At 57.5% G+C, this 115343-nt stretch carries 101 protein-coding genes, 1 pseudogene and 1 riboswitch (2 of these 103 cut by a window edge); of the genes and pseudogenes, 45 read left to right on the top strand and 57 right to left on the bottom strand.

Annotated elements, in window-relative coordinates; genetic code table 11:
* The 8 genes from ACR0LI_RS09375 to ACR0LI_RS09340 all read left to right on the top strand — a co-directional run.
* Positions 1 to 618 carry the 3' portion of a dynamin family protein gene (locus ACR0LI_RS09375; protein WP_171723765.1) on the top strand. The gene continues 1425 nt to the left of window position 1, outside the view, so only the last 618 of its 2043 coding nucleotides appear in the window; its start codon lies beyond the left edge, outside the window; the stop codon is at positions 616 to 618.
* Complete coding sequence (locus ACR0LI_RS09370; protein WP_480718399.1) at positions 615 to 1901, top strand: dynamin family protein; 1287 nt, start codon at positions 615 to 617, stop codon at positions 1899 to 1901. Before ACR0LI_RS09375 ends, ACR0LI_RS09370 begins: the two co-directional genes overlap by 4 nt.
* Before the next feature lie 341 nt (positions 1902 to 2242).
* On the top strand, positions 2243 to 4429 hold the full coding sequence (locus ACR0LI_RS09365; protein ID WP_480718398.1) for a serine/threonine protein kinase: 2187 nt from the start codon (positions 2243 to 2245) through the stop codon (positions 4427 to 4429).
* Between the two features lie 201 nt (positions 4430 to 4630).
* Entirely contained in the window at positions 4631 to 5668 is a 1038-nt protein-coding gene (locus tag ACR0LI_RS09360; protein ID WP_480718397.1) for an FHA domain-containing protein, read from the top strand.
* A 3-nt stretch (positions 5669 to 5671) separates the two neighbouring features.
* Positions 5672 to 6454 (top strand): PP2C family protein-serine/threonine phosphatase, encoded by a 783-nt coding sequence (locus ACR0LI_RS09355; RefSeq protein ID WP_171723769.1) that lies wholly within the window; start codon positions 5672 to 5674, stop codon positions 6452 to 6454.
* A gap of 21 nt (positions 6455 to 6475) precedes the next feature.
* Positions 6476 to 7738: a transporter substrate-binding domain-containing protein gene (locus ACR0LI_RS09350; RefSeq protein ID WP_171636090.1), complete on the top strand. Its 1263-nt coding sequence runs from the start codon at positions 6476 to 6478 to the stop codon at positions 7736 to 7738.
* Positions 7739 to 7782: 44 nt separating this feature from the next.
* Positions 7783 to 8892, top strand: coding sequence for a LysM peptidoglycan-binding domain-containing protein (locus tag ACR0LI_RS09345; protein ID WP_171723770.1), 1110 nt, complete (start codon positions 7783 to 7785; stop codon positions 8890 to 8892).
* A gap of 265 nt (positions 8893 to 9157) precedes the next feature.
* The gene (locus ACR0LI_RS09340) at positions 9158 to 10120 is read left to right on the top strand and encodes a glycosyltransferase family 2 protein (RefSeq protein ID WP_348539516.1); all 963 of its coding nucleotides are present in this window, start codon (positions 9158 to 9160) and stop codon (positions 10118 to 10120) included.
* Positions 10121 to 10705: 585 nt separating this feature from the next.
* On the opposite strand, the gene ACR0LI_RS09335 is transcribed toward ACR0LI_RS09340, so the two are convergent.
* The 3 genes from ACR0LI_RS09335 to ACR0LI_RS09325 form a co-directional block, all read right to left on the bottom strand.
* Complete coding sequence (locus tag ACR0LI_RS09335; RefSeq protein ID WP_480718396.1) at positions 10706 to 12919, bottom strand: NADP-dependent isocitrate dehydrogenase; 2214 nt, start codon at positions 12917 to 12919, stop codon at positions 10706 to 10708.
* Positions 12920 to 13237: 318 nt separating this feature from the next.
* Entirely contained in the window at positions 13238 to 14296 is a 1059-nt protein-coding gene (locus ACR0LI_RS09330) for an ABC transporter ATP-binding protein (RefSeq protein ID WP_480718395.1), read from the bottom strand.
* Complete coding sequence (locus ACR0LI_RS09325) at positions 14293 to 15099, bottom strand: IclR family transcriptional regulator (RefSeq protein ID WP_480489121.1); 807 nt, start codon at positions 15097 to 15099, stop codon at positions 14293 to 14295. Before ACR0LI_RS09325 ends, ACR0LI_RS09330 begins: the two co-directional genes overlap by 4 nt.
* A gap of 141 nt (positions 15100 to 15240) precedes the next feature.
* On the opposite strand from ACR0LI_RS09325, the gene ACR0LI_RS09320 reads away from it, so the two are divergent.
* From ACR0LI_RS09320 to ACR0LI_RS09275, 10 genes are all read left to right on the top strand, one after another.
* Positions 15241 to 16500 (top strand): ABC transporter substrate-binding protein, encoded by a 1260-nt coding sequence (locus ACR0LI_RS09320; RefSeq protein ID WP_480718394.1) that lies wholly within the window; start codon positions 15241 to 15243, stop codon positions 16498 to 16500.
* A 92-nt stretch (positions 16501 to 16592) separates the two neighbouring features.
* Complete coding sequence (locus tag ACR0LI_RS09315) at positions 16593 to 17519, top strand: carbohydrate ABC transporter permease (protein ID WP_171636104.1); 927 nt, start codon at positions 16593 to 16595, stop codon at positions 17517 to 17519.
* A 1-nt stretch (position 17520) separates the two neighbouring features.
* Positions 17521 to 18369: a carbohydrate ABC transporter permease gene (locus tag ACR0LI_RS09310; protein WP_170345350.1), complete on the top strand. Its 849-nt coding sequence runs from the start codon at positions 17521 to 17523 to the stop codon at positions 18367 to 18369.
* Positions 18366 to 19706: an alpha-galactosidase gene (gene melA, locus ACR0LI_RS09305; RefSeq protein ID WP_480718393.1), complete on the top strand. Its 1341-nt coding sequence runs from the start codon at positions 18366 to 18368 to the stop codon at positions 19704 to 19706. The genes ACR0LI_RS09310 and melA overlap by 4 nt, the downstream gene beginning before the upstream one ends.
* A 58-nt stretch (positions 19707 to 19764) precedes the next feature.
* On the top strand, positions 19765 to 21471 hold the full coding sequence (locus tag ACR0LI_RS09300) for an IlvD/Edd family dehydratase (RefSeq protein ID WP_480718392.1): 1707 nt from the start codon (positions 19765 to 19767) through the stop codon (positions 21469 to 21471).
* Positions 21471 to 22235 (top strand): SDR family NAD(P)-dependent oxidoreductase, encoded by a 765-nt coding sequence (locus tag ACR0LI_RS09295; protein ID WP_480491203.1) that lies wholly within the window; start codon positions 21471 to 21473, stop codon positions 22233 to 22235. The genes ACR0LI_RS09300 and ACR0LI_RS09295 overlap by 1 nt, the downstream gene beginning before the upstream one ends.
* Positions 22236 to 22239: 4 nt before the next feature.
* Positions 22240 to 23133 (top strand): 2-dehydro-3-deoxygalactonokinase, encoded by an 894-nt coding sequence (locus ACR0LI_RS09290; RefSeq protein ID WP_480488193.1) that lies wholly within the window; start codon positions 22240 to 22242, stop codon positions 23131 to 23133.
* Positions 23130 to 23735: a 2-dehydro-3-deoxy-6-phosphogalactonate aldolase gene (locus ACR0LI_RS09285; protein WP_480491202.1), complete on the top strand. Its 606-nt coding sequence runs from the start codon at positions 23130 to 23132 to the stop codon at positions 23733 to 23735. Before ACR0LI_RS09290 ends, ACR0LI_RS09285 begins: the two co-directional genes overlap by 4 nt.
* Positions 23732 to 24592: an SMP-30/gluconolactonase/LRE family protein gene (locus ACR0LI_RS09280; RefSeq protein WP_480718391.1), complete on the top strand. Its 861-nt coding sequence runs from the start codon at positions 23732 to 23734 to the stop codon at positions 24590 to 24592. Before ACR0LI_RS09285 ends, ACR0LI_RS09280 begins: the two co-directional genes overlap by 4 nt.
* The gene (locus tag ACR0LI_RS09275) at positions 24589 to 26505 is read left to right on the top strand and encodes a beta-galactosidase (RefSeq protein ID WP_480718390.1); all 1917 of its coding nucleotides are present in this window, start codon (positions 24589 to 24591) and stop codon (positions 26503 to 26505) included. Before ACR0LI_RS09280 ends, ACR0LI_RS09275 begins: the two co-directional genes overlap by 4 nt.
* Positions 26506 to 26545: 40 nt before the next feature.
* On the opposite strand, the gene ACR0LI_RS09270 is transcribed toward ACR0LI_RS09275, so the two are convergent.
* The 14 genes from ACR0LI_RS09270 to ACR0LI_RS09205 all read right to left on the bottom strand — a co-directional run bounded on the left by ACR0LI_RS09270 (position 26546) and on the right by ACR0LI_RS09205 (position 43883).
* The gene (locus ACR0LI_RS09270) at positions 26546 to 27817 is read right to left on the bottom strand and encodes an ABC transporter permease (protein ID WP_209833903.1); all 1272 of its coding nucleotides are present in this window, start codon (positions 27815 to 27817) and stop codon (positions 26546 to 26548) included.
* Complete coding sequence (locus tag ACR0LI_RS09265; RefSeq protein ID WP_171119259.1) at positions 27814 to 28734, bottom strand: ABC transporter permease; 921 nt, start codon at positions 28732 to 28734, stop codon at positions 27814 to 27816. Before ACR0LI_RS09265 ends, ACR0LI_RS09270 begins: the two co-directional genes overlap by 4 nt.
* Positions 28735 to 28746: 12 nt before the next feature.
* A complete protein-coding gene (locus ACR0LI_RS09260; protein ID WP_480718389.1) occupies positions 28747 to 29859 on the bottom strand; it encodes an ABC transporter ATP-binding protein in 1113 nt (370 codons plus the stop codon).
* A gap of 116 nt (positions 29860 to 29975) precedes the next feature.
* Positions 29976 to 31100: an extracellular solute-binding protein gene (locus ACR0LI_RS09255; protein WP_171723781.1), complete on the bottom strand. Its 1125-nt coding sequence runs from the start codon at positions 31098 to 31100 to the stop codon at positions 29976 to 29978.
* A gap of 147 nt (positions 31101 to 31247) precedes the next feature.
* On the bottom strand, positions 31248 to 33212 hold the full coding sequence (locus ACR0LI_RS09250) for a beta-galactosidase (protein ID WP_480718388.1): 1965 nt from the start codon (positions 33210 to 33212) through the stop codon (positions 31248 to 31250).
* Positions 33209 to 34855 carry an amino acid ABC transporter permease gene (locus ACR0LI_RS09245; protein WP_480718387.1) on the bottom strand — a complete coding sequence of 549 codons (1647 nt, stop codon included), beginning with the start codon at positions 34853 to 34855 and terminating at the stop codon, positions 33209 to 33211. Before ACR0LI_RS09245 ends, ACR0LI_RS09250 begins: the two co-directional genes overlap by 4 nt.
* A gap of 64 nt (positions 34856 to 34919) precedes the next feature.
* Positions 34920 to 35669: a basic amino acid ABC transporter substrate-binding protein gene (locus ACR0LI_RS09240; RefSeq protein WP_171636130.1), complete on the bottom strand. Its 750-nt coding sequence runs from the start codon at positions 35667 to 35669 to the stop codon at positions 34920 to 34922.
* Positions 35670 to 35691: 22 nt separating this feature from the next.
* Positions 35692 to 36738 (bottom strand): LacI family DNA-binding transcriptional regulator, encoded by a 1047-nt coding sequence (locus ACR0LI_RS09235; protein ID WP_480718386.1) that lies wholly within the window; start codon positions 36736 to 36738, stop codon positions 35692 to 35694.
* Positions 36738 to 37487, bottom strand: coding sequence for a sugar phosphate isomerase/epimerase family protein (locus ACR0LI_RS09230; RefSeq protein WP_480718385.1), 750 nt, complete (start codon positions 37485 to 37487; stop codon positions 36738 to 36740). The genes ACR0LI_RS09235 and ACR0LI_RS09230 overlap by 1 nt, the downstream gene beginning before the upstream one ends.
* A gap of 71 nt (positions 37488 to 37558) precedes the next feature.
* Positions 37559 to 38641, bottom strand: coding sequence for an ABC transporter ATP-binding protein (locus tag ACR0LI_RS09225; RefSeq protein WP_480620192.1), 1083 nt, complete (start codon positions 38639 to 38641; stop codon positions 37559 to 37561).
* A gap of 3 nt (positions 38642 to 38644) precedes the next feature.
* A complete protein-coding gene (locus ACR0LI_RS09220) occupies positions 38645 to 40300 on the bottom strand; it encodes an alpha-glucosidase (protein ID WP_480718384.1) in 1656 nt (551 codons plus the stop codon).
* Positions 40301 to 40309: 9 nt separating this feature from the next.
* Positions 40310 to 41458 carry a carbohydrate ABC transporter permease gene (locus tag ACR0LI_RS09215; RefSeq protein ID WP_171636140.1) on the bottom strand — a complete coding sequence of 383 codons (1149 nt, stop codon included), beginning with the start codon at positions 41456 to 41458 and terminating at the stop codon, positions 40310 to 40312.
* A gap of 3 nt (positions 41459 to 41461) precedes the next feature.
* Positions 41462 to 42469 (bottom strand): carbohydrate ABC transporter permease, encoded by a 1008-nt coding sequence (locus ACR0LI_RS09210; RefSeq protein WP_171723788.1) that lies wholly within the window; start codon positions 42467 to 42469, stop codon positions 41462 to 41464.
* Between the two features lie 55 nt (positions 42470 to 42524).
* On the bottom strand, positions 42525 to 43883 hold the full coding sequence (locus ACR0LI_RS09205) for an ABC transporter substrate-binding protein (RefSeq protein WP_171723789.1): 1359 nt from the start codon (positions 43881 to 43883) through the stop codon (positions 42525 to 42527).
* Between the two features lie 220 nt (positions 43884 to 44103).
* On the opposite strand from ACR0LI_RS09205, the gene ACR0LI_RS09200 reads away from it, so the two are divergent.
* From ACR0LI_RS09200 to ACR0LI_RS09160, 9 genes and pseudogenes are all read left to right on the top strand, one after another.
* Entirely contained in the window at positions 44104 to 45141 is a 1038-nt protein-coding gene (locus ACR0LI_RS09200) for a LacI family DNA-binding transcriptional regulator (RefSeq protein ID WP_480718383.1), read from the top strand.
* A pseudogene (locus ACR0LI_RS09195) lies at positions 45138 to 46442 on the top strand (GH1 family beta-glucosidase); the annotation flags it as partial. The gene ACR0LI_RS09200 and the pseudogene ACR0LI_RS09195, both read left to right, overlap by 4 nt.
* The gene (locus ACR0LI_RS09190; protein WP_480718469.1) at positions 46416 to 47474 is read left to right on the top strand and encodes a glucokinase; all 1059 of its coding nucleotides are present in this window, start codon (positions 46416 to 46418) and stop codon (positions 47472 to 47474) included. The pseudogene ACR0LI_RS09195 and the gene ACR0LI_RS09190, both read left to right, overlap by 27 nt.
* A gap of 30 nt (positions 47475 to 47504) precedes the next feature.
* Complete coding sequence (locus tag ACR0LI_RS09185) at positions 47505 to 48431, top strand: carbohydrate kinase family protein (protein WP_480718382.1); 927 nt, start codon at positions 47505 to 47507, stop codon at positions 48429 to 48431.
* Positions 48432 to 48447: 16 nt separating this feature from the next.
* Positions 48448 to 49113 carry a D-lyxose/D-mannose family sugar isomerase gene (locus ACR0LI_RS09180; protein WP_480718381.1) on the top strand — a complete coding sequence of 222 codons (666 nt, stop codon included), beginning with the start codon at positions 48448 to 48450 and terminating at the stop codon, positions 49111 to 49113.
* 99 nt (positions 49114 to 49212) lie between these two features.
* Positions 49213 to 49409, top strand: a riboswitch (cobalamin riboswitch).
* Positions 49410 to 49507: 98 nt separating this feature from the next.
* On the top strand, positions 49508 to 49864 hold the full coding sequence (locus ACR0LI_RS09175; RefSeq protein ID WP_171636155.1) for a DUF1636 family protein: 357 nt from the start codon (positions 49508 to 49510) through the stop codon (positions 49862 to 49864).
* Positions 49861 to 50634 (top strand): ABC transporter ATP-binding protein, encoded by a 774-nt coding sequence (locus tag ACR0LI_RS09170; protein WP_171723794.1) that lies wholly within the window; start codon positions 49861 to 49863, stop codon positions 50632 to 50634. The genes ACR0LI_RS09175 and ACR0LI_RS09170 overlap by 4 nt, the downstream gene beginning before the upstream one ends.
* 16 nt (positions 50635 to 50650) lie before the next feature.
* Positions 50651 to 51601, top strand: a complete 951-nt coding sequence (locus ACR0LI_RS09165; RefSeq protein ID WP_480718380.1) for an ABC transporter substrate-binding protein — start codon at positions 50651 to 50653, stop codon at positions 51599 to 51601.
* A 1-nt stretch (position 51602) separates the two neighbouring features.
* The gene (locus ACR0LI_RS09160) at positions 51603 to 52613 is read left to right on the top strand and encodes a FecCD family ABC transporter permease (RefSeq protein ID WP_171636159.1); all 1011 of its coding nucleotides are present in this window, start codon (positions 51603 to 51605) and stop codon (positions 52611 to 52613) included.
* 23 nt (positions 52614 to 52636) lie between these two features.
* Here ACR0LI_RS09160 and ACR0LI_RS09155 read toward each other — a convergent pair whose 3' ends face one another.
* The 6 genes from ACR0LI_RS09155 to ACR0LI_RS09130 all read right to left on the bottom strand — a co-directional run bounded on the left by ACR0LI_RS09155 (position 52637) and on the right by ACR0LI_RS09130 (position 61048).
* Complete coding sequence (locus tag ACR0LI_RS09155; RefSeq protein WP_209833881.1) at positions 52637 to 53416, bottom strand: inositol monophosphatase family protein; 780 nt, start codon at positions 53414 to 53416, stop codon at positions 52637 to 52639.
* 266 nt (positions 53417 to 53682) lie between these two features.
* A complete protein-coding gene (locus ACR0LI_RS09150; RefSeq protein WP_480718379.1) occupies positions 53683 to 56127 on the bottom strand; it encodes a GcvT family protein in 2445 nt (814 codons plus the stop codon).
* Between the two features lie 8 nt (positions 56128 to 56135).
* Positions 56136 to 57017 carry a phosphotransferase gene (locus tag ACR0LI_RS09145; RefSeq protein ID WP_480718378.1) on the bottom strand — a complete coding sequence of 294 codons (882 nt, stop codon included), beginning with the start codon at positions 57015 to 57017 and terminating at the stop codon, positions 56136 to 56138.
* Position 57018: 1 nt separating this feature from the next.
* Positions 57019 to 59010 (bottom strand): ABC transporter permease, encoded by a 1992-nt coding sequence (locus ACR0LI_RS09140; protein ID WP_480718377.1) that lies wholly within the window; start codon positions 59008 to 59010, stop codon positions 57019 to 57021.
* Positions 59007 to 60029 (bottom strand): quaternary amine ABC transporter ATP-binding protein, encoded by a 1023-nt coding sequence (locus ACR0LI_RS09135; RefSeq protein ID WP_171723798.1) that lies wholly within the window; start codon positions 60027 to 60029, stop codon positions 59007 to 59009. The genes ACR0LI_RS09140 and ACR0LI_RS09135 overlap by 4 nt, the downstream gene beginning before the upstream one ends.
* A 74-nt stretch (positions 60030 to 60103) precedes the next feature.
* A complete protein-coding gene (locus ACR0LI_RS09130) occupies positions 60104 to 61048 on the bottom strand; it encodes an ABC transporter substrate-binding protein (protein ID WP_480718376.1) in 945 nt (314 codons plus the stop codon).
* A 216-nt stretch (positions 61049 to 61264) separates the two neighbouring features.
* Here ACR0LI_RS09130 and ACR0LI_RS09125 point away from each other — a divergent pair, with 216 nt between their 5' ends.
* Complete coding sequence (locus ACR0LI_RS09125; protein ID WP_480718375.1) at positions 61265 to 62038, top strand: DeoR/GlpR family DNA-binding transcription regulator; 774 nt, start codon at positions 61265 to 61267, stop codon at positions 62036 to 62038.
* 4 nt (positions 62039 to 62042) lie between these two features.
* On the opposite strand, the gene ACR0LI_RS09120 is transcribed toward ACR0LI_RS09125, so the two are convergent.
* The 13 genes from ACR0LI_RS09120 to hutI form a co-directional block, all read right to left on the bottom strand.
* Positions 62043 to 62798: a methyltransferase gene (locus ACR0LI_RS09120; RefSeq protein ID WP_210092934.1), complete on the bottom strand. Its 756-nt coding sequence runs from the start codon at positions 62796 to 62798 to the stop codon at positions 62043 to 62045.
* Entirely contained in the window at positions 62795 to 63415 is a 621-nt protein-coding gene (locus ACR0LI_RS09115; RefSeq protein WP_209833872.1) for a DUF452 family protein, read from the bottom strand. The genes ACR0LI_RS09120 and ACR0LI_RS09115 overlap by 4 nt, the downstream gene beginning before the upstream one ends.
* Entirely contained in the window at positions 63412 to 64698 is a 1287-nt protein-coding gene (gene bioA / locus ACR0LI_RS09110) for an adenosylmethionine--8-amino-7-oxononanoate transaminase (protein WP_210092936.1), read from the bottom strand. The genes ACR0LI_RS09115 and bioA overlap by 4 nt, the downstream gene beginning before the upstream one ends.
* Positions 64695 to 65315, bottom strand: coding sequence for a dethiobiotin synthase (gene bioD / locus ACR0LI_RS09105; RefSeq protein ID WP_171723802.1), 621 nt, complete (start codon positions 65313 to 65315; stop codon positions 64695 to 64697). Before bioD ends, bioA begins: the two co-directional genes overlap by 4 nt.
* Positions 65312 to 66445: an 8-amino-7-oxononanoate synthase gene (locus ACR0LI_RS09100; protein WP_171723803.1), complete on the bottom strand. Its 1134-nt coding sequence runs from the start codon at positions 66443 to 66445 to the stop codon at positions 65312 to 65314. Before ACR0LI_RS09100 ends, bioD begins: the two co-directional genes overlap by 4 nt.
* Positions 66442 to 67422, bottom strand: a complete 981-nt coding sequence (gene bioB / locus ACR0LI_RS09095) for a biotin synthase BioB (protein WP_171636182.1) — start codon at positions 67420 to 67422, stop codon at positions 66442 to 66444. The genes ACR0LI_RS09100 and bioB overlap by 4 nt, the downstream gene beginning before the upstream one ends.
* 115 nt (positions 67423 to 67537) lie before the next feature.
* Positions 67538 to 68386 (bottom strand): carboxylating nicotinate-nucleotide diphosphorylase, encoded by an 849-nt coding sequence (nadC, locus tag ACR0LI_RS09090; protein ID WP_171723804.1) that lies wholly within the window; start codon positions 68384 to 68386, stop codon positions 67538 to 67540.
* Positions 68383 to 69951 (bottom strand): L-aspartate oxidase, encoded by a 1569-nt coding sequence (locus ACR0LI_RS09085; protein WP_480718374.1) that lies wholly within the window; start codon positions 69949 to 69951, stop codon positions 68383 to 68385. The genes nadC and ACR0LI_RS09085 overlap by 4 nt, the downstream gene beginning before the upstream one ends.
* 6 nt (positions 69952 to 69957) lie before the next feature.
* Positions 69958 to 71007 (bottom strand): quinolinate synthase NadA, encoded by a 1050-nt coding sequence (gene nadA / locus ACR0LI_RS09080; RefSeq protein WP_171230399.1) that lies wholly within the window; start codon positions 71005 to 71007, stop codon positions 69958 to 69960.
* 142 nt (positions 71008 to 71149) lie between these two features.
* On the bottom strand, positions 71150 to 72832 hold the full coding sequence (gene hutU, locus ACR0LI_RS09075) for a urocanate hydratase (RefSeq protein WP_480491164.1): 1683 nt from the start codon (positions 72830 to 72832) through the stop codon (positions 71150 to 71152).
* Positions 72829 to 73623 carry an N-formylglutamate deformylase gene (gene hutG, locus ACR0LI_RS09070; protein WP_480718373.1) on the bottom strand — a complete coding sequence of 265 codons (795 nt, stop codon included), beginning with the start codon at positions 73621 to 73623 and terminating at the stop codon, positions 72829 to 72831. The genes hutU and hutG overlap by 4 nt, the downstream gene beginning before the upstream one ends.
* The gene (gene hutH / locus ACR0LI_RS09065; protein ID WP_171723809.1) at positions 73620 to 75158 is read right to left on the bottom strand and encodes a histidine ammonia-lyase; all 1539 of its coding nucleotides are present in this window, start codon (positions 75156 to 75158) and stop codon (positions 73620 to 73622) included. The genes hutG and hutH overlap by 4 nt, the downstream gene beginning before the upstream one ends.
* Entirely contained in the window at positions 75155 to 76366 is a 1212-nt protein-coding gene (gene hutI / locus ACR0LI_RS09060) for an imidazolonepropionase (protein WP_480718372.1), read from the bottom strand. The genes hutH and hutI overlap by 4 nt, the downstream gene beginning before the upstream one ends.
* Positions 76367 to 76448: 82 nt before the next feature.
* Here hutI and ACR0LI_RS09055 point away from each other — a divergent pair, with 82 nt between their 5' ends.
* On the top strand, positions 76449 to 77810 hold the full coding sequence (locus ACR0LI_RS09055; RefSeq protein WP_480718371.1) for a formimidoylglutamate deiminase: 1362 nt from the start codon (positions 76449 to 76451) through the stop codon (positions 77808 to 77810).
* A gap of 77 nt (positions 77811 to 77887) precedes the next feature.
* Positions 77888 to 78589, top strand: a complete 702-nt coding sequence (locus ACR0LI_RS09050; protein WP_480491155.1) for a GntR family transcriptional regulator — start codon at positions 77888 to 77890, stop codon at positions 78587 to 78589.
* A gap of 93 nt (positions 78590 to 78682) precedes the next feature.
* Here the strand turns inward: ACR0LI_RS09050 and ACR0LI_RS09045 are convergent, their stop codons facing one another.
* Positions 78683 to 79117: a LysR substrate-binding domain-containing protein gene (locus ACR0LI_RS09045; protein ID WP_480718468.1), complete on the bottom strand. Its 435-nt coding sequence runs from the start codon at positions 79115 to 79117 to the stop codon at positions 78683 to 78685.
* Between the two features lie 232 nt (positions 79118 to 79349).
* Between ACR0LI_RS09045 and ACR0LI_RS09040 the strand changes: the two genes are divergently transcribed.
* From ACR0LI_RS09040 to ACR0LI_RS09030, 3 genes are read left to right on the top strand one after another with little or no spacing between them, the layout of a single operon-like run.
* Positions 79350 to 79697, top strand: coding sequence for a CHRD domain-containing protein (locus ACR0LI_RS09040; RefSeq protein WP_171723814.1), 348 nt, complete (start codon positions 79350 to 79352; stop codon positions 79695 to 79697).
* A complete protein-coding gene (locus tag ACR0LI_RS09035) occupies positions 79694 to 79834 on the top strand; it encodes a hypothetical protein (RefSeq protein WP_480488244.1) in 141 nt (46 codons plus the stop codon). Before ACR0LI_RS09040 ends, ACR0LI_RS09035 begins: the two co-directional genes overlap by 4 nt.
* A gap of 12 nt (positions 79835 to 79846) precedes the next feature.
* Positions 79847 to 80203, top strand: coding sequence for a beta-barrel domain-containing protein (locus ACR0LI_RS09030; protein WP_480491359.1), 357 nt, complete (start codon positions 79847 to 79849; stop codon positions 80201 to 80203).
* 106 nt (positions 80204 to 80309) lie between these two features.
* Here the strand turns inward: ACR0LI_RS09030 and ACR0LI_RS09025 are convergent, their stop codons facing one another.
* Entirely contained in the window at positions 80310 to 80927 is a 618-nt protein-coding gene (locus ACR0LI_RS09025) for a TetR/AcrR family transcriptional regulator (RefSeq protein ID WP_171169500.1), read from the bottom strand.
* A gap of 146 nt (positions 80928 to 81073) precedes the next feature.
* Here ACR0LI_RS09025 and ACR0LI_RS09020 point away from each other — a divergent pair, with 146 nt between their 5' ends.
* From ACR0LI_RS09020 to ACR0LI_RS08995, 6 genes are all read left to right on the top strand, one after another.
* A complete protein-coding gene (locus ACR0LI_RS09020; protein WP_480620219.1) occupies positions 81074 to 82003 on the top strand; it encodes an AEC family transporter in 930 nt (309 codons plus the stop codon).
* A gap of 103 nt (positions 82004 to 82106) precedes the next feature.
* Complete coding sequence (fghA, locus tag ACR0LI_RS09015; RefSeq protein WP_480718370.1) at positions 82107 to 82940, top strand: S-formylglutathione hydrolase; 834 nt, start codon at positions 82107 to 82109, stop codon at positions 82938 to 82940.
* A 3-nt stretch (positions 82941 to 82943) separates the two neighbouring features.
* Positions 82944 to 84401 (top strand): Si-specific NAD(P)(+) transhydrogenase, encoded by a 1458-nt coding sequence (gene sthA, locus ACR0LI_RS09010; RefSeq protein WP_480488249.1) that lies wholly within the window; start codon positions 82944 to 82946, stop codon positions 84399 to 84401.
* On the top strand, positions 84398 to 84853 hold the full coding sequence (locus ACR0LI_RS09005; protein ID WP_171119171.1) for a YaiI/YqxD family protein: 456 nt from the start codon (positions 84398 to 84400) through the stop codon (positions 84851 to 84853). Before sthA ends, ACR0LI_RS09005 begins: the two co-directional genes overlap by 4 nt.
* Positions 84854 to 84974: 121 nt before the next feature.
* The gene (gene mtnA / locus ACR0LI_RS09000) at positions 84975 to 86069 is read left to right on the top strand and encodes an S-methyl-5-thioribose-1-phosphate isomerase (protein ID WP_480718369.1); all 1095 of its coding nucleotides are present in this window, start codon (positions 84975 to 84977) and stop codon (positions 86067 to 86069) included.
* A gap of 75 nt (positions 86070 to 86144) precedes the next feature.
* Positions 86145 to 88184, top strand: coding sequence for a bifunctional aldolase/short-chain dehydrogenase (locus ACR0LI_RS08995; protein ID WP_480718368.1), 2040 nt, complete (start codon positions 86145 to 86147; stop codon positions 88182 to 88184).
* Between the two features lie 45 nt (positions 88185 to 88229).
* On the opposite strand, the gene ACR0LI_RS08990 is transcribed toward ACR0LI_RS08995, so the two are convergent.
* Positions 88230 to 89465 carry an MFS transporter gene (locus ACR0LI_RS08990; protein ID WP_171723820.1) on the bottom strand — a complete coding sequence of 412 codons (1236 nt, stop codon included), beginning with the start codon at positions 89463 to 89465 and terminating at the stop codon, positions 88230 to 88232.
* A 148-nt stretch (positions 89466 to 89613) separates the two neighbouring features.
* Between ACR0LI_RS08990 and zapE the strand changes: the two genes are divergently transcribed.
* Positions 89614 to 90681, top strand: coding sequence for a cell division protein ZapE (gene zapE, locus ACR0LI_RS08985; RefSeq protein WP_171636208.1), 1068 nt, complete (start codon positions 89614 to 89616; stop codon positions 90679 to 90681).
* 64 nt (positions 90682 to 90745) lie between these two features.
* On the opposite strand, the gene ACR0LI_RS08980 is transcribed toward zapE, so the two are convergent.
* Genes ACR0LI_RS08980 through ACR0LI_RS08965 form a run of 4 tightly spaced genes read right to left on the bottom strand, consistent with a single transcriptional unit; the run spans position 90746 to position 96991 of the window.
* Complete coding sequence (locus ACR0LI_RS08980) at positions 90746 to 92020, bottom strand: bifunctional folylpolyglutamate synthase/dihydrofolate synthase (protein WP_171636209.1); 1275 nt, start codon at positions 92018 to 92020, stop codon at positions 90746 to 90748.
* The gene (gene accD / locus ACR0LI_RS08975; RefSeq protein ID WP_209833845.1) at positions 92017 to 92946 is read right to left on the bottom strand and encodes an acetyl-CoA carboxylase, carboxyltransferase subunit beta; all 930 of its coding nucleotides are present in this window, start codon (positions 92944 to 92946) and stop codon (positions 92017 to 92019) included. Before accD ends, ACR0LI_RS08980 begins: the two co-directional genes overlap by 4 nt.
* Before the next feature lie 60 nt (positions 92947 to 93006).
* Complete coding sequence (locus ACR0LI_RS08970) at positions 93007 to 93891, bottom strand: CPBP family intramembrane glutamic endopeptidase (protein WP_480718467.1); 885 nt, start codon at positions 93889 to 93891, stop codon at positions 93007 to 93009.
* Positions 93884 to 96991 (bottom strand): ABC transporter transmembrane domain-containing protein, encoded by a 3108-nt coding sequence (locus ACR0LI_RS08965; RefSeq protein ID WP_480718367.1) that lies wholly within the window; start codon positions 96989 to 96991, stop codon positions 93884 to 93886. Before ACR0LI_RS08965 ends, ACR0LI_RS08970 begins: the two co-directional genes overlap by 8 nt.
* Positions 96992 to 97243: 252 nt before the next feature.
* On the opposite strand from ACR0LI_RS08965, the gene ACR0LI_RS08960 reads away from it, so the two are divergent.
* From ACR0LI_RS08960 to ACR0LI_RS08950, 3 genes are all read left to right on the top strand, one after another.
* Positions 97244 to 98005: a DUF6478 family protein gene (locus tag ACR0LI_RS08960; protein ID WP_171636215.1), complete on the top strand. Its 762-nt coding sequence runs from the start codon at positions 97244 to 97246 to the stop codon at positions 98003 to 98005.
* A gap of 11 nt (positions 98006 to 98016) precedes the next feature.
* Complete coding sequence (locus tag ACR0LI_RS08955) at positions 98017 to 98376, top strand: hypothetical protein (RefSeq protein WP_171636217.1); 360 nt, start codon at positions 98017 to 98019, stop codon at positions 98374 to 98376.
* 78 nt (positions 98377 to 98454) lie between these two features.
* On the top strand, positions 98455 to 99981 hold the full coding sequence (locus ACR0LI_RS08950) for an MFS transporter (RefSeq protein WP_171636219.1): 1527 nt from the start codon (positions 98455 to 98457) through the stop codon (positions 99979 to 99981).
* A 42-nt stretch (positions 99982 to 100023) separates the two neighbouring features.
* On the opposite strand, the gene ACR0LI_RS08945 is transcribed toward ACR0LI_RS08950, so the two are convergent.
* From ACR0LI_RS08945 to ACR0LI_RS08915, 7 genes are all read right to left on the bottom strand, one after another.
* Entirely contained in the window at positions 100024 to 101364 is a 1341-nt protein-coding gene (locus tag ACR0LI_RS08945; RefSeq protein ID WP_171119151.1) for a S41 family peptidase, read from the bottom strand.
* A gap of 6 nt (positions 101365 to 101370) precedes the next feature.
* Positions 101371 to 102501 carry a murein hydrolase activator EnvC family protein gene (locus tag ACR0LI_RS08940; RefSeq protein ID WP_171636221.1) on the bottom strand — a complete coding sequence of 377 codons (1131 nt, stop codon included), beginning with the start codon at positions 102499 to 102501 and terminating at the stop codon, positions 101371 to 101373.
* Positions 102498 to 104015: a 2,3-bisphosphoglycerate-independent phosphoglycerate mutase gene (gpmI, locus tag ACR0LI_RS08935; protein ID WP_480718366.1), complete on the bottom strand. Its 1518-nt coding sequence runs from the start codon at positions 104013 to 104015 to the stop codon at positions 102498 to 102500. Before gpmI ends, ACR0LI_RS08940 begins: the two co-directional genes overlap by 4 nt.
* Before the next feature lie 193 nt (positions 104016 to 104208).
* On the bottom strand, positions 104209 to 105879 hold the full coding sequence (locus tag ACR0LI_RS08930; RefSeq protein WP_480718365.1) for a sulfatase-like hydrolase/transferase: 1671 nt from the start codon (positions 105877 to 105879) through the stop codon (positions 104209 to 104211).
* A 71-nt stretch (positions 105880 to 105950) separates the two neighbouring features.
* Complete coding sequence (nqrM, locus tag ACR0LI_RS08925) at positions 105951 to 106187, bottom strand: (Na+)-NQR maturation NqrM (RefSeq protein ID WP_152460192.1); 237 nt, start codon at positions 106185 to 106187, stop codon at positions 105951 to 105953.
* A 15-nt stretch (positions 106188 to 106202) separates the two neighbouring features.
* Positions 106203 to 107228 carry an FAD:protein FMN transferase gene (locus ACR0LI_RS08920; RefSeq protein WP_171636228.1) on the bottom strand — a complete coding sequence of 342 codons (1026 nt, stop codon included), beginning with the start codon at positions 107226 to 107228 and terminating at the stop codon, positions 106203 to 106205.
* Positions 107229 to 107293: 65 nt separating this feature from the next.
* Positions 107294 to 107479: a hypothetical protein gene (locus tag ACR0LI_RS08915; RefSeq protein WP_170345279.1), complete on the bottom strand. Its 186-nt coding sequence runs from the start codon at positions 107477 to 107479 to the stop codon at positions 107294 to 107296.
* Between the two features lie 122 nt (positions 107480 to 107601).
* On the opposite strand from ACR0LI_RS08915, the gene ACR0LI_RS08910 reads away from it, so the two are divergent.
* Complete coding sequence (locus tag ACR0LI_RS08910) at positions 107602 to 108126, top strand: CBS domain-containing protein (RefSeq protein ID WP_171723828.1); 525 nt, start codon at positions 107602 to 107604, stop codon at positions 108124 to 108126.
* Between the two features lie 11 nt (positions 108127 to 108137).
* Here ACR0LI_RS08910 and ACR0LI_RS08905 read toward each other — a convergent pair whose 3' ends face one another.
* Positions 108138 to 108902, bottom strand: coding sequence for a metallophosphoesterase family protein (locus ACR0LI_RS08905; RefSeq protein WP_209833833.1), 765 nt, complete (start codon positions 108900 to 108902; stop codon positions 108138 to 108140).
* A gap of 184 nt (positions 108903 to 109086) precedes the next feature.
* On the opposite strand from ACR0LI_RS08905, the gene ACR0LI_RS08900 reads away from it, so the two are divergent.
* Positions 109087 to 110100, top strand: coding sequence for an NAD-dependent epimerase/dehydratase family protein (locus tag ACR0LI_RS08900; protein ID WP_480488273.1), 1014 nt, complete (start codon positions 109087 to 109089; stop codon positions 110098 to 110100).
* 59 nt (positions 110101 to 110159) lie between these two features.
* Here the strand turns inward: ACR0LI_RS08900 and nqrF are convergent, their stop codons facing one another.
* The 6 genes in view from nqrF to ACR0LI_RS08870 are tightly spaced (at most 10 nt apart) and all read right to left on the bottom strand, a layout consistent with a single transcriptional unit that may run on beyond the window.
* The gene (gene nqrF, locus ACR0LI_RS08895) at positions 110160 to 111383 is read right to left on the bottom strand and encodes an NADH:ubiquinone reductase (Na(+)-transporting) subunit F (RefSeq protein ID WP_480718364.1); all 1224 of its coding nucleotides are present in this window, start codon (positions 111381 to 111383) and stop codon (positions 110160 to 110162) included.
* Between the two features lie 10 nt (positions 111384 to 111393).
* The gene (gene nqrE, locus ACR0LI_RS08890; RefSeq protein ID WP_050603817.1) at positions 111394 to 112002 is read right to left on the bottom strand and encodes an NADH:ubiquinone reductase (Na(+)-transporting) subunit E; all 609 of its coding nucleotides are present in this window, start codon (positions 112000 to 112002) and stop codon (positions 111394 to 111396) included.
* Positions 112002 to 112655: an NADH:ubiquinone reductase (Na(+)-transporting) subunit D gene (locus ACR0LI_RS08885; protein ID WP_152460184.1), complete on the bottom strand. Its 654-nt coding sequence runs from the start codon at positions 112653 to 112655 to the stop codon at positions 112002 to 112004. The genes nqrE and ACR0LI_RS08885 overlap by 1 nt, the downstream gene beginning before the upstream one ends.
* Positions 112655 to 113482 (bottom strand): Na(+)-translocating NADH-quinone reductase subunit C, encoded by an 828-nt coding sequence (locus ACR0LI_RS08880; RefSeq protein WP_480718363.1) that lies wholly within the window; start codon positions 113480 to 113482, stop codon positions 112655 to 112657. Before ACR0LI_RS08880 ends, ACR0LI_RS08885 begins: the two co-directional genes overlap by 1 nt.
* A complete protein-coding gene (locus tag ACR0LI_RS08875) occupies positions 113475 to 114683 on the bottom strand; it encodes an NADH:ubiquinone reductase (Na(+)-transporting) subunit B (protein WP_171636240.1) in 1209 nt (402 codons plus the stop codon). The genes ACR0LI_RS08880 and ACR0LI_RS08875 overlap by 8 nt, the downstream gene beginning before the upstream one ends.
* A gap of 5 nt (positions 114684 to 114688) precedes the next feature.
* Positions 114689 to 115343, bottom strand: the final stretch of a protein-coding gene (locus tag ACR0LI_RS08870; RefSeq protein ID WP_480718362.1) for a Na(+)-translocating NADH-quinone reductase subunit A. 689 nt of this gene lie beyond the right edge of the window; the window shows 655 of its 1344 coding nt (coding positions 690-1344); its start codon lies off the right edge, out of view — the gene reads right to left on this strand; its stop codon occupies positions 114689 to 114691.

The following is a 115343-nucleotide window of genomic DNA, read 5'->3' as shown; positions in this document are numbered from 1 at the left end:
GCTATCGTTGTGCGCGGGCCGGACGGCCAGTCGCCTCTGCTGGCAAAAGGCGGAGAGACCGAGCTTAATTTTACGCCGTTGCGCGAGCGTATGCGTGAACTGGTACAGGGGGCATCGCAAGTTGTTCGGCAGCGCATGCTCAGCGAGCTTTACGCGATCGACATGCATTGCAATGCCGCCTTGCGGGCATTGCCGGGATGGCAAGAGCCGGTCGACAATCGCATGAACACCAGTGCTGTACGTTGGTTCCGGCCGGACACCACCGCCCTGACCCGTGGCATTACCGTTGAATTGCGTGTAAACTGGCTGTCGCGTCTGATCTCGCGCAATAGCGTTGTGGCGCGTGCAGAACGGCTGATCGTGCAGGAGTTCGAGCTGATCGGGGATGACCTGATCGACACGACCCGCGACGATCTGTTGGAACGGCTGAATACGGTTCTGGACCACTATATGGCCCTTCTGGCCGGTCATCTTGAGCACCGTTCCAACTCAGGAGAACTGAACGCCCAGGCGGAAGCGCAAGGTGCCTTCGACAAAGCACGTCGCATTGCAGCTGAGCTGGAGACGGTTTTTGGAACACCCGATGCGGATGAAAGACAAGCAGAGGCTGCGGAATGATTGAATTTCCCGGAACTGAAAAGGAAGTACGCCAACTGGAGCGCTTCCTGACCGCAACTGAACACCTGACGCCTGACGAGGCGTTGGAGGATATGCGTGCGCGGGCTCTGTCCCACGCTGAACGTCTGTCAAACGCGGTCAATATCGGTTTCGCCGGGGAATTCGGCGCAGGCAAGTCAAGTCTGGCGAACATGCTGGCTGGCGCGGACATTCTGCCAACCGGCCCGCAGCATCTGAAATTGCCGCTTGTGATCGTCGCATACGCGGATGCGCCCGAAACGACTGTCGGTTGGTGGAACAGGGAACCAAAGACATACTCCGGCATAGTGCTGGAAAAAGCGGCCCAGGAAGAGCCCGATTTCATATCGGTCGGTATCAATACTCCGGCCCTCAAGGAAATATCGCTGTTTGATCTTCCGGGCTCGGGTGCTCTGGATGATACCTACAAGCCGACTTTGGATCTGCTGAAATTCGTCGATTGTGCCATCTGGTGCACAAATGGAACCAATGCCTGGCGCGAGACCGAGCGTCACTTGTGGTCTCAGGTGCCCCCGGAGCTTCGGGCCAACAGCCTGCTCGCCGTAACACATGCTGATCTGCCACCGGTGCAGGGTGCCCTGGAGCGCGTCCTTGCGCGTCTGAACAAGGAAAAAGAAGGAATGTTCCGCGCCGTTGTCCCAATTGGTACGCCGGTCGCCGTGCGTGCCATGGCGCAGGAGCCAGAGCCCGACTTTGCGCTTTGGGAAACCTGCGGCGGGCAGAACCTTGCGGAACACGTGCTGGAAGCGGCATCCGACCGGCGCCGCGGCGATCTCGAGGCTGCGCGGAAAGATTTGCAGCAGGACTTCCTGCCCTATCTTGAAGCGCTGAAGGGCGCAGAGCCAGAGCCTGTTTCGAATGATACCGCATCAATGCATTCAACGCTTGGGTCTGCCCTGCCCCCGTTGAACAACCCCATTCTCGAGGACTGGCTGGCCGCAATAGCAAGCATCTATGAAGATCTACGTGAAACCTCTGATATCGAACCGGCCGCGTTTCTGAGCAGCTGTCAGGAGATCGTCGAAGATTTTGCGGAACGGCTGGAACAAGGTGGCGAAATCGACCCCGAAGCTGATTGGATTCCCGCAGAATTTGAAAAGGCGACAGATTTGCTTCTGTTGCTGCAATTCGAAAGCGGGGACGCACCATTGAAGGACGCAATCAGCATTCTGGCGCAGCTGGGCGACAACCTTGCATGGGCTGGCAGCACGATCGCAGCGGCGCAGCCGAAAACCGGAACCTGACGCTTTCCCGTCAAGATTGAGCTGCATTGCAGCGATTCGAAGGGCCGAGGAATCGGCCCTTTATTGTTTCGAATTCGTGGACCAACACGCTTGATTTCGGGTTTAAGTTTTCAATCAGCCCATACCCATTGTCTATATATAGATCCGTACATACCATTAGGCACAACATATGCCATCACGCGAAAAACGATCCATAGTGAAGCCATCAGGCGGCCCCAATAAAGTCAAATTTGAAACGTCTAACCGTTCTCAAGTGTCCTGCGGTTGTTTTTGGTTGTGAGTTCGTGGGCTGTCGGCCCGGTTTTTCTAAGCCGCAAAATGAATAGAACGGGCGGATTGAAATGAGCCACAACCAGGCTGTCGGCGCGACGCACGACGAACCGAAAATTGAAGGATTGCAGCCAGGCGCAAAGCTGTTGCGCGGGCAGTATGAAATCCTCCGCTATCTCAGCAACGGCGGATTTGGGATCACTTACCTGGCGCGCGACAGCCTGGAGCGCGACGTCGTTATCAAAGAGTGCTTCCCCGGAGCGCTGTGCCGCCGCAACGGTGATCTGGTCGAACCAAACGACCCGTCCTTCAAGGACGACCTGCGCTCGATCATTGACCTCTTTATTCAGGAGGCACGCAATCATGCGCGTCTGGTACATCCCAATATCGTAGATGTGCATCAGGTGTTCGAAGACAATGACACCGCATATATCGCAATGGATCTCATCCGTGGGTGCGACCTGCTGGATTACGTGGAAAACCCGGAGAATGACGGCGGCCCTGATTTCATCGTTCAGGTCACCGAAAAAATGTTGTCCGCGGTGTCTTTCATTCACCAGAGCGGCATGTTGCATCGGGACATTTCGCCGGACAACATTCTGATTGATGAAAACGGAGACCCCGTCCTGATCGATTTTGGCGCCGCACGCGAGCAAGCGGCGAACAAATCGGCAGCATTGCTGACACTGCGCGTGATCAAGGATGGATACTCTCCGCACGAATTCTATGTGCGGGGCGCGGATCAAGGGCCCAGCAGCGACCTTTATGTTCTGGCCGCCACGCTTTATCACGCCATCAGCGGTGAACGCCCCATCGACGGCCAGAGCCGCCTGAACGCGTTCAACAACGGGCAGGATGACCCCTACACGCCATTGACCGGTCGTTTCGAAGGATACCCAGACGGGTTCCTCGAAGCGATTGACAAGGCGATGGAAGTTCACGCCACGGATCGTCTTCAATCTGCATTGGATTGGTTGCGCATGTTCCGCGGCCCTGGCGTCATGTTCGACACATTCGCCTATCGGCCCGTGTCCGTGATTGTCGGCATGGATCGCAAAGACAAAGAGGAAGAAAAGGCCCGGATCAAGGCCGAAAGCGAGAACGCCGAAGCCGTAGTTACGGCCCTGCTGGCCGGAAACTCGGACATCGTTCTTGGCAACGAAGACAAAAAAGATAGCGATCTGACCAAAATCTCAAAGAAAGAGGAAACCCCGGTCGCTGTCGATACAGTGGTTCAGAGCGGGTCCGGCGGCAGCGGCAAGCTGATTGCAGGCGCGGCTGTTGTTGCAGTTGCGTTGGCCGCAGGTGGTTTCTTTGTGATGTCCGGCGACAAGACGGAAGACCAGGCAGAAACACCGGTCGCGCAGCCCATGGCAGACATACAACCCGCTGAGACAGAGGCGCCCGTTACCGATCCTTCTGTCACAGAGGCCACCGATCCCGAACCCGAAGTGGTCGTTGCACCCGAACCCAAACCGGAAGAGCCTGTCGAGCAGGCACAACCAGTACCTGCGGAGCCAGCTGCCACAGAAACAGCCTCCGTAGACACTGAACGTTCCGAAATTCCGGCACAGTCGGAAGAAGTGACTGATATTGCAGCAGTGTCTGAGATCGAGACACCTGCGACTGATGCAATCGCCAACGCCGGTGTTCCGGCGGAACAGCAGGTGGCGTTTGCGCATTGGGATGTCGATATCCCCTTCCAGACATCCCGCCGCCGCGGCTCTACCGGAGCCACCATTGCAGTTACGGGGGTGGACGCCAATCAGGACATGAGCGTGATCGGCGATTGGGTACAGCGTGGCGCTGTCATCTATACCCTGAATGGCAGCCCGGTCCGCCAGGATGTACCTTTTGCGGCGCAGGTTCTGGATAACCTGAAGGTTGATGCCGATGGGTACACAAGGGTTGCTGCCCGCTATCGCCCGCTGGGTCAGACCCGGGCGCAAAATGGTTTGTTGGCCCTTCCCGCCATACGATCCGTTGGTTTAGAAAATGGTTACACCTTTACCGTGAGCGCCGATGGCAATAGCGGATGGCAAACCACGGTGAACGCAGTTCCGGCTGACGCGGCAGTAAGCCTGCAAAAAGACGATGTCCTTCTGAATGAAAGCCATTCCGGCATCACATTTGACGGCTCGGAAAGCCTTGATGAGATGCTGGCCGCACTCGTTTCAAGCGAGCAGCCTGAGGCAAATCTGACAGTGTTGCGCAATGGGGCCGAGACGGCCGCAATCATGCAACTTGCACAGGAGTAATCTGACCGGTTCGATAGTGATCTGCCAGTGTGTGTTTGCTGAAGGTGGTATCAAGGTGTGCCACCCTGGCGGGAACCGGCCCGCCGCAGAATGTACCAGTTCCCATGGGTATCCATTGAGTGGCTCTGCGCTGACGTGCAGGGAACAGTAGCAGCTTACGACGCGGCTTATCTGCGTCACTAACTTGAAGGTGTCGACACCATGTTCAAATACAAAAGCCCTCTGAGCCGGCTTCTCGAAGGTGCCGGCAAATCCAAAGAAGAAGACGTTGCCGAGAAACCGGCCACAGTAGACGGTGCTGTAAGCGAAGAAGAAAAGCAAGAACCCATTGCGGATTTCAACGCTTTGCGCGCCGCATTGGCCGGTGGAAACATGACATCCGAATCCTATGAGGAAACGGATGAACTGATCCCCGAAGAAAAGATGCCCGAGTTTGACGAGGCCGAGCCGGAGGCAGTGGCCGAACCCGAGGAGTCGATCTTTGCCGAAGACAGTTCGGAAGAAGACAACTTGGAAGAGGGCGACGCTCTGAAAAACGTTCTGGTGGAAGAAAATGTCGAAGAACTGGTTGAGGTCGAGCAGGTTGTCACCCTGCATTTGACGGAAACACCCGCCGAGACTTCGCCAGAGGAAGCAACGGCTGAGGTCGTGTCCGAACCTACCGAGCCAGAAGTCGGCGAGGTTGAGGTTGCCGAAGCTCCGGCCCCAGAAGAGAAGCAGGTCGAAGACACGGTTGAGCCGGTGATTGAGCAGGTTGAAACAGCCCCTGCCCCGGTCGAGGATCGCCGTTCACGGGTCAAAACGACATTTCTGGGATTTGAGCGCGCCGACACGCATGTTCAGGACCTGATCGAATCCTCCGAACCCGTAGCAAAAGCAGAAGCGGCGCAAGAGACATTCCCGGTGGGCTGGCTGGTTGTAACAGCCGGTCCGGGACGAGGTTCAAGCATTACGCTCACCGAAGGCCTGATGCAAATCGGGCGCAACGATGACCAGGCCATTCAGTTGGATTTTGGCGATACCGGCATTTCGCGCTCGAACCATGCAGTCATCGCCTATGACCCCGAAGACCGGAAGTGTTACTTGGGCCATGGCGGCAAGGCCAATCTTGTACGCCTGAACGGCAAACCTGTTCTCAGCACCGTGGCCCTGTCCAACGGAGACCTGATCCGCATCAGCGAAACCTCGATCCGGTTCATGGCTTTCTGCGACGACGGTTTTGATTGGCGGGATTCCTGATAAATGCTGGCAACTCCGGCATATGATGTTGCGCTGATCCTGAACCAGGGTCAGCGGGAAACGCAGGAAGACGCGATTGCAGCCCGCATGTTTGACGCGTCGGACGCGGGCTATGTTGTGATTGCGGACGGTATGGGCGGCCATGAGGCGGGTGAAATAGCTTCGGAAATGGTAGTGGCTGCATGGCGCGACGCGCTGGACGCAGAACTTGAGGCAGAAACCCTGAACGAAGGATCCGCGATAGATGCGCTTCCTTTGGCCGCCATGCAAGCCAATGCCGCGATCGCCAACTACACCGAGGCCAGGGGTCATGGCTTCAACATGGGATCAACCATGTTGGGTGTCCTTCTTCTGGGGCGGCGTGTGTTCTGGATTTCGATCGGCGACAGCCCTCTTTACCTGTTTCGGGACGGAGCGTTGACGCAGGTCAACGAAGACCACTCGATGGCACCCGTGATTGCGTCGAAAGTGGCTTCGGGCGAGATCACCGAAGCGGTGGCCCGGGACATGGACAGCAATCAATTAACGTCCGTGGTTACAGGCGGGGCCATTCCCAAAGTGGATTGCCCGGAAGATCCATTGATCGTGTCGCCCGCCGATGTCCTGATCCTTGGAAGTGATGGGTTGCAGTACATCAGCGACACCGAAATTCAAGCCATTCTGCGGGATCATCAACAGGGGCTGGCTCAAGACATTGCCGAAGCATTGCTGACGGCTGTGCAGGCCAAGGGTGACCCGGATCAGGACAATCTTTCTATCGCAGTGGCGAAACTCACAAGAACCTAAACAGGCAAAGCAACAGGACCCATGATAAAGCACTTACTCATATCAAGCCTTGCCCTTGCTGCCGCCACGGGCGCGGCATCTGCGCAAGAGGCGTGTTCAAGTTATGAAATTCAACGCGGCGATAGCTTACGGGAATTGGCAATCGAAGTGTATGCGACCGAGGACTTTCGCATCATTTTCGACGCGAACCGGGATGTTATCGGTTCCAACCCCAATATCATCCGCGTCGGCGACGTTCTGGAACTGCCCTGTCTGGAAGATGTCGGGCGTGCTCCGGCGCTTGCTGACACCGAGGCAGAGCGGCTGGCCGCCGAAATGGCGGCAGAGCTGGTAAAAGCCGCAGAAGAACGCGCCGAGAAAGCCGTGGCCGAAGCGGAAGCCCGCGTTGCGGCAGCGGAAGCCGAGGCAAAGAACGCGAGTGAAGAAGCGGTCGTTGCAGCACGCGCTGCTGCCAAGGAAGAGATCGAAGCCGCCCGTGCCGAAGCTGCCGCTTTGATCCGAAATGCCGGAACGGGTGAACGGCCCGAAATCCGGGACCGTCAATTGCTGTTGATCACTGGCGGTAACTACGCTCCGTTCACCGATGAATCTCTGCCCAATCGGGGGCTCTATACCCATCTGGTTGAGACAGCGATGTTTCGTGCCGCTCCCGAACAGGCCTACAAGATTCAGTTCGTGAATGACTGGTCTTCGCATCTGGACCTGTTGATGCCGACACTCGCATTTGACGCCACCTTCCCCTGGTCGCGTCCCAATTGCGAAGAGGCCGTTGCGCTGTCGGAAGATGATCGCAATCGGTGCGAGACCTACAATTTCTCAAACCCGTTCTACGAGGTCGTGGATACGTTCTTCGCCCGCGAAGGTTCCGGCTATGAGGAGACATTGACCTATGCCGATTTTGCCGGTGCAACGATCTGCCGGCCAGAGGGTTGGTCTTTGTCTCACATGGACGCTGTAAGCCTGTACGAACCGGTCATCAAACTTCTGCGGCCAACGTCACCGGATGATTGCTTTCACGCTTTGATGGAAGGCACCGCAGATATCGTCGCCATCGAGGCACATCTGGCAGCCGAGGCAATTGAACGGCTTGGGTACAAGCACCGGATTATCGAAAACCCCAACCTTGCGGCCATCAAGTCGCTCAACGTCATGACCCACAAAGATAATCCTGATGGGGAAGCGATCCTTGAGACGCTGAATCAGGGTCTGGCAATCATGCAGCAATCGGGCGAATGGCGCGACATCGTGTCAACCGCCCTGCGTCATCAAATGGAAAATGGATAAGGCCCCGATCTGGCCTGACAAACTAAAGTCTGGAGGAAGTGGACATGTTTAACGAGAAGATGAAAAAGGTTGCGCTTTCAGCAACTGCTATTACCGCTCTGTGCGCAGGTGCCGCTGCAGCACAGGAAGCTTGTACCAACTATACCGTCCAAGACGGCGATACCATGGCGACCATTGCAATCGCAGCCTACGGCACGTCGAACTATCAGCCGATCTTCAACGCGAACCGGAACGAAATCACCAACCCCAACGCTCTGGAGCCAGGTCTGGTTCTGGCCCTTCCCTGTGAGGACGGTAGCCTGCCCAATGGTCAGAGCGCGCAGGAAATCATCGCAGCTGAAGAACAACGCGCGGCCAGCGTCAAACGTTCGAGCGTCTACCAGCCACCGATCAAGCTGGTGACCGGCAATGGCTGGGCACCTTTCGCCGATGAATCGCTGAACGGCGGCGGAGCAATCACCCGTCTGGGCACCACGGCTTTGCAGCGTGGCGGCAACGCGCGCGACTATTCCGTAAGCTTCGTGGATGATTGGAACTCGCACTTGGAAACTCTTCTGCCTCTTGGCGCCTTTGACGTGTCCATGGCGTGGAACATGCCGGATTGCACCAACCGCACCTACGAATGGTCCTGGGAAACCGAGGTGCGCTGCACCCAGTTCGATTCATCTGTTCCGGTCTACGACATTGTCGTCGGGTTCTACACCATTCCGGAAAGCCAGTATGCGAATGCGACAACCTTTGAAGAGCTGAAGGGCGCCACGATCTGCCGTATGGATGGCTGGTTCATCCATGATCTGGAACAGGAAGGTCTGCACAACGGTGAAACCATGACGCTGATGCAGCCGATCACCGCACGCGAATGCCTTGACGCGGTCCTGACCGGCACCGCAGATGTTGCAACCTTTGAAGTTCAGCTGTTCTCGGACACAATGGTTGAAATGGGCCTGAACCAAAACGACCTGGTTGAGAACCCGTACGTGACCTCGCTTTCCTCGCTGCGCTTTATCAGCCACCGCAGCAATCCGTTCGGCAAGCAATACCTGGCGATGCTGAACAAAGGCCTGAACGAGATGCGCGAAACCGGGGAATGGTATGCGATCGTCTCCGACACGCTGCGCGAGCACAACGAAAAACTGATGGCAGCGTCGAACTGATCCCTCGGTTCAGCTGAAACTTTGGGGCCGGTTCTTCAATCGGCCCCTTTTTTGTCAGCGTCAAACACGAGGTTTTTCAGAATGACAAATTTTGGCCTCTTATCTGCTTCATAACAGCCTCAAATACACAGCACCTTCAACCCCAAGCACGATCATCATTCAATTGATGCCAATGAAAGAGCGTGATTTGCATATGATACAGGGCGCCTTCAATATTCAGAATAACTCACCGTCGTCCGCGACCAGATCGGATTTGGACGTTGCAGTGATCTTGCCCTGCTACAACGAGGCCGTTGCCATAGGTGAAACCGTTCGGCAATTCCGCGCGGCCCTGCCCGACGCAACGATTTACGTATATGACAACAATTCCACCGACGACTCCGTCAAGGTCGCGCTTGAGGCAGGCGCGCGGGTCTATTCCGAAACATACCAGGGCAAAGGCAACGTGGTCCGTCGAATGTTTGCCGACGTTGATGCGGATGTCTACGTTATGGCTGACGGGGATGCGACCTATGACAGCGCGGCGGCGCCGGAATTGATCGACATGCTCGTTTCGCAGAATCTGGATATGGTCAACGGCGCCCGTGTGAATGAAGAAACTGAAGCCTATCGGCGCGGCCACAAATTTGGCAACGCGTTGTTCAGTTGGCTTGTGAAATTCTTCTTCAACAGCAAAATCAACGACCTGCTTTCGGGTTACCGCGTTTTCAGCAGACGCTTTGTCAAAAGCTTCCCCGCAGTATCAAACGGGTTCGAGATTGAAACAGAGCTAACAGTTCATGCGATGCAGATGCGCATGCCAATCGGTGAGGTTCAAACAAGGTATTCGTCACGCCTGCCAGATTCGAACTCTAAGCTGGCGACGTTTTCCGACGGGTGGCGGATTCTCAAAATGATCGGCTTGTTGATCAAGGATGAAAAGCCCGTTGCGTTTTTCCTGTCATTGGCCGTGTTGATGTTTTTGCCTTCGCTCTTTGTGTTTGCATCCGTATTCCGGGAATTTTTGGAAACAGGGCTTGTCGATAGAATTCCGTCTGTCGTCGTCGCAGTATCCGGTTTTGTTGCGACAATGCTGTCCATCGTCTGCGCTTTGATTCTGGAATCTCTGGCTCTTGCCCGGAGGGAAGCACGTCGTCTGTCATATTTGCAGCACAAAGGTGTAGCTGCGTCAGGCGTTGACCAAATCAAGCCATCGCTTGTCGAGGCTCAAACCCGTCGATTTGGCTGATTAAAATCAACCCCCAGTTCAATGCTAGGCAAATGAACGGCCTGTTCGCGCGTAAGCGTCTGAACACGCTGGTTTGTTCAAGGATTTGGTGAACCAGATACGCAAATGGCCAGCACCCCAAATGCTGGCCATTTTTCTGAGTGAGTGATATAGCCCTAAGGCCTCACCAGTGAAATTCTTTGTCCCCAAATACCTAACGCGGACTGAAAACCGGCGCTATTGGGGGAATCCCGTAAATCTTAAATTTTTCCAAAAATCAGGATCTTTCGATCCTTGCTGACCGCCCTGTTCGCACCTGTTCGCAGTTTCAGGAAAGCGATCGAAATTTGCGCCTGGTGTCCGGACGGCCCAAGCGCTGGAACCCAACGTGATGCGCAGATGTTTACCGGGCACACATTGCGCAAGTCGTTCATAGGACCTGACAAGGTTGGTTTTAACGGCGCAGCCACAGCAAGCTACAGATCGTCAGGCGTAAGGTTCGGGGCGGGTCTTTGGGCAATCCCGCGTTCCATGAAAAGGACCGCACAAAGGCGGTCCCTTCGTGTTTTGATGTCGGACGAAACTCGCCCGCCTGTTCGACGGCGATCAGCCGATGATTGCGTTCAGCGTAGCGCTGGGGCGCATCACAGCGGCGGTTTTGACCGGGTCAGTGTGATAGTACCCGCCCAAATCCACCGACGGTCCTTGGACTGCGGCCAGTTCCGACAAGATCTGCTCTTCTTTCTCTGCCAGCGCTTTTGCAAGTGGTGCCATTTCAGCTGCCAGATCGGCATCGTCAGATTGGGCAGCCAAGGCTTGGGCCCAGTAGCGCGCGAACCAGTAGTGGCTGTCGCGGTTGTCCGGTTCGCCGACTTTTCGACTTGGCGACCGGTTGTTGTCCAAAATGCCCTGAGTTGCGGCCTCTGCCGCAGCGCCAAGAACACCTGCCTTCGCGTTTCCTTTGGCGTCGGCCAGGAAGTTCAGTGATTCCCCCAGCGCGCAGAATTCACCCATCGAATCCCAGCGCAGGTGATTTTCCTCGACCAATTGCTGCACGTGTTTCGGTGCCGAGCCCCCTGCCCCGGTTTCGAACAGGCCGCCGCCATTCATAAGCTTGACGATCGACAGCATCTTGGCCGAGGTGCCCAGTTCGAGAATCGGGAACAGGTCGGTCAGATAGTCACGCAGCACGTTGCCGGTGATGGCGATGCTGTCCTTTCCGGCGGTGATGGTTTCCAGCGTCTGGCGCGTTGCCTCGCGCGGGGCCATGATCTGGAACTTGTCAGCCCCGCCCGCAGCCTCGAGCGCCGGTTCGACATATTTGATCAGCTCTGCGTCGTGGGCACGGTTCGCATCCAGCCAGAAGATCGCCTCGGATCCGGTCAGGCGCTGACGGTCCATCGCCAACTGTATCCAGTTCTCGATCGGCGCCTTCTTGACGGTGCAGGCCCGCCAGATGTCACCCTTTTCGACCTCGTGCGAAAGCAGGGCCTCGCCATTGGCCAGAACGATGCGCATTGAGCCGTCGGCGGGCGCCTCGAAGGTGGTCGGGTGGCTGCCGTATTCCTCGGCCTTCTGCGCCATAAGGCCAACATTTGCGACCGCACCGGCAGTGGCGGGATTCAATGCACCATTGGCTTTGAAGAACTTGATGCTTTCATCATAAACAGTTGCATAGCACCGGTCGGGGATGACGCAATTTGTATCACCCTTGGCACCGGTCTCATCCCAACCCTTGCCGCCCGCGCGGATCACCGCTGGCATCGAAGCATCAATGATCACATCGGAAGGAACATGCAGGTTGGTGATGCCCTTGTCGCTATCCACCATATACATGGATGGACGATCAGACTTGATCGCGTTTATTGCGGCGACGATCTCGGCATTGTTTTGTACCCGCTCAAGCAAATCGCCAAGACCCGAGTTCGGATTCACACCCAGCGCATCCAGTTCCGCACCGAATTTGTCGAAAACCGGCGCCAACCAGACCTTGACCGCATAGCCAAAGATGATTGGGTCCGAGACCTTCATCATCGTGGCTTTCAGGTGCAACGAGAACATTGTGCCGTCTTTCCTGGTGTCCTCGATGGCCTCTGCAAGAAAGGATGACAGTGCTTTGACTGACATGAAGGTCGCATCAGCCACGGTGCCTTCGTCCAGCGACCACGCGTCCTTAAGGACAGTCACACTGCCGTCTTTGCTGACAAACTCGATCCTTGCATCGCCCGCTTGGGCAGCGGTGATGGTGGACGATTTCTCATTGGCGTAAAAATCGTTGCCCGACATGGACGAGACTTTGGTTTTGCTGTCCGAGGTCCATTCGCCCATGGAATGCGGGTTGTTGCGGGCATAGTTTTTGACAGCCCGCGCCGCACGGCGGTCACTGTTACCTTCACGCAGAACCGGGTTCACGGCCGAGCCTTTGATGGCATCATAACGCGCACGGATCGCCTTTTCTTCGTCGGTCGAAGGTTCTTCGGGATAGGCCGGGATATCATAGCCTTGCGACTGCAACTCTTCTATGGCGGCCACCAGTTGCGGAACCGATGCCGAGATGTTCGGCAGCTTGATCACATTGGCGTCCGGGGTTTTTACCAGCTCACCCAATGCTGCCAGATCGTCCGAGACACGCTGCTCATCCGTCAGGTTTTCGGGGAAGGCTGCCAGAATGCGCCCGGCCAGTGAAATGTCCTTGGTGCCCACGCTGACGCCAGCAGCCGAAGCGAACTTGCGAATGATGGGCAGGAACGAGGCGCTGGCCAGTTCGGGCGCTTCGTCTACAATGGTATACAATATGTCGAAGTTCGATTTATCTGCCATATTCTTTTACCTTTTTAAGCCTTTCGGGGCGTGCGATCCAAGAGTTGAAGCCACTTCAGCGTGGCGCGGGAGGGGCGCGATCACGATACCGCCCCTGGGTGACTCTGTTTTGACAGGGCCTCCCTTAAATCACGTTACGCTGGGAATCAATCATCTGTGCCCGCGCGTTTTGCCACGGGCTGGGCTTGGATGGCTTTTGATGTCATCAGCTCAACGTTTCACCCGGCTGTCTTTGGCGTTTCCCTTCAGGTCACGCCACATGTTTTCCATGAAGCTGCCCGGCTGGTCCCACGAATTTTTTCGGGTTGCGGCCAAGGATTACCGAAATCTCTGCCCTGTCTCGGGATCAAATACCATGGCACGGTCAGGTTGAATGGATATGCCAATCCGGTCGCCGGTTTTGCTGCGCTGGTCATCCCGCTCTTCCACAATCAGTTTGTCCCCATTTGGCGTCAGCAAATACGAGTAGGATACACCCCCAAGCGCTTCGGTCAGGTCCACAGTGCAGGTGTCGGCAGACCGGTCGATGTGAATATGTTCAGGGCGCATCCCCAACGTCACCTTGCCCGTTCCGGCAGGAACAGTTGCCGAGACCGGCAATGGCTGGCCCAAAGCGGGATGGGTGACATGGCCGTCAGTATATCCGCAATCAAGAAAGTTCATCGCGGGCGAACCGATGAAACCTGCAACAAACCGGTTGTCAGGATCACGGTACAGATCCATCGGGGCGCCGACCTGTTCGATCCGGCCATCGCGCAGCACCACAATCTTGTCGGCCATCGTCATGGCTTCGACCTGATCATGGGTCACATAGATCATGGTTGCACCGATTTCCTGATGCAGACGCGCGATTTCGACGCGCATCTCGACACGCAATTCAGCGTCCAAGTTGGACAGGGGTTCGTCAAACAGAAAAACCTCGGGCCCGCGTACAATCGCCCGCCCGATCGCAACCCTTTGCCGTTGCCCCCCGGACAGGGCCTTGGGTTTGCGCTTGAGGTAGGGATCAAGCTTCAGTATGCTCGAAGCCTCCTGCACCTTCTGGTCGATCTCGGCTTTTGGGACACCATTCATGCGCAGGCCAAATCCCATGTTTTCCGCAACTGACATGTGCGGGTAGAGCGCATAAGTCTGAAACACCATCGCCACGCCGCGCTTGGCTGGATCCATATGTGTCACCTCGCGCGATCCGATGTGAATCTCACCTTCCGAGGTTTCTTCCAGCCCTGCAATCATCCGCAACAACGTGGATTTTCCGCACCCTGAAGGCCCTACAAAAACGCAGAACTCACCATCTTCGATTTGCAGGTCGATCCCATGAATGACCTGTGTCTGACCGTACCGTTTGATTGCCCGATTCAGAGTTACACCTGTCATGTCATCAGCATCCTGTCGTTTTTGGAACTAGGGCCTGTTTCGGGAAACCGCCAGGCTTGTGCCTCGGTTCCGATTTGTTCAGCCACGCGCCGCAGGCGCGGCACCCAGGCTTCGAGTTGATCGAAATCCATTCGTTCGGTGGACCCGGTTATCGAAATTGCCCCAAGCATCCGACCGTTCGACGTCAGAACTGGGCAGGCGATGCATATGATGCCAGGCTCGTGCTCTTCATCATCGATGGCAAATCCCCGGCTGCGAATTCTGTCAAGATCAGCCCGCAACATCTTTTCGGATGTCAGAGTTTTGTTGGTGAAGCGGTGATAGCTTTGCTGCGACGCCGCCCTGTTCAACGCATCTTCGTCCAAAAATGCCAGCATCGCCTTGCCGACCCCTGTGCAGTAGGCCGGGCCAACTTTACCAGCCTGAGAGTACATCTCGATTGGTTGTGCGGCGTTGCGTTTGTCGACGTAAAGAACCTGACTGGAATCAAGCTGCGCCAGATGCACGGTTTCACCGGTTTCTTGACTGAGGGCATCCAGAAAAGGCCGCGCTATCGGGGCCAATGAGCTTTGCGTCCATGCCGCATGGGCCAACCGGACCAGTCGCATCCCGGGCGCATAGGTCTGCCTGTCGCGGTCATATGACAGCATTCCCTGGTTGGTGAGGGATTGCAGAAATCGATACAGGGTCGCCTTTGGAAAATCGCTGCTTTCCAAAAGTTCAGCGAATCGAACGGGGCGCTCGAACGATGCCACGTGATCCAGCACATCACATGCTTTGCCTATAGTTCCGTCACCTGACACGGGCCATCATTCTCCTCCGATTATCCCTCGCCATCCTCACGAGGGTCTTGACAACAGTAGCCGAGTCGATGTGTAGTTTTCAATATATAAAACACGGTTTCACTATTTGGAACCTTGTGGGAGAGAAACAGGGAGGAAACTATGTATTCAACTTTCAAGCGCACGACGGCTGCGCTGGCGCTTGGTGTCGCGATGGCGGCACCAGCAGCTGCGGAACTCACCGGAGAGCTGCGGGTCTTTCTGGACACATCGAACCCGGCGCCACGCGCGACGATGGAGGCGATGATCGAACGGTTCGGGGCACAGCATCCGGGGTTGGAAATCGAAACAACCGTCATCGACCGAGAAGCCTATAAAACGCAGATCCGGAACTTCCTGACGGCTGACACCCCGGACGTGGCCACGTGGTACGCGGCCAACCGTATGAAACCATATGTCGAGGCGGGTCTGTTCGAGGACGTTTCAGATTTGTGGGCCGAGCCCGAGATCGCCGACAATCTCGCTTCGACCAAGGGCGCTTTGACAATCGACGGCAAGCAATGGGGTGTGCCGTATACCTATTATCAGTGGGGTGTCTACTATCGCAAAGACATCTTCGACGAGCTGGGCCTGAGCGAGCCGACTACTTGGGAAGAAGAACTGTCCAACTGCCAGAAAATCGTCGATTCAGGACGCGCCTGCTACACGATCGGTACCAAGTTCCTTTGGACCGCTGGTGGCTGGTTTGACTACTTGAACATGCGCACAAACGGCTTTGATTTTCATCAGCAATTGGCCAATGGCGAAGTCAGCTGGGAAGACGACCGGGTCAAGCAGACCTTCGCCAACTGGAAACAGTTGATCGACATGGGCGCATTCATCGACAACCACCAGACCTACAGCTGGCAGGAAGCGCTGCCCTTCATGGTCAATGGTGAGGCAGCAGCCTATCTGATGGGCAACTTCGCAGTGGCACCGTTGCGCGATGCGGGCCTGACAGATGACCAGCTGGATTTCTACCAGTTCGTCGCGATCAATCCCGATGTTGAGCTGGCCGAAGACGCTCCGACAGACACGTTCCACATCCCGGCCAATGCTTCGAACAAGGAAGCTGCGCGCGAATTCCTGCGTTTTGTGGTCTCTGCTGATGAACAGACCGAAATCAACAACGGCGCGAATCTCGGCCAATTGCCGGTCAACGCGCAATCCGCTGTGGATGACGACAAGTTCCTGCAACAGGGCTTTGAAATGCTTTCGTCCAACAGCCCCGGTGGGGTAGCCCAGTTCTGGGACCGCGACGCGCCTGCGGAAATGGCCAAAGTGTCCATGGAAGGTTTCCAGGAATTCATGGTCAAACCCGACAACTTGGACCGGATACTGGCCAAACTCGAACGCGCGCGCGAGCGTATTTACGATAACTGATCAGGCAAGGGTCGGGCCAAAGCCCGGCCCACGCTCCTTTGAATCGTAGGGCGGGTTCCGACCCGCCTTGCTCCAACAGACCCGAGTTTCCCATGACAGTTGCAGCCGACGCCTCAGAACAGGAAAGCTGGTTCCATCGCAACCAACAACGCATCGCACCCTGGCTGTTTCTGGCCCCCGGGATGCTGTTCTTCTTGGTCTATGTGATTATCCCGGTATTCCAGTCCTTCAACCTGTCGCTTTACGAGTGGGACGGCCTGGGCGCTGCGGAATACGTCGGCTTTCGCAACTACGAAGACCTCTATTGGGAATGGGTGGACCGGGATGCTTTCTACATCTCGATGAAGAACAATCTGATCTGGCTGATCCTGTACCTGGCCGCGATTCCGGCAGGTTTGTTCATCGCCCTGTTCCTGAATCAGACAGTTTGGGGCATCCGCCTGTATAAGTCCCTGTTTTTCTTTCCTTTCGTGATTTCTCAGGTCGTGGTGGGGCTGGTGTTCACCTGGTTCTACGATCCGACCTTCGGGTTGCTGAACGAATTCCTCGACCTCTTCGGCCTTGGTCCCCTGAACGTGCTTGGCGATGAGCGCTTTGTGACCTACGGCATCATCTTCGCCGGCCTCTGGCCACAAACCGCCTATTGCATGATCCTGTACCTCACCGGCCTGAACGCTGTGGACCCGGAACAGATCGAAGCGGGACGCCTGGACGGGGCCAAGGGTTGGAAGATGCTTTGGCACATCATCATCCCACAATTGCGGCCCGCAACCTTTATCGCGTTTGTCGTGACCATCATCGGCGCATTACGGTCATTCGACCTGATCTCGATCATGACACAAGGCGGACCTTTCGGATCCTCCCGCGTGCTGGCCTATTACATGTTCGAGGTCGCCCTGTCCGAATATGGCTTCCGCATGGGTTATGGCGCGGCCATCGCCGTGATCCTATTCCTGATCATGTTGTGCTTCATCGCCTACTTCCTGTGGTCGATGTACCGTGAAGAGAAGGGGCGCTGAGATGTTTCCCAAACCCATCGAAAAACAACCCCGCGCGGCGCAGATCACGTATCAAGCCATGCTTCCATTGGCCCTTCTGTTGTGGCTGGGTCCCCTGCTGGCGGTTGCTCTTTTCTCGGTAAAACCCGCTGCTGACTTCACCAACGCGAATTACTGGGGAATGCCGTCCAGCTTTGAAGGCGCCTTCAACTATGGTCAGGTGTTCTTTAATTCGGACATGCCCCGATACCTGCTGAATTCATTCATGATCACCGTCCCTACCGTGATCGGAGCGGTGGCGCTCAGCTGCATGACCGGCTTCGCGCTTGGCATTTACAAGTTCAAGTCGAACCTCTGGATCTTTTTCATGTTCGTGGCTGGGAATTTCGTGCCCTTTCAGATCCTGATGGTGCCGGTTCGGGATCTGACCCTGCAACTTGGGCTCTACAACACCAAGACCGGGCTGGTCCTGTTTCACATCGCCTTCCAGACCGGGTTCTGCACCCTGTTCATGCGCAACTTCATCCGCGCCCTGCCCTTTGAACTGATCGAGGCAGCACGGGTCGAAGGCATCAGCGAATGGCGCATCTTCTGGTACGTGGTCCTGCCGCTGATGAAGCCCGCGATCGCCGCGCTCAGCGTGCTGATCTTCACCTTCATCTGGAACGACTATTTCTGGGCCGTCGTCCTGACGCAAGGCGCGGAAAGCCAGCCTGTAACTGCCGGAATCACCAGTTTCAACGCACAATTCCGCGCCGCTTATCAATTGATGAGCGCAGGCTCCATCGTGGCGGCTCTGCCACCGGTGGCCATGTTCTTCCTGATGCAGAAACACTTCATTGCGGGTTTGACCCTCGGAGCTGTGAAATGACCAAAATTACCTTTATCGGTGCCGGGTCCACAATTTTCATGCAGAACATCATTGGAGATGCTCTGTTGACCCCTGCGCTGGCCGACAGTCACTTTGCGCTTATGGATATCGACCCCCAGCGCCTTGCGGAAAGCGAAGCTGTTGCGCGCTCCATGATCCGCTCGGTCGGGGCCGGGGCGACTGTCTCGACCCATACCGACCGCCGTGCGGCGCTGGACGGGGCCGATTTCGTCATCACCGCCTTTCAGGTCGGGGGGTACAAGCCCTGTACGATCACCGATTTCGAGATCCCCAAGCAGTATGGCTTGCGTCAAACCATCGCTGATACGCTGGGCGTCGGAGGAATCATGCGAGGCCTGCGCACGGTTCCGGTGCTTTGGGATGTCGCAGGGGACATGATGCAACTCTGTCCGAACGCGACATTGCTGCAATATGTAAATCCGATGGCCATCAACACCTGGGCACTGGCCGAACGCTTCCCTTCCCTGAAACATGTGGGCCTTTGCCACTCGGTTCAAAATACGGTCGAGGAACTGGCCCATGATCTGGATCTGCCAAAGGATGAGTTCCGCTACAAAGTCGCGGGCGTCAATCACGTGGCATTCTTTCTGAAACTGGAACATCAGGGCCGCGACCTGTATCCGGCACTGCGACGGGGCTATCACGCGGGGAAATTCCCGAAGGCACCGCTGCTGATGCCGCGCTGCCCCAACAAGGTGCGGTACGAGGTGATGGATCATCTGGGCTATTTCTGCACAGAAAGCTCGGAACACCTGGCCGAATACGTGCCGTGGTTCATCAAGGACGGGCGACAGGACCTGATCGAGGAATTCTCGATCCCGCTGGACGAATACCCCACCCGCTGCGTCGAGCAGGTCGAGATGTGGAAGAAACAGGCCAAGACCCTGACCGACGGGCGCAATATCGATGTCACGCGCAGCCACGAATTCGCCGCCGACCTGATGAACGCGATCGCAACGAACACGCCCTACATGGCCTATGGCAACCTGCCCAATACCGGCCAGATCCCGCAACTGCCCATGGGCGCGGCGGTAGAAACCCCCTGCCTGGTCGACAGCAACGGCGTACAGCCTTCTGTCGTGACCGACATCCCGCCGCAGTTGATTGCCCTGATGCGCACCCAGATCAACGTACAGGAACTGACTGTTCGGGCCCTGACAGAACAAAACCCCGAATATATCTATCACGCCGCGATGATGGATCCGCACACCGCCGCCGAACTGGACCTGCGCCAGATCCGAAACCTTGTCACGGATCTGCTGACGGCCCATAACGATTGGCTGCCCGACTGGTGCCGACCGGCCCGCGCCGCCTGATCTTCATCATTTTACAAATACTCAGATCCAACTTCAGCCAAGAAAAACAAAGCCAGACATGATAAAACGCCGCTCACAGCATTGGTATGGAAAACTCGACAAGGATGGCTTCATCCACCGGTCGTGGATGAAAAACCAGGGCTTTCCCGACCACGCTTTTGACGGACGACCCATAATTGGCATCTGCAACACCTGGTCGGAACTGACCCCCTGCAACTCGGGCCTGCGCGACCTGGCCGAGGGCGTAAAACGCGGCGTGTGGGAGGCGGGCGGCTTCCCGGTAGAATTCCCCGTCATGTCGCTGGGTGAAACCCAGATGAAACCCACCGCGATGCTGTTCCGCAACCTGCTGGCCATGGATGTCGAAGAATCGATCCGCGCCTATGGTATTGACGGGGTCGTTCTGCTGGGCGGCTGCGACAAGACCACGCCGGGGCAACTGATGGGGGCCGCTTCAGTCGATCTGCCTTCGATCGTCGTCAGTTCAGGCCCGATGCTGAACGGTAAATACCGTGGACAGGATATCGGATCCGGCACCGACGTCTGGAAGTTTTCCGAAGCGGTTCGGGCCGGCGAAATGACCTTGCAGGATTTCATGAACGCCGAATCCGGCATGTCGCGCAGCGCTGGCGTCTGCATGACCATGGGCACCGCATCCACCATGGCGTCGCTGGTCGAGGCGATGGGCATGAGCCTGCCCACCAATGCCGCGCTTCCGGCGGTCGACGCCCGCCGCATGGCGCTGGCGCACATGACCGGCCGGCGCATCGTCGAGATGGTCGACGAAGACCTCAAGCCCTCGGACATCCTGACCAAAGAGGCGTTCGAGAACGCCATCCTCGCCAATGCCGCCGTAGGAGGCTCGACCAACGCTGTGGTTCACCTGCTGGCGCTGGCGGGGCGTGTCGGGGTTGACCTGACCCTGAAAAACTTTGAAATCGGATCCGAAATACCGCTGCTGGTCAACTGCATGCCGTCGGGCAAATACCTGATGGAAGACTTCTGCTACGCAGGCGGCATGCCGGTTGTACTGAATGAACTCAAATCGTTCCTGCGCCCGGCAAAGACGGTTCTGAACAAGGATATCTCAGCACATTACGAAGGGGCCGAGTGTTGCAACTCGGACGTCATCCGTCCCTTCGATGATCCTGTAAAGCCCGCTGCGGGCCTGCGAGTCCTGCGCGGCAACCTTGCGCCGAATGGGGCAATCGTCAAGCCTTCGGCGGCCACTGACGCGCTTCTTGAAACCGAGGGCGAGGCTTTTGTGTTCGACAACATCGAAGATCTGAAGGCCAATATCGACCGTGAAGACCTGCCGGTCACAGCCAAGAGCATTCTGGTGCTCAAAGGGTGTGGCCCCAAGGGGTATCCGGGCATGCCCGAGGTCGGCAACATGCCAATTCCGGCGAAATTGGTGAAAGAGGGTGTGCGAGACATGATCCGGATCTCGGATGCCCGCATGTCGGGAACAGCTTATGGCACCGTCATTTTGCATGTTAGCCCCGAAGCACAGGCGGGTGGCACGCTGGCGCTGGTCAAAAGCGGAGACCGCATCCGTGTTTCAGCCAGCAGCGGCGAACTGGAACTTCTTGTGGACGAAAACGAACTGAACGCCCGCCGCGCCGCGTGGCAACCGGATGATCCGCACTACACACGCGGATATGCAAAACTTTACATCGACCACGTGCTGCAAGCGGATCAGGGGGCGGATCTGGATTTCCTTGTTGGCAAAGACACGCGCCTCGTGACCAGAGAGAGCCACTGATGACCCAACCAGCTACATTCCACGATCTCAACGGGGCCTCCGTCTATATCACCGGCGGCGGCTCGGGCGTTGGTGCGGCGCTGACAGATGGATTCATGGCACAGGGGGCCAATGTGGCCTTCATTGGTCGGTCGGATGCCAGCGGTTTTGTCGAAGAGATGCGCGACAAGCACGGCCGCGCGCCGCTGTTCCTGCAAGGCGACATAACGGATACCGAACTGCTGCACGCGACGATGGCCAAAGCTGCCGAGGCTCATGGCCCTTTGAACGTCTTGGTGAACAATGCAGCCAACGACCAACGTCATACGCTTGAGGAAACCACGACGGAATTCTGGGACTGGATGATCGAGGTGAACCTGAAAGCCTATTATTTCGCGTGTCAGGAAGCCGCCCGGCAAATGAAAGATGGCGGGTCGATCATCAATTTCAGCTCGATCAGTTACATGATGGGCAATGCTGGCTATCCGATCTATACGACCTCGAATGCCGGGATTACAGGGATGACACGGTCATTGGCACGAGAACTGGGGCCGAGGAAAATCCGCGTAAACGCTCTGGCCCCCGGCTGGGTTCTGACGCAAAAACAGTTGGATAAATGGGCCACGCCCGAGGATCTGGCGGCGCATTTGGACCGGCAATGTCTGAAAGCGCACCTGAAGCCCGAGGATATGATAGCACCAACACTTTTTCTGGCGTCCAAGGCCAGCCATGCAATGACCGGGCAATGTATGGCTGTTGATGGCGGCGTCGTGGTTTCGGGGTGATGTTATGAACGCTGAATGGATCGCCGTCGACTGGGGAACATCTCATTTACGGGCCTGGGCCATGCAGGGTTCGACTGCGCTGGACCATGCGCAATCCGACAAGGGCATGGCGCATGTCGGGCCTGACGGGTTTCAAGCCGCCCTGCTGGATTTGATCGAAAACTGGTTGCCCGGCGCGCCGGTGGATGTGGTCGCTTGCGGAATGGTCGGCGCACGCCAAGGCTGGGTGGAAGCCCCTTATTCGACCGTGCCGTCGGCCCCCTTGCCCGATGTCCCGATCCGCGTACCCGGATCAGATCCGCGCATCCGGGCCTATGTCATACCCGGTCTGAAACAGACAACCCCGCCGGATGTGATGCGGGGTGAGGAAACCCAGATTGCCGGATTTCTGGGCGCGCGCCAGAATTGGGACGGCGTTATCTGCCTGCCCGGAACCCACACGAAATGGGTTCAGGTAAGCGCTGGCGAGGTTGTAAGCTTTCGTACCTTCATGACGGGTGAGTTGTTCGACCTGCTATGTGGTCAGTCCGTGCTGCGGCACTCTGTAGGCCCGGGCTGGGACGAAGACGCTTTCGCCGAGGCGGTTGCGGATACGTTGTCAAAGCCCGAACAATTGGCTGCGCGTCTTTTCAACTTGCGAGCGGCGGACTTGCTGCAAGGTCAGGCCAAAGCCACCGCACGCGCGCGCCTTTCCGGAATGTTGATCGGGGCCGAATTGGCCGCGACACGGCCCTATTGGCTGGGCCAGCAACTGGCCATTATCGGAGCAGAAGGCGTATCGCAGACATATGCAACAGCCCTGCAACGGCAAGGCGCGTTCGTGGAAACCGCAAACGCCACCGAGGCAACTCTGGCCGGGCTTGCGCTGGCCCGAAACATGACAAGGCAAACCGCATGAGCCGTCCCATCATCGCCATATTGCGTGGCTTGCAACCGCACGAAGCCAAAGCCGTTGGCCGCGCCATTATCGATGCCGGCATCGACCGGATCGAAGTGCCGCTCAATTCTCCGGATCCGCTCAACAGTATCAGAACTTTGGTTGATGCGTTTGGAAACCAGGCCCTGATCGGCGCGGGCACTGTTTTGACAGTCGATCAGGTGGACGCTGTGTCGGCCGCCGGAGGCAAGTTGATCGTATCGCCCAACTATGACGCCGAGGTCATCAAGCGTTCAGCCGCGTTAGGCCTGCAAAGCTGGCCGGGGGTTTACACCCCAACCGAAGCTTTTGCGGCCCTCAAGGCCGGGGCCACCGGTTTGAAGCTGTTCCCCGGGGTGATGGCTGGTCCGGCGGGATTGGCCGCCTTACGTCCGGTTTTGCCCATAGGCTCGCTTGTTTTTGCCGTTGGCGGTGCCGGACCCGACAATTTCGGGCAGTGGATCAAAGCGGGCGCGGATGGCGTTGGGATAGGCTCTGCACTTTACAAACCCGGAATGGATGTCGCCGAAATCGCCGAGCGCGCCCGGCATATCGTTACGGCCTATGACGAGGCCGCCGGATGAGCACTATCTTTGACGACCGCCCCTGCGAGTTGGGCGAAGGCCCGTTGTGGCATCCTGAAAGACGTCAGCTTTTCTGGTTCGATATCATAGGCAAACGTCTGATGACCCGCGAGCGGGGAATGCCCAAAAGCTGGAGCTTCGATGAAAATGTTTCGGCCGCGGGCTGGGTGGATCGCGATACGCTTCTTATGGCGTCGGAAACGGGACTGTGGCGTCTCGATTTGCAATCCGGAAAGCGGAACTTGATCACGCCTCTGGAAGCCGACAACCCCGTCACGCGTTCAAACGATGGCCGCGCCGATCCGTGGGGTGGGTTTTGGATCGGCACAATGGGCAAGCAGGCGGAACCCGGGGCCGGATCAATCTATCGCTTCTGGAAAGGCGAGTTGAGACGATTGGTTCCGGATGTGACAATCTCCAACGCGATCTGTTTTGCCCCCGATCGTTCGGTGGCCTATTTCTGCGACACCGCAACGAAACAAGTCAGGCGCTGGCGTCTGAACGCCGAAACCGGGTGGCCGGAAGGCGACAGCGCAGTTTTTCTGGATTTGCGCAAAGAAGGTCTGAACCCGGATGGCGCGGTCATCGATGCCCAGGGGAATATCTGGATTGCACAATGGGGTGCCAGCCGAATTGCGGTATACAAGGCCGACGGCATGTTTCTGAAGGCCGTTGCATTTGACGCATCCCATACGTCATGTCCCGCTTTCGGGGGCGATGAACTGAATACGCTTTTCTGCACAACGGCCCGTCAGGGATTGAACGCAGAAACAATAGACAGCCAACCGACCAACGGCATGACCTTTGCCGCGCGAAATGCAGGTCAGGGTCAGGCAGAACACAAGGTCATCTTATGAAGCCGGAACTGGGCGTTTGTTATTATCCTGAACATTGGCCAGAGGCGATGTGGGCAGACGATGCCGCGCAAATGGTCGAAACAGGCCTGACATGGGTGCGCATTGGCGAGTTCGCGTGGAGCCGCATCGAGCCGCAATCCGGCGTTTTTCAATTCGAATGGCTAGATCGCGCGATTGAGACACTCGGAGCAGCCGGATTGAAGGTCGTGCTGGGCACGCCAACCGCAACACCGCCGCGCTGGATGCTGGACAAACATCCGGATATGCTGGCCGCCGATGAAAACGGCAACCCGCGCAAGTTCGGATCACGGCGGCATTACTGCTTTAGCCATCAAGGCTATATCGACGAATCTACCCGCATCGCACGCATATTGGGTGAACGGTTCGGTAGGAACCCGCATGTGGTCGCGTGGCAGATTGACAATGAATACGGGTGTCACAACACCACTCTCAGCTACAGCGCAGCTGCCCAACAGGCATTTCGCCATTGGCTGGCCGAACGGTACGGAACAATTGAAACGCTGAACCAGGCGTGGGGCAATGTGTTCTGGTCGATGGAATATCGCAACTTCAGCGAAATCGACCTGCCCAATCAAACGGTGACCGAGCCGAACCCGGCTCATGTGCTGGCATTCCGGCGCTTCAGTTCGGATCAGGTCGCGGCTTTCAACAAAGCACAGGTGGATGCGCTGCGCCCGTTGACCGATGCGCCGCTTTTGCACAATTACATGGGCCGTATTCTGGACTTCGACCATTTCAAGGTTGGCGCGGATCTGGATATCGCCACCTGGGACAGTTATCCGATCGGTTTTCTGTCGGACCGGCTGGATGCCGACGACGCGCACAAGACCGCCTTTTTGCAACAGGGTGATCCGGACATGCAGGCGTTTCACCATGATCTCTACCGGGCGGTCGGGCGCGGCCGTTGGTGGGTGATGGAACAACAACCCGGCCCGGTGAACTGGGCACCGTATAATCCGGCGCCCCTGCCCGGAATGGTGCGTCTTTGGTCCGTGGAAGCCGTGGCTCATGGTGCCGAGGTGGTGAGTTATTTCCGATGGCGGCAAGCCCCGTTTGCGCAAGAGCAAATGCATGCGGGCTTGCTGACATCGAACAATCACCCTGCTGCTGCACTGGCAGAGGCCCGCCAGACCGCAGATGACCTGAACACGTTGGGCGCGGTGCAACAGATACAGGCCAAAGTGGCCATTCTGTTTGATTACGCCTCGGACTGGGCGTGGACCACACAACCACAAGGCGCGGGATTTGATTATTTCCGATTGGTTTTTTCGGCTTACCGCGCGCTGCGACGGGCCGGTCTGTCGGTAGACTTTGTTTCGGCGAAGGACATTCCCGGTGATTACTCGGTGATCTTTGCCCCCGGTTTGGCCACAATGGATCCTGATTTGGAACAACGTCTGGCAGAGAGATGCGATCTTGCCATTCTGGGACCGCGCGGCGGCGCGATCACCCGCGATTTTCAAATTCCTGAAAAGGGCAGACCCGGTCTGAGAAGGATCGATTGCGATGTTGATCTGGTCGAAACTCTGCCGCCCACGGTTGAACGCGCGGTCAAGGGTGGCGGCGCGGCGCGGCATTGGATCGACCGATTGTCAGGAACGGCCAAAGACTTGCTGAGATTCGAAGACGGAACACCTGCTCTCAAGGCAGGGGACGGAATCTGGTACTTGGCCGGCTTCCCGGATGCAAACCTTTGGGATCGCGTGATAGCCATGGCGGCGGAAGAAGCCGATTTGACATTGCGCAGGATGCCGCAAGGCCTGCGACTGCACGAGACGGCCGATCATGCCTTCCTGATCAACTACAACGCAGGACCGGTGGATTGGAACGGGCTCACCGTCGAAGGTTGTGACGTCAAAATCCTGAAACGCAATCCGCCCGAACAAACCTGAGGTCAGTCCGGGCGGATGCCGAAGCTACGAACCTGCGCCGCTATTCGTCGTTTTGCAGGCTATTGGGGTCAAACACCCCGCCGAAACCACTGTTATTGGACGGAGCGTTTTCGGATTCAGGCCCACTATCTGCGCCTTCGCTTTCCTCGCCCCCTAAAGAGTTCGGAGCGAAAACATTGCCAAAGCCGCTGTTGTTCGTCGGTTTCGGGGTGGATTGCGCACCGCCCTGTTCCGCTTCTTCAGCTTCGCGTTGCTTGCGGCGTTCTTCACGCTGTTTACGCAACTCCTGAATACGCTGTTCCGCTTCCAGCTGCTTCTGCTCGCGAATATCGGCGATACACTGCGCCGGATTGTAGGTGGCCGCAGTGCCGACAACTGTGATCGTTGCGACGGCAAATACAACCAACAGAACCGCTGCCATGTTGCCGGAAAAGAAGCTGGGCAGTTTGATCTTGCCGGCCAGCTCCTCAACCGTCGCGTTCTTGCGCGCCGCTGCCACCAGTTCCTGACGTTTCAGCTTGGCTTCGTTCAGCAGAGCGAAGAACACTGTCAGCGCCACGATGATGAAGGCCAGCGCCGAGATTGCGGGTGTGATGCCATACCGGACTTTTTGGGCCAGCTCGATCGTCAACGTCGGGTATTCACCGAAGGTAAAGGTGGTGGTGTTGTAGTTTTCGAACGATGCGAGGAACGCCAACACCGCTGCCGATGCAATCGCCGGACGCATGAACGGCAACAGGATCTTGCGGAAGGCCTGGGCGTGGCTGGCCCCAAGGTCCAGTGCCGCCTCGGTCAGGGCCACGTCGTAGCGCTGCAAGCGTGCCACCAACACCAGCATGCAGTAGCTGGCGATAAAGGTGGATTGGCCGATCACCGTCAGAAAAATGCCATTTGACAGGAAGCTGTCCGCCCCCAGTCCCAGCATCCGGTTGATACGATCCCAGAACACCAGCGTCGAGATACCCAGAACAACACCCGGGATCAGGATCGGAGCGATAATGATCGTATAGTAAGTCGCCCGCAGCTTTGGCCAGATCTGGGTCAGCATCAATGCGCCCGCCAGACCCATGGCCACTGACAGGATGACCGTGCCGATCCCGATGATCAGTGAGTTCTTGATACCGTTCAGGATGCGCTGATCCTGAAACAACTCGCCAAACCACTGGAAGGTCAGGCATTCCCACGGGCTCATCCGCGGGAAGCCGGACGAGTTGAACGCGGTGATCGACATGATCACAAGCGGGCCCAGCAGATACAGGAAGAAGATCGCCAGATAGACCCAGATGCTTATGCGGAGAAAGGAATTGTTCATTTCCCGATATCCCCCATGTTCACTTTGAACAGGCGCATCATGGCCAGCACGAACAGGATACAGGTCACCAGCAGGACGATCGCATAAGCAGCTCCTTGCGGCCAGTCGTTGTTATCGTTGAACTGCTGATAGATCAGCTGTGTGAACCACAGCGACGACGGCCCGCCCAGGATTTGCGGTGCCGCCAGCGCACCGGCGGACAGCATGAACACCATCGTACAGCCTGAACTGATCCCGGGTTTGGCATAAGGAATGACCACACGCCAGTGTATCCGCCACCATGGCGCGCCAAGGTCGCGCGCTGCTTCGATCTGATTTTTGTCCAGGCTTTCTATGACGTTATACATTGGGAAGATCATCAGCAGAATATAGGCATAGCCCAGCCCGGCATAGAGCGCGATATCGTTCCGGATGAAGTCGAACGGCGTATCCCAGACCCCCAGTCCCACGAACAGCGTGTTCAGAACACCGGTTTCACCGAAGATAATGCGCAACGCAAAGGCGCGCAGGATTTCGTTGATCCAGTAAGGGATGATCAGCATGATCGCGAAGATGCGGATATGGCTGCCTTCGGACTGCCCCAGATAGTAGGCGATCGGATAGCAGATGATCAGGTTGAAAATCGTGACGCAAACGGCCGCCACGAGGGTGCGGAAGAACACCCGCAGGTCAACCGTGTTGTAATCCTGACTGCCACCTTCGGGGCCGTATATCAGGTACTTGTAGTTCTCCAGCGTATAGACGTCCTTCGGCCCGCCAATTTCTGGTGGGGGCAGGTTTGGACGGAACGAGAAATCCAGCATCGACAGCTGCGGCAGGATAATAAGGCCGATTGTCCAGAACAAAACCAGACCCAGGATCGCCAAGCCCATACCGGTGCCGTTGCGATTGAAGAATTCTTTCAGAAATCGGGGCATGAACTGTTCCCCTTATTCCGCAGCCAGCTCACCCGCGGGAACGACGACGGCATTATGCGTCTCGTATTCCAGCGTGATGTTCTGTCCGGTGTGGTCCTCGAAGGATTGCCCATGGTTGGGGATCGAGACCTTGATTTCCTTTCCGCCTTCGCCTTCGGTGAAGATGTTGAAGACGTTGCCTTCGAACTCTTCATGATTGACCCGGGCGGTGACGAAGTGATCGCCCGTTGCGCCATCGGGGGCAATTGCAAAGGCCTCGGGGCGGATGAACATCATCGCGTCATCACCTTCTTTAATCTTGCCCTGATTGGCCGTCGAAATCCTTGCCACCAGATCCCCCGAACGGTTGGTCGAGATCAAAGCTTCCTTGCCCATCACTTGCTTGATTTTACCGCGGAACACATTGTTTTCGCCAACGAATGAAGCCGCAAAAGCCGTGTTGGGATCGTTGTAAATCGTCTTCCCGTCGGCGATTTGATCAATCACACCGGCACGCATGACGGCGATATTGTCCGACATGGTCAGCGCTTCACCCTGATCGTGCGTGATGTAGATGAAAGTAATGCCGACACGCTGTTGAATTTCACGCAACTCGGTCCGCATGTGCTGGCGCAGCTTCAGGTCAAGTGCCGACAGAGGCTCATCCAGCAACAGCACGTCCGGTTCGGCGCACAGAGCACGGGCAATAGCAACACGCTGACGTTGACCACCTGACAGTTCACTTGGCAGTTTGTCCCCCTGCCCCGGTAACGCAATCATGTCCAGAAGCTCATCGGCGCGCCTGCGGCGTTCGGCAGCACTGGCCCCTTTGATTTCCATGGAAAACGTGATGTTTTCCCAGACCTTCATCAGCGGGAACAATGCGAGGTTCTGAAAGATCAGCGCCGTCGGGCGCTTGTTGGGCCCGATGCCACGCATATTGTTGCCACCAATCAGGACGTTGCCTTCGCTTGGTTCAAGAAAGCCGGACACTGCCCTCAGAATGGTTGTTTTTCCGCAGCCCGATGGCCCGAGGAAAGAAAAGAAATCTCCCCCGTTGATGTTGACGTTTGCATCGCGCACGGCGACGAAGTCACCGAAACGGATCCACAGGTTTTCCAGATCGACTCCGACCCCTGCACTCATTTTTGGTTTCTCCCTGAGGTGCGTGTTGTCACCACACAGTATTAGCGTCCGCCACGCCGGGACGGCGCGCAGATGGGTGCCCCCCGCAGGATGCGGAGGGCGAAGGTTCGGAACGCTTAAGCGCTTTTGAACTTGTTGACGAACTCGGTCCGGGTTTCAGCATACCACGGCGCTTCTGCAGGCCACGGATTGAGGTTGGCCAGCGAGTCGCCCGGATAGGCCTCGGCAAAGTTCTTCTTGTAGGTGTCGCCGGAATACTGGTCGGCGCCTAATACCGGCGAGTTGTAGCCATGACTGTCAATGGCGACACCGGCCGGCTTGGCCTGATAGGCAAAGTCGATAAAGGCGTAAACCTGATCGATATTCGCGGCACCAGTCGGCATGGACATACCATCCACCCAAGCCATCGCACCTTCGACGGGTGCCTGATAGTGCACCGGCTCACCTGCGGATTTCAGTGCAAGGGGTGGGCCGTCCCAGGTTTGGCCAACGACAACGCCTTCGTTCAGAAGACCGTTCTTCTGTGTATCGGCGTCGTTCCAGATCAGCTTGATGCGGTCCTTGCGTGCAATACACCAGTCGGTGATCTGGCCCCAAACCTTGCGCATGGTGTCTTCATCACCATATGCCGCCCAGACCGAACCCGGCTCCATCTCGCCAGCGCGTTCCATATAAAGGCCGGCGCCCAGCATCATGGAATGCGCGCGGCCCATGGTTTTGCCAGCGTTCGCTTCCGACCACACGTCGCCATAGGACGGCGCATCACCATCCGGCAGCCACAGGTCAGTACGATAAGCAATACCTTCTGTACCCCAGATATGCGGAAGCCAGTGCGCACCTGAATCGCCAAAGTTCCACGCATCAGTACCAATCTTTGCCATGGCCGGGTTCACCAGATCGATCGGAACCTTGTTCATGTCGAAGGGCTGGAGCAGCTCCAGCGGTTCCCACTGCAACGACCGGTTGTTGGTCGGTGAAACGATATCAAAACCCTGGCCCTTGGTGGCCTTCATCTTGTTGATGATCTCTTCGTTCGAGCCGATGCCGGTATAGTTCACCTTGATTCCGGTCAGAGTCTCAAACTCTTCGATGAAACTGGGCGGCAGGTAGTCCGACCACATCAGAATGTTGATTTCGCCCGACGACGCCAGAGCGCTCTTGCTGTAAAGGGGTGCCGCAAGTGCCGCAGCACCTGCGCCTTTCAACACAGAGCGTCTCGAAAGTGACGAATGTTTAGCCATAGGTGATCTCCCGTTGTTGGATGAGTTTATTTTTGTCTTTATATTCATAGGACTTTCTGTGCCCGTTCGTCAGTCCAAAAGTGACAGTTTGCGGAAATCTTATATCCAGTTTTTGTTTTTGACACGTTTTGGTTGAATCTCAGGGCGTTAGTTTACCTGCCAGACTGTGAATTCGTGCGCGCCGACCGGATCAGAGCCGATCAAAATTCGTCGTGATCCACCACCAGGCAGGGGTTTGGACATGTCACCAAAATTGAAGGCAAAATGCAACGTACCGAAGCGGGTTACACGTAAGTCTGGATCGCAGTCCAGAGGCTTCAGCCCTGCCCATTCCAAGACATCGCGCATAATCTCGTACAAGAGCGCACCGCAGGGCACCATGGCCAGATATGTCGCACGATCCGACCGGACAACCGCTGGGCTGGCGTCGCAATAGGCACTTTTGAAGCGCGCCAGGACATTTGCCTCGGTCTCGATGATTTCGCGCCAACCGGCAAAGTCAAAAAGCTGACCGTTCTGCAACAGCACGGATTCTCTTGCAATATCCGGCAGCGATTCGACACGGACGACACGGACGCCGGTCAGATCCGCCAACGCACCAGGCGCCAGATTCGAAGGCGTCTGCATTTGAGCCGTCTTGCTGCCGGACCGGGCACCAATCAAAAGCTTTGCCCCCGAAGCCTCAAGTCTTGCGGCCAGATCCGGGGTCACGATCATGCTTTGCGGCAGCACGATCAGGGCGTAACCTTCCAAACCATCCTGGGGACCCACAAAATCAATTTCCACCCCCAGACTGCGCAAGGCAGTGTACCATTCACGGAAGATATGGGAATTGGGGAAGTCATCATCATGCGGCAGAATATCGGCCGCCCAGATCGAAGCGTAATCCAGCATCATCGCCACCGAGGCTTTTCCGCGCGTCGTCGGCGGAAGCTTTTCACGATCCTGCACAATTTGAGCCAGTTCGAGCGCGGCTTGATCCACACTGCCATCCGAGCGCAGCAAGGCTGTATGGTATTGCTCCTGCGCGAACTTTGCCTGTCGCCATCGAAAGAACATCACAGCTTGCGCGCCGTGTGCATATGCGGCCCAGGTCCAAAGCCGAACCATCCCTTCGGCTGGGGAAGGGTTTTGTGCCGCCCAGTCCACCGGCCCCGGCTGCTGTTCCAACACCCATACCCGCCCCCGCCCCTGACTGCGATACAGGTCACAATGAAATCCCTGATAATCAGGCGCGCCGGTTCGCAGATAACGGCGCTTTTCCTTCTCTGACAGTGTTGAGCCCATCAAATTACCCAGCGGGTAGCTGTCAAAGCCGACGATATCCAGATCGGCGGCCACTGCGTGGTGATCGAATTCGAAACTGCCGGCCATGAAGTTGTGCGTGATATCTCGACCCGGCGCATGTTCGCGCAGCACGTCCACCTGTGTCTTGTTGAACAACCGCACCCTGTCCGAGGAATAGCGCCTGAAATCAAGGGCATGGGTGGGGTTGGGTGTAGCGACCAGACCATTGGGCAGTTCAATCTGGTCAAAGCCGGAATAAAGGCTCCCCCAGAACACAGTCCCCCAGGCCTCGTTCAATGCGTCAATTGTGCCGTATCGTTTTGCCAGCCAGCGCCGAAAGCCCGCCTGGGCAGCATTAGAATAGCTGAGAACAGTGTCGTGGTCATTGTACTCATTGTCGATCTGCCAGGCATGGACATGCGGGTTCTGGCCATACCTGGCGGCATATTCCGTGGCGATCCTTTGCGCCTCGGCCAGGTACACGTCACTGGAAAAACAATAATGTCTGCGGGAACCATAGCCCCTGACCCGGCCGTCCGGGCCAACCGGCAGAATTTCGGGGTGCTCATCAATCAGCCATTTGGGAGGCGCAGCCGTTGGAGTCGACATCATGACCCGCAGGCCGGCCCGCCCCAGAATCTCGATGACGTCATCCAACCAGTCCCAATGAAACCGGCCGCGTTCCGGTTCAATCAGACCCCAGGTGAACTCGGCGATCCGAACCCAATCCAAACCCATCTCGACCATCCGCGCGGCGTCACTGCGCCACTGGGACGGGTCCCATTGTTCGGGGTAGTAGCAAACCCCAAGCTCCAGTTTGCTCATCGGTTGTCCTTTGCCGTGCGCCGTTCGATCCATTTCAGGAAGCTTGCGCAACAGAGGGTGAGTACCACATACAGAATTGCTGCCGTATTGAACGGCGCAAAGGGCAGAAAGCTTGCTGCCTGAAACTCTCGCATCCTTTGGGTCATGTCGCGGACGGACAGGATGGACAGCAACGAGGTATCCTTGATCATCGCGATGAATTCGTTGCCCAATGGCGGGGTGACGATCCGCAGGGCTTGCGGCAGAACGATCAGCCGCGCCGTCTGCCAGCGCGACAAGCCCAGCGAACTGCCTGCTTCCAGTTGCCCTTTCGGGATGGCCTCGATCCCAGATCGGAATATTTCGGCCATATAGGCCGAATACCCGACCGAAATCGCGATGATCCCGCGTGTCATGTTGGTCATATCAATGCCGCCCCCCGTGGCATCCTTGACCGCGCCCGCCAAGGGCAGGCCAATGTAAAGAATGATCACCAACATCGGAATGCCGCGTATCGTGTCCACGAAAAATTCGGCCCCGACCGCCAAGGGATGCAGCTTGTGCTGTGCGCCGCCAATGGTCAGCGTCAGCAGCAGAAAGCCGAAAACAGCAAAAGCCAGAGCGGGATTCCGGTATTTGTCAGGCAAGAAACTGGTCTGCCACAGAACTGGATAGCCTTGTGAATGAGCATCCACGGGAACAAACGCTCCGGAAACGCTGTCGACGGTTTCAATCTGCTCCAGGGCGGCCGCTGCATCAGTGGCGCTGCGTATGCGGTATTGTTGTTCGCCGGCACCGTCGAACTCTCCAAACCGGATGATGTCAGCCTGCGCCTGTGGTGTGCCGCGCACAATGGCAATGCGCCCTTCGGTGCTTCCGACCAGAACGTAACTGACCTGCGGCTGCATGAAGAAAAAGGCTGATATCGCAAGCAATGACAGGCTGATGGAACCATACAGAATCGTGGTGCGCGCCCGTGGTTTGAACGATTGCAGCCCCACCCAGATCAAGCCCAGAATGGCCGAGAAGATATAGGCGAAGATGGCTGCGCGAAACGTAATGGCAACGCCCGTCGCGAACTGCCAGTGGGCCATGAACATCAGATAGAACAAAACCGCACCTGTAAGGCATTCCAGCCCCAAAAGAACGCGCCCGCGCCAAGGGGGTTGCAACCGCACCGACAGCAGGCTCAAGGCGACAACAGCTGTGTATGCGGCCAGAAGAACTTGCAGTCCTGTTTGAATCTGGGTCACGACGTCGGGATACAACACCCACGTCTGACTGGACCGGTCGATCAGGGTTGATGTGTTCTCGCTGAGCGCATGAAAGAAAACGGATTCCGCGAAGGGCATCAAAAGCTGTGGAGATAAAAAGCTTATGACCAAAAGCGCAATTGACGCGGGCAGCGCCGCAAGGGCCGAAGCGCGCAACCAGCTGGGGGCGTGATTGGCAAAACGTGCATACCGGGCGCAGAGATATCCAAGGATTGCAACCGAGACGATCAGCAGAAAGCCGACGAAAATCGGCCCTGCATTGTTGCCGATCCCCAGAATTGCAATCAGAGATCGCAGATATTTCGAGGACGTGGCGAACAGATAGACGATGAAGGGAGCGGCTGCGAGCAATACAAGATTGCTCGGGCGGATCGTGCTGAGACGCGACATGGAACTTCTCCGCTGAAACATGGCCCGGCAACGACTGCCGCCGGGCCCAGAAGGGCTTGGAGGATCAGTTTGTGCCCCAGTATTTGGCCTTCAGCGCGTCCAGCGTGCCGTCTTCCTGAATGGCGGCAAGACCGGCATTGATTGCATCCACCGTCGGGTCACCTTCCTGAAACACGATTCCCAATGGATCGGATTGCAGGCCTGTGATGCCTACGGTCAGTTCTCCGGCAAACTCCTGCTCGTAGGCCGCGGCAGAGGTGCCATCGATGATCACCCCTTGCACGTCTGCGTTCTGAAGCGCCAGGATAGCCGCCGAGAAATTGTCGTAGAGGCTGACATTCTCGCGCCCTACAAGCTCTTCCGCCAGTTGGGCGTTGGTCGTCGCGGTTTGTGCCGCCAGTTTCTGGCCACCCGCTTTGAAATCCTCAAGCGTCAAATCCGCGTTGTCGACTTGCATCAAAATGGCCTGACTGACAACGATGTACGGTTCGGAAAAGTCCATAGTTTCTTCACGTTCGGGCGTGATCGATACGCCCGAGATGACCAGGTCGAACTCACCCTGTTGAAGCGCCGCAAAGATGCCATCCCAGGCGGTGTTTACGAAATTCGGAACGCAATTGATCTTTTCACAGATTGCATTCATCACATCGACATCAAAGCCTACGATTTCGCCAGTTGTTTCGTCGACGGTTTCCATCGGGGGATAGGTCGCATCCGTTCCGATCTTGAGAACGCGACCTTCCAGATCGGCGGCAAAGGCCGCAGGCGCTGTCAGCATTGCAAGCGTTGCAACGGCAAATAGGTTTTTGAACATGTTCGGTTTCTCCTCTGTTGGCTCAGTTGGTCTGCGCCATACCCGGCGCCGGGGTGTCAGGTTGCCGCTCGATCAATGTGGCCCTGATCTTTTTTTGCGTTTCCGACGGATCAACGCCGTCCAGTGTTTTTAGCATGAATTCACCCAGCAGGCGGCTGGTCTCGCCGATTGGCAAATAATAGGTGCTGGGTGGGGGGACGAAATACTGGCTGAGTTTCAGATCGTCGTTTGAAATGACGACGACATCCCTGCCGACCTGAACGCCCATATCGGCGGCGGCGGATAATGCGCCAAGGGTCATCGCCTCGTTGGCGCAAATGATGGCGCTTGGCCGGTTGTGCATTCGCATGAGCGACGCAAAGGCCCTTTGACCGGTCTTCGCCGTGGTCGGGCCGGGAAGAACAAGGGCCGGGTCAAACTCCATGCCACCGGCCGACAAAGCATCAGAGTATCCCTGAAGTCGTTGACGGGCATAGATCAGGTCATCCGGCGGGTTGATAAGCGCTATCCGCCTGTGCCCCAATGCCAGCAGCCGAGACGTTGCATCAAAAGCGGCAGCCTGACTGTCGAGATCCACGTAAGGATGTGGTTGGGCACTGTCACTCATCCCGTATGTGACAAACGGAAATCCCTCATCTTGCAGATAGGCGATACGCGGGTCATTCACCCGAGTTCCCGAAAAGATTACGCCGTCTGCCAACCCTTCCTGTACAATGGAATGCAGGGTCTGCAATGCGGCTTTAACATCTCGTACACTGAAGACACTCAACTCATAGCGTGACCCTTGAACCGCGTCGGATATTCCGGCCAGGATCCGGGTGAACTCCACACCCTCCCACTCTTCAGCGGCGCTGCCCGAAACGCTGACCAATACCGCAATCCTGTAGGATTTATTGGTGCGCAGCTTCAGGCCGTCCAGATTGACCCGATACCCAAGCTCGGACGCCGCCTTTTGGATCTCTTCCCGCGTTTCCCGTTTAACCGACGAAGCGCCGCGCAGGGCGTTTGAAACCGTGCCTACTGAATAGCCTGTCATACGGGCGATCGATTTGATCGTTGCCCGCGCCATCAGCCGATACCCCCAAGCCGTTCAGTCAAAAACAACCGCCCCATTTGCAAGGTGCGCCTGTGATCGGCGGTTTCATCATGCTCGACGAAAAGGTCGGTGCACTTGGTGCTTGAAAGGGCTCGTATCGTGGCGTCCCAATCGACAACACCCTCACCCGGATTGCGCCAGCGCCTGTCGCCTGATCCGCCCTGCGGATCCACGTCCTTTGCATGAACCGACAGGATGCGATCCGCATGGCGCACCAGCAGGTCAGCCACGTCCTGACCGGCCGCGACAATCCAACCGATATCGGGCTGCCAATAGATGTTTTCTTGCGCCAGAATCAGTTCAAGAGGTGTTTTTCCCGGCGCGCCGAACAGATCAAAGTCGTGGTTGTGATAGGCCAAACTGACGCCGTGATCTCCTAGTTGTTCTGCCCAATCGGACAACTGGCCCGACACTGCCTTCCATCCCTCGACAGTGCCGGGCCGCACCTGTGGCGCCAGCCAAGGCATGACCGCCACCTGGCATTCCAAAAGGTGCAGTACTTCAACGATCTCGTCGAAACGCTCGTGGAACTCCTCCCAATCAAAATGTGCAGAACGAAGGTTAAGACCTGATTGATGGACGATGCGTGCCATCTTTTGCGGTGTCATGTCATGCAGACCGGTAGTTTCGATATCCGAAAACCCGCAAGCGGAAACCAACTTCAGTTGGTCCGAGAGGTCACGGTATTGCCGAACCGTGTAAAGCTGCGCCGATACCCGCATTTTTCACCATTGAAACGTTTCAATTATGGTGAAACACAAAACGCAATTCTGTCAAGAACTGCGTTTCGCTGCTATTTGCGCATGGACAATCCATTGTGGAACAGATGCACCTTGTCCGGTGAGGCCGTGACCGAGACCGTCTGGCCGCGCAGGTTCCGCTGAACCCCCGGCAGCTTTGCAATGACTGCATCCGCACCATCGGCTTTCTCAAAATACAGCAGCGTGACTTCGCCCAGGGCTTCGGTGAAATCCACCTTGCCGGACAGAATCGCGGAGTCTTCCGTCATCGCCAAATCTTCGGGGCGCACCCCGATATTGACCTTTTTCCCAAGGTCATTGTCTTCAGTTGGAACCGCGGATCTTGCAATCCCGCCTGATGACAGTTCAACGGTGGTCGTTTCGCCGGTTCCGGTGATTGTGCCGGACAACAGGTTCATGGACGGCGAACCGATGAACTGCGCAACAAACTCGTTGTCAGGCGCCTCATACAGTTCAAGCGGTGTCCCGACCTGCGCGATGCCCTTGTTGGCCAATACCACGATCCGACTGGCCAGTGTCATCGCCTCGACCTGATCGTGGGTCACGTAGATCATGGTGCTGTCAGGCATGGCCTCTTTCAGACGCGCGATCTCGATCCGCGTGGCCACCCGAAGTGCCGCGTCGAGGTTCGAGAGGGGTTCGTCGAACAGATACACCTTTGGGTCACGTACGATCGCGCGCCCGATGGCAACCCGTTGACGCTGCCCTCCGGAAAGAGCTTTTGGCAGGCGGTCCAGGAATGGTTCCAGCTGAAGGATTTGAGCGGCACGGTCTACGGCAGCATCAATCTCGGCCGTGGGCATCTTCGCGATTTTCAGGGCAAAGGCCATGTTCTCGCGAACGGTCATGTGGGGATACAAGGCATAGCTTTGAAACACCATCGCGATGCCCCGCTGTGCAGGCGGAACATCGTTCATGACCTGCCCTTCGATTTCCAGCGTGCCGCCTGTAATCTTCTCCAACCCGGCAATCATCCGCAGCAGGGTGGACTTGCCGCATCCGGAAGGACCGACAAAAACGATCAATTCGCCTTGTTCGATGTCGAGGTTGATGCTCTTCAAAACATCGACAGGGCCATAGGACTTGGCGACATCCGTAAGGTTGAGTTCAGACATGCTTTATCCCTTTTTCCTGTACATCAGGATGAACTGCGCCGCGTTCAGGACAACGTTGCCGCTTCCTTCGACACCGCCCAGGTCCTGACCCATGACCCGCCAACTGCCTTCGGGCAGCTTGAACGCGGCAGAATCCGTGCCCAGATTGAACGCGCAGAATATCTGCTTATGCGAATCCTCACGCATAAAAGACAGAATCGAACCCGTTTCCGTCATGCCGGTCTGCGCCCCCGTTGCCAAAGCAGGATGCGCATGCCGCAAGGCAATGGCGCGACGGTAGTGGTTCAACATCGAGCCTGGATCCGCCTCCAATCGGTCCACCGCCTGCCCGGCCTGCTGTGCGCTTACCGGCAGCCAGGGCTCTGCTGTGCTGAAACCCGATTGTTCATCTTGTGCCGCCCAAACCATCGGTGTGCGGCAGCCATCGCGGCCCTTGTATTCGGGCCAGAACTCGATGCCGTAGGGGTCTTGCAGTTTCTCGAACGGCACATCCGCTTCGTGCAGGCCCAGTTCTTCGCCCTGATAAAGGCAGGCAGAGCCGCGCAGGCACATCATGAGAACCGCGTGCTGGCGGGTTGCGGCGTCATCCAGATTCCAGCGCGAGACGTGACGCTGCACGTCGTGGTTGGAAAATGCCCAACATGGCCATGCGTCACCTGCCTTCGCTTCCAACTGGTCGAAAACGTGCTTGGTGTAAGTGGCCGTCAATGCACGTTTTTCCAGGAACTCGAAGGCATAGCACATGTGCATCCGCTTATCCCCGGATGTGTATTCGCCCATGATCTCGAGCCCACGCTGCGCATCTCCGACCTCGCCCAGACAAGCCCGGCCTTCATATTCGTCCGTCAAGGCCCGCAGTCTTTCGAGGAAGGCGATGTTCTCGGGCTGGCTTTTTGAAAACAGGTGGTCCTGATGGTTGTAGGGGTTCACGGCCGGTGCGATCGTGGCGTTGCGTTGATCCATCGGCAGCGCAGGATTGTCGCGCAGCGCCTTGTCGTGGAAATAGAAATTGATGGTATCCAGCCGAAAGCCATCCACTCCCAGATCAAGCCAGAACCGCGCCACGTCCAGCAACGCATCCTGAACATTCGGGCAGTGGAAATTCAGATCCGGCTGCGATGTCAAGAAGTTGTGCAGATAATATTGCAGCCGTCGGGCATCCCATTGCCAGGCCGAGCCGCCGAAGATCGAAAGCCAGTTGTTTGGTGGCGTGCCATCCGGCTTGGGGTCAGCCCACACATACCAATCGGATTTCGGGTTTTCACGGCTGCTGCGGCTTTCGCTGAACCAAGGGTGCTGGTCCGACGTGTGCGACAGAACCAGATCGATCATGATCTTCAACCCTTTGGCATGCGCCTGATCCAGAAGTTCTTTGAAGTCCTCAAGCGTTCCGAACATGGGGTCGACGTCGCGATAATCGCTGACGTCGTAACCAAAATCCTTCATCGGCGATTTGAAAAACGGCGAGATCCAGATTGCATCAACGCCCAGCGAGGCGATGTAATCCAGTCGCGCAGTGATGCCCTTCAAATCACCGATCCCATCCCCGTTGCTGTCCTGAAAACTGCGTGGGTAGATCTGATAGATCACACCACCGCGCCACCAGTCCGAAGACAGTTTCGTTGCTTTGCATTGTTCAGGGTTGTTCTGCACGTTCATCAGACGCCTCTATTTGACAGATCCGGCCAGCAGGCCCCGGACCAGGTATTTTTGCATTGCGAAGAAGACGACCAGCGGCACGAAGATCGAGACAAAGGCAGCGGTCGCAAGGATTTCCCAATTGCCGCCACGTGTACCCAGCAGTTCGACGATGCGGTTCGTCATCACGGTTGTCTGGCCGGTCGCGTCGATCAGGAAAACCTTGGCAACAAGCAGGTCATTCCATGTCCACAGGAACTGGAAAATCGCGAAAGACGCCAGCGCCGGGAAGCTGAGTGGCAGGATCAGTTTGGTAAAGATCTGAAACTCTGTGGCGCCATCGACGCGGGCGTTTTCGATCAGATCACGCGGCAATCCGGCCATGTAGTTGCGCAGCAGGTAAATCGCCAGGGGCATCCCAAAGCCTGTATGCGCAAGCCAGACTCCCAGATAGCCTTTGCCGATCCCGATATTGAGGTGAAATTTCAGCAACGGGATCAAGGCCAATTGAAGCGGAACGACCAAAAGGCCAACAACGGCCGCAATCAGCAGGGCGCGCCCGGGAAACTCCATCCACGCCAGCGCATAAGCCGCAAAGGCGGCAACCAGAATCGGGATGATTGTTGCAGGGATGGTCACCGTCAGCGTGTTGAAGAACGCCTTGGCCATGCTGTCCGTACTGCTTTGATCCAGAAGAACCTTTCGGTAGTTTTCCAAAGTGAACTCGGGTGGCAGTTCCGCTGTTACGAAGATGCGCGCACCACGTTTCCCGGTGAATTCCTCGGTGTTTTCCATACGATAGTTGCCCGCCGCATCCACCGTGATCGTACCACCTCGGCGCAGCTCGGCTGTTTGGCCCGGTTCAAATGCATCAACCTCGCGCGAACTGATCCCCCATCTGGAAATCGTTGCTTGCTCATCTTCGCCGAACAACGCCCCCTGAATGACATACAGTCCGTTTTCCAGCACCTGCGTCTCGGGCGCGGCACTGCGAAGCGTCAGGTTTTGTTCAGAGGGAAACAGCGACCGCCACCAGCCGCTGGACGAAATCTGATCTGCCGTCCGAAAGGACGAAATCAACAAGCCAAGCGTAGGAATGACCCAAAGAGCCACCAGGAAGATGACTGACAGATGCACCACCCATCTGAGCGCTGGTTTGGTTCCGGCGATATCGCTCATGGCTTACTCCATCTCCTTGCGCGCGTTGCGCACGTTCCAGACGAGGATCGGCGTAACAAGCAACATGATCACCATGGCCGAGGCGGATCCGACGCCCCAGTCATTGGCCCGGAAAAGCTTGTCGTACATGTAGTTTGCCAGCACCTGCGTCTCCCACTGGCCGTTCGTCATGGCAAAGACGATGTCGAACACTTTGAGAACGGTGATCGTGATCGTCGTCCAAACAACAAGGATCGTGGTTTTGATCTGCGGTACCTTGATCTTGAAGAAGATCTGAAAGGGATTGGCCCCATCCAAAATGGCCGCCTCGATGGTTTCTTCGGGAATACCGCGCAAGGCCGCCGACAGGATGACCATCGCGAAACCCGTCTGTATCCAGATCAGGACAACCATCAGAAAGAAACTGTTCCAGAAGGGGATTGTTAACCAAGTGTTGGGTTCGGTTCCGCCGAAGAAGATGTACAGCGCGTTCAGGATGCCTATCTGGTCCTGTTCCGCTGGTCGCGCATCATAAACCAGTTTCCAGATCACCGATGCACCAACAAATGAAATGGCCATCGGCATGAAAATCAGGGATTTGGCAAAGTTGCCCCAGCGGATGCGGTCGGTCAGTTGCGCCACGAGAAGACCAAAAGCCGTTGACATGGCCGGCACGACGATCAGCCAGAACATGTTGTTGCGCATGGCTTCCCAAAACTTCGGCTCCGCCGCCATTTGGGTATAGTTGTCCAGGCCAACCCAACGGTATCCGCCACCGGGCACGCGTTCCGTAAGCGAAAGGCGCAAGGTTTCAACCACCGGATACGCCAGATACAGCCCCAATGCAGCAAGCGCCGGGAACAGAAACAACCACGGGCGGATCAAGTTCGCACGGTTGATGTTTCGGCCCGCCTTTGGCCCGCGCGGCGGAAACAGGACTTTGTCCAGAAACTGGTTGGAAAGATAGAAGTAGCCCACGCAACCCGACACGCCGATGGCGATCGTCAGCAGGCCTTGTAATGCGGGTGTCATGATACGCCCATCCGTTTGGCAAACGGGGCGGCCTCAGGACCGCCCCATGAGTTGGTCACTTGATTGCGTCCCAGGAGGCCTGGATTTCACGTGCCACGGTGGCTGCATCTTTTGCACCCGACGAGTAATCGACCATCCCGGTCCAGAACGTACCTGCCCCGACTGCACCGGGCATCAGGTCGGACCCGTCAAAGCGGAAGGTCGTTGCGTTGGTCAGAATTTCACCCTGTCCCCGCTGTGAATCATTCGAATAGTTCGCCGGGTCCGCACCCAGATGTGGCGTCAGGAAACCGTCCTGCGACATCATGATCTCATGGGCGAAAGGTGTCTTGAGGAACTCCAGAAAGGCTTCGGCAGCAGGGTTTGGGTTGGTGATTGTGAACAATGTCCCTGCCCCAAGTACCGGTGTCCCCAGGTCTTTTTCGGCATAAGCCGGGAAGTAGAAGAAATCAGCATCCACCCCCAATTCGGTGCCTTCCGGAAAATAGGCGGGAATAAACGAAGCCTGACGATGCATCATGCAAGCGGGCGGGCTATCGAAAAGACCTTTGGGGCTGTCACGGAAATCGATTGCCGCCGTGTCGTCTGCGTCACCTACGACATAGTCGTCATTCCGGGTAAAGCTGCCATATTCCTCAATCGCGGCTATGACGCGGGGATCATCGAACTTCATTTCGTTCGAAACCCATTGGTCATAGACTTCAGGTGGTTGCGTACGCAGCATAAGATCCTCGACCCAGTCCGTCGCAGGCCAACCCGTTGCGCCGCCCGAGGCCAGACCGACGCACAAAGGCGTCTCGCCGTCCTCGACCATCTGATCCATCAGAGCCTTGAATTCTTCCATGGTTTCGGGCACTTCATACCCAAAGTCTTCGAAGTTTTCGGGCACGTACCAAACCAGCGATTTGACGTTCACATTGAAGAAGAACCCGTAAAAATCGTCAGACCCTTCCGCGTCCTCAAACGTACCCAGATCGACCCAGGATTGTCCCGCGGCGAAGTTTTCCTTGATCCAGTCCGCAGTGCCTTCGGCCAATGGCGTCAGATAGCCCTGTTTTGCGAGGTTTGCCGCCAAACCAGGCTGCGGGAAAACAGTCAGATTCGGCGCCGAGCCTGCGGCCGCATCAATCAGGATCTGCTGTTCCAGAGAATCCGAACCCACATAGCTGGAATTCGCGCCTGTTGCCTCATCGAAATAGGCCACGAGGTTTTCGAAGGACTTGCCCTCGCCAGCCAGCCAGGGGCCGAAAATGGTCAGGCTTTCGCCGGAAAGATCATTCGCTTCGGCAAAGGCCTGAAACCCATCCCAGTCAAAACTGCCCTCGCCGACGGCGTGGATCATCTCACCCTCTGCCTGAACTGATCCGGCCATCAGGGCGAGTGCCGCCGCACCTGCGTAAAGCCCGTGTTTCATCAAATCCTCCTCCCAAGCTTTCATGTACTCAAAGACTCGCTTTCAAAGCGCTTTGGATGACGTGTGTTATCCGCTAACATCGGCACCCTGTCAATATTTTGCTTCCCAGCGCCAAAATAAATTATATTTTTTGCTTTTAACGCAAAACAAGTTGACGGATGCCGTATTTGCTCACAAAACAAAAAAGAGCCACTCAATTTAAGGCGCTTTGAATCGTAAAATGAACCTGAAGCAGCTCTCGGAAGTTCTGGGCCTTTCGCAAACTACGGTCAGCCGGGCGCTGAACGGGTACCCCGAAGTGAGCGAGGACACACGTGCGCGCGTTCAAGCCGCGGCACGCAAACACGGGTACCGGCCGAACAGTCGCGCCAAAGGGCTTGCGACCGGACGATCGATGGTGATCGGCCACGTCATTCCCAGCTCGTCCCGGCATGAAATGGTCAACCCGATCTTCGGAGATTTCGTCGCCGGTGCCGCAAAGAAATACGCTGAACATGGCTATGACATGATGTTCACCAATGCCGACGACACTTCGATTGAAGAAGCGTATCGGAGTCTTTTTAAGCGCGGCGCGGTGGACGGAGTCGTGCTGCAAGGCCCTAAAGTAAACGAACCACGGATCGAAGTCCTGACCCGCATGGGCGTCCCATTCATCGTGCACGGACGCTCGACCGGCGTCGACGCTCAGTATGACTGGATCGACGTGAACAACAAAAGTTCGTTCATGCGCGCCACGCGCTTTCTGATTGACCTTGGCCATCGCCGTATCGCTCTGATCAACGGTCTGGAAGATATGGATTTTGCCCAACGCCGCCGCGACGGATATCTTGAGGCGCTTGGTCAGGCCGGGCTTGCGCCCGATGCAAATCTGATGCGCAGCGCTGAAATGACAGAGGTTTACGGCCATCACGAAACGCAGAACATGTTGCGCCTCGATTCCCCTCCGACCGCTATTTTGTGTTCATCGATGATCTCTGCCATCGGCGTACGGCGTGCGCTGTCCGAATACGGGCTTGAGATGGGTAGGGATGTGTCAGTGATCGCCCATGACGACGACCTGTCCTATTTGAAGAACGGGCAGGATGTTCCGATTTTCACGGCAACACGCTCATCCGTCCGTCAGGCGGGTGAAATGGCGGCTGACATGTTGATCCAGCGCATCAAATCCCCGAATGATCCCGTCAAAACCAGGCTGCTGGAGGCCGAGCTGGTCGTTGGCAGGTCAACCGGCCCTGCGACCAACAGGGTGCACCCATGAAACACGCACGCGCTGATTTTCCCAAAGATTTTCTCTTTGGTGTTGCCACTTCTGCGTACCAGATCGAAGGCCACGCACAGGGCGGGGCGGGGCGAACTCATTGGGATACCTTTGCGGCGTCGCCGGGCAACGTGGTGCGCGGGGAAAACGGAGACGTCGCCTGCGATCACTTGAACCGGTTCGAGCAGGATTTCGATCTGGTGCGCGAGGCCGGGTTTGACTGTTATCGTTTTTCAACCAGCTGGGCACGCGTACTGCCGGACGGGCGTGGTCCGGTCAATCAGGCAGGGTTGGATTATTATGACCGATTGGCGGACGCCCTGCTGGAGCGCGGTATCCGCCCCTGTGTGACGCTTTATCATTGGGAATTGCCGTCAGCGCTTGCGGATCAGGGGGGATGGTGCAATCGCGACATCGCGGATTGGTTTGCGGATTATACGCAGGTCATCATGGGTCGGATCGGAGACCGGATGTTCAGTGCCGCGCCGATCAACGAACCCTGGTGTGTCAGTTGGCTGAGCCATTTTGAAGGCCACCATGCGCCCGGTCTGCGCGATATCCGCGCCGCCGCCCGGGCGATGCATCACGTTTTGTTGGCACACGGGCGGGCCATTCAGACCATGCGCAGTCTTGGGATGGGCAATCTGGGTGCCGTGTTCAACCTCGAATGGTCCGAGCCCGCGGATGACAGCGCAGATGCGCGGCTTGCGGCAGATCGCTACGATGCGATCTACAACCGGTTCTTCCTTGGCGGTGTCTTCAACAAGGGATATCCCCAAATAGCCTTGGAGGGGTTGGAGCCGCACTTGCCCAAGGGCTGGCAGAACGACTTTGAAACCATCGGCACACAAGTCGATTGGTGCGGGTTGAACTACTATACCCGAAAGTTGATAGCCCCGGCGGACACCGCTTGGCCCAGCCTGCAAGAGGTTCCCGGACCGTTACCCAAAACGCAGATGGGATGGGAAATCGATCCCTCTGCCCTAACCCGCTTTCTTGTCAGAGCAAGGAAAGACTATACGGGCGCCCTTCCAATCTATATCACCGAAAACGGTATGGCGAGTGAGGAGCGCGTGCAGGACGATGATCGTATCGATTATCTCGACAAGCACCTTGCGGCCGTACTGGACGCTTTGGCACAAGGTGTTCCGGTGAATGGCTATTTTGTCTGGTCGCTGCTGGACAATTATGAATGGGCCTTCGGGTACGAGAAGAGGTTTGGACTGGTGGACGTGGATTTCGAAACACTTGCGAGAACGCCCAAAGCGTCTTTCATGGCGCTGAAATCCGCCCTGTCCGGGGGTCAGAGTGTCTCTCAGCCGTTAGCGCAACCATTCGGTGCCGTGCATGAGCATTGGAACCTGGTTGCGGATATCGGCGGTACGAACACACGTCTGGGCGTTGTTACGAACGGAGAATTGGCAGATCTTCGGAAACACCCTACGGGGACATTGGAAGATCTGCTCGAGGCGTTCCATGACCTCAGGGACGAGATCGGAACCAACCCACAGGCCGTCGTAGCAGCCGGAGCCGGGCCGGTCAGGGACGGAACGATTCAGTTGACCAACGCGAACCTGGATCTTTCGGAAACCGAGCTGACGAAAGCAACAGGAGCAGAGCGCACTTTTGTCATAAATGATTTCACCGCTGCGGCGTGGTCAGTGGCCGAGGTGACTCGGTCGGATGTTGCGGTCTTGCAGGGTCAGGAGGCGCCGCCCGCAGGCACACGGCTGGTTGTAGGGCCCGGAACCGGGCTTGGCGTTGGTGCTTTGCTTTTTTCCGAAGGCAGGTATCACACGGTCTCCGGCGAAGGCGGGCACGTGGGCCTGTACCCGCGCCATCGCGACGAAGTTGATATCTTTGAGGCGGCACGTCGCATCGCACCGGGCTGTTTCTTTGGCGACAGCCTGGCGCTGGAAGCAGAAATGTTCCTGAGCGGAACCGGCCTGCCGATCCTGTATCAGGCGGTTGAATTGGCAGCCGGTCAGGCGCGGTCTCAGGCGCGCTCTGCAAAGGAAATTCTGAACGATGCCCGCAACGGTACCGATCTGGTCGCCGAAAAAGCCGCGCAGATTTTTACCACCCATCTGGGTGCTTTGATGGGTGATCTGGCGGTCACCTTGATGCCAGAGGGAGGCGTTTTCCTCGTCGGCGGCGTTGCCGAGAAAAACCGCTGGCTATTCAGCGACAACTTCAAGGATGCGTTCAACGGCGGCGGCCGCTTCAGCGACTTGCGCCGCTCCCTGAACCTTTACGTGTCTGAACAGGCAGAGTTCGGGATCATCGGCGCAAACAACTTTTGCAAGAACGCGCTGAGACAGCAACAAGACTAACCGAAATCTCTTACCTAAAAGGACCAAGATATGATCCTGTGCTGTGGTGAAGCGCTGATAGATATGATCTCGGAACCGACCGCGTCGGGCGCATTGGGTTTTGTGCCACATACTGGTGGTGCAGTTCTGAACACAGCCGTCGCAATGGGACGTCTGGCTGTTCCAGTAGGGATGCTGACAGGTTTGTCATCGGACATGTTCGGACAGCAACTGATCGATGCGCTGAAAGCGAGCCATGTGGACACAACACATGTGATCATCTCGGACCGTCCCACCACGCTTGCCTTTGTGCAGCTTTCGGATGGGCACGCGACTTACAGCTTTGTTGATGAAAACACCGCGGGCCGGATGTTGCTGCCCGAAGACATGCCCGATCAACTTCCTGCTGTCTCGGCCCTGTATCTCGGCGGAATCAGCCTTGCGTGTGAACCTTGCGCAGATGCATATGCCGCCCTTCTGGACCGCCACGGTTCCGACCGGGCGGTGATGCTGGACCCGAATATCCGCCCGGATTTCATCAAGGATCAAACCCGGTTTCGAACGCGTTTGAACCGCATGATCTCGCGTGCGGATATCGTAAAGGTTTCAGACGAGGACCTGGACTGGATCATTCCGGGCGCTGAATCCGAAGCCGCAAAAGCGTCTGTGCTGTTGCAGGCGGGTCCTTCCGTTGTCATCGTCACGCGCGGCAGTGACGGGGCGCACGGTTACCTGGCGGATGGTTCCGAAGTTTCGGTTCCCGTGAAACCCGTTGAAGTGGTCGATACGATCGGCGCAGGTGACACGTTCAACGCCGGCGTTCTGACCGAGCTCAGCCGCGCAGGGCATCTGACCAAGTCAGGTCTGCGCGGATTGACGGTTGAAAGCCTGCAAGCAGCCATGGAACTGGGCGCTGACGTGGCGGCCGTGACCGTTTCCCGAGCCGGGGCAGAACCCCCTTGGGCGCACGAACTTTGATCTGTGGGACGGCATGATGAAACGATCCGAAATCAACCGTATCAAGACCCGGGCACAGGCGTTCATTCGGTCCTTCGGTGCCGTGTTGCCACCCTTTGCGGATTGGTCGCCCGAGAAAATGCGCAGCCCTCTGGCCGAAACGATCCGCAGCCGCGGGCTGGGATGGGACATTACCGATTACGCCCAGGGCCGTTTTGATGAACTTGGACTGTTTCTATTCACTTTGCGCAATGGTGAGGCGAAGGATCTGAAATCCGGGCGCGGGATGCTCTATGCGGAAAAACTGTTGATCTCGAAAGAAAATCAGCTTTCTCCGATGCACCGGCATATCATCAAGGCAGAAGACATCATCAACCGGGGCGGCGGCGATCTCGTTCTGGAAATCCATGCGTCGGATCCAAACGGTGGCGTCGACCGCGACAACCCGGTGACGGTCCCAAGCGATGCCTGCCCTGTAACCTTGCAACCCGAAGAGCACTTGCGGCTGAAGCCGGGGCAAAGCGTAACTCTGATGCCCGGCATCTGGCACGCTTTCTGGGCTGAGCGCGGCGATTGCCTTATTGGCGAGGTATCGACCGTGAATGACGACCGAACGGACAATGTGTTTGAAAAGCCAATCCCACGGTTTTCAAAGGTCGAGGAAGATACCGAACCGGATTTTCTTCTTGTATCAGACTATTGACACCGTTCGGTCCGGGCTGGCGCACCAGGATCGCTGGCTCAACCGTTGCAATTCCGTGCACCACCCTTTCGCCTGCCGCTTGACAAGTCAGGCGTAGCCGGACTAGCTGAGCGGGATGGTTCCGTAATGGATGAAAATGGGAACACGGTGCGGCGCTGGAATGTGCCAAGTCCGTGACTGCCCCCGCAACTGTAAGCGGTGAGCGACGCCACTTCACCACTGACCCAAAAGGGTTGGGAAGGTCGGCCAAGCAACGACCCGCAAGTCAGGAGACCTGCCATCACACTATGAACCAACCCGAGGCGGGGCGTCTCGGAAGGAGGCTTGATGGCGCGTTTGCGTAATATCCGGGTATGTGCCCTCTGTCTGCATCTGGCAAACGACGGAGAAGGCAATGACCTGCTATTCTGATCACTACGTTCTGATCTGTTCAACATGTCAGGGGACGATGTCTGCCGAAGCCGCGCAAGACGCGCTGGATGCCCGGTTGCCTGACGGTTTTGAAACCCGAATGGTGGCCTGCATGGCAGGCTGTGAACGGGCCATGACCGTCGGATTTCAGGCCCCGGGCAAAGCGCAGTACCTGTTTGGCGATATCACGACATCCCGCGATCTGTCTGCCTTGGTCGAATTTGCGATCCAGTTCGGCGACAGCGACGACGGCTGGACCAGTGCCTCGGACCGCCCCCCTGCCCTTTTCGCAAAGACCTTATCGCGAATTCCCGCGTTGCCTTTCGGGGGGTCATCATGAGTTTTCTGATTGCAGAGAATTTGGAATACTACGCGCTCAATGGCGACATCCTGTTGCAGGATGTGTCCTTTCGTCTGGAAGAAGGATCAATTCTGGCAATCGCCGGGCCGAACGGCGCCGGCAAAACCACTCTGCTGAAACTGCTGTGCGGGATTGAACGGATTGCGTTGGGCGATGTTTGGATAGAAGGACAAAGCCTTCGGACCCTGTCCGCCCGCCAACGTGCCCGCTCCATTGCTGTGGTCGGGCAGCAGGAAATGCCCGACGGGCGGATGCGCCTGCAAGACTACGTTGCGCTGGGGCAAATCCCGATTCAGGGCGAACGTTCGGTGGCTCAGCACAGGGCTGATCTTGAACGGGTGCTGACGACGACCGAGCTGTTGCATTTTGCCAACAAAACTATGGGTCAACTGTCCGGCGGAGAACGTCAGCGCGCACATATCGCGCGCGCGCTGGCCCAGAACCCGTCCTTGCTGTTTCTGGACGAGCCAACCAACCATCTGGACCCCGATGCCAAGGGGCACATGCTGTCTCTGGTCGCTGATCTGGGGGTAACGGTCGTCATGATCGTCCATGATCTGGTCATGATCCCGGAATTCGCCACCCATGTGGCGTTGATGAAAGCCACGCGCCTGACGGGGTTCGGGCCTGTTGGCGAAGTTCTGACCCCAGACCGGGTAAGTGAGACATTCGGCGTGGATTATCTGTGCTTTCAGCACGAAGGCCGCATGATCCCCGCACTGGACATCCGAAAACGGAAATTGTCATAATAACAGGAGCTTACATATGATGCAGAAACTCTGGCCGGTGGTTGTCTTCGCTGGCTTGGCAGGTGGCGTGGCAGCGGAAGCCGTCACCGTGGACAATTGCGGCGAACCGCTGGTTTTTGACTCGGCACCGGAACGTCTGGTCGTGCATGATATGAACATGGCGGATATGGCCTTTGCACTCGGCCTTCAGGACGAGATCGTGGGACTTACCGGGATTTCGGGCTGGTACAAAACCAGCCCTGACTTTGATGCTCAGCGCGGCGACATCCCAGAGCTTGCCCCCAAATACCCGACGATTGAAAACCTTGTGGCCGTCGAACCTGATCTGTTTTTTGCCGGTTGGTACTATGGCATGAAACCCGGCGGAGATGTCACGCCCGACACGCTGGAACCCTTTGGTATCAAGACCATGATCCTGACCGAAAGCTGCGTGCATGTGGACGAGGATCGCCCCGAAGCCAGCATGAACCTGTTGTTTGATGACGTTCTGCGCCTGGGCAAGGTCATGCAGGTCGAAGACAAGGCCGAGGCGCTGGTTGCCGGCTGGAAGGACAAGTTGTCCGCCATTCAAGCAAAAACAGCCGATCTGGAAAAGCCGCGGGTATTCCTGTTGGACGGACCGGCCGATGCTCCGTTTACCGCCGGCAAGTTCGCCATTCCCGATGCGATGATCGCAGCCGCTGGCGGTGAGAACGTAACTCATGATCTGGATACCAGCTGGGGCCGCACGTCGTGGGAAGCTGTGGCAGCGGCTAACCCGGAATTTCTGGTGCTGCTCGACTATCAGTCCGGCAACGGCGCAGAGGACACTTTCCAGTTCCTCAAGGATCACCCGGTGATGTCACAAACGGACGCGGTAAAGAACGAGCGCTGGATTGGCCTGCGTTACGAAGAGCTGACTCCCGGCCCGGCAAATATCGAGGCGATCGAGAAGATGGCACAGGCGATGCACCCGGAGACCAACTGATATGGTCCAATTGGGCCGTTTGATAGTGCTGGGGGCGGTTGTTCTGACCGCCCTTTTGCTGTTGTCGATCGTCTATGGGACCACCCCAATCCCCGTGCGCGAAGTCTTTTCGGCAATCGGCCTCGGAACCGGTATGGTGGAAGGAGACATGTCGCCCTTGCACCGGATCGTCTTCGACCTTCGCCTGCCCCGCGCCCTGTTTGCCGCCGTGATTGGTGCGGGGCTGGGCGTCGTTGGTGTCGTTCTGCAAACAACGACGCGAAACGATCTGGCAGATCCGTTTCTGTTCGGTCTGTCCTCGGGTGCTGCTGCCGGCGCCGTTCTGGTGATCACCGTCACAGGGGATGTCCTGGGAATCTGGACGTTGCCGCTGGCAGCATTTTGCGGTGGCCTGATCGCGTCCGGCATTGTTCTGGCGCTGGTTCAGGGCTTGCGTACGAGCGCACCCGAAAAACTGATCCTGGCTGGCCTGGCGGTGTCCTTTCTGTTTTCCGCAATCACCAACTACCTTATTTTCTCTGGCGACAATCGCGCGGCTCATTCGGTGATATTCTGGATGCTTGGCGGCCTGGGACTGGCAAGATGGGAAACATTCCCGCTTGTCCTGATCGGACTGGGCCTGATCCTGAGCTATTCACTTTATCGCAGTCGGTGGCTTGACGCGCTGCTGACCGGGGATTTCACAGCCTCGTCACTGGGTATTCCCGTTCAAGGTCTGCGGTTCAGCATGTTTTTCGTTGCCGCTTTGGCGACGGCCAGTTTCGTTTCAGTTGCCGGTGTCATCGGCTTTGTCGGGCTGATGGTGCCTCATATTGCACGCGGCATCGCCGGTACTCTGCACCGAAACCTGCTGATTGTCTCGGCGATCGTGGGCGCGATTCTGCTGACATTGTCCGATATCTTGTCACGCCTTCTTCTCGCCCCGCAGGAGTTGCCCGTCGGAATCGTCACAACGTCAATAGGATCACTTTTTGTCTTTTTGTATTTGTTCAAATCTGATCGCGGAAGCTAGTTTTCCAAGGTTGCGCAACACTGTCATTTCTCAGCATTGATGAGGTCAAGCAGTTCAGCATGCAGTTCAGGGGTTGCGGCGGAAACGACCGCGCCATCTGAATCGAGGGCCAACGCATGCCCGTGCCAATCGGTCATCACTCCGCCAGCAGCCGTGATCAGAGGTGAAAGCGCCAGATAGTCATAAGGTTGCAGATCGTAATCCACCACAGCATCGACATGGCCCGAAGCAAGCAAGGCATGGGGGTAACAATCATAGGCAAATCGGCGCGTCTGCCCTGCATTCATCAACCGGTTGAACAGGTCAGGATGGTCGCAAAAAATCTTGTCGCCTTCATTCACATACAAAACCGAATGATCCAGACGCGTGGTGTGCGACACCTCTATCGGCCGCCCGTTCAGGCTGGCCCCGTTACCAACCACACCCAAATAGGTCTCATGCAAGGCCGGCATTCCGACCAGCCCCAACCGAGGGCGCCCATCCACAAGGTGCGCCAAAAGAAACCCGAACAAAGGATGGCCGGACAGAAACGAACGGGTTCCGTCAATCGGGTCAATCACCCACATATGACGCCCGTCGCCTGCTTCTTGCCCGTGCTCTTCGCCAAAGATGCCGTGTCCGGGAAAATGCTGTTTCAGGTAGGTTCGTACTTCTGCCTCAACTGCCTTGTCGGCCTGCGTCACCGGGCTTTCATCCTGTTTGAATTCAATGCCCAAAGACCCCCGAAAAAAATGCATCGCGGATTCCGAGGCAATATCAGCAATCTTCATCGCATGCTCAGTCAACGCATCTGGGGTTACCATTTCCGGTCCTTTCGGCTGAAGTCATCCAATCTCCGACGGATGAAAGGTTGTTTACCCTGAAAGCTGAATGAGAAGTCTTGCAGTTCAGTTTTCAGATGGGCATGAGGTGTGACAATACTGAAACTTTATCAATGGTTTATGGATCGGAACCCGTCAGATTCGACGAACTTTCGCACATTCGGGGCGGATTTGCCCTGTTTGCATGCTTTCCCCGTGTGTTCCGATCGCTGTGCGTGTGTCTGTTGATCAGCTCTTGCACCCTCGGGTCAGGCCTTCACTCGGCTCATCTGCGGGTCGTAAAGCGGTTCCAGCGTCACTTCGCAAGGAACCCTCTGAGTGGCGACATCCAATTCATATGTCCCTGATGTGACGTATTGTGCGTCGACACCGTTGGCGTTTCGGATGTAACCGTAGCCGATCGACTTTCCGACGGTGTAACCATAGCCGCCCGAAGTCAGCCATCCGACCCTTTCGCCATTCCGATAGATCGTTTCACGCCCCAGAAGAACAACCTCGGGGTCAACCGTGAAACATGCCAGCATCTTCTTTACGCCGCCGGTTTTTTGCGCCTCAGAGGCGGCGCGCCCTTTAAAATCAATATTTTTCCGGAGTTTCACGGCCCAGCCCAAGCCGCTTTCGAACGGCGTATGATCCGGCCCGATATCCGAGCCCCAGGCGCGATAGCCTTTTTCAAGACGCAGCGATTCAATTGCCCTGTAGCCCGCATTGATCAAACCATGCGGGCGCCCTGCCTCCGCCAAGGCGTCATACACGGTCTGTGCATATTCCACCGGCAGGTGCAGTTCCCAGCCCAGCTCACCCACATAAGTCACGCGCAGCGCCTTGACCGGGCACCCCGCGATCCCGATGGTGCGGATCGTGCCAAACTTGAATCCGCTGTTCGAGACGTCATCGCGCGTCACCGCCGCCAGAATCTCACGCGATTTTGGCCCCATCAATGACAGAACCGCATTCGATGAGGTGATATCGAACAGCTGGCAATTCATGCCCTCGGGAATGCTGCGGTTGATCCAGTCGAAGTCACGGGTGGCATAGCCGGTGCCGGTGACGATATAGAACTCATCATGGGCTACGCGCCCAACAGTCAGGTCACACTCGATCCCGCCCTTGTCGTTCAGCATTTGGGTATAGACAAGCGCACCAACCGGCTTGTCCACATCATTGGCACAGATCCAGTTCATCGCCGCCAAAGCATCCGGGCCCTTGAGGGCGAATTTGGCGAAAGAGGTCTGATCGAACAACACAGCCGCTTCGCGTGCCGCTTTATGTTCGCGCCCGACAGCATCGAACCAGTTCTGGCGGCCAAAGCTGTATTCATCCTTGGGCACCTCGCCCTTTGACGCGTCCGCGTACCAGTTGGGGCGTTCCCAGCCCAGTTTCTCGCCAAAACACGCGCCCTGCTTTTTCAGCGTGTCATAAAGCGGCGATTTTCGGCAGGGGCGGCCCGAGTCATGTTCCTCATGCGGCCAACCCATCGTGTAGTGTTTGCCATATGCCTCGACGGTACGTGTGCGAACCCAGTCGGTGTCGAAATGCGGGCGGCCAAAGCGGCGGATATCGGCAGACCACAAATCGAAGGGCGGCTCACCCTTGTGCACCCATTCCGCCAGCGCCATGCCCGCACCACCGCCAGCCGCGATGCCAAAGGCATTGAAGCCCGCACCGACGAAAAAATTCCTCAACTCGGGCGCTTCGCCGATGATGAAATTGCCGTCGGGCGTGAAGCTTTCCGGCCCGTTGGTCAGCGTCTTGACGCCAGCGTTCTCCAACGCGGGCACGCGCCCCAGCGCAAGTTCCATCAGCTGTTCGAAATGATCGAAGTTGCTGTCGAGAAGGGTATAGTGGAAACCTTGCGGAATACCCTTGGTGGCCCAGGGGATCGGGTTCGGCTCATAGCCGCCCATGACCAGACCTCCGACTTCTTCCTTGTAGTAAGTCAGCCGGTCGGGATCGCGCAAAGTGGGCAGATTGCCGGGCACGTCGAAAGGTTCTGTCACCATGTACTGGTGCTCCATCGGAACCAAAGGAACGTTGACGCCAAAGCGGCTGGCAAAGGTGCGGGACCATTGCCCGGCGCAGCAGATCACTTTTTCACACTCGATCCGACCGTGTTCGGTGATTACCGCACGAATTTTGCCATCTTCGATCTCGATATCGGTGACTTTGGTATCTTCGAATATCTTCGCCCCGGCCATGCGGGCGCCCTTGGCCAATGCCTGCGTGATATCTGACGGGTTCGCCTGACCGTCTGTCGGCAGGTAAGCCGCGCCGATCACGTCAGAGACATCCATCAAGGGCCACAGCTCCTGCGCCTCGGATGGGGTCAGAAGCTGCATGTCCAGACCAAAGGAATGCGCCGTAGTGGCCTGGCGTTTCACCTCGGTCCAGCGCTCTTCGTTGCAGGCCAGACGCAAGCCGCCGTTCATCTTCCAGCCAGTGCCAAGCCCTGTTTCCTCTTCGATCTTGTTGTACAGATCGACGGAATAGCCCAGCAATTGCGTGATATTGGCGTTCGAACGCAACTGTCCCACCAGCCCTGCGGCGTGGAAGGTGGTGCCCGAGGTCAGTTTCCTGCGCTCCAGCAGCACCGTATCCGTCCAGCCCAGCTTGGCCAGGTGATAGGCGGTCGAGCAGCCGATGATCCCGCCACCGATAATGACGGCTTTGGCTGTATTCGGAAGGTCGGTCATGTCTGTCCTCAGGTGTTTTTGAAATCGGTTAGGGCTGCGCGGAACCGCGCCAGGTTTTCAGCTGTGTAGGCTGCGTAATCAAAGTCGATATCCGAGGTGATCTCGGACACCATGCTCCACATGGTTTCCCGCAGCAGCGAGGCGCATTTCATCGCCGTATAGCGGCGGCGCAGATCGTCGGTGACCGGGGCTTCAAAATAGCTCTCCAACACCCAGTCTTCCTGTTCAGGCGACAGGCCATTGTTCGACGCCAGCCCGCCCAGATCGAACAGCGGAGAATTGAACCCGGCATAGTCGAAATCGATCAGCCAAAGGCGGTTGCCGTCGTTCAGAAAGTTGCCACAGAGCAGATCGTTATGGCCAAACACCATGTCATACGGGCCGGCCTCGCGTTCCAACGTAGCGCCTGCATCGATCAGGTCAGGGATCAGCGTTGTATGGACACTGCCGCGTTCAGTGAGTGTCGCGGCATAGTCGCGGATGACGTGGAACACCCAGAACACCAGCGATGGACCGCGCAGGTGCTTCGGTACCTCGGCATGGCACGCCTTAACCAATTCCAGCACGCGCGGCAGCATATCCGGGTTGCGGACATCTTCCTCGGTCAGTGTACGGCTTTCGATGAACTCTAGCACCGTCAGATCGCCTGACGAGTGTACAACCGCTGGCGACAAACCCGCCGCATGGGCGGCTTTGCTGGCGGCCAGCTCATTGAACCGCATCACCTGATGCAGGGGGATGTCGTCGCCTACACGCACCACATAAGACCCGCTGCCATCCGTGACCTTGTAGTTCACATTGGTTATGCCACCGGTCAACGGAGCGGCCTCGATCTCTCCCTGCCAGATCGGCAGAGCGCGGATGCGGGTCATCAGGTCGGGATGGCTCATATCAACTCTCCAGTCCAAAGCGGATGCGGGCCTGACGGGCACTGGCATTGATCAACCGATCGGTGATGATGGCGATGAAGGCAATCGACAGGCCGGCCACCAGACCGCGGCCGGTATCGGCCTTGGTCAGGGCGATATAGACCTCCTGCCCCAGATCGCGGGTGCCGACGAGGGCGGTGATCACCAGCATCGACAGCGCCAGCATGATCGTCTGATTGACGCCCAGCAGGATTTCAGGCAACGCCATCGGCAGGCGGATATGGCGCAGCAATTGCGTACGGGTGCAGCCGGAAACCAAACCGGCTTCAATCAGTTCCTCACTGACCGAGCGCACGCCATGGGCGGCATAACGGACCGCCGGGGCCAGCGCATATAGAACGATGGCAATCAGGGCGGTGAAATCGCCAACCCGGAACAGCATGACGACAGGGATCAGGTAAACAAAGCTGGGCAGGGTTTGTAGCGTGTCGATCAGCAGGTTGATGGCCGTCCCAGCGCGTTTGTTCAGTGCCGCCAGAACACCCAGAGGCACCCCGATCAGCGTCGCCAGAGTGACAGATGCGCCGCACAGATAGACCGTCACCATCGCCTTGGACCACAGGCCCGACACAAGGATCAGAGAGGCCATTCCTCCGCACAACAGTGCCAGACGCCAGCCGCCCGCGTGCCAGCCCAACAGGGTCAGCATTGCAATGACCCATGGCCACGGGATGCCCAGCAGAACCGTTTTGATCGGGATCATAAACCAGGTCAGGAAGAAAACCTTGATGGCCTCGAACGTGTCGAAATAATTTACGTTCAGGTATTCGACCGTGTTGTCCCAGAACGCGCCGGTGGTGATGGTCTGGCTTTCAGGATATTCCAACAACAGAGGCGAGAACTGTCCCAGCACCCAGGTCAGCAGCATCAGGACCACAACCAGAACCGTCCGGCGATGACGCGCGATCCACGAGCCGGGGACCTCATGATGCACCTGCCCCATCCGTTCGGCAAAGGCCTGGCTCAGACGGTCGACGGCGATGGCCAGAACCACGATGGCGATGCCGGCTTCGAACCCTGCCCCAATGTCCAGACGGCGCAGCGCGGCGAGGACGTCAAAGCCCAGCCCCCCAGCTCCGATCATCGAGGCGATGATGACCATGTTCAGGGTCAGCATGATCACCTGATTGACGCCCACCATCAGGCTGTGGCTGGCCGAGGGCACCAGCACGCGCCACATCAACTGCCGCCGGGTCGTGCCCGCCATGCGTCCGAAATCCAGAATCTCAGGATCCACACCTTTCAGCGCCAGCGTTGTGATCCGCACCATCGGCGGGGTCGCATAGATGATCGTCGCGACCAAGGCAGAGATCGGGCCAAAGCCAAACATGAACAGGATCGGCACCAGATAGGCAAATATCGGGATTGTCTGCATCAGGTCCAGGATTGGTGAGATGATCTTTTCAAAAAGCGGATGGCGATAGGCGAGAATGCCCAACAGCAACCCTCCGCCCGCGCCAATCGGCACCGCGATCAGGACCGAGGCCAGCGTCACCATGGCGCTGTCCCATTGTCCGAAAACTGCAAGATAGACGAAGCAGGCCCCGACCAGAGCGGCCAATCCCCAGTCACGGCAGTATTGCCCCAAGGCGACAACGGCGGTGATGACCACGATCCAGCTGATCGCAGGCAGGATGACCTGCGCGTCATTTCCCTGACCGCTGACAAAGCCGTCGGCCAGCAGAGCCAATACCAGATTATAGGGCTGCTCGATCAACCACGCGATGGCGCGGGTGACATCGGTGAAGGACACTGGCCCGATGGCGGCATCCTCGATCAGCCATGTCATCGCCGAGGAAATGTAGGTTTTGAACGGGATCACCCAGGCCGAAGGGAACTTGGTCAACCAGCGCGCATCCAGCGCCTTGCTCAAATCACGACCGAAATAGCCAAGCACGATGGTGACCAGAACAAGCAGCAGAATGGCCATCTGGCTGCGGGTCAGGCGGATCATGCCATGTCTCCGCCGCCGAACAGCACATGCGCAACGGCCTTGCGGTCAATCGCTCCGACGGGCTGGCCCTCTGCATCCACGACGGGGATCGGCGCATCTGCCGCGATAATCCGTTCCGCCACGTCCGAGATGCGCGTGGATTGAGAGATCGGATCGCCCTCGCCCACAGCGCCGCAGGTCATGACACCGCCGACGGTCAGGACCTTTGAACGGGGAATATGTTTCGTGAATTCAGCCACATAGTCGGTGGCCGGGTGCATCACCAGCTCTTCCGGCGTGGCGATCTGGATCACCTCTCCGTCCTTCATGATGGCGATGCGGTCGGCCAGGCGAACGGCCTCTTCGAAATCATGGGTGATGAAAACGATGGTCTTGTGTAACCGCTCCTGCAACCGCAGGAATTCATCCTGCATCTCGCGCCGGATCAGCGGATCGAGGGCCGAGAACGGCTCGTCCAGAAACCATAGATCAGGCTCGGTCACCAAGGAACGGGCAATGCCGACGCGCTGTTGCTGGCCGCCGGACAGCTCACGCGGGTAATAATCCTCGCGCCCCTTCAAACCGACCAGTTCCACCACCTCGCGGGCCTTGGCCTCGGCTTCGGGTCTGGGCGTGGCCTGAATCGTCAACGGAAACATCACATTCTGCAAAACGGTCAGATGCGGCAGCAACGCGAAATGCTGGAACACCATGCCCATCTTATGACGCCGGATTTCGATCAGCTCATTCTCGCTGGCGCGCAAGAGGTCAGCATCGTCGAACAGAACTTCTCCGGCGGTTGGTTCGATCAACCGGGACAAGCACCGTACCAGAGTGGATTTGCCGGACCCCGACAGGCCCATGATGACGAAAATCTCACCTTCCGAGATCTCGATATTGGCGTTGCGCACTGCGCCGATCACGCCTGCCTTGCGAATTTCTTCTGCCGTAGGTTCGGGGGTTGTCCGCAGCAACCGATCTGCGTTGGGGCCATAAAGCTTCCAGACGTTTCGGCACGACAGTTTGGTCTTGGGGGGCATCAGGGTGGTCCGGTTCGTTCGCGAAAAAGGCCAGAGCGGTCCGAGAGAGCGGCAGGCCCGCTCTGGCCAGTGGATTACTTCGAGATCCAGCCAGACCAGCGGTCTTTGTTGGTCTCCATCCACTCTGCAACAACGCTGTCGATTTCCACGCCGTCCAGATCGGCCTTGCCAACCATGGCGCTCATTTCATCATTGTTGATTTTGTAGGCTTCGATGATGTCATAAGCGCCCGGCCATTTTTCTTGCAGGCCAGACCAGGCTGCTTTCCAGATCGGGCCACGCGGCTTGCCGCAATCATAGGCCATGTTCGGGTTCACACCAACCGAAGGGTCGCTGTAACACTCTGGCGTAAATGGCGGAAACTCGACAAACTCGCCTTCGTATTTCGCCGGCGCCCAATGTGGGACATAGACCCACAGAACAATTGGATCCTGCCTTTGATAAGCGGATTCCAATTCTGCAAACAGGGCCGCGTCGGTGCCCGCATGGACGACTTCGAAATCCAGTTTAAGCGCTTCGACACGCTCGTCATCGAAGCCACCCCAGGTCACCGGGCCGCCGACATAACGCCCGTTCGGAGCAGTTTCCGCCGTCGCGAATTCCTCGGCGCAGTCTTTCAGCGCCTCCCAATTCGGCAATCCCGGGCACCGTTCCTTCATGTAGCTGGGATACCACCATTCTTCGATCGCCATCAGGCCGGTTTCGCCGACATTGACAACCTTGCCGGTGCCGGTTGCCTCGTCCAGCGCTTCGCGCCCGGTGGTTTCCCAGATTTCCATTGCCAGATGCAGGTCACCCGTTTTCAGACCGGCGAACTGAGCAATGTAATCCGCCTGAACATATTCAACGTTGTACCCGGCTTCTTCCAGGATCGAACCCATGATCTTGGTATTGATCAACTGCCCCGACCAGTCGTGCAGCGTCAGTTTGATTGGGTCCGTGGACTCAACAGCCCCAGCAGTTGTTGCGGCTCCGGCGGCCATGAGGGCCAGCGCGGAAATTCCCATTTTACAATTCATAACACCTTCTCCCTGTCGTGATTTTTTTGATGAATCGGTGGTATTGAGTATAGACGACCACATCGTGGGGTTTTGTGTCAATAAAAACCACGTAAAGCCACATAAATTCCTGCTAGAGGCAAGTTTCAACGGCTTCTCTTTGGTAGAACGTTGCTTTATGTGGGTATTGTGGTATGGCTTAACGTCCCTTATGACGATGCCATCAGAGCGCGAAACATGAACCTGCCGACCACAAACCAACGAGAAGAAGAAATCCTGCGCGCCCTCTTTCGCGCGGGCGGTTCGTGCCGCGTAAGTGTTCTGGCGAATGAACTTGAGGTCAGCCTGGAAACCATTCGGCGAAACGTCCGCAATCTGGAAGAGCGCGGCATCGTGCGCAAGGTCCATGGCGGGGTTCATCTTCTCGAAGACATTCTGGAACCGTCGCTGCAAAGCCGCCTGGACAAGAAAGTTGACGTGAAAGAGAAGCTGGCGAAGGCGGTTGCGGAGGTCATCAGTGACGGAGACTCCGTTTTCCTCGATATCGGCTCTACTACCGCTTATGTGGCGCAGGCACTTTGCAACCACAGTGACCTCTTTGTCGTGACGAACTCGGTTTTTGTTGCTCAGGCATTGGCTTCAAGAAACAACAACCGGGTCTTCATGGCTGGTGGCGAGCTGCGGTCGCACGATGGGGGCGCATTTGGTATTGAAGCTCAGGACCTGATCAAACGTTTGAACGTCCGTTTCGCCGTTCTTTCAGTCGGGGCGGTCAATGCGGACCCGGGCTTTATGCTGCACGACCTGCAAGAAGCAAACCTGGCCCGCGTCGCCATTCGAAACGCACAGGTCCGCATTGTCGTGGCCGATGGCGAAAAGCTGGGAAAGCGCGCGCCGGTCACATTGGAACCTGCCGACAAGATCAATCTGTTCTTTACCGATGTGAACCCGCCCGAGGACATCTGCCAGATGCTGTCGGCAAATGAAATCGACCTTGTCGTCGCCGAATAAGCGCCTAACGCTTTTCGGCAATGATCCAAACCGGGTGGTAAGTCAGAGGAACCCTGCCGTCTTCTCCGAACTTTTGCACGTAGTCAGCTTCGAACCGGGCCAAGGTGGACCGGGTCCATGCACCCTGAGCCCGGCCATTTACCCCTGTACTGCGTAAATGTTTTAGCACATCTCTGGGTGTGTCAAAATAGGATGGCCGAACACTTTGGCCTACCGTCAGAATCTTGAACGGCCCATCTATGGCGGTTGCAAGGGCGTCAGGCAGGCATAGGCCCGGTGCACGGGCTGTCGATCCGATTTGCGCAAGCTCTTGATATTGCAATGGACCAAACCCGGAAATCGCCAGCCACCCTCCGGGTTCAAGCGCCTCGGCAACCTGTTGCAGCAAACCGGCCGGATCCTCCATCCATTGGATCATCGAGGCCGATGCGACCAAATCCAGCTTTGCAGGCCATTCGACCAGGCGGACGTCTCCGTCAACGAAAGCCGCATTTTCCGCATCTGCCGTCGCCCGAGCCTGCGGCGCGATATCGTTCAGGTGAAGATCGGGAAGATCAAAGTTCTGCCGCAGCAACCGGGTCAGATGGCCAGTGCCGCATCCCAGCTCGAACGCCACATCAAACCGGTTCGGCGCGCCAACCCGGCGCATCTCGGAAACCAGCTTGCGGGCAACCCAGGCCTGCTGGCTGGCTGTATCGTTGTAAGTCTGGAAGCTTCGGCTGAAGCTTCGCTGCACCTTGTCTGCCAATTGCGCGGTCATGACATCCACTCCGCCCAGCTTTGCCCCGGTTGGAAAGGTACATGCGGAGCAGCGACGCCCTTGACTACATCCGGGGTCGCGGCCCAGGCTATCCTTTGAGCATTGGACGGAATGATCCGGTCCCGCTCTGATATCCAAACCCGATCAAAGCCGGGATCAGGCGCCGAGCCGCGTTCGATTACCGCGTGAAGTTCCTTTCTTGCCTGCTCGATGTCCAGTTCAGGTATGTCAGCAGACAGTCCGGCGCGTCGGCAAAACTTGACGAAACTTGCCGAAGACAGCTGATCCGCCGTGGCCCGGACAATATCGGGCGCGATGCCCCGGCCTGCGCAGGCAGGATGCAACGTACCGCTGACGGCAACCAGCCGGTCAGGGCGAAACCCTGTGCTGGCCAACCAATGGGCCGCGGATGCGACGCCGAAAGAGAACGCAAGCATTTCGACTCGGTCATACCCGGCCAGATCGGGCAAGGGATCATCGAGCCGGGTATAGTCATCCACCAGCAGAACAGATCCGCCTCCGGTCAGCCCGCGGAACGGGGCAGAACCCAGCGCCCACCCCCCGAAGACCAGTGTCAGCTTGCTGTCATCCGATTGCGCCAGCCACTGGTGTCTCATTGCTTCCCCCCGGCCAAAGCGACCATCGCGCTGGTGATCCGGCCGAGCTCATCAGGTGAAACAATGTAAGGCGGCATACAATAGATGTTGCGCGCAAAGGGGCGCAGCCACACTCCGGTTTCAGGGGCCAGCCGATGAGCGACCGAAGGATCAACCGTTTCCTTCATTTCAATAACGCCAATGGCGCCAAGAACCCTGACATCTGCAACGCCCGGCAAACTGCGCGCTGGCTCCAGTTCGGTCCGCATCTGGCGTTCGATATCAGCCACCTGGCGTTGCCAGTTCCCCTCGGCCAGAAGTCTGAGGCTGGCCGAACCTGCGGAACAGGCCAGAGGGTTGGCCATATAGGTCGGGCCGTGCATGAACACTCCGGCCTCACTGTTGCCAATGCCATACGCCACCTGCCTGCTGGTCACGGTAGCAGCAAACGATATATGCCCCCCGGTCAATGCCTTACCCAGACAAATAATATCCGGGGTTATGCCCGCATGATCGGTGGCGAACAGCTTGCCGGTTCGGCCAAATCCGGTTGCGATCTCGTCAAAAATGATCAGCACGTCATGGGCATCGCACATGGCGCGTGCCGCGCGCAGCCATTTGGGATGATAGAAATACATGCCCCCGGCGCCTTGAACCACGGGTTCAAGGATCAAGGCCGCGAGGTGATCGCCCTTTTCGGCCAACAGTCGTTCCAGCGCCTCCAATCCGTTCAACGCGCTATCTTCGGGCCAGTCATCCCCCAACCGAACCTGGGGACGCGGCAGGAAGTGCTGGATCGACAAAGCCCCCCGGAACAGCCCGTGCATACCCGTCACAGGGTCACAGACGCTCATCGCTTTCCACGTGTCACCGTGATAGCCGCCCCGAATTGTCGCAAATTCGAATTTGCGGGTGCGGCCATGGGCCATTTGATACTGCACCGCCATCTTCATCGACACTTCGACCGAAACAGACCCACTGTCGCAATAGAAAATGCGGTCCAGCCCTTCGGGCAACATGTCGACCATCCTGCGCCCCAGATCAATGGCCGGATGGTGCGTCAGCCCTCCGAACATCACATGAGGCATCTTGTCCAGCTGGGACTGCATGGCGGACGTAATTTCGGGATGCTTGTGGCCGTGGATGGCGCACCACCATGACGACATGGCGTCTATCATCTTTGCGCCGTCCTCCCGATAGAGATACACGCCCTCGGCCCGGTCGATGAGATGCATCGCGCCGGGATCGGCCACGTTGGTATAGGGATGCCAAAGGTGGTTGGCGTCAAACTCCAGCGGGGTCACAGAAACCTCCGTATGGTCGCCACGTCTATGGACGAGAAGGCATCTGACAAGCTTTGCTGCGTCAGGTCTCCAAGATAAGGCAGGCGTCCGAGGTGTCGCACCTTGCTCATTTCGACGATGGTTTGTTCCACGTCGGGCTCCGGATCTCCGACAAAGGCAACGCCGACCACTTCGCACCCAGCGCCTCGGAGTGCCATCAGGGACAACGTAGTATGGTTGATCGTTCCCAACGCCGTGCGCGCGACCAGAACGACCGGGGCCTGCCATTGGGCAATCAGATCCAGATAGTAGGATTTGCGGTTCAGAGGCACCATCAGCCCCCCTGCCCCTTCCACAACCAGCGGCCCCTCAACCTGCGGCAGCGCTAGCCGGGACAGATCGATCTCTATACCCATATCTTCGGCAGAAAGATGGGGTGAGGCGGGCATGTTCAGGCGATACGCCTCGGGCAACACGCCCACGCCGGACAAGGTGCAGACGGTTTCCGTGTCCGTTGCATCCTCGAGCCCCGATTGAACCGGCTTCCAGTAAGTGGCGTTCAGGGCCGCCGTCAGGCCAGCCGAAAAAACTGTTTTTCCGACGCCCGTGTCGGTTCCGACAATGACCAGAGCGCTCATGCGGCCTCCGACTGATGGCTGGAGATGGTTGCAAACAGGGCCGAAATGTCCTCAGGACTGACATTCCCGGTGATCGAGACGCGTAGACGGGATGTGCCTTTCGGAACGGTAGGCGGGCGAATGCCGCGAATGTCAAACCCCTGATGTTGCAAAGCCTGTGCCATCGCCATCGTGCGGGCCTCGTCCCCAAGAACGACGGGAATGATCTGGCTGTTCAAGGCCGCGTCAGGCAACCCAGTTTCACGGGCTGCATCATGTGCATGGCGCAGACGTTTGAGTGCAGCAGTGACCAAATCGTCATTCCCGGCCAGTTCACGCAGGACGGCCCGTACCAGCGCAGCATTCAGAGGGGACGGCGCCGTTGCAAAGATAAAGGGCCGTGCGCGGTTGATGAGGGTATCGATCATCGCCCGCGGGCCACAGATCAGCCCGCCGGAAACTCCAAGCCCCTTGCCGCAGGTGTGCAGGGTCAAAAGGTCAGCGTTCAGATCATGCGCCAGACCTTTGCCATTTGCCCCGAAAACGCCGGTTGCGTGCGCCTCATCCACGATCAGAACAGCTTGGGCTTCACGCGCCAGACATGACAAATCTTCCAGCGGAGCCAGATCGCCCTCCATGGAATAGACGCTTTCAACGGCAATCCATACCTGACCCTGCCCACCAGCGGATCGCCATTCGGTCAGAACGTTGCGCGCATCCGCGACGTCGTTGTGACGGAAAGCGCGCAGATCCGCTCGGCTGGCGCGCATCCCCTCATGGGCGCTGGCGTGAACCAGTTCGTCATACAAAACCAGATCCCCGGCAGCCGGCAGGGTGGAAAAGATTGCCTGATTGGCCTGAAACCCCCCGCCCATGAACAATGCGGCCTCGGCCCCAAAGAACGCAGCTGCTTCGTGTTCCAGCGCCTCATGCTCGGGGTGATTTCCCCGCAGCAGCCGCGAGCCACCCGAGCCCACGGGCACGCCGCGCGCCAGCGCGGCCTGTGCGGCCTCTTGCAACAGGCTTGACCCGGCCAAGCCCAAATAGTCGTTGGACGCAAAATCCAGCCCGCGCGCCGGGATCAAAACCCGGCGGCGGTGCCGGGCTTCCAGCGCACCCAGCATGGATTCCAGTCGTTCGACTGCTTTCATTCGGCGGCTTCCGTGCGTTTATGGTCTTCAGCCGTTTCGGCCTGAAGGCCCAGTTTTGCAAACAGGATCGAGTCGGTGTCTTCTTCGGGGTTTTCCGCCGTCAAAAGAGTTTCACCGACAAAGATGGAATTTGCTCCGGCGAAGAAGCACATCGCCTGCATCTCGTCGCTCATGTCGCTGCGCCCGGCGGACAACCGAACATAGGCTTTGGGCATCAGGATGCGAGCGGTTGCGATGATCCGCACAAAGTCGATTGGATCAACCGGTTCCGCATCAGCCAGCGGGGTATCCGCCTGTGGCATCAGCATGTTGATCGGCACCGAATCCGGCGGCGGGGTCATGTTGGCCAAAGTCAGCAACATATCGATACGGTCGCCAGTGTGTTCACCCATCCCCAGAATACCACCCGAGCAGACCTTGATCCCGGCTTCTTGCACCCGGGTCATCGTGTCGATCCGGTCCGCGAAAGTACGGGTTGTGATCACTTCGGAATAATAGCGTTCGGACGTGTCGATATTGTGGTTGTAATAGTCCAACCCGGCATCGCGCAGCTGAACGACCTGGGTGTCATCCAGCATGCCCAGCGTCATGCAGGTTTCCATGCCCATCGCCTTGACGCCTTCCACCATGGCAACCAGGGCAGGCATATCGCGCGGCTTGGGCTCGCGCCAGGCGGCCCCCATGCAGAACCGGGTCGCGCCACCGTCGCGGGCCTTTTTGGCCTCGGCCAGTACACGCTGAACCTCGATCAGTTTCGATGCAGGCAGGGTGGATCCGTTGCGGGCCGATTGCGAGCAATAAGCGCAATCCTCGGCGCACCCGCCGGTTTTGATCGACAACAGCTTAGAGGTCTGGATCTTGTTCGGATCAAAGTTCTCGCGGTGCACGGTCTGTGCCCGGAACAGAAGGTCCATCAACGGGAGGTCATGAACAGCTTGCGCAGACTTTCGGGTCCAGCCGGAATGAGGGATGATCATTTTATCTATAAAACTTCCTGCAGCTTGCGTTGCCGAGGATTTATTATCGATAAAATCTGAAGGCGCAACCGTGTTGGCGCAAACGATCCCAAATCAAGCGGAAATGCCGCGCTTTTCAGAAATCAAGACCAAGATCAACGGTTCGGGCGGAATGCGTCAGCGCCCCGGACGAGATGTAATCGACCCCGGTCGCCGCAATTGATGCAACCCGGTCCAACGTCACATTACCGCTGGCTTCGGTCTTCATCCGCCCGTCCACCATGGCAACCGCTTCGCGCAGCATCTCGTCATCCATGTTGTCCAGCAATACGACGGACGCGCCGCCAACCTCGAGCACTTCCGCCAGCTGGTCCAGTCGATCGACTTCGATCTCGACGGCCATCATGTGGCTGGCTTGCGCTTTGGCGGCCTCAAGAACCTGACGCACACCCCCGGCAGCGGCAATGTGGTTGTCCTTGATCAGGATCGCGTCGGACAAAGAGTAGCGATGATTGAAACCGCCGCCATGCAGCACGGCCTGTTTTTCGACAATGCGAAGTCCGGGCGTGGTTTTGCGGGTACAGGTCATGCGGGCATTCGTGCCCTTTGTCTGCTGAACAAAGCTGGCAGTTTTTGTGGCAATACCGGTCAGACGACCGGCAAAATTCAGCGCGACCCGCTCACCCGAAAGGATCGAGGCGGCAGAACCTTTGATGGTCATCAGCGTGTCGCCGCGCCGACAGGGCTGGCCATCCTTGACATGCGCCTCAACCTCAAGCGTCGGGTCGACCAGCCGGAACGCAATCGTCGCCACCTGCATGCCCGAAACGACGGCATCCTCACGCGCATTCAGCCGGGCCGTATAGGTCGCGTTCGGCGGGATCACGGCGCGGGTGGTCACGTCACCGTATGCTCCCAGATCCTCCATCAACGCCGCGCGGATGACGGGTTCGAGGATCAGATCGGGCAGGGTCGCAAAACTCATGATATTTCCTTGCAGGCTTCGGCGCGAATGTGCAGCGCGTCGCTAAGATACATCCGGGATCGTTTGCCGGGGCCATCGGCAGTTTCCGGAAAGTCGGATCGCTCATGCGCGCCGCGGCTTTCTTCGCGCTGCAATGCCGCCGCGGCGATCAAGGTTGATGTGGCACACATGTTTCTGAAGGACGGGCATGTGCCATGCTGCTCTTCGAGCGTGGCAATCCTGCGCAATGCCCGGCATAACCCGGCGCGGTTCCGGACCACGCCAACATCGCGCGACATGGTCGTGCGCAACATACTGACCGCTTCAGACGTATCGGGGATGTCAGCTTGATCAAATTGAAGGGCCACAGGTTCCGACGCGGAAGTGTCCGGAATCGAACGCGCAATGTCCTCGGCACAGATGCGTGCAAACACCAACGCTTCGAGCAAACCGTTCGAGGCCAGCCGGTTGGCGCCGTGAAGGCCGGTCGAAGACGCCTCGCCGCACACCCACAACCGATCCAGCGTCGCGCGGCCATCAGTGCCTGTGGCAATCCCGCCCATGTGGTAATGCGCTGCCGGAGCAACCGGGATCGCGTCCCGGACCGGATCGATTCCGTTGCGCGCGCAATATGCGGCAACCGCCGGGAAAAGTTCGTTGATTTGCGCGCCCAAAGCCTTGCGGGTGTCCAGCATCGGGCAGTTGCCGGCCTGTACTTCGGCAAAAATCGCCCGGGCCACAACGTCGCGCGGGGCAAGCTCGGTATCAGGGTGAACGGCCTGCATGAAACGCTCGCCGTACTTGTTTATCAGTATTGCCCCTTCTCCGCGCAAGGCCTCGGTCGCCAGCGGGGCCGGGTCTTCACCCACGTCCATGGCCGTGGGGTGGAACTGCACGAATTCGGCATCGGCGATCAGCGCCCCCGCCCGTGCGGCCATTCCGATGACCTGCCCCCGGATGCGGGCCGGATTGGTCGTCAGGGCATAAAGCCCGCCAGAACCGCCGCCCGCCAACAATACGGCAGGTGCACGAAGCGTCACGGACGCAGATCCGCTTTCCGAGGCATCCTGCAGAACCACGCCCAACACGCGCCCTTCCGTCACTTCCAGCGCAACGGCAAGGACCCCCTCCAACACCTGCACCGACGGAGTTTCGCGCACTCGTTCGATCAGGGCGGCCATGATTTCACTGCCTGCCTGATCGCCCTTTACCCGCACGACGCGGGCAAAACTGTGCGCGGCTTCTCGGGACAGGACATACCCGCCACCCTCGGTGCGATCAAATGGTGTGCCCAAAGTGGTCAGGTCCAGAATATAGTCCCGCGCTTCTCGGGTCACCAAATCCGCAACGTCAGGTTCGACGGTGCCTGCCCCGGCATTGACGGTATCAACGGCGTGGCTTTCCGGGCTGTCGGCCAGGTCCATCGCCGCCGCCACGCCACCCTGCGCCCATGCCGAACTTGCACCTTCGCCCAAAGGTTCAGGCGAGATGATCACCACCGGTCGCGGCGCCAGTTTCAGCGCAGCATAAAGCGCGCCAATCCCGGCCCCGACAATAATGACGCGATCCGTGGTGATGTCGGTCATTGCCGATCAGATGCCGAGCTTGCGGGACAGATCAATCATCGCCTGTACAGATTTGCGGGCCTTCTCTGCCACGTCTTCGGCGACCTCGACCTGGCCTTCCATCGTGTGCAGAGCATAGAGGATCTTTTCCAGCGTGATCTTTTTCATGTACGGGCACATATTGCACGGCCCTACGAAATCGACCTCGGGCAGTTCATCCGCGATGTTCGACGCCATCGAACATTCGGTGATCAGCATCGCCTTTTCGGGTTTCTCATCATGCACATATTTGATGATCCCGCTGGTTGAACCGGAATAATCCGCCTCGGCCACCACATCCGGCGGGCATTCCGGGTGCGCAATCAGGCGCGTTCCGGGGTTCCATTCCCGGAAGTCGCGCAGGTCCTGTGCGGTGTATTGTTCATGCACGATGCAGGAACCGGGCCAATACACCACGTTCTTGTGGCTTTCATTGGCCACGTTTTGAGCCAGATATTGATCCGGCGTCATGATGACCGTGTCGCTCTCCATGGCATTCACGATCTGCAAGGCGTTCGACGAGGTGCAGCAGATATCCGAGGCCGCTTTGACCTCGGCAGTGGTGTTCACGTAAGACACAACCGGCGCACCGGGGTATTTGGCCCGCATTTCGTCGATTCCTTCGGCAGTAATCGATTCTGCCAAAGAACAGCCGGCATCCATGTCGGGCATCAGAACAGTTTTCCCGGGGCTCAGAATTTTCGATGTCTCGGCCATGAAATGAACCCCGGCCTGAACGATCACATCCTCTTCCACCTCGCTGGCCTTGATCGCCAGTTGCAGGCTGTCACCCACGAAATCGGACACACCATGATAGATTTCCGGTGTCATGTAATTGTGCCCAAGGATCACGGCGTTACGCTCTTTCTTGAGCGCGTTGATCGCCCGCACATAGGGCGCATAGATCGCCCAATCCGGCGGGCTGATCACACGATCCATACGGGCAAACGTGTCTTTCATCTCATTGGCCAACGTGGCCGATGGGGCGAGGTCATAGACGTCCGAAAGAACAGTGCGGACTTGTGCAATATCGAGCAACGGGCGAGCCACCTTTGTCAGTTGTCGTTAGCCTGGCGGGCTGCTTAACGGCTTAGCCCTAGCGGAAACATCCCCGGTTCGAAACCGGAAAATGAGACGTTAGCGCTAAGCCATGCAGACAAATTCAAAGATCAATGGCAAATCAGCCCAGAATCCCCGGCAGTCGCAGCCCGTGCTCACGTGCGCATGCCTTGGCATCCTCATAACCCGCATCTGCGTGTCGCCAGACGCCAGAAGCCGGATCGTTCCACAGAACCCGTTCAAGGCGTTTAGCCGCTGCATCGGTGCCGTCGGCACAAATCACGACGCCCGCATGTTGGCTGAAACCCATGCCAACGCCGCCTCCGTGGTGCAGCGAGACCCATGTCGCGCCCGATGCGGTATTGACCAGCGCGTTCAGCAGCGGCCAATCCGACACCGCGTCCGAGCCGTCCTTCATCGCCTCGGTTTCGCGGTTCGGCGACGCGACCGAGCCGCTGTCGAGGTGGTCACGACCGATGACGACCGGCGCCTTCAACTCTCCGGTTTTGACCATCTCGTTAAATGCCAGCCCAGCCTTGTGGCGGTCACCCAGTCCGATCCAGCAGATGCGCGCGGGAAGGCCCTGAAAGGCGATGCGCTCCTGCGCCATGTCGAGCCAGTTGTGCAGATGGGTGTTTTCGGGGAACAGTTCCTTCATCTTTGCATCAGTTTTGTAGATATCCTCGGGATCACCCGACAGCGCGCACCAGCGGAACGGGCCAATGCCGCGGCAAAACAACGGGCGGATATAGGCGGGCACGAAACCGGGAAAGGCAAAGGCGTTTTCCAAGCCTTCGTCCTGCGCCACCTGCCGGATGTTGTTACCATAATCCAGGGTTGGCACACCCGCGTTCCAGAAATCGACCATGGCGGCCACGTGTTGCTTCATCGACGCGCGCGCTGCCTTTTCCACGGCCTTGGGGTCGCTTTCCCTCTTGTCTTTCCACTTCGCCATGCTCCAGCCCAATGGCAGATAACCGTTGACCGGATCATGGGCGCTGGTCTGGTCGGTCACGATATCGGGGCGCATCCCACCCGCCTGCATCCGCCGGTAGATCTCGGGGAAAATCTCGGCCGCATTGCCCAGCAATCCGACCGATTTCGCCTCGCCCGCCCTGGTCCAGCGGTCGATCATTTCCAGCGCTTCGTCCAGCGTCTCGGCCTTTTCGTCGAGATACTTGGTGCGCAGGCGGAAATCGATGCTGTCTGGATTGCACTCGACGGCCAGGCAACACGCCCCCGCAAAGACCGCCGCCAGGGGTTGCGCGCCACCCATGCCGCCCAGACCGCCAGTCAGAATCCACTTGCCGGTCAGGTCCCCGTCATAGTGTTGGCGTCCCGCCTCGGCGAAGGTTTCGTAGGTGCCCTGAACGATGCCTTGCGTCCCGATATAGATCCACGAACCGGCCGTCATCTGGCCGTACATCATCAGGCCCTTCTTATCGAGCTCGTTGAAGTGGTCCCAGTTGGCCCAATGCGGCACGAGGTTTGAGTTCGCGATCAGCACCCGAGGTGCATCGGCATGCGTCCGAACGATGGCGACCGGTTTGCCGGATTGCACCACCAGCGTTTCATCTTCCTCCAGATCCTTGAGGCTGGCAACGATGGTATCAAAATCTTTCCACGTCCGCGCGGCACGGCCGATCCCGCCATAGACAACCAGCTCATGCGGGTTCTCGGCCACATCCGGGTGCAGATTGTTCATCAGCATCCGCATCGGGGCTTCGGTCATCCAGCTTTTGGCGTTCAGTTCGGGCCCTGTCGGGGGAAAGATGTCACGGGTATTTTTACGAGGATCGGTCATCGGGCAAGCTCCAATGCAGTGTCATGGATAGCGTCAAGAATGTCTTTGAGCCACCGGCGCAGGCGGTCGGCTTTGTCGGTGTCAAAAGCCCAGGGCGGCGCTTCAGTTTTCAGGTAGGTCGACTGAGCCAGCTCCATCTGGATCGCGTGAACCCCTTCGGAGGGGCGGCCATAATAGCGCGTTGTCCATCCGCCCTTGAACCGCCCATTCAGAACAGCCGTATAGGGCGAGGACGTCGCGAATTCATGCGCTATGGCTTCGATTTCCGGCGCGCAGGTCGCCCCATTGTTCGTGCCGATGCTCATATCGGGCAGAGTACCTTCGAACAGAAAAGGAATATGGCTGCGGATCGAGTGGCAATCATACAGCACCGCAACCCCATGGGCCGCCTTCACGCGTTCCAGCTCGGCCTTCAGGGCGGCATGATACGGTGCATGAAAAGCTTCCCGTCGTTCGAGGATATCCTTTTCGGAAGGCGGGATGTCCCAGATTCCCTGGCCGTCAAAATCCGTCAGCGGCACAAGAGAGGTCGTGTTCTGGCCGGGATAGAGTGACGCGCCCGACGGGTCCCGGTTGGCGTCGACCACATATCGGTGGAAGGTCGCCCGAACCGTGGTCGCACCGGGCAGAAGTCCTTCATACAAGGTATGAACATGCCAATCCGTATCTGCTAGAGCTTTACCCCGCGCGTTCAACTTGGCCTCGATCGTGGCCGGCACATGGGTACCGGTATGCGGCAGACCCAGCACGATGGGGCTGTCACCGCGCGAAATCTCGACCAGGCCGCTCATGCGCCAAGTTCCGGCATGGCGATGCCCGTGCCACGGGCAATCTCGCCACTGGCAATCAGGGCCGAGGCTGCTTCGATCTCGGGTGCCATATAGCGATCGTCACCCAAGGCCGGCACCACGGCACGCAGCCGTGCCATCACAGCCTGCAACGTTTCGCTCGTAGGCAGCGGCGCGCGGAACTCGACCCCTTGTGTGGCACACAGCAGTTCGACCCCCAGAATGCGTTCCAGATTGGCAACCATCTGCCCCAATCGCCGCGCGCCATGGGCCGCCATCGAAACGTGATCTTCCTGATTGGCCGATGTGGGCGTCGAGTCCGTCACGCATGGATTGGCCAGATGCTTGTTTTCGCTCATCAGTGCGGCGGTCGTCACCTCAGCGATCATATAGCCCGAATTCAGGCCCGGATTGGGCGTCAGAAAAGGCGGCAGATCAAAGCTGAGTGCCGGATCGACGATCAACGCAATGCGGCGTTGCGCAATTGCCCCGATCTCGGCCACGGCGAGCGCAATCATGTCTGCGGCAAACCCAACGGGTTCGGCGTGAAAATTCCCGCCCGAAACGATCAGGCCGGTTTCCGAAAGAACCAGAGGATTGTCCGTCGCCGCGTTGGCCTCGATTTCCAGCGTTGTTGCAGCCTGCCTCAGCACATCCATCGCGGCCCCCACCACCTGAGGCTGGCAGCGGATACAATACGGGTCCTGAACCCGGGTATCGCCAACCCGATGGCTTTCACGAATGACCGACCCGGCCAGCAGCGCCCGCATGGTCACGCCGGCCTCGATCTGCCCGCGATGCCCGCGCAACGTGTGAATTTCCGGTTGCAACGGGGCGGTCGAACCCATGATCGCATCCGTCGTCAGCGCCGAGGTAACCAACGCGCTTTGCGCCGCCTGCCACGCGCCAAACAGCCCGGACAGCGCAAAGGCCGTCGAAAACTGGGTGCCATTGATCAGCGCCAGCCCTTCTTTAGGGCCCAGTTCGATCGGGTGCAGACCCGCTTTGGACAGCGCAGCGTCACCGGGCATCACATCGCCACTGAATTCGGCCTCACCAGCGCCCATCATGACGGCAGCCATGTGGGACAAGGGCGCAAGATCACCCGAAGCTCCAACTGAACCCTGCGCCGGGATCACCGGGGTCACACCTTGTGACAACATCCCTTCCAGCAGGGTGATCACTTCTGGCCGAACCCCCGACGCTCCGCGCCCCAGGCTCAGCAATTTCAGAACCATCATCAATCTGGCAAGGGCGCGCGGGATCGCAGGGCCAACACCGCAGCAATGGCTGAGGATCAGGTTGCGCTGCAAGGTTGCCGTGTCCTCGGCCGCGATTTTGACGCTGGCCAGTTTCCCGAACCCTGTGTTCACGCCATATACGGCGGCCTCTCCCGTCGCCGCATCGGCGATGCGCTTGTGCGCTTCTTCGACGGCCGGGCGGCAGGCTGGGTCCAACCGAACAGCGCACTCTTCGCGAAGGACCAGTTCCAGTTGCGACAGGGTAACGGTGCCCGGGGTAAGGGTGAGGGTCGTCAAAATATACCTCCGAATATGCGGGTATGAAGAGGGTTGAAGCCGATGCGATAGGCCAATTCCGCGGGGTGTTCGACATTCCAAACCGCCAGATCAGCGCGCCGCCCGACTGAGATCTGACCGCAATCAGCCAACCCGAGAGCACGGGCCGCGTGAACCGTCACGCCTTGCAGGGCCTCTTCTGGCGTCATGCGAAACAGGGTGCATCCCATGTTCATCGCCAGCAACAGCGAGGTCATCGGCGCCGAACCGGGATTGCAATCCGTGGCAAGCGCCATGGGCACAGCATGCCGGCGCAACAGGTCAATCGGTGGCGCCTGTGTTTCGCGCAAGGTGTAGAAGGCCCCCGGCAGAATAACACCGACGGTACCGGCCTGCGCCATGTCCAGAACACCTGCTTCGTCAAGATATTCTATATGATCTGCCGAAAGCGCGCCGTATCCGGCAGCCATTTTTGCGCCGCCCAAATTCGACAATTGTTCGGCGTGGATCTTGATCGGCAGGCCAAGCGCTGTCGCGGCATCAAAAAGCGGGATCAACTCTTCGGGTTGAAAGGCGATGCCTTCGCAGAAGGCATCGACCGCATCGACTAATCCCTCGGCATGAGCGGCGCGAAGCGTGGGAATGCAGACCTGATGAATGTAGTCCGACGCCCTGCCCTCATAGTCCCGAGGCACCGCATGAGCACCCAAAAAGCTGGTCAGAACACGGACGGGGCGATGATCGGGCAACGCCCGAGCCGCGCGCAACATGTTCAATTCAGTCTTGTCATCCAACCCGTAGCCGGACTTTACTTCGATGACCGATGCCCCTTCGGCCAGCATCGCATCCACACGCGGCAATGCCTGTGCGACCAACTCCTCCACTCCGGCTGCGCGCGTGGCCTTGACCGTCGAGATGATCCCGCCCCCGGCGCGCGCGACCTCTTCATAGCTCGCGCCGTTCAGGCGCATTTCGAACTCTGCGGCGCGATGGCCACCGTGAACCACATGGGTGTGGCAATCGATCAAGGCCGGCGTAACCAGGCGCCCACCCATTCGAGCCCTTGGCTGGTCGGCGAAACGAGGAGGAAGATCCGCGACAGGGCCGACCCATGCGATGCGCCCGTCCTGCAACGCGATCGCGGCATCCGGGACCAAACCGTATGGCGCGCCGCCTTCGGTCATCGTTGCGGCATCAAGATCCGTCAAAACCTGCGTTTGCGTCTGCATGTGACTCGCACCCTCCGTGCATTTCCTACTTTTCTAGTACATTTCTATCATTTATATGTCTATGCATAAAATGAGGTGAAAAATGGCTATCTTCGCTAATCGCGCATTACTGAGCACCGGTTGGGCTATAAACCTGCGGGTAGAAATCAGGCAAGGGCTGATGGTGTCGGTGCAACAGGGCGCGACGGCGCAAGAAGGCGATACTTGCGTCGACACTTTGCTGCCCGCATTGGCCAATCTGCACAGCCACGCATTTCAGCGCGCGATGGCGGGTATGACCGAATATCGAAAGGCCGGTCGCGACAGTTTCTGGACGTGGCGGGAACTGATGTATCGTTTCACTGCGCACCTTACGCCTGAACAGGTGCAGGCGATTGCCGCTCTGGTCTATATGGAGATGCAGGAAGCCGGCTATGCCTCGGTTGGTGAATTCCATTATCTGCATCACCAGCCAGACGGCACACCTTATGACAATCTCGCAGAGCTGTCCCAGCGGATCATGGCTGCGTCGGCCGAGACGGGAATCGGACTGACGCATCTGCCCGTACTTTATTCTTACGCAGGGGTCGGCGAGCAACCGTTGGAAGCGGGACAGCAACGATTTGGCAATGATGTGGACCGCTATCTGGCGTTGGTCGAACAGGCGCAGGCGGCACTGGGCGATCTGCCGGATGACTGTCAGATAGGCATTGCCCCGCATTCCTTGCGCGCGACATCACCGCAAGATCTTGCCCGGGTTCTGGACGCAAAAAAGACGGGACCTATCCATATTCACATCGCGGAACAACCCATGGAAGTTGAACAGGTTCACGAGGGTCTGGGCGCCCGCCCGGTGGAATGGCTGCTGAACAATGCAACGGTAAACCATCGCTGGTGCCTCATCCACGCCACTCACATGACGGAAAAGGAAACCCGCGATATGGCCGCAACGGGCGCGGTCGCGGGGCTTTGCCCGATCACCGAGGCCAATTTGGGGGATGGCCCCTTCAATGGAGCCGTCTTTCTTGAAGCCGGTGGTCGTTTTGGGGTCGGGTCGGATTCAAACGTGTTGGTTTCGATGACAGAGGAACTGCGTACGCTGGAATATTCCCAACGCCTGCGAGATCTGTCGCGCAATGTCCTGGTCGAAGGGGAGGGTTCGGTTGGACAGACACTGTATTGCAATGCGGCTTTGGGCGGTGCGCAGGCCCTGCGGCGCACGGCGGGGCAGATCGCAGAAGGGATGCTGGCGGATCTTGTTGCTATTGACAGTCAGGATCCCGCGCTTTGTGCCCTGCGTCCTGAACAGTTGCTCGACGGGTTGGTCTTTGCCGCGAAGGACCACGTAGTGACCGATTTGTGGTCGGCTGGCCGCCATCAGGTACGCCGGGGCCGCCATATCGCTCGGGATCGGATTGTATCTGACTATCGACAGGCCATGGCTGATCTCATGCCGAGACTTTGAGCTTGCTGCGCCTTTACGGGCCGACAATAATGGCCTCATAATAACAATATGTTTGTACGTAATTGGATGAACACCACGTGACCGATCAAAAACCTCTCGGCTTTCAGGACATTCGGGACGAAGTCGTGAACCGCATTCAAACCCGTGTCTGGCCACAGGGCAGCCTGTTGCCGACCGAGATGGAACTGGCAGCCGAATTCGGTGTTGCACGGGCGACGGTCAATCGGGCGCTGCGGGAACTTGCCGAACAGGGAATTGTCACCCGCAAACGCAAGGGTGGCACGCGTGTTGTGACCACACCGGTAAAGCAGGCGAAATTGCCGATCACTGTCGTTCGACAGGCCATCGAAGAAATGAACGCCGAATACCGCTATGCTCTGGTAAGCCGAACACTAATCGATTGCCCCGCGTGGTTGCAGGCAAAGCTGAGCATCCCGGAAGGTGCGCAGGTCGTCCATCTGCAATGCATGCACCACGCCGACAACCGTCCGTTTCAGTTCGAGGAACGCTGGATCAACGTCAGCACCGTGCCTCAGGTTCTCGACGAAGATTTCCTGACCGCCGGGCCGAATGAATGGCTGCTGTCCGAGGTGCCGTTTTCAAACGCTGAAATTGCCTTCTCTGCCGTCCCGGCAACAGGGCATTTGCAGGAGTTTCTGGCGGTACCGCCCGGCACACCGTTGTTTCAGCTAGAACGCACGACATGGTTTCGCAGCGATCCTGTTACTTTCGTGCGCATGACCTTCCATCAGGGATACCAGATGCGCACCACGTATTGAGGCCAGAGCACCGAACAGGTTTTGACATAGGAGCAAAAACCTTATCACTTCGATTCCACCTTCCTGACTGTCGTGGCAGTCACCTTTGCCCGTTCAGCATCCGAAGCAGCCGAGATTTGGTTCTCGTTGTTCAATGGCCAATGCAGAGACAATTGTACAATCGTCGGAATGGCAAATATGGCGGCAGGTCGTCTCGAACCTCAGCGCCGTCAGGTCGAAACGCTTGCTGATACGGCTTGATCCATCTTGTTTGGGAAGCCTCCCCTCAAGTTCGTATCCAAAACCGTGTGGAAGCCGGATGAAATCATACGGCGGAGCATCCTCTGGGGTGATGGATGACAAGGAGCAAAGCGCGTGCCCTTTTCGAAGGGCCAGAAACAATGGTTCAGACCAGATTGAAGTGAAATCCAAAGCGGCGCTGCTGTTGATTTTCGCCGCAAGCGCCTTGTCCAGCAAGTGATCATCGACCATACGCAACATGTTTTCAGGCAGATCCTCGACCAGCGCGACCCGCATCCACGGAAACAGCGGGCTGAAGGGTTCAGAGATACCCGGTCAGATAAGGGGCCTAAGTCGGAGTCATTCCGACAGTCAAAGGAACTGCTTCGGGGTCGCGGAACTCGGTCGCGGTGTCACGGATTTTCCGCGCATCGTTCAGAAGGCGCCCAGCCTGTTCAACGACACGGGCACCGTACACTGTCGGGGCACATCGTTGTTGAGGCGCAGGAACAGATCGGTTCCCAATTCCTGTTCAAGTTTTTTGATCTGGTTGGCCAAGGGTGACATTCGCACCGTCACCCTGAGCGGCAGCCTGAACGCAGAGCAAGAGCCCGGGCCGGCCTTGGACAGCAAGGTCACCGGCCACGCGACCGTAGTCATCACCCGGAATTCGGCGACCGGAGAAATCTCGTATTCCAGCGAACTGAGCGTTGTCGGTCGGAGCGAAGCTGACCTGAACACACCCATCCCCGGCGCGGTTTCGGCCATCCATCTGCACAATGTGCCGGTCGGCCGAAACGGCCCGGTTGTACAGGAATCGCTGGCGGAGGCAGGCGCCACGCTGAACGTGAACGCATCAGGGGGCTCGGTGTCATCGGTCAGGACGTGATCTCGAACCAGGTCGAAACCGATGGACTGTTTTCAACTAAGTACGTCATTGACTCGGCTGATGGCGACGTGATTGTCGGCAGCGATCTGACCAATGCGCTGAACGGCGCGGTCGGCGTTGATCCGCAGAACGGTTAAGGCGGCGACGACATCCTTATCGGTTGCAATTCGGCGATTTCGGGCCGGATTAGACTTGGTGACGTCAACAAGCTGAAAATCGGTCAGGCCACACGGATTCGTTTGTCGGCTTTTGCGCAGGCCGATGTGTCCGAGGCCCGAGGTTCAATCTTTAATATCTCAGCCGACGCATTGGAGGACGAACGCACTGGCGAGTGCAATTTCAAGACCCGGGTCAAACTGAACGATCGGCAATCCGACGAAGTGGCGGCTTTGGACTTGGTCCCCGGCATGCCCGCAGACCTGTTCGTCAACACAAGCGAACGCGCAGTGATTGCATATCTGGCACAGCCTGTCAGCGAGCGTCAGGCCAGAACTTTCTTCGAGTAAAGGGTTTTAAAAGACTTGCAGCTTTAAACTGTTGTGTATCGAGTGTTTTGGTGAGTGAGCGATGGCCTGCGCCCCTGTTCCGGGCGCGGGCCATCACTTTTGTGGGTCAGACCCCGTAACGGGCAAGAAACATGTCAACGGCCTGAGCAGCGACCTGATCTATTTCTTCCTGGGTGAACGTGTTCTGAATGCCAAAAGCCGCCCGGGTCCAGATCCGCACTTTGCACAGTTCGGAAAACTGCTCGGCAGCGATATGTACATCATCAATGGCCAATTCGCCCTTGGCCACGGCTTTTTCCAGATACTCGGCCATCTGTCGCTGGCCGTTTTGCGGCCCTGCCTCGTAAAACGCACGGCCAAGCTCGGGAAACCGGTCGCGCTCGGCAACGCAGATCCTGAAAACCTGCTGCGCGAAATCCGACACAAGGAAGGCCGTCAATTGCGTCGCCGTGATCTGAAGCACTTCGCGGGCGGGTTTGGTTTCGTCGATCATCGAGATGACCCGCTCGGCCATCAGGCAGCATTCTGTCTGGGCCACTTCCATGAACAAAAGGCGCTTGTCCGGGAAATAGCTGTACAGCGTTGCTTTTGACACGCCCGCCGCGCGGGCAATGTCATCCACACTTGCCCCTTCAAACCCATCCGCCATGAAAACCTCTCGAGCCCCGCGCAGAACCTGGTCGAATTTACGGCCGGTGCGCAGGATGGTGGCGGTCTGGGTCATGTCTTCTCCTCGATCGATAGCTGCGCCAGTTTATAAACCGCTCGGTTTAGATACAACGATTCTCAAATATTCCAGCGAAGCGGAGGTTGCATTTGCTTTGATGTCGGGTACTTGCAGCGCGTTCAAACCGTGCTAGGACTGGGCCCATGGTCGAAATCTTTCTGCGCACCCTTCCGTTTTTCGCGATTATCGGCCTGGGCTTTTGGGCGGGGCGCACGCGTTTTTTCACGGCTGAAGCAACGGCATATCTGACCAAGTTCGTCTTTTTCTTTGCGCTGTCGGCGATGCTGTTTCGCTTTGCCGCCACCCTTCCCTTTGCCGAGATTTTCAATGCCCGGCTCATCCTTGGATATCTGCTGGGAACCATGACCGTTTACGTTCTGGCGTCGGCCATCGCCTGGCTGCGCAAGCTCGACATTCCGACCGCTGCGGTCGAGGCTCAGTGCGCGGCCATCGGCAATGTCGGGTTCCTCGGGCTGCCCATGCTTTCCCTTTTGTTCTCCGAGGCTGCGATCGGGCCCGTGATGCTGGTTCTGACCGTCGATCTGGTCGTGTTCTCTTCCCTTATCGTGATCCTGATCAATGGCGGCCGTGACGGCAAACTGACCCCGACCACCTTCAAGTTGATCGGAATGGGTTTGGTCCGCAATCCCATGATCGTATCCATCTCGGCCGGTCTCATCTGGTCCTCGCTGCAATTGCCTGTTCCTGAACCTCTTGGCGATTTTCTGATCATTCTCGGTGGTGCAGCGACTCCGGGTGCATTGTTCGCCATTGGCGCGTCATTGGCAGACAAGTCGGCTGAACGTGTCCAGATCGCGGCATGGTTGAGCTTCTGCAAACTGGCGATCCATCCGGCCTGCGTTGCGGTCGCTCTGTTATGGCTGATACCGATTGATACTTTTCCCGCAACTGTTGCCATCTCTGCCGCTGCTTTGCCCGTTGCGGGCAATGTTTACATGCTGGCCGCGCATTACGGCATTGCCCCGCATCGCGCGTCGGCGGCAATCCTTCTATCCACAATCGTCAGTATTCTCACCGTGCCGATGGTGATCGCCTGGGCGGGCACATTCTGACCTTCACCTTTTCGAAAAATACTCTCAACGAAGGCGCACAGACTTTACGCCGGGTCCGCGGATCGTTAGCCATGTTGCGACTCGAAAACAAGGACGGTGCCTGATGGAAACCCTTTCGGAAAATGCCTGTTTTGGCGGTGTGCAGGGCGTGTACCGCCACGCCTCTTCGTCGTGCAAGTGTGACATGACTTTTGGCCTGTTTCTTCCAGCCGAGGCCAAGGACGGCCCGGTCCCGGTTCTTTGGTATTTGTCGGGATTGACCTGCACCCATGAAAACGCGATGACCAAGGCCGGGGCTCAGGCGTGGGCCGCGGAACAAGGGATCGCCGTGGTGTTTCCGGATACCTCGCCGCGTGGTGACGGCGTCGCAGATCATGAAGATTATGATCTGGGTCAGGGCGCAGGGTTCTATGTGAACGCGACACAGGAACCCTGGGCGCCGCATTTCCGGATGTGGGACTATGTCGCCGAAGAGCTGCCCGCCCTGCTGTTCGAAAACTTCGCCATCGACAGCGAACGCCAGGCCATAACGGGCCATTCCATGGGGGGGCACGGCGCCCTGACGCTTGCCATGAACCTGCCCGGACGCTTCCGTTCGGTGTCAGCCTTTGCGCCGATCTCGAACCCGACCGGAGCGGATTGGGGACGCAAACAGCTGAGCGCCTACCTTGGTGACGACGAAACGCTTTGGGCAAAACACGATGCGTCCGTGTTGATGAAGAAAACCGGCTTTGACGGTCCGATCCTGATCGACACAGGTGCAAACGATCAATTCATGGACCTTTTGCGCCCCGAAGCGTTGGCGCAAGCCATCGCCGAACGCCGCCAGCAAGCGACGTATCGCTTCCAGCCGGGTTACGATCATTCGTACTTCTTTGTGTCCACGTTTATGGAAGATCACGTCATCTTCCATGCCGAGGCACTGTACGGAGACTGAGGGATGAGCAATTACGATTATGACCTGATCATCATAGGGTCGGGGCCTTCTGGGCGTTCTGCGGCGATTCAGGCAGGCAAACTGAAACGGCGTGTGCTGGTCATCGACCGCAAAGACCGTTTTGGTGGCGTCTCTGTCCACACCGGCACGATTCCGTCCAAGACCCTGCGCGAAACGGTTCTGAACCTGTCGGGCTGGCGCGAGCGCAGCTTTTACGGGCGTTCATACCGGGTAAAGGATCAGATCCGGGCAGAAGACTTGAAAGCCCGCCTGCATATGACCCTCGACCATGAAGTCGACGTGTTGGAACATCAGTTCAACAGGAACCATGTCGAAACCCTGGACGGTCTGGCCAGATTTGCCGGGCCGCACGAAGTAGAGGTCGCAACCGATGCCGGGGAAACAACGCGTGTGACGGCCGCGAAGTTCCTGATTGCGACAGGTACGAAAACCTATCGCCCGGATTATGTCCCGTTCAACGGCAAGACGGTGGTGGATGGTGACGAATTTCTGGAAATGGCAGAGATTCCGCGCTCGCTGGTCGTTATCGGTGCCGGGGTCATTGGCGTGGAATATGCCACGATGTTTTCAGCCCTGGACGTGCGTGTGACGCTGATTGAACCCCGCGACACGTTTCTGGATTTCATCGACAGCCGGTTGATCCACGACTTTACCCATCAGATCCGGGAAAACGGTGTCGACCTGCGTTTGGGCTCGGCTGTCGAGAAGATTGAAGACGCCGGTGAACATGTGGAAGTGACCCTTGAAAACGGTCGCCACGTTCGCGCTGAAATGCTTCTGTTTGCGGCCGGACGCATGGGGGCGACGTCCAAACTCAATCTGGATGCCGTCGGGCTGGAGACGGACCACCGCAACCGGATCAAGGTAGACCGCAAGACATATCAAACGGCGGTTCCGCATATCTATGCCACGGGCGATGTGATCGGACATCCTTCGCTGGCATCAACCTCTTTGCAGCAGGGGCGCGTGGCTGCCTGTCACGCCCTTGAAACGCCCACGCTGCCGGAAAGCCCGTGGTACCCCTATGGCATCTATTCAGTGCCCGAAATATCAACCTGCGGAATGTCGGAAGAAGAATTGCAGGAGCGCAACATCCCCTACGAGGTCGGTGTCGCGCGATTCCGCGAGACGTCACGCGGACATATCATGGGGCTGGAACACGGCATGTTGAAAATGCTGTTCTCGCTCAAGACCCGCAGGGTGCTGGGTGTCCAGATCGTTGGTGAAGGCGCGACGGAGTTGATCCATATTGCGCAGGCCGTGCTGAACCTGAAAGGTACGGTGGACTACTTCGTTCAGAACACGTTCAACTACCCGACACTTGCCGAAGCGTATAAAATCGCGGGCCTGGATGCGTTCAACCGCATGCCCATACCCGAGGAATTCAAGGTCAAAAAGAAACCGGTGGAGCCGGCAAAGAAAGAGGCAAAGAAGGCGTGACGACGCTGTATGTCGATGGCGATGCCTGTCCTGTAAAAGCCGAGGCCGAACGGGTCGCGACGCGGCACAAGGTGCCGATGGCGCTGGTGTCCAATGGCGGGCTTCGTCCATCGGCCAACCCGCTGGTGCAGGTCATTGTCGTTTCCGAAGGCGCGGATGAGGCCGACAAATGGATTGCCGAACGCTGTGGAGAAGGGGATGTCGTCATAACGTCCGACATCCCTTTGGCCGCAAAATGCGTCGAAGCAGGCGCACGCGTGCTGCGCCCCAATGGTGAAACCTTCACCGCGGCGAATATTGGCCAACAACTGGCAATGCGTGACTTGATGGCCGATCTGCGCGCGGCCAATCCGTTGGGAACCGGCGGCGGTGGGCGACCCTTCGGTAAAGCCGACCGCTCGCGGTTTCTGGACGCCTTGGAACGGGAAATACGTGCCGCCAGAAAGGGATGATCATTCCTTTTGCTAGATCAAATACTGACCCGAATTCCGAAACGCCCGTTTACAAGTACCTCATTAGAACGCACCCTGTGCTTGAATTCCGATCAGGCTTTTCGAATACGGAGACTGCGTTATGAAAGTACAAGGCACCCATTATCGGTCTATTTGGTGGGACAAACCGGCAGGCGTGGTTCGGATCATCGACCAAAGGTGGTTGCCGCATGATTTTCGGGTCGTAACCCTGAAAACGCTTAATGAATTTGCAGCTGCGATACGGGATATGTGGGTCAGGGGCGCACCTTTGATAGGCGCGACCGCTGCGTTTGGAATTGCCGAGCAGATGTCTCGGGACAGCTCAGAAGCCTCGTTTGACGCCGCGTATGACGTTTTACATGCAACCCGACCCACGGCAATCAACCTGCGCTGGGCATTGGACAGATGCCGAGAAGCGCTGATGCCGCTTGCTCCGGGTGACCGCGCCGAGCGCGCCTGGTCGCTGGCGCAGGAGATTGCAGACGAAGATGTCGAGATCAACGCCGCAATCGGCCGGCACGGGTTGGAACTGATCAAGGATATCGCGGCCCGAAAACCCGCCGGTGAGCCGGTTCGGTTGCTGACGCATTGCAATGCGGGATGGCTGGCGACTGTGGATTGGGGCACGGCCACAAGCCCGATGTATCACGCACATGACGCGGGCATCCCCTTGCACGTCTGGGTGGATGAAACCAGACCGCGCAACCAGGGCGCACTGACATCCTGGGAATTGGGCGAACATGGCATTCCCCACCACTACATCGTGGATAATGCCGGCGGTCATTTGATGCAGCACGGCCTGGTTGATTTGGTGATTACGGGCACGGACCGAACCACGGCCCAAGGTGATGTTTGCAACAAGATCGGGACCTATCTAAAGGCTTTGGCTGCGCGGGACAACGGTGTGCCATTTTATGTCGCCCTTCCCTCTCCTACGATTGACTGGACCGTTCGCGACGGTGTGGCCGAAATCCCGATCGAAGAACGTGATTCCAGGGAAGTCTCCCATGTCATGGGGGTTGATGGGCAGGGGAACATCTCGGATGTACGCGTGACGCCAGACGGCACGGAAGGTGGCAATCCTGCCTTTGATGTCACCCCAAACCGGCTGGTGACAGGGCTTATCACCGAGCGCGGCGTCAGCGAGGCGTCTGCTGACGGGCTTGCCCGGTTGTTTCCCGAACGGGCTGGTTAACACTTTGTTTAGCACAGTCTTGAATTGTGCAATCGCCCACGCGGATCATGCACCCGCTTAACTTGCTGAGAATGAATGATGATTGAAAACTGGTACAGGGCCGACGAGGCACGGAAATGGCGTGACCGGGCCGGAACAGACCCCGCAGATCAGGAACTGGGCGAACGTGTCTATACCTCGCGGCTGATCGGTCAGAACCCGGACCTCCTGATGCACGGGGGAGGCAACACGTCGGTCAAACTGGAACGCCCTGATCTGTTTGGCGATCCACAGCGCGTTCTGCATGTCAAGGGATCTGGGTGGGATCTGGACAGCATCGAGGCACCGGGCTTGCCGGGCGTGTGGCTAGATCCTTTGATGAAACTGCGCGCATTGGACCATCTGTCAGATGCACAGATGGTCAATGTTCAGCGCGCCAATCTGTTGGATTCGGGTTCTCCGAACCCCTCTGTAGAAACTCTGTTGCATGCATTTTTACCGCACAAATATGTGGATCACACGCATGCGACACCCTTTCTGGTGCTCGCCAATCTGCCAAATGCCGAGGACGTCTGCCGCGAGATTTTTGGCGACCGACTGGGCATTGTGCCCTACATCATGCCTGGCTTCGGGCTGGCCAAAAAGGCGGCCGAGGTATTTGAAGAAAACCCGAATGTCGAAGGGCTTCTGCTGCTTCAGCACGGACATTTCACGTTCGGCGCGACGGCGCAGGAAAGCTATGACCGGATCGTGGCGCATACCAACGAGGTTGCTGCCTATTTCGGGATGAAGGACCTGACGACAATTGGCCGTCGCGATCCGGCTGAGAATCTTGAGGTATTGCCGATCCTGCGCGGGGTCATCGCCGAAGTGGCGGCCCAACGGGATGACCCGATGCCGATTTTTGACCTCCGCAACGGGCCGGATGTCATGCAGTTTTTCGATCGTCCGGATATTGATTCATTGGCCCAGCGGGGCATGGCGTCGCCGGATCACGTATTACGGACAAAAGGCTGCCCGCTTGTATTGCGCGCGTCGGATTTGTCTGGGGGGCGGTCTCGGATCAAGGCAAAGGTCGAAGAGTTTGCCAAAGACTATCGGGCGTATTTTGAACGGCAGGCGCCGCAGGCCGACGAACGCAAGAAACTGCTGCCTCAAGACCCCAAGCATGCGTGGATCGAGGGCGTGGGGATCCTGGGAATGGGCCCGAACGCAAAGGCTGCCTCGGCCGCGGCAGATCTTGCGGAACAAAACCTGCGGGTGCGATCAGTGGGCGAAGACGCGGGCGGTTTTTTTCCCATCAATGAAAAAGATCGCTTTGATTGTGAATACTGGTCCTTGGAACAGGCGAAGCTGGGCAAAAGCTCACCACCTCCGCTTCAGGGCAAGATTGTGATGGTGACCGGTGGTGCAGGGGCGATAGGTCTGGCAACCGCCAAGGCCTTTGCTGATGCCGGTGCAAATGTCGTTCTGGTGGACCGGGATGAACGGGCGTTGGCCAAGGCCAAATCGACCCTTGGCACATGGCATTCGACATATGCCTGCGACGTAACCGAGAGAGGCGCCGCAGATGCCGCGATTGCGGCGGCGATACACCGGTTTGGTGGGATCGATGTAATGGTATCGAATGCCGGGTCGGCGACTTCGGGCGCTTTGCTGGATCTTGGTGACGACGAATTCCGCGCGGCTTTTGAACTGAATTTCTTCGCGCATAAGGCATTTGCGACGCAGGCTGCCCGAGTGATGCAAGCTCAGGGCCGCGGCGGTCAGATCCTGTTCAATATCTCCAAACAGGCGATCAACCCGGGCCGGAACATGGGGGCCTATGGTACGCCAAAAGCCGCCACACTGTTCCTGTTGCGCCAGTTGACGCTTGAATTGGCCGAATATGGAATCCGTGTAAACGGGGTGAATGCAGATCGAATTCGGTCTGGCCTGCTGACGGATGGTTTCATTCAGGAACGCGCTGCCGCACGTGGCGTTTCCGAGGAGACCTATATGTCAGGCAACCTGCTGGGCCGCGAAGTCGAGGCGAAGCATGTCGCGAACGCCTTTGTTGCGCTGGCGCTGATGGAACGCACCACCGGTCATGTCGTGACGGTGGATGGCGGCAATACCGAGGCCGAACTTCGGTAACGCCTTTGCCCGATTGGTTCCCTGCCTGTGGCGTGTCGATGTGCCTCAGGCAGGAACTGCTGACCGGTTCTCGCGGATCGGCAGGTGGACTATGGCGCTGAAGGCACCGATCGCGACCCCGATCCACCAAACCATATTGTAGTCGCCATACTGGTCATACATGCGTCCGCCAAGCCAGACGCCCAGGAAGCTGCCGATCTGGTGGCTCAAGAAGATAAAGCCATAGAGCGTTCCCATATAACGCAGACCGTATAGATGCGCGACGAGCCCCGAGGTCAGCGGCACGGTGGCCAGCCAAAGCGATCCCATCACCAGCGAGAACACGATGACCGTAAGGGGTGTGATCGGGAACACGATGAACAAAGCCGCTGCAATCGTCCGGCCCGTATAAACCGCTGCCAGAAGGTATTTTTTCGGAAAGTGGTTGCCGGCCCAACCCGCCAGTAGCGTGCCGCCGATATTGGCCAGACCGATCAATGAAATCGACACCGCACCAAGTGCGGATGTAGAGGTGATCCCGATGGAATGCAGTACGCCTCCGGGCTGGATTGGTCCACACATCTCGGCCACGAAAGCCGGGAAATGCGCGGTGATGAAGCCCAGCTGGTATCCGCAGCTGAAAAAACCCAGAAATATCAGCGCATAGGAAGGGTCGCGGAACGCCTTTCCCAGAATCTCGCTCATGCTTTCTTGCATCTCTGCCTTCGAAACGGGCTGTGGTGCACGCATGAAGGGCAAGGTCAGCACAAGGGCAAGAATTGCCGCGGCAAACACGACAAAAACCTGCTGCCAGGGCAGGAAAGTCAGCAGCCATTCAGCGGTCGGCGCCCCCAGAACCTGCCCAAAGCTGCCCGCAGCAGTAACGATGGCCAGCGACATGGACCGGTTTTCATCGGTGGACGCGCGTCCGACAACCGCCAGAACCACGCCAAACCCGGTCCCGGCGATGCCGAAACCCACCAGCCACGCGTATATCTGATGCTCGAACGGTGTAACGGACCACGCCGTCAGCACCATGCCAGCCGCGTACGTGAGAGCGCCGAGGATGATGGCTCGGCGGTCGCCCACCTTTTCGGCAATCGCCGCAAAGATCGGCTGCCCGATGCCCCAGGCCAGGTTTTGAATTGCAATCGCCATCGAGAAATCGGTCCGCAGCCAGCCGAACTCATCGGCTATCGGAATCTGGAATACGCCGAACGACGCACGAACGGCGAAGCTGACCGTGATGATGATACATCCGACAATCAGAATCGGATTCAACAAGCGGGCGGATCGGGGCATGGAACCTCAGGCGTAACGTCCGAAGGACCGTATTACTTTTGGTGTCACCGTCAATTCAGCAGATTTGCGGTCACGGATAAACAAAATTGATGTGTCGCCAAAAATGGCTTCTTTTCAACGGCCGAGGCGACGGGTAAGGCTCGGATTCATGACGGATCTTATTTCGCTTTACGAGGCCCGCATCGCGGACGGAACGCTGACACGCGACGACGCGCAAGAGGCCGTTCTGCCCCAATTCGAACGCATCCGGGCGGCGCTGTCCAAGCCGGTCAAACGCGGGCTCTTCCGCAAGGCGCCTCCGCCACCCAAAGGGTTGTACCTGTGGGGCGGTGTCGGGCGTGGGAAATCCATGCTGATGGACATGTTCGTCGATACGCTGGGCAATATCCCGGCACGACGCGTGCATTTTCACGCTTTCATGCAGGAAATTCACGCCGGAATGCACAAGGCCCGGCAACAGAATGTCGAGGATGCCCTGGCACCGGTGGCGAAAGAGGTGGTCAATTCAGTTCGCTTGCTCGCGTTTGACGAAATGCAGATCACCGACATTACGGACGCAATGATTGTCGGGCGGCTGTTTGACTTGTTGCACGAAGGCGGCGTGGTCGTGGTTACCACGTCGAACAGGCATCCCGACGATCTGTACAAGGATGGGCTGAACCGGCAGCTGTTCCTGCCGTTCATCGCGCATATCAAAGAGCAGTTGCAGGTGTGGGAATTGGTGTCGCCGACGGACTATCGGCAGAACCGGTTGGAGGGTGCCCCGGTCTATTTCACTCCGATTGGCCCAGAAGCCCGGCAGAAGATCAGAGAAGTCTGGACAGATCTTGCCGGTGGACCCGCTGATCCGCTTGTGCTGCACGTCAAAGGCCGGGCCGTTGAATTGCCCGCCTTTCGCAACGGGGTCGCGCGGGCTTCATTCTATGATCTGTGTGGCCGCATGCTTGGGCCGGGTGATTATCTGGCGATCGCCGAAGAGGTAAAAGTGCTCGTGCTTGAGGACATCCCACGCCTGTCGCGCAACAATTTCAACGAGGCCAAACGTTTTGTCACCCTGATTGATGCGCTTTACGAAGCCAGGGTGCGTTTGATCTGCTCGGCTGCAGCGGAACCCGAGATGCTGTATGTCGAAGGCGAAGGAACCTTCGAATTTGAACGCACGGCATCACGCCTGCGTGAAATGCAGGATCAGGATTGGGGGCGACAGGGACACTGATCCGCCCGTATCGCCCGCGCCCCATCCAAGACAGTGTCAGCCAGATCATGAGGTTGGCACGCGCCTACGCGTTTTCTTGCAGAATTTTCCCAGCCAGATAGAGCGAGCCGCAGATCAGAACCCGCGCCTGCGGGTCATTGTCCGCAATCACTTTCAATGCGTCCGCCACGCTGTCGGCGGTGGATGCGGGAAGGTTGACCCTGGCCGCAGCCGCAGCGGTTTCTTCCGCGCTGAGCGTTGCGGTCTCACCCGGAATGGACACGGCTGTCAGACTTGTCGCTTTCTCTGCCAGAGGTGCAAGATACCCTGTCACATCCTTGGTGTTGAGCATGCCGCAGATCATGTGCGTGGGTTTTTGCGGCAGGTTCGTCAGTACATCCGCCAACGCGATTCCGGCGGCGGCGTTGTGACCACCATCCAGCCAAATCTCGGCATGCGGCGCCTGATCGACAAGCGGGCCGGATTTCAGACGCTGCATTCGCGCCGGCCATTCGGCCTTGGTCACGGCAGCTTCGTATGCGTCGTCGCCCATGTTCAGATGGCGCAGAACAGCCAACGCTGCGCCCGCATTCTGAATCTGATGTGCGCCCAGAAGGTTGGGCAGAGGCACATCCCGTAAACCGGTTTCGTCCTGATAGATCAGACGCCCGTTTTCTTCCTGCACGTGCCAGTGCTGACCATGAACCAACAAAGGCGCACCCAATCGGGCGGCCGTGTATTCGATGACCTCAAGCGCTTCGTCCTGTTGCGGGCCGACAATGCACGGAACGCCGGGCTTGATGATGCCCGCTTTTTCCGCCGCGATCTTGCCCAAAGTATCACCCAGGAACTGTTCATGGTCGATGGATACGGGGGTAATAACCGTGACGGCCGGGTTTTCGATCACGTTTGTGGCGTCCAGGCGCCCACCCAGCCCGACCTCGAGCAATGTGAAATCTGCCTTGGCGCGGGAAAAGGCCAACAGGGCGGCGCATGTTGTGATCTCGAAATAAGTGATGTTTTCGCCGCCATTCGCAGCGTAGCATTCATCCAGAACCGCCGTCAGTTCTGGCTCCGAGATCAGCTCTCCGGCCAATCGAATACGTTCATGAAAACGGGCCAGATGCGGCGAGGTATAGGCGTGTACCGAGCGCCCTGCCCTTTCTAGACCCGCTCTGATCATCGCCTGAGTCGAGCCTTTGCCGTTGGTCCCGGCAATATGAATGACCGGCGGCAATTTCAACTGCGGATTGTCCAATGCCGCCAGCAGACGCCAGACACGGTCCAAGGTCAGATCAATGATCTTGGGGTGCAGCGCCATCATCCGGTCGAGGATGGCGTCGGACGTCCTGGCCGTCATTTCTGATCTGTCTCTTCGGCGGGGAGTTCTGTTGCGTCGGTTGGTTCCGGTGCCGGCAGATCGCCCATGATCGCCGGCGGCAGATTCATCAGCATCCGCGTGATGGTAATCAGTTCATCGCGCATTTCGGTACGTCTGGTGACACGGTCCAGCATCCCGTGATCCAGCAGGTATTCGGCGCGTTGAAAGCCTTCGGGCAGTTTTTCGCGGATCGTCTGCTCGATCACGCGAGGTCCGGCAAAGCAGATCAGCGCATTGGGTTCCGAGATATGGACATCGCCCAGCATCGCATAAGACGCAGTAACGCCACCGGTTGTCGGATGAGTCAGCACCACGATATATGGCAGGTTGGCTTCCTTCAGCATCTCGACTGCCACGGTGGTGCGCGGCATCTGCATCAGGCTGAGGATACCTTCCTGCATACGGGCGCCCCCGGCTGCCGAGAACAGGATCAGCGGCCGTTTGAGTTTTACCGCCTCCTGCGCGGCGGCGATGATCGCGTTGCCGACATACATGCCCATCGATCCGCCCATGAACGAAAAGTCCTGCGCGGCGGCCACAATGGGGGTGCGGCCAATTTCACCCAAGACAACCAGCATGGCTTCCTTTTCGCCGGTCTTCTTCTGCGCTGCTTTCATGCGGTCGGGGTATTTCTTCTGATCGCGGAATTGCAACGGGTCGTCTTTTGGCGCGGGCACTTCAAGTTCGGTAAAGATGCCGCCGTCAAACAAGTGCTTGAACCGCTCACGCGGTGTGATCGCCATGTGGTGGTCGCACTGTGTGCAGACATTCTGGTTTTCCGCCAGCTCGCGATGGAACAGCATCGTTCCGCATTCGTCGCATTTGTGCCAGAGGTTTTCAGGCACTTCGCGGCGTGAGAAGATCGAGTTGATCCGGGGGCGGACGTAGTTTGTGATCCAGTTCATGTCGGAACCTTGGCTTGTGCGGTGTTGACGTCAAATAGGACGCCACGGAAGGAATTGCAATCAACGCCTGAGCGCAAGTCGCGCGGCCAGCCAGCAAACGAACATCACGGCAAGGTCCACCAGAAGCCAGGGACGAAGCTGTTCGGCATCAGATGCATCAAACGGAAGGGTGTACAGCGCCAGTCCGTTCAGGTTATCCGGCAACGAGATGAACAGCAACGCAATGATGTTGTTGAAAAAATGCAAGGCGATAGCTGGCCCCAATGTTCCCGCCCGTGCCGTTAGGTCCGATGTCAGCAGACCGAAAACGCAAGCCCACAGCGCAATCAGCAACGCGTTGTCGCCAGCCGTGTCCGGTGTGTAATGTCCAATTGCAAACAGGATGGATGGTACCCCCATCCAGATGACAGGCGATTGGAATCTGGCTGCCAGGGTTTGCTGAATATAGCCTCTGAACAACAGCTCTTCGGCGCTGGTCTGCACCAGAACAACCAAGGCCGAAACCGGCAAAAGAAGAAGCCAAGTTGACAATGGCAGGTTCTGCGACAGAGATCCGCCAAAGCCATAAGGCGGCAGCAGGAACCCGACAACGCCCAAAATAAGAAGTGCTTTCAACACTTTAAGGAATTGGCCCGCAGCCAATCGGTACCCGCCCACGATGGACACCAAAGACCTGTGCTGAACCTGCCGCGCGGCGACGGCCACGCCCAGAATGATGGATCCGAAACTGGCCAACAGCAACAGCAGCGCGAGGGGTGAACCGCCCAACAGAAGCGTCTGCGCCCAGTTTTCCGGACCCATCCCGGCAACCACGGTAAAAAATACCATGTTCAGAACGCTGACCAGCACGGCAACCAGCAAGAGCCCCAGCAACAGGCGCCAGATTTCCGGTTTGCCGCGTGCGGTTTCGACCAGATGGTCATGAGCGGAATATGCTTTAGGCATTTTCACCCGTGCTTTCCTGAATCGCCTGATCCGTAATCGTCGGGAGCAGCTCCTCGGGGTTCTGCGCCGCATTGATTCTTGTGGACAACGTAGTCAGATATCCCGCAACAGTCTGTAGCAATTGCGTAGCAACCGAAGCGTCGCTTTCGACCACGGCACGCAGTTCCTCGGCGCCGATACGCAGGAACCTGCAATCTTCGGTGGCGACCAGATCCAGTTGTCTGGGCTCTCCTGTTATGATCGAGAGATCACCGATCAGCCGCCCGGGTTCAATGATCGAGATCGGGCGTTTTTTTCCATCATCCGTGGGCCAGTCCAGCCTGGCCTGCCCTGAGACGCACAGATACGCCGCGTCGGGCACCTGACCACGCGAGAAAATGACTTGCCCCGCTGCTGCTTCGTACCATTGCGCTGAGAACGCCAACAACCGCTGGTTGCGGCCATCCACGCCGGAAAACAACTCGGTCGCCGAAATGATTTCGAGCTTGCGGCTCAGATCGTCCGACGTGCTGTCTTCTTGCGGGGATTTGGATCGTGACACACCATCGATACGGCCATCCTTGATTTCCACAAACAGATCATACGCTTCGGGATGTGCAAAGTGATCTTCCATAAAGATCATAATGGAATCCGGCAACAATTCCCGCAGTTTCAGGCGGGTGCGCAACCGGCTTTCGGAATCGTGACTTGCCAGGGCCCTGTCCAGAATCAGGACGTCAGGCCGTTTGATACCCGCGCGTGAGAATGCGGCACGCTCCTGAAAGACGGTCGGCAGATTGTTCCCGCCCAGGCCTGCTGGCAGATCGTAGATGATGGCAGCTGCACGGCGTCGCAGGCCGGCTTCGTTCATGGCTTCGGCCACAACGTCTTCTATTTCGTCCGCGTGTGCACCGGCCATCAACGAAACCCGGCCGTAGATCGCATTTTCCATCGCGGTCAGACGTGGCACATAGATGTCCGGCGCAACTGACATGAACATGCCGCCCATCGCGTCCAGCAGCCGCTTAGCCTGACTTTTGCGGATGGCAAGAATCTTTTCCTTGTATTCTTCCGGGAAGTTTGGGCCGATCTGCTCGGCCGTCAACAGGAACGGTACCGTCAATAGCAATGCGCGCTCCTGGTCGCTTACGGCCATATCACCCTTGGCTTTGCGCCGTTCTTCGATATCCAGCAATTTGTGATACATGTCCTTGGACATGCCAAGCCTCAGGAAAAGCGGGTGATCCGCCCCGTCCCGCCCGAAGGTCTTGCTGAGCGTGTCCATGACGGCCTGAGAAATGCTGATCACGTCGTCAACCAGATCATGGGCGCTGAGCATCTGAACGAACCGTTCGTCACCCGCCAGTATATCCGGAGAAATGTCCTTGGATGGCGCCGCGAACAACAAGTTTCCGCCCAGCGGAACTGCCGGGTTAAAGCGATCAGGGTCGAAACGGTACACATATCGATCAAGCCCCTTTTCTGCCAGGCGCTCGGCGATGGTCCCTCGTAAATTGACAACTTCCTGTGCCAGGACCGGGTGAATTTCCGGGTCGAACTGCGTACGCAAAGTGCGGCGGAACATGAACTCGTCGATGCCCATCGCTTCCACCAGCTGGAACCACCAGTCACGTATGTCGTCGATATCGTCAAGACCGGCGAGACCCGGGTCAATCCATTCATCGTCCAGAGAATCCGGCGAATTGCCTGCACGAACAGCTTCGATCTGCCACCGCGTCGGGGCCTTGAGCATATCTGCTTGATGTCGTGGATGCGTGCGCAAAGGCATCATGAGGTTGTCGCCCAATGTGCCGTCAAACAGGTAAGGGCGCGAATAGGCATAGCCGATCCGGGCCGCGATGACGGCCTGATGCAGACCCCGCAGATTATGCCCCGCTATTATCACCTCACCCTGAGCCGGCAACACCTCACGAGTCAAAAGCTGTCCCAACGCACTGCGTTCCGACGCCTGTCCAGACTGAATTGCGACGCGCGCGCCACGCGGAATGGTCAGATCAAGATCTTCGAGAACGGTTTTCCCATCGCTGTCGCGAACCGTCACATTTCGCAGCTCGATGTCGCCAGTCAGACGCGGGATGGTTTCAGGTTCTCCCTCGAACAGCTCTTCCGGTATCATGTTGTCAGGCGCAAATCTTTCGGTGACGATTTCCCAACGCAAAGACATGTCCTGCACCTGGTTGTAATAGGTCAGCAGATCCTTCCATGGGCCGCTCAGATCCTTGTAGGCGCCCAATGCGGCAACCAGCGCACCTACGGTCACCTCACCGGTAATCGCCAGATATCCTCCCACTGAATAAAACAGGAAGGGTGTCATCTGAGTTATCAGGTTGTTAAGGAACTTCATGAAGAATTTTTTGTTGTAGATCTTGAAACGGATCTCGAACAGTTTCCCTAGCCGATGGCTGAATTGCGCAAGGCGATAGCGCCACCCTCCGTTGGTACGCAGATCGCTGATACCTGCCGCAGTTTCGCCGATCTCCGAGCTCAGACGTCGAACTTCCTGAATGCGGTCCTTGTTTAGAAGGTTGATCTGCCGCTGAAGCTTGGGGATCAGCCAGGCCTGAAGCGGGATCAGCGCGATACTGGCAAGTCCGAACCAAACGCTTTGCATGAACAGGAAGGTGACGATCGTCATCATCTGGCCGAACTGGAAAACCGGCTGCGCGATGGCATCCCCCATCAGGCCACCCATCGGTTCGGCCTCGGACGTGATCATCGATACTAGCTCACCCTGGCTGGTGGTCGCAAAATAGGATTTCGGAAACCGCATCGACCGTTGAAACAACGTATAGCGCAGGCGCCGCAGCATGCGCTCGGCAAGGACGCCCTTCATCGTGTTGATGCGCATCTTCATGACACCGCTCACGATCACCGTCGCCAGGAACGCAACACACAGTATCATTAGATACTGAACCTGCGTCACGGTGAAGTTCCAGATGGTTACCGTGTCACCCGGCGCGCCGATTGCGTCGTTGATGATCTGTTTGGGAAGTTCCAGCGAGGCGTAAAGAAACGGGAACGACAGGACCGTCAGCAGAAGTAGAACAAGTTGCTGTTTCTTCGAATATTTCCAAATGAAGGCAAATAAAGTGGACTCCATAACCTGGCCTTGTCATGCGCTAAACTGTTGTGTGGCTGTTCTTGGGATGACCCACTTTGCAGGAGCCAAACGGTAAGCACTGACCCGGTACATTGCAAGAATAGACCGGTTCAGTTTCAGCATGTTGCGCCTATCCAAATTGTGGTCAGACCCCAACAGGAAAACACAAGGCTTCGATAGCAATTCCGTTATTACGGTTTTGTTCATGCCGTTGTCCTTGACTAAGGCCGGGCATTATCGGACGACGTGGCCATGGGCAGGATTCTGGATCGCTATATTCATCGCAAGACTCTGGGGCGCTGGCGTCGGGCCGCGCATCAGGCGCCGTATGCCAGCCAGGCAGATTTGCGCTTGCAACGGGATCAGGCCCGCAGTTTGCGCAGGCATCTTGATCATTTAATTCAGCAGGCAGACAGTCGCTTGATCCGGCCGACGATTGGGTCCACACAGTTTCCCAAACCCGTCGGAACAGACTGGAGCTGCCGTCCCGACCTATGGCGTGCGCCCCTCACGCAACCGGGTGTGGCTTCGGCACCGCGAAAGACCGTCCTGGACAGTCAGGTCAGCGTGTTCCACGATTGCCCGTTTTCTGAAATTGCCGTGCGGCAAGTCCGAAACAGAGAGGACAGAGATTTGGCTCCGTTCAGTCTCGTGATCGAGGCTTTCAGCTTTGGGGGGTCCTTCCTGTCCGTTTCGGTTGAATTGCCTGAGGACGCTGCAATTCACCTGACGCGCGAGCATCTTGTGAGGCTGGAAACCCTGATCGAGTGTGAAAAGCCATCGGGCGTTTTCGCGCGCCTCAACATTCAGCACGGGCCCAATATGGAACAGGTGTTGCGACGCCTTGATCCCGGCGAGGTATCAAAGGCCGTGGATTTTGATCTGGCGCATCTCCCCCTGAATGAGCGCAGGATCGAAAAAATCTGGCTGGATTTGATTTTTGAAACGCCCGAGATGAATCGCATGGTGGTGCGGGATCTTACGTTTTGCCGTTTTCATCGCGCCGATTTGTGAGAAGATCAGTCATGACGCAGACCAAGCTAACCTTCATACGGTTCGAAAACGGAATCTGGCAAGGTCACATTCAAGCCAGCAGTACGCCTAACCCCGAGGTAAGCTATCAGGGCGAAACCCTGAGCAATGTTGACCTGTCGCCCGCAGCAGACGGATGGGACTTGCGCATACAGGTGCCTGTTGCAGCCCTATCCGAAGGCGTGCACACGTTCGTCGTTGCAGATGCAGCCACGACCGAGAAACTGGGAAGCTTCACGGTGATTGCCGGTGAGCCCGCCGCAGATGACTTAAGGGCCGAAATTGATTTGCTGCGGGCTGAACTGGATATGCTGAAACGCGCTTTCCGCCGGATCTGCCGCGACGACCCCTGATCCGTTCCGGCTGGTTTTCCTGTCAATCTTTCAAAATTCGTGCATCATTGGCGTTTTCTGAACGGATCGCGCCTTATCATGGATCGCAGCAGCATAGTCAAAGTCATTGCTTTGATGGTTACCGGATTTGGTATCGGTATTGATTTTACCGGCGCCCTGATGCTGGTGCCTGCGATCGAAAGCAGCTTTGACGCCGATATCACCAGCACCCAATGGGTTCTGAACATCTATGCCTTGTTTTTTGCCATGACCATGGTCGCAGGCGGGCGACTTGGCGACATGTACGGCCACCGCAGGATGATGCTTTTTGGCCTGTCGATCTTTCTGTTTTCCTCAGTCATGTGCTTTGTTTCGCCCAGTCTTGATTTTCTTGTCATTGCGCGTGCGCTGCAAGGCATCGGCGCGGGTTGTGTATGGCCCTGCACGCTGGCCTTCGGGGCAACCAAAGTATCAAAGCCAGAACATCGAGCCTTGGTGATGGGGTTAATTCTGGCAGGTGTGACCACCGGAAACGTGTTTGGTCCGATGATCAGCGGATTGGCCGTGAACTTGGGAGAGTGGCGCTACTTTTTCCTCGCCAATGTGGTCTTTTCCTGCATTTCGATGGCCACCGCGCTGATCCTGATGGAGCGCGAAGCACAGCACAAACCGGATGAACACCTCGACCTCGCCGGGATGGGTGTGTTGTCTTTTGCCGTTTTGCTGCTGCTTTACGGTTTGGATGTGGGCGCGGACTGGGGGTGGACGTCCGTCCCGTTGTTGATGCTGTTTTTCACCAGCGCTGCGCTTTTCATTCTGTTCCCCAAAGTCGAGAAACGCGTGACAGAGCCACTGCTTTTGCCGCAGATGATGCAAAACCGCGAGTTTCGCATCACCCTTGGCCTGAACATGTTCAACGTGTCCGCGGCATTTGTGGGGCTGCTGTATTTTCCCCAATACATGCAAAAGGTGCTGGGCTGGTCGACGTTTGAATCGGCACTGGGCTTGGCGCCGCTGACCGTGTTGCTTGCCGTGGGATCAATTGTTTCGGGTACGCTTTACAATGATTTCGGCCCCAAGCGGCTGCTGTTTTGGGGATATCTGATCGCAACGATCGGCGCTGCGACCATTGTCGTGCTGCCCGGTGATCTGGGGTACTTTCGCATCCTGCCCGGCATGGCGATGATCGGGCTGGGCGCAACTTTGACGGTTGGGCCGTCAGGCACTGCTGCAATGTGCGCCGTAAAGCCGGAACGGGCTGGGCTGGTTGGCGGCCTGAGTTTCATGACCCACCTGGTTTACGGCGCAATCTCTGTCGCCTGTGCCACGGCCATCATGTACGTCGTCAGCCTGTCTGAGCTTCGCCAGTATGTGGCCGCTTCGGGCATCAAGTTGACCGAAGCAGAGCTTCGCACGATCAATGGCGGAACACTTGATACACCGTCCGCCCACGCGGTAATAAGCCGGTTGTCATCCAGCGAGGCAGAGACGGTTCAACGGGCATTGTCGGCGGCGTTTGACAGCGGGATGAGTATGGCTTTCGTCTTTTCGGCCTTGTCCGTCTCGGTCGGTCTCGTTCTGGCGCTGCTTCTCGACGAAAAGAAACTGCACCGGATCGAAAGCTGAAGTCGGGAGCCAAGGGCTGCGACACCCGCAGCCCTTACCGTTTTACTGTGACGGCCCGTTGGGGTTGAAGGCCGATAGTCCCTTCAGGATATCGATGGCATAGGCCAGCTGGTAATCCTCTTCCCTCAGTTCTGCGGTTGCCTCGGCCTTGGCGCGATCTTCTTCTATCTGGCGGATCTCATCTTCGCTCAGGCTGTCATTGTTAAGGCTGCCGCGCAGATCGGCCTCGGAGCGCGAACGGGCGTTGGTTTCTTCCTCTTCCGGTTCTGGCGCCGGACGGGGTTGTTCCACGATAATATCAGGGCTGACACCCAGAGCCTGAATCGACCGCCCCGATGGGGTATAATACCGGGACGTGGTCAGGCGCATCGCACCATCACCCCGCAGCGGCATCACCGTCTGAACCGACCCTTTGCCGAAGCTCTTGGTGCCGACGACGATGGCCCGGCGATGATCCTGTAGCGCGCCCGCGACGATTTCAGATGCCGAGGCCGAACCACCATTGATCAACACGACAATGGGTTTGCCTTCCGCCAGATCGCCGGGGGTGGCGTTGAAACGCTCACCCTCTTCCGGGTCCCGTCCACGGGTCGAGACGATTTCCCCTTCGTTCAGGAACGCATCCGAAACTTTGATGGCCTGCGTCAACAGACCGCCCGGGTTGTTGCGCAGGTCCAGTACGACACCATTGACCTTGTCGATGCCACCAGCTTCTTCGATCTGTTCCTTCAACCCTTCCTGTAGGTTGGGGAAAGTCTGATCATTAAAGGTCGTTACCCGCAGGACGACACTTGTGCCTTCGGTGCGGGCGCGAACGGCGGTCAGCTTGATCGTGTCACGGATAATGGTGACATCGAAGGGATCAGGTTCGCCTTCGCGCACGACGGTAATAACAATCTCGGAGCCGACCGGCCCCCGCATCAGATCCACCGCCTTGTCCAGCGTCAGGCCCAGAATGCTTTCGCCATCCACATGTGTGATGAAATCTCCGGCTTCGATCCCGGCCTCGTCAGCGGGTGTGTCGTCGATGGGAGACACGACTTTGACAAAACCGTCTTCCTGCGTGACCTCAATACCCAGTCCACCGAACTCGCCCCGGGTCTGCACGCGCATCTGTTCGGCATCATCGGGCGACAGATAACTGGAATGCGGATCAAGAGAGGTCAGCATACCATCGATTGCCGCCTCGATAAGTTCTTCAGGCTCGACCTCTTCGACATATTGCGCACGGATGCGTTCAAAAATGTCACCGAACAGGTCAAGCTGTTCATAGACGCTGGCCTTGTTCACAGCCTCTTGCGCCAGCAGTGGGCCTGCGATCTGCGTAGTCGCAAGAATACCTGCCACAGTTCCGGCCAAACCGGCCATCACAAATTTCTTCATACTCGTTTATCCATCCTTGTCGGTCCGAAACCAAGTTTCCGGGTCCACCGGGGTGTTGTCTTCTCTTACCTCTATATAGAGCGTTTCTGGACGATCAGTTCCAGTGCCATCACCGCTTGTTGACAATATTGCGCCGATTTCCGGCGTTTCACCCGGCATCAGGCCGACCGGAGTGCCTTTGGGGATCACCTGCCCGGGTTGACCATAGACCTCTTGCAAGCCCGAAAACACGAACAACAGGCCCGGTTGCGGCTCCAGAATGACAAGGTTTCCCAAATCCAGCAGTGGCCCGCGATAACGGATCGTGGCCGCAGTGGGGGATGTTACAAGCGCACGGGAACGGGTGCCGATGACTAGACCAGCGCGGGCGACCCCTGCGGCGTCCGGTTCACCGGCCTTGTGCAGCAGAATGCCCTGCACCGGCAAGGGAATCTGTCCTTTCTGATCCAGGATGCTTGCGTCGGTTTCAATGATCTCGCCTTCTGAAATCTCTGACAGACCGCTTGCAAAACCATCCAGAGTCTCGGTCGAAGAAATCAGAATGGCCGTGCGCACCGGGTCTTCGACAAACCGACGCGGCAAATCAGTGCGGTCGGCAATCGCTTCGCTCAACCGCGTGCGGGCGTCCTGCACACCGCGCAGCCCTTCGGTCAAAGTTTCCGAGGCGCTTTGTTGCAGCAGACGCAGGGTCTGAACCTCTTGCAGGTCCTGTGCCAGCGCTTGCGCTTTTGCATTGAGCCCAGGCGTGACCTCGGACAGCATCATTCCGGCCCGCGCCGCGCCCAACGGGCCTGACGGGTGCAGCATCAGCACTGGCGGCGCGGTCGTTTCGATGGTCTGCAAGATGCCAAGCAACTGCCTGACGTCCTTTTCACGCGCGCTCAATTGCGCGCTCAGTTGCGCTTCGCGTGTTGCAGCCTTGCGCAGACCGGTCCGCATCGCGCTCAGCCCGGCCTCATAGGCTTGTATCGTTTTGGTCAGCGCCCGCACCCGGTCCCTTGCGCCGTCTGCTTCGCTCAGCGAGATCGACGCCTGTTCCAGCATCCTTGCCGCATCCAGTGCTGCCCGAGAAGCGTCGGTCTGGGCAAAGGCCTGACAAGCTGAAAGCAGCACAATCGCTAGGGCGGCCAGCCTCATGACAGCAGGCTTTCTCCGGTCATTTCCGGCGGTTTGGGCAGGTTCATCAAATCAAGCAGGGTCGGCGCCAGATCAGATAACCGCCCCTGACGCACCTGCGCGCCCTCTGGCCCTCCGACCAAAGCTATGGGCACCGGATTCAGCGTGTGTGCCGTATGCGGACCGCCGGTTTCCGGATCAACCATCACTTCACAGTTACCGTGATCGGCGGTGACGATCATTGCTCCACCTGCTTTTTCCAAGGCAGCAACGACCTGAGTCAACCCCGCATCAACGGCCTCGCATGCCTTGATCGCAGCTTGAAGGTCGCCGGTATGCCCGACCATATCTGGGTTGGCGTAATTGGTTACGATCAGGTCGTAACCTTGTTCGATCGCCTCGACAAACTTGGCTGTGACCTCAGCCGAGGACATCTCGGGTTGCAAATCATAGGTCGCAACCTTGGGTGATTTGGGCATATAGCGATCTTCACCTTTTTCAGGGGTCTCCTTGCCCCCGTTCAGGAAAAAAGTGACATGGGGGTATTTTTCGGTTTCAGCCAGCCGGAACTGACGCAACCCCTGCTTGGCGACCCATTCCCCGAGCGTGTTCACAATCGCCCGTTTCGGAAAAACCGCGGTCATATATGCGTTGTGACCGTCGGAATACTCTACCATGCCCAGCAGCGCCGACAGTTTCGGCCGCGGCCCGGTTTCGAACTCGGCAAAGCCCGGTTCACCAATCGCGCGCAGGATTTCACGAGCACGATCTGCGCGGAAATTTAGACAGAAAAAACCATCGCCGTCGGTGACGCCCTTGTAACCTTGCAACACGGTCGGCGTAATGAATTCGTCAGATTCAGACTGGTTGTAGGCATGGTCCACGGCGCCATGTGCGGTGTCGGCCGCCCTGCCCTTGCCGTTGATCATCGCGTCATAAGCTTCTGCGATCCGTTCCCAGCGATTATCGCGATCCATGGCGAAATAGCGACCGCTTACCGTGACGACACGTGCCCCCTCGGGCAGCCGTTCTTCCAACTGGGAAAAATAGGTCAGCGCAGATTTGGGGGCCACGTCGCGCCCATCCGTGACCGCATGCAGGGCGACCGGAACACCGGCATCCGTAATGGCCTTGGTTGCAGCGATGATGTGGTTCAGGTGCCCGTGAACGCCACCATCCGAGACCAACCCCATGAGATGAGCCGTCCCCCCTGAGGATTTGACCTTGGAAATGAATGCCTGCAATGCCTCATTTCCAAAGAACGAACCGTCTTCGATGGCCAGGTCGATCTGCCCCAAATCCATGGCCACAACACGGCCCGCACCTATATTAGTATGACCGACTTCGGAGTTACCCATCTGCCCACTGGGCAGACCTACGTCCGGGCCATGCGTTGTCAGCGTGGCGTGCGGGCATTTGGCCATGATCGCGTCAAAGGTCGGCGTGTTCGCCAGATAGGGCGCATTCGCCTGTGTGTCGTCTGACACGCCCCACCCATCAAGAATGCACAGAACAACGGGTTTGGGGGTTGGCATTGAAATTCTCCGATTACTGCTCTTGGGTCTTCTTCTAGCGTCTGGTCGGCAAGGGGTGAACCATCTTTGCGGCAAATTACGCAGAATTAATCAAACGGCCTGGCGGCTTCGGCCCATCGCTGGAGGACATTGAGCCGCTGCATTTTTTCGACCTAAAGCCATCATGGTTTTATCGGTGACAACCCGGACGAGACTAGTCTTTGAGGTAACGCGTGTATGGCTTCGCCTTGCGGTTGCGATACTTGACCGTCAGTTCCAGCGGCGTGTCGTTTTCATCATAGATACCGATCATGATGCCCGTACCCCCGCTTCGGGTCCGCATATCGATCAAGTGCTGTTCGGACCGGGTGGTGCGCTGTGACGGGCGCCGCGCCCAGGCAAACAGGTGATCGTACATTTGCGCGATGATATCCGAGTGGTCCGCGCTGTCACCCAGATCCACCAGTTCATCGGGGTCGTTTTCCAGATCGAACAGGATCGGCCTGTACCCGCCTTCGCAATGGATGAGCTTCCACTTTTCATTCGCGACCATGAACATCACCGCGTCACGAACGGGTACGTTCAGCCGCTGCGCGATGGGGGACGCGGAATAGTCATACTCGCAGATCGCGACCTGTCGGGGCGTTTTGTCGGACTGACCATGCAGGATCGGCAGCAGAGAATGCCCTTCGAGAATATGCCCGGCCTTTTCGCCGCCTGCCAGTTCCAGAAACGTTGGCACCAGATCGATCGACTCGACCAGCGCGTCGCAGGTGGTGCCGCGCGTGACGTCCGCTTCGGGTGATGGGTCATAAATGATCAGCGGCATTTTGGTTGAGGCATCGTGGAAAAAGGTCTTTTCACCCATCCAGTGGTCGCCCAGAAAATCACCGTGATCTGAGGTCAGCACGATCATCGTGTCGTCCATCCGCCCGGTTTTCTTCATCCAGTCAAACAGGCGACCCATCTGGTCATCCGCTTGTTTGATCAGCCCCATGTAAGCTGGGATCACCGCCTCGCGGACATCCTTTCGTGAAAATGCCTGCCCGACCTTGGTGTCCATGAAGGCCTTCAGGACGGGGTGGGCATTCGTTCGCTCAGTTTCCGAGCGGACCACGGGCACGACATGTTCAGGCCCGTACATCGAAGCGTAAGGTTCCGGCACGATGTAAGGCCAGTGAGGCTTGATGTAGCTGAGGTGACAGCACCATGGTCCGTCATGGCTGTTCATGAACTCGATTCCACGGGTGGTCAGATATGGTGTTTCACTGTCCTCTTCCGCGATATTTGCAGGTTCGGATGAATTCTTCAGGAACCACCCTGACAGCACGTTGCCATCGGCATCCAGACCGGAATTGGCAAAATCATGCCACGGATTGTCGCTCTCGTACCCCTTGTCTGCTAGGTAATGGTTGTATTTCTTTGCCCCGTCCGGGTCATAGAACCCGTCCGGACCCTCTGCGCGCAACCCGTCATCGCGTTCGAACACGTCAAACCCGCATTCCGCGACGCGGGCCCCGATGATGCTGTCGGGCTCCAACCCAAGACGGGCCATCCCCTCGGCATCGGCGGCCATATGTGTCTTGCCGACCAGCCAGCAATCCATTCCCGCCTTGCGCAGGTGGTCGCCCAACGTGATCTCACCCACTTTGAGGGGAATGTTGTTCCATGAAGCCCCATGGGAATGCACATAGCGCCCGGTATAGGTCGACATACGGGAACTGCCGCAAATCGGCGATTGGATATAGGCCCGGTCAAAGCGGACACCGCGCGCGGCCAGACGATCGATATTCGGAGTATGCAGATGTGGGTGCCCGTAACAGCTCAGATAATCCCAGCGCAGCTGGTCGAACATGATGAACAGGATATTCTTTGCCTTGGCCAACGCGGCGCCTCCCCGAAAGTCATGGGGACCTAGTTAGCCACTTCCGTTCGCAGAGCGAAGCAAAACTTGCTTCAGGCCTGATGTTCCATCTGTTCCAGCATCTTCCTGGCCCGTTTGCACTGCAACTGATCGCGCAGCGGGCTGTCCGGGTCGACATCCTTTTGACACACAACGCATTTATCGGCGCCCGAGATCGCATTCAGGCCGCCGCAGCTGCCTTTGATGGTCTTCCCCATCAGCATGACACCCAATGACATACCGACCATGACAAGCGCCAAAAGAATAAAGGCCAGAATAAAAGTGCTCATCTCGGTTCCTGCCTGTCAGTTGGTTCCCAAAGCGTCTTTGAACGCGGTGCTGTGCGACGTAATATAGGCATCTTCGCCGCCTGTCACATCCCGCGAAATGAAGTACACGGCAAGTTTATACTTTTCCGCAATGTCCATTCCCTTCTCGTGACCCAAAGCCAGCATGGCCGTTGCCCAGGCATCCGCCAACATTGCGTTTTCCGCAAGAACCGTGACAGAAGTCGTGCGATGTGTGATCGGGCGTCCCGTTGTCGGATCGATGATATGCGAATACCGCACACCGTCCTGTTCGAAAAAATTCTTGTAGTCGCCCGAGCTGGCCATGCCGCGATCATCCAGGGAAACGATCAGTTGAATGCTCTGAGCGCCCGTTTCAGGCTTTTCGATGCCAATGCGCCAGGCTTCGCCCTGCTCATTCTTGCCTTTGGCAACAAGATCACCGCCGATCTCGACAAGGTAATCGTCGATACCAGCATCCTGCAAAGCGCCGGCAACCGCATCGATGCCATAGCCCTTTGCGATCGCCGACAGGTTGATGCCCACCTGCGGATCAGCCTTCGACAGCGTGCCGGCTTCGGTGTCGAGCGTCAGCAAACGGGCCTGCCCGACGCCGCTTAACGCGGCCTCGATTTCGGGATCCGATGGCACTGGATCCTCGGGCTTGCGTGGGCCAAAGCCCCAAAGTTCGATCAGCGGGCCCAGAGTTACATCAAAAGTCCCACCGGTTTTTTCGTGCACGTCATTGGCGGCCGAAAGGACCAGTGCGAGTTCGTCCGAGACCGGAACGGGGGCTGTGCTAGTTGAAGCGGAAAAGACGGATACCTCGGATTCTGGATCCCAATTGGACATTTTGGCGTTCACCTCGGCCAGCGTCTCTTCGACAGCCGCGGCCAATGCGGCCTCATCAAGATCTTCGCCGATCGCGGTTATGTTGAAGGTCGTGCCCATTGTTTCGCCCGACAGACGAACCACCTCGGGTTCTTTGTCGAACAAACAGCCGGAAAGAAGAGTGGCAACGGCCAGTAAAGGCAAAAGACGCATCGGCGATCTCCGGGAAATTCTGTGCCCGGCATATGCCAGTGGCCCCCGCCAAAGTCAAACTGCGATCACATCTTCAGCGGCAGGAAACCCAGCACCAAAAGGCCGACCCCCGCCGGCACGCCGAACAACCACGCACGTTTTTGCCAACCCGGCGGCTGTTGCTTCCACGCCATGCGGAAATTGTGGCCACAAACAACAACGGCAAAGAAGATCAATGCCGCTATGGGTGGCGTAAGATAGAGTTCACTCAATGGCTTGAACGTCCTTTCCGGCCTGCGTTTTTGCCGATCGGCGCAATTGCACCCTATACAGGTCGTTTAGCTGCGCTAAGGTGAAAGGGAAAGACTTTGCAAGAACCACAAGGAGATTGCCCATGGCTCCAACCTCTTACCAGTCGCCTTCGCGTGGCGACAAGGCTGACAAGACGACGTACAGCCAGTCTGCGGAATCGAACCTGTCGCATTCGCAGACAACCGTGGCCAGGCTGCTTGAAGGTAAAGGGGACGCGGTGTTTTCGGTGCGGCCAAATGACACGATCCATTCCGTGGTCAACACGCTGAAGGAAAAACGGATCGGCGCTGTTCTCGTGACGGATCAGAACGGGGCATTGCAGGGGATTTTGTCAGAACGCGACATCGTTCGGCGCATGGCAGACACACCCGGCCAGACCCTTCCGCAATCGGTCGAAGACCTCATGACCAAGGATGTTAAGACCTGCACACCGGATGATCTGCTGAATGAAGTTCTGAAAACAATGACCGAGGGCCGTTTTCGCCATATGCCGGTGCTGCGCGACGGTCATTTGTGCGGCGTCATCACGATCGGAGACGTTGTCCACTTCCGTCTCAAAGAGTTGGAATATGAAGCGCTTCGCATGAAGCAAATGATCGTCGGTTAAAGGCCCACTGTTCATCCGGTCGAGGTGAACCGAACACTTCCGGCGTTGATCTCGGCGGCTGTCAAACGACCCGAAGCGAAAGCGCCCGTGTCGATCGATACCACCCGGTTCCTGATCCGGGGCAGGTCCACGATGGTGTGGCCATGCACCACCCATTGGCCATCGCTGCGGGCCAGCCTGGGAAACATGGGATGTCCCCAGAGGCAAATCTGGCGATCCTGGGCCTCAGTCGGATGTCGGGGGTCCAGCGCCGCATGAACGAATGTGACGTTGCCGGTAGTCCAGGTCAAAGGCCGGTCAGCTAGCCAGTTGATCAGGCTTTCCCCCATCTTCAGGCGAAGATCATCCGCCAGTTTTCGAACCTGCTGGTAGTTGTCGATATCCGCGGGCGGTTTCAGCCCGAAAGACGCCAACGTGTGCACACCCCCATTTTGAAACCAGAGCCGGGCGTTGCCTTCCGGCACCTCCAGGAATTGCAACAGAAACTCTTCGTGGTTTCCAAGAAGACACTGAACGCGTCCTCCTGACGTCTCGCTCAGGTGAAACAGGTGGCGCAGCACCTGCGCGCTGTATGGCCCTCGGTCGATGTAATCTCCGACAAAGACCAGCAAGCTCTGATCGTCCAGTCTGGGCAACAACGCCTGCAACAAGTCCAGACGACCGTGGATATCGCCCACGGCCGTCACTTTCTCGGCCGGAGCGATGTCGCAAGACACTGCATTCGTTGTCCGCCCCGCCGTGCGGTCGAACCACCGTCTGATCCAGTTCGTAATCATACACGTTGATCCCTATCCTTCTCGCCCATTGGCGGCAATGAGCATCTGATTGAATCAGCAAAGAGTTGACCAATGACGTCTGGATGTTCGATATGACCTTCGGCGCAGTTCAAAATGTTTGACCCGGCATCACGGGAAGAACCTTTTGTTCAGCGATGATCGTGCAGGGCGTTTTGAGGGTTCTATGAAACGGGTTTTGATTACGGGCTCTGCGGGGTTCATCGGGTTCCATCTGGCAAAGCGGCTGTTAGAGGAAGGGTTCCGCGTGCATGGATACGACGGGATGACGGATTACTATGATGTGGTCCTGAAACAGCGTCGGCATCAAATTCTGCTTCAGACACCCGGGTTCACGGCAACCGAGGATCGGTTGGAAAATTTTGATCGGTTGATGCAGGTCGCCGAAGAATTTCAGCCGGAAGTCATCGTTCATCTGGCGGCTCAGGCCGGTGTGAGACACAGTTTGGAACATCCCCGCAGCTATGTTGAATCGAATGTCGTTGGAACATTCAACGTGATGGAAATTGCACGGCAACATAAGGTGGATCATCTTTTGATGGCATCGACCTCTTCGATATACGGTGCCAACGAGGACATGCCCTTCACCGAGACGGAAAAAGCCGACACCCAGCTTACCATCTATTCCGCGACAAAAAAGGCGAATGAGGCGATGGGGCATTCCTATGCCCATTTGTGGGATTTGCCGACGACCATGTTCCGCTTCTTTACCGTCTACGGCACCTGGGGACGACCGGATCTGGCGTATTTCAAATTTGTCGCCGCCATCCTGGATGGTCGCCCGATCGACATTTACAATCACGGCGACATGTACCGGGATTTCACCCATGTCCAGGACCTTGTACGCGGCATCAGATTGCTGATCGATGTGCCTCCAGTGCGGCCAGCCAGCCGTGAGGATATCGAGGACGGAGACAGCCTGTCGCCCGTCGCGCCCTATCGCATCGTGAATATCGGCAACGGCGAAAAAGTGCGCCTGATGGATTTCATCGAAGCCATCGAACAGGCCGTGGGGCAGAAGGCGATCAAGAATTTCATGCCGATGCAGATGGGTGATGTTCATGCCACTTGGGCGGACAATCGGCTGCTACAAAGACTGACGAACTATCGCCCCCAGACAGATCTGAAAGACGGTATCACACAATTCGTCGCGTGGTATCGAGAGTATTACGGAAAATAACGCAGGCTTACCGCCAAATGAAAGAACCGGCGTCTTCAACGCCGGTTCTTTTTTGTTCCTTAGCCGCCGAAATCGTCGAGCATGATGTCTTCGCGGTCCACGCCCAGATCCAGCAGCATGTTGATGACCGACTGGTTCATGATTGGCGGACCACACATGTAGTATTCGCAATCCTCAGGCGCGGGATGGTTCTTGAGGTACTCTTCGAACAATACGTTGTGGATGAAGCCGGTATAGCCTTTCCAATTGTCCTCGGGCTGCGCGTCCGACAAGGCCACATGCCACTCGAAATTGTCGAATTCTTCAGCCAGACTGTCGAAGTCTTCGACAAAGAACATCTCTTTCTTAGACCGCGCACCGTACCAGAAGCTGATCTTGCGGTTGCGGTTCTGAAGACGCTTGAGCTGATCAAAGATATGGCTGCGCATTGGTGCCATACCGGCGCCGCCGCCAATAAAGACCATCTCTTTGTCAGTTTCGCGGGCAAAGAACTCGCCGAATGGGCCTGAAATGGTGACCTTGTCACCCGGCTTCAGGTTGAAGATGTAAGACGACATCTGACCCGCCGGAATGCCTTCGGACCCCGGCGGCGGCGAGGCCACGCGGACGTTCAGCATGATCATGCCCTTTTCGTCCGGGTAGTTGGCCATCGAATAGGCGCGCTCGATGGGTTCGGTCACCACCGATTCATATTGCCACAGATTGAAGCGATCCCAATCCTCGCGATATTCCTCTTCAATGTCGAAATCCGTGTATTTCAACTGGTGTGCAGGTGCTTCGATCTGGATGTAGCCACCGGCGCGGAAGTTCACATCCTCACCCTCGGGCAGGTCCAGGATCAACGCCTTGATGAAGGTCGCTACGTTTTCGTTCGACCGAACGGTACATTCCCATTTCTTGACGCCGAAGACTTCTTCCGGAACTTCGATATCCATGTCCTGCTTGACCGCCACCTGGCAAGACAGGCGATCACCAAATGACGCTTCACGTTTCGTGATATGGCTTTCTTCGGTCGGCAGGATCGATCCGCCCCCCGAATGCACCCGCACCCGACACTGCGCACAGGTGCCGCCGCCACCGCAGGCCGAAGGGACAAACAGCTTCTCGGCAGCCAGCGTCTGTAGCAGCTTGCCACCTGCCGGAACGGAAATGGTCTTTTCGCCGTTGATCGTAATGTTGACGTTTCCGGTCGATACCAGCTTGGATCGGGCGGCCATGATGATGGCCACCAATGCCAGAACGATTACGGTGAAAAGAGCTACGCCTAAGGTAAAGGTTTCCATCAACGCCCCCTTACAGTTTCACGCCCGAGAAGGACATGAAGGCCATAGCCATCAGACCTGCGGTAATGAAAGTGATGCCCAGACCTTGCAGACCATCGGGGATGTCTGAATATTTCAGCTTTTCCCGGACTCCGGCCATTGCGGTGATTGCCAGTGCCCAGCCAAAACCGGAAGACAAGCCATAAGTCGCCGCCTCGGCAAAGTTATAGTCACGCTCCACCATGAACAGCGACCCGCCAAGGATGGCGCAGTTCACCGTGATCAGTGGCAGAAAGATCCCCAACGCGTTGTAAAGCGGTGGGAAATACTTGTCCAAAACCATCTCGAGTATCTGAACCATCGCCGCGATCACGCCGATATAGGAAATCAGGCCAAGGAAGGTCAGGTCTACATCCGGGAACCCGGCCCAGGCCAGCGCGCCCGGTTTCAGCAAGTAGTTCAGCAGCAGGTTGTTGGCAGGCACGGTGATGGCCTGCACGACCATGACCGAAATCCCCAGACCCAGCGCTGTCGAAATCTTCTTGGACACGGCGATGAAGGTACACATCCCCAGGAAGAAGCTAAGCGCAAGGTTTTCGACAAAGATGGCCTTTACGGCCAGTGAGATCAGACCTTCCATCAGTGGGCCTCTACCTGCTGAATTTTGTATTCACGCTCTTCCACCTGGTTCGGCTTCCAGGTGCGGAAGGCCCAGATGATCAGACCGATGATGAAGAACGCCGAGGGCGGCAGCAACAGCATGCCGTTGGGCACGTACCAGCCGCCATTGTTGACGGTTTCCAGAATGGTAACGCCGAACAGCGACCCCGCGCCAAACAGCTCGCGAATGAAGCCGACCAGCAGCAGGATAAGACCATAGCCCATGCCGTTGCCCATTCCGTCGATAAAGGACGCAACCGGCGGATTCTTCATCGCAAACGCCTCGGCGCGGCCCATCACGATGCAGTTGGTGATGATCAGGCCGACGAAAACCGACAGGGTTTTCGAAATCTCGAAAGCATAGGCTTTCAGGATCTGGTCCACCAAGATCACCAACGACGCGATGATCACCATCTGAACGATGATCCGGATCGAACCGGGGATCTGGTTGCGCAGGCACGAAATGAAGAACGACGAAAACGAGGTCACGAAGATCACCGCCAGCGCCATCACCATCGACACTTGCAACGATGATGTCACCGCAAGTGCTGAACAGATGCCCAGCACCTGCAATGTGATCGGATTGTTGTCGACAAGCGGGTCGACCAGCATCTCTTTCTTGGTCTGGGACATCAAATCTCTCCTGCTTGAAGTTTGGCCAGGAAGGGACCATAGCCCGCATCGCCCATCCAGAATTTCACAAGGTTATCGACGCCGACCGACGTCAGCGTGGCCCCCGCCAACGCATCCACATAGAAATCTGGCCCGGCTGCGGGCTGCGATTTGGCAACGGTGATTTGCAGATCACCTGCTTCGTCGCGCAGCTTTTTCCCGTTCCACAGGGCTTTCCAGCGTGGGTTGTCCACCTCGGCCCCAAGACCCGGAGTTTCACCATGCTGATAGAATTGCAGGCCGTAGATATCGTTGCCGTTGTTTTCAAGCGCGATAAATCCATAGAGCGTCGACCACAGGCCGTATCCGTGCAGAGGCAGGACCACCTTGTCCAGATCACCTGCATCATCGCGCAGCAGATAGATAACACGGTATTTGGATTTGCGGCCGATACCGGCGGGGTCATTGTCCAACGCGACGCTCAGCTCAGGATCGCTAGCGGCGGCGATGTCGTCAAATGTGGTCGGATCAAACTGATCATCGACGAAGGTGCCTGTGGACAGCTCCAGCACATGTGGTTCGAAGGCGGCAAAAGCCTCTGTCACGTCGATGCCCGGCTCGAACACGCCCGCAACTTGCAGAACGTTTACCTGTTTGTCCTGCAGCCGGTTGGCCTCTTGCACCGGGCGCAGGCTGACTGCGGCCGCGGACACAACCATCGAGGCGACCAGACAGACGGCAACGGCGATGAAGATCGTCTTGCCAACAGAATCCGGCGACGCCGCCAGGAATTTGGCTAATGCGCCCTTGGGTGCCTCGTTTTGATCTGGGGATTGCGTATCAGACATGGCGACGCGCCCTCCGTTTGATGTTGGCTTGCACGACGAAATAGTCGATCAGCGGTGCAAAGACGTTGCCGAACAGGATTGCCAGCATCATGCCTTCGGGGAAAGCCGGGTTGATCACGCGGATCATCACGACCATGACACCGATCAGAGCGCCATAAATATAACGCCCTACATTGGTGTGGCTGGCGGAAACCGGTTCCGTCACCATAAAGGCCAGCCCGAAAGCGTAACCGCCCAACACGATATGCCAGTACCATGGCATCGCGAACATCGGGTTGGTATCCGATCCGATCAGGTTCAGCAGCAGGGTAAAGCCGATGGTGCCCGCCAGACAGCCCACAATCAGGCGATAGTTGGCGATCCTGGTCATCAGAAGGAAAGCCAGACCGATCATGCAGGCCAGTGTCGATGTTTCGCCAAAGCTGCCCTGAATGGTGCCGAAAAACGCGCTCGACCAGGTGATGCCTTCAGCGGCCAGCGCCTGCACGCCTTCGGCCGCAGACACGCCCAATGCAGTTGCGCCCGAGAACCCGTCAACGGGTGTCCAGACCGCATCCCCCGACATCTGCGCCGGATAGGCGAAATACAAAAACGCCCGCCCCACAAGCGCGGGGTTGAGAAAGTTCTTGCCGGTGCCCCCGAACACTTCCTTACCGATCACAACGCCGAAGATGATGCCCAATGCCACCTGCCACAGGGGCGTCGTAGCAGGCATGATCAGCGTGTAAAGCATTGATGTAACTAGGAAGCCTTCGTTCACCTCATGGCCGCGCACGGTGGCAAAGATGACCTCGAAGATACCGCCCGCGACCAGCGTGACGATGTAGATCGGAAGGAAATACATCAGACCATGCATGACGTTGGCAAAAATGCTGGACGGGTCCAGCGAAATCCCGAACATCTGCAACAAAGCAATCCGCCAGCCGGTGGCCGATTCCGGACCCAGCAAAGCAATCGCCGAGTTTGCCTGATAGCCGGTGTTCCACATCCCCCACAGGATGCAGGGGATCGTCGCGATCACGACATAGGTCATGATCCGCTTCATATCCACATAGGACCGCGCGTGCGGCGCCACCGTGGTCACGGTTTTTGGAGTGTAGATGAAGCTTTCCACCATCTCGTAGATGGGGAAGTACTTTTCGTACTTGCCGCCCTTGGTAAAGTTCGGCTCGATCCTGTCAAAGAAGCTGCGCAAACCCATTCGGCTCAGCCCTCCTTTTCAATTTTGATCAGGCAGTCGCGCAGCGCCAGCCCGTATTCATATTTTGCCGGACAGGCAAAGCCCACAAGGCCAAGATCCTCTTCGTCCAGCTCCAGCGCACCCAGGGCTTGGGCAGTGTCCGTATCCATTACCAGCAGCGCCCGCAGCAACTGAGTGGGCAGATAGTCCTGCGGCATCAGATCTTCGAAAACACCTGTGGGCACCATGGCCCGACGCCCGCCGTTCAGATTGGACGTGAAGGCATACAGCTTCTTGGCGAATGCCGAACCCAATACAGGCTGGACCGCGTATTTCGACGGCATCGGACGAATCCAGCCCAACGGGATTTGATCGGGATCTTCACGGATGATGCTGATCTGACGCGCGAACCGGCCCAGATAGGCGGTCGGGCCCTCAGCGTGCCGGCCCGACAGGATCGAACCCGAAATGATGCGGGGCGTGCCGTCCACATCGACTTCGTCGCGGGTCAGATCGTCAGTTGATGCGCCCATCACGGTACGGATCAAACGTGGTTGACGCGCACCCGGCCCCGTCAGGGCAATCACGACATTCGGATCCAGATGGCCGGTCAGCATCAGGCGACCAATAGCGATGACATCCTGATACCCGATGGTCCAGACCTGCTTGTCGCCTGCAAGG

Source organism: Ruegeria sp. CL7, assembly GCF_056536445.1.
This window is presented reverse-complemented; position numbering and strand designations above follow the sequence as displayed.

Bases quoted from the DNA above. Each gene is read 5' to 3' on its own strand.
- ACR0LI_RS09225 (WP_480620192.1), bottom strand. From the start codon at position 38,641: ATGTCTGAACTCAACCTTACGGATGTCGCCAAGTCCTATGGCCCTGTC.
- nqrE (WP_050603817.1), bottom strand. From the start codon at position 112,002: ATGGAAGGTCTGATCTCACTGGCCGTAAAGGCCATCTTTGTCGAAAAC.
- ACR0LI_RS08990 (WP_171723820.1), bottom strand. From the start codon at position 89,465: ATGCCCCGATCCGCCCGCTTGTTGAATCCGATTCTGATTGTCGGATGT.
- ACR0LI_RS09330 (WP_480718395.1), bottom strand. From the start codon at position 14,296: ATGACAGGTGTAACTCTGAATCGGGCAATCAAACGGTACGGTCAGACA.
- ACR0LI_RS09115 (WP_209833872.1), bottom strand. From the start codon at position 63,415: ATGAGACACCAGTGGCTGGCGCAATCGGATGACAGCAAGCTGACACTG.
- ACR0LI_RS09125 (WP_480718375.1), top strand. From the start codon at position 61,265: ATGAACCTGCCGACCACAAACCAACGAGAAGAAGAAATCCTGCGCGCC.
- ACR0LI_RS08920 (WP_171636228.1), bottom strand. From the start codon at position 107,228: ATGCGTCTTTTGCCTTTACTGGCCGTTGCCACTCTTCTTTCCGGCTGT.
- hutG (WP_480718373.1), bottom strand. From the start codon at position 73,623: ATGAGCGGCCTGGTCGAGATTTCGCGCGGTGACAGCCCCATCGTGCTG.
- ACR0LI_RS08875 (WP_171636240.1), bottom strand. From the start codon at position 114,683: ATGGGTTTGCGCAGCTTCTTTGACAGGATCGAGCCGAACTTTACCAAG.
- ACR0LI_RS09335 (WP_480718396.1), bottom strand. From the start codon at position 12,919: ATGGCAGATAAATCGAACTTCGACATATTGTATACCATTGTAGACGAA.
- ACR0LI_RS08995 (WP_480718368.1), top strand. From the start codon at position 86,145: ATGATGATTGAAAACTGGTACAGGGCCGACGAGGCACGGAAATGGCGT.
- ACR0LI_RS09260 (WP_480718389.1), bottom strand. From the start codon at position 29,859: ATGAGTGCAGGGGTCGGAGTCGATCTGGAAAACCTGTGGATCCGTTTC.
- ACR0LI_RS09100 (WP_171723803.1), bottom strand. From the start codon at position 66,445: ATGAAAGCAGTCGAACGACTGGAATCCATGCTGGGTGCGCTGGAAGCC.
- fghA (WP_480718370.1), top strand. From the start codon at position 82,107: ATGGAAACCCTTTCGGAAAATGCCTGTTTTGGCGGTGTGCAGGGCGTG.
- ACR0LI_RS09320 (WP_480718394.1), top strand. From the start codon at position 15,241: ATGTATTCAACTTTCAAGCGCACGACGGCTGCGCTGGCGCTTGGTGTC.
- ACR0LI_RS08970 (WP_480718467.1), bottom strand. From the start codon at position 93,891: ATGCCTAAAGCATATTCCGCTCATGACCATCTGGTCGAAACCGCACGC.
- ACR0LI_RS09370 (WP_480718399.1), top strand. From the start codon at position 615: ATGATTGAATTTCCCGGAACTGAAAAGGAAGTACGCCAACTGGAGCGC.
- ACR0LI_RS09295 (WP_480491203.1), top strand. From the start codon at position 21,471: ATGACCCAACCAGCTACATTCCACGATCTCAACGGGGCCTCCGTCTAT.
- ACR0LI_RS09175 (WP_171636155.1), top strand. From the start codon at position 49,508: ATGACCTGCTATTCTGATCACTACGTTCTGATCTGTTCAACATGTCAG.
- ACR0LI_RS08965 (WP_480718367.1), bottom strand. From the start codon at position 96,991: ATGGAGTCCACTTTATTTGCCTTCATTTGGAAATATTCGAAGAAACAG.
- ACR0LI_RS09230 (WP_480718385.1), bottom strand. From the start codon at position 37,487: ATGCGGGTATCGGCGCAGCTTTACACGGTTCGGCAATACCGTGACCTC.
- ACR0LI_RS08940 (WP_171636221.1), bottom strand. From the start codon at position 102,501: ATGAGGCTGGCCGCCCTAGCGATTGTGCTGCTTTCAGCTTGTCAGGCC.
- ACR0LI_RS09235 (WP_480718386.1), bottom strand. From the start codon at position 36,738: ATGGCGCGGGCAACGATCAAATCGATCGCCCGTATGACAGGCTATTCA.
- ACR0LI_RS09205 (WP_171723789.1), bottom strand. From the start codon at position 43,883: ATGAAACACGGGCTTTACGCAGGTGCGGCGGCACTCGCCCTGATGGCC.
- bioB (WP_171636182.1), bottom strand. From the start codon at position 67,422: ATGATCATCCCTCATTCCGGCTGGACCCGAAAGTCTGCGCAAGCTGTT.
- ACR0LI_RS09085 (WP_480718374.1), bottom strand. From the start codon at position 69,951: ATGACCGACATCACCACGGATCGCGTCATTATTGTCGGGGCCGGGATT.
- ACR0LI_RS09135 (WP_171723798.1), bottom strand. From the start codon at position 60,029: ATGCCCCCCAAGACCAAACTGTCGTGCCGAAACGTCTGGAAGCTTTAT.
- ACR0LI_RS09120 (WP_210092934.1), bottom strand. From the start codon at position 62,798: ATGACCGCGCAATTGGCAGACAAGGTGCAGCGAAGCTTCAGCCGAAGC.
- ACR0LI_RS08885 (WP_152460184.1), bottom strand. From the start codon at position 112,655: ATGTCCCAGACCAAGAAAGAGATGCTGGTCGACCCGCTTGTCGACAAC.
- ACR0LI_RS09025 (WP_171169500.1), bottom strand. From the start codon at position 80,927: ATGACCCAGACCGCCACCATCCTGCGCACCGGCCGTAAATTCGACCAG.
- melA (WP_480718393.1), top strand. From the start codon at position 18,366: ATGACCAAAATTACCTTTATCGGTGCCGGGTCCACAATTTTCATGCAG.
- ACR0LI_RS08980 (WP_171636209.1), bottom strand. From the start codon at position 92,020: ATGACGGCCAGGACGTCCGACGCCATCCTCGACCGGATGATGGCGCTG.
- ACR0LI_RS09365 (WP_480718398.1), top strand. From the start codon at position 2,243: ATGAGCCACAACCAGGCTGTCGGCGCGACGCACGACGAACCGAAAATT.
- ACR0LI_RS09160 (WP_171636159.1), top strand. From the start codon at position 51,603: ATGGTCCAATTGGGCCGTTTGATAGTGCTGGGGGCGGTTGTTCTGACC.
- ACR0LI_RS09215 (WP_171636140.1), bottom strand. From the start codon at position 41,458: ATGAGCGATATCGCCGGAACCAAACCAGCGCTCAGATGGGTGGTGCAT.
- ACR0LI_RS09150 (WP_480718379.1), bottom strand. From the start codon at position 56,127: ATGACCGACCTTCCGAATACAGCCAAAGCCGTCATTATCGGTGGCGGG.
- ACR0LI_RS09155 (WP_209833881.1), bottom strand. From the start codon at position 53,416: ATGGTAACCCCAGATGCGTTGACTGAGCATGCGATGAAGATTGCTGAT.
- ACR0LI_RS09185 (WP_480718382.1), top strand. From the start codon at position 47,505: ATGATCCTGTGCTGTGGTGAAGCGCTGATAGATATGATCTCGGAACCG.
- nqrF (WP_480718364.1), bottom strand. From the start codon at position 111,383: ATGGAAACCTTTACCTTAGGCGTAGCTCTTTTCACCGTAATCGTTCTG.
- ACR0LI_RS09140 (WP_480718377.1), bottom strand. From the start codon at position 59,010: ATGATCCGCCTGACCCGCAGCCAGATGGCCATTCTGCTGCTTGTTCTG.
- ACR0LI_RS09180 (WP_480718381.1), top strand. From the start codon at position 48,448: ATGAAACGATCCGAAATCAACCGTATCAAGACCCGGGCACAGGCGTTC.
- ACR0LI_RS09200 (WP_480718383.1), top strand. From the start codon at position 44,104: ATGAACCTGAAGCAGCTCTCGGAAGTTCTGGGCCTTTCGCAAACTACG.
- ACR0LI_RS09190 (WP_480718469.1), top strand. From the start codon at position 46,416: ATGGCGCTGAAATCCGCCCTGTCCGGGGGTCAGAGTGTCTCTCAGCCG.
- ACR0LI_RS09020 (WP_480620219.1), top strand. From the start codon at position 81,074: ATGGTCGAAATCTTTCTGCGCACCCTTCCGTTTTTCGCGATTATCGGC.
- ACR0LI_RS09275 (WP_480718390.1), top strand. From the start codon at position 24,589: ATGAAGCCGGAACTGGGCGTTTGTTATTATCCTGAACATTGGCCAGAG.
- ACR0LI_RS09280 (WP_480718391.1), top strand. From the start codon at position 23,732: ATGAGCACTATCTTTGACGACCGCCCCTGCGAGTTGGGCGAAGGCCCG.
- ACR0LI_RS09285 (WP_480491202.1), top strand. From the start codon at position 23,130: ATGAGCCGTCCCATCATCGCCATATTGCGTGGCTTGCAACCGCACGAA.
- ACR0LI_RS09255 (WP_171723781.1), bottom strand. From the start codon at position 31,100: ATGGCTAAACATTCGTCACTTTCGAGACGCTCTGTGTTGAAAGGCGCA.
- ACR0LI_RS09350 (WP_171636090.1), top strand. From the start codon at position 6,476: ATGATAAAGCACTTACTCATATCAAGCCTTGCCCTTGCTGCCGCCACG.
- nqrM (WP_152460192.1), bottom strand. From the start codon at position 106,187: ATGAGCACTTTTATTCTGGCCTTTATTCTTTTGGCGCTTGTCATGGTC.
- ACR0LI_RS09265 (WP_171119259.1), bottom strand. From the start codon at position 28,734: ATGCCCCGATTTCTGAAAGAATTCTTCAATCGCAACGGCACCGGTATG.
- ACR0LI_RS08910 (WP_171723828.1), top strand. From the start codon at position 107,602: ATGGCTCCAACCTCTTACCAGTCGCCTTCGCGTGGCGACAAGGCTGAC.
- ACR0LI_RS09210 (WP_171723788.1), bottom strand. From the start codon at position 42,469: ATGACACCCGCATTACAAGGCCTGCTGACGATCGCCATCGGCGTGTCG.
- ACR0LI_RS09130 (WP_480718376.1), bottom strand. From the start codon at position 61,048: ATGAATTGTAAAATGGGAATTTCCGCGCTGGCCCTCATGGCCGCCGGA.
- hutU (WP_480491164.1), bottom strand. From the start codon at position 72,832: ATGACCGATCCTCGTAAAAATACCCGTGACATCTTTCCCCCGACAGGG.
- sthA (WP_480488249.1), top strand. From the start codon at position 82,944: ATGAGCAATTACGATTATGACCTGATCATCATAGGGTCGGGGCCTTCT.
- ACR0LI_RS08950 (WP_171636219.1), top strand. From the start codon at position 98,455: ATGGATCGCAGCAGCATAGTCAAAGTCATTGCTTTGATGGTTACCGGA.
- ACR0LI_RS08945 (WP_171119151.1), bottom strand. From the start codon at position 101,364: ATGAAGAAATTTGTGATGGCCGGTTTGGCCGGAACTGTGGCAGGTATT.
- ACR0LI_RS09240 (WP_171636130.1), bottom strand. From the start codon at position 35,669: ATGTTCAAAAACCTATTTGCCGTTGCAACGCTTGCAATGCTGACAGCG.
- ACR0LI_RS09310 (WP_170345350.1), top strand. From the start codon at position 17,521: ATGTTTCCCAAACCCATCGAAAAACAACCCCGCGCGGCGCAGATCACG.
- ACR0LI_RS08880 (WP_480718363.1), bottom strand. From the start codon at position 113,482: ATGTCTGATACGCAATCCCCAGATCAAAACGAGGCACCCAAGGGCGCA.
- ACR0LI_RS08960 (WP_171636215.1), top strand. From the start codon at position 97,244: ATGGGCAGGATTCTGGATCGCTATATTCATCGCAAGACTCTGGGGCGC.
- ACR0LI_RS08905 (WP_209833833.1), bottom strand. From the start codon at position 108,902: ATGATTACGAACTGGATCAGACGGTGGTTCGACCGCACGGCGGGGCGG.
- ACR0LI_RS09170 (WP_171723794.1), top strand. From the start codon at position 49,861: ATGAGTTTTCTGATTGCAGAGAATTTGGAATACTACGCGCTCAATGGC.
- ACR0LI_RS09360 (WP_480718397.1), top strand. From the start codon at position 4,631: ATGTTCAAATACAAAAGCCCTCTGAGCCGGCTTCTCGAAGGTGCCGGC.
- ACR0LI_RS09300 (WP_480718392.1), top strand. From the start codon at position 19,765: ATGATAAAACGCCGCTCACAGCATTGGTATGGAAAACTCGACAAGGAT.
- ACR0LI_RS09220 (WP_480718384.1), bottom strand. From the start codon at position 40,300: ATGAACGTGCAGAACAACCCTGAACAATGCAAAGCAACGAAACTGTCT.
- ACR0LI_RS09145 (WP_480718378.1), bottom strand. From the start codon at position 57,017: ATGAGCCATCCCGACCTGATGACCCGCATCCGCGCTCTGCCGATCTGG.
- ACR0LI_RS09270 (WP_209833903.1), bottom strand. From the start codon at position 27,817: ATGAACAATTCCTTTCTCCGCATAAGCATCTGGGTCTATCTGGCGATC.
- zapE (WP_171636208.1), top strand. From the start codon at position 89,614: ATGACGGATCTTATTTCGCTTTACGAGGCCCGCATCGCGGACGGAACG.
- ACR0LI_RS09290 (WP_480488193.1), top strand. From the start codon at position 22,240: ATGAACGCTGAATGGATCGCCGTCGACTGGGGAACATCTCATTTACGG.
- ACR0LI_RS08955 (WP_171636217.1), top strand. From the start codon at position 98,017: ATGACGCAGACCAAGCTAACCTTCATACGGTTCGAAAACGGAATCTGG.
- ACR0LI_RS09315 (WP_171636104.1), top strand. From the start codon at position 16,593: ATGACAGTTGCAGCCGACGCCTCAGAACAGGAAAGCTGGTTCCATCGC.
- mtnA (WP_480718369.1), top strand. From the start codon at position 84,975: ATGAAAGTACAAGGCACCCATTATCGGTCTATTTGGTGGGACAAACCG.
- gpmI (WP_480718366.1), bottom strand. From the start codon at position 104,015: ATGCCAACCCCCAAACCCGTTGTTCTGTGCATTCTTGATGGGTGGGGC.
- ACR0LI_RS09250 (WP_480718388.1), bottom strand. From the start codon at position 33,212: ATGAGCAAACTGGAGCTTGGGGTTTGCTACTACCCCGAACAATGGGAC.
- ACR0LI_RS08900 (WP_480488273.1), top strand. From the start codon at position 109,087: ATGAAACGGGTTTTGATTACGGGCTCTGCGGGGTTCATCGGGTTCCAT.
- ACR0LI_RS09055 (WP_480718371.1), top strand. From the start codon at position 76,449: ATGGCTATCTTCGCTAATCGCGCATTACTGAGCACCGGTTGGGCTATA.
- ACR0LI_RS09245 (WP_480718387.1), bottom strand. From the start codon at position 34,855: ATGTCGCGTCTCAGCACGATCCGCCCGAGCAATCTTGTATTGCTCGCA.
- accD (WP_209833845.1), bottom strand. From the start codon at position 92,946: ATGAACTGGATCACAAACTACGTCCGCCCCCGGATCAACTCGATCTTC.
- bioD (WP_171723802.1), bottom strand. From the start codon at position 65,315: ATGAGCGCTCTGGTCATTGTCGGAACCGACACGGGCGTCGGAAAAACA.
- ACR0LI_RS09355 (WP_171723769.1), top strand. From the start codon at position 5,672: ATGCTGGCAACTCCGGCATATGATGTTGCGCTGATCCTGAACCAGGGT.
- hutI (WP_480718372.1), bottom strand. From the start codon at position 76,366: ATGCAGACGCAAACGCAGGTTTTGACGGATCTTGATGCCGCAACGATG.
- ACR0LI_RS09345 (WP_171723770.1), top strand. From the start codon at position 7,783: ATGTTTAACGAGAAGATGAAAAAGGTTGCGCTTTCAGCAACTGCTATT.
- nadC (WP_171723804.1), bottom strand. From the start codon at position 68,386: ATGAGTTTTGCGACCCTGCCCGATCTGATCCTCGAACCCGTCATCCGC.
- ACR0LI_RS09165 (WP_480718380.1), top strand. From the start codon at position 50,651: ATGATGCAGAAACTCTGGCCGGTGGTTGTCTTCGCTGGCTTGGCAGGT.